The 113,972-nt window shown below is 70.8% G+C and carries 111 protein-coding genes, 1 pseudogene and 1 riboswitch (1 of these 113 running past the window's edge); of the genes and pseudogenes, 82 read left to right on the forward strand and 30 right to left on the reverse strand.

The features are described from left to right. Positions 1-58 precede the first annotated feature (58 nt). The 4 genes from OC490_RS36160 to OC490_RS36175 are packed head-to-tail and all read right to left on the reverse strand — an operon-like array spanning position 59 to position 3,598. A complete protein-coding gene (locus OC490_RS36160; RefSeq protein ID WP_262062283.1) occupies positions 59-682 on the reverse strand; it encodes a response regulator in 624 nt (207 codons plus the stop codon). Further along, complete coding sequence (locus tag OC490_RS36165; protein WP_262062284.1) at positions 679-1,887, reverse strand: sensor histidine kinase; 1,209 nt, start codon at positions 1,885-1,887, stop codon at positions 679-681. Before OC490_RS36165 ends, OC490_RS36160 begins: the two co-directional genes overlap by 4 nt. Next, entirely contained in the window at positions 1,884-2,735 is an 852-nt protein-coding gene (locus tag OC490_RS36170) for an ABC transporter permease (protein ID WP_262062285.1), read from the reverse strand. The genes OC490_RS36165 and OC490_RS36170 overlap by 4 nt, the downstream gene beginning before the upstream one ends. Beyond that, the gene (locus OC490_RS36175; protein WP_262062286.1) at positions 2,732-3,598 is read right to left on the reverse strand and encodes an ABC transporter ATP-binding protein; all 867 of its coding nucleotides are present in this window, start codon (positions 3,596-3,598) and stop codon (positions 2,732-2,734) included. The genes OC490_RS36170 and OC490_RS36175 overlap by 4 nt, the downstream gene beginning before the upstream one ends. 142 nt (positions 3,599-3,740) lie before the next feature. Here OC490_RS36175 and OC490_RS36180 point away from each other — a divergent pair, with 142 nt between their 5' ends. From OC490_RS36180 to rpsD, 3 genes are all read left to right on the forward strand, one after another. Continuing rightward, positions 3,741-4,397 (forward strand): vitamin K epoxide reductase family protein, encoded by a 657-nt coding sequence (locus OC490_RS36180; protein ID WP_262062287.1) that lies wholly within the window; start codon positions 3,741-3,743, stop codon positions 4,395-4,397. Between the two features lie 46 nt (positions 4,398-4,443). Continuing rightward, a complete protein-coding gene (locus OC490_RS36185; protein WP_262062288.1) occupies positions 4,444-5,799 on the forward strand; it encodes a replication-associated recombination protein A in 1,356 nt (451 codons plus the stop codon). A 302-nt stretch (positions 5,800-6,101) separates the two neighbouring features. Continuing rightward, complete coding sequence (gene rpsD, locus OC490_RS36190) at positions 6,102-6,716, forward strand: 30S ribosomal protein S4 (protein WP_019066381.1); 615 nt, start codon at positions 6,102-6,104, stop codon at positions 6,714-6,716. Between the two features lie 33 nt (positions 6,717-6,749). Here rpsD and OC490_RS36195 read toward each other — a convergent pair whose 3' ends face one another. Continuing rightward, positions 6,750-8,912 (reverse strand): ATP-binding protein, encoded by a 2,163-nt coding sequence (locus OC490_RS36195; protein WP_262062289.1) that lies wholly within the window; start codon positions 8,910-8,912, stop codon positions 6,750-6,752. A 152-nt stretch (positions 8,913-9,064) separates the two neighbouring features. Between OC490_RS36195 and OC490_RS36200 the strand changes: the two genes are divergently transcribed. The 13 genes from OC490_RS36200 (at position 9,065) to nusB (ending at position 22,137) form a co-directional block, all read left to right on the forward strand. After that, complete coding sequence (locus OC490_RS36200) at positions 9,065-9,511, forward strand: DUF948 domain-containing protein (RefSeq protein WP_262062290.1); 447 nt, start codon at positions 9,065-9,067, stop codon at positions 9,509-9,511. A 7-nt stretch (positions 9,512-9,518) separates the two neighbouring features. After that, positions 9,519-9,878 (forward strand): hypothetical protein, encoded by a 360-nt coding sequence (locus OC490_RS36205; protein WP_262062291.1) that lies wholly within the window; start codon positions 9,519-9,521, stop codon positions 9,876-9,878. Next, positions 9,878-12,550 (forward strand): alanine--tRNA ligase, encoded by a 2,673-nt coding sequence (alaS, locus tag OC490_RS36210; protein WP_262062292.1) that lies wholly within the window; start codon positions 9,878-9,880, stop codon positions 12,548-12,550. Before OC490_RS36205 ends, alaS begins: the two co-directional genes overlap by 1 nt. A 15-nt stretch (positions 12,551-12,565) precedes the next feature. Next, on the forward strand, positions 12,566-13,030 hold the full coding sequence (gene ruvX / locus OC490_RS36215) for a Holliday junction resolvase RuvX (protein WP_262062293.1): 465 nt from the start codon (positions 12,566-12,568) through the stop codon (positions 13,028-13,030). Positions 13,031-13,152: 122 nt separating this feature from the next. After that, positions 13,153-14,901 carry an endolytic transglycosylase MltG gene (gene mltG, locus OC490_RS36220; RefSeq protein WP_262062394.1) on the forward strand — a complete coding sequence of 583 codons (1,749 nt, stop codon included), beginning with the start codon at positions 13,153-13,155 and terminating at the stop codon, positions 14,899-14,901. Continuing rightward, positions 14,882-15,721, forward strand: coding sequence for a shikimate dehydrogenase (locus OC490_RS36225; protein ID WP_262062294.1), 840 nt, complete (start codon positions 14,882-14,884; stop codon positions 15,719-15,721). The genes mltG and OC490_RS36225 overlap by 20 nt, the downstream gene beginning before the upstream one ends. A 335-nt stretch (positions 15,722-16,056) precedes the next feature. Next, a complete protein-coding gene (aroC, locus tag OC490_RS36230; RefSeq protein ID WP_262062295.1) occupies positions 16,057-17,241 on the forward strand; it encodes a chorismate synthase in 1,185 nt (394 codons plus the stop codon). Then, complete coding sequence (locus OC490_RS36235; protein WP_262062296.1) at positions 17,238-17,756, forward strand: shikimate kinase; 519 nt, start codon at positions 17,238-17,240, stop codon at positions 17,754-17,756. The genes aroC and OC490_RS36235 overlap by 4 nt, the downstream gene beginning before the upstream one ends. Continuing rightward, positions 17,753-18,844 carry a 3-dehydroquinate synthase gene (gene aroB / locus OC490_RS36240; RefSeq protein ID WP_200712619.1) on the forward strand — a complete coding sequence of 364 codons (1,092 nt, stop codon included), beginning with the start codon at positions 17,753-17,755 and terminating at the stop codon, positions 18,842-18,844. The genes OC490_RS36235 and aroB overlap by 4 nt, the downstream gene beginning before the upstream one ends. Positions 18,845-19,008: 164 nt before the next feature. Continuing rightward, positions 19,009-19,821 carry an ATP-binding protein gene (locus tag OC490_RS36245; RefSeq protein WP_262062297.1) on the forward strand — a complete coding sequence of 271 codons (813 nt, stop codon included), beginning with the start codon at positions 19,009-19,011 and terminating at the stop codon, positions 19,819-19,821. Between the two features lie 140 nt (positions 19,822-19,961). After that, positions 19,962-21,074: an aminopeptidase P family protein gene (locus OC490_RS36250; RefSeq protein ID WP_262062298.1), complete on the forward strand. Its 1,113-nt coding sequence runs from the start codon at positions 19,962-19,964 to the stop codon at positions 21,072-21,074. A 59-nt stretch (positions 21,075-21,133) separates the two neighbouring features. Continuing rightward, positions 21,134-21,700 (forward strand): elongation factor P, encoded by a 567-nt coding sequence (gene efp, locus OC490_RS36255; RefSeq protein WP_043683951.1) that lies wholly within the window; start codon positions 21,134-21,136, stop codon positions 21,698-21,700. 2 nt (positions 21,701-21,702) lie between these two features. Continuing rightward, entirely contained in the window at positions 21,703-22,137 is a 435-nt protein-coding gene (gene nusB, locus OC490_RS36260; RefSeq protein ID WP_200712616.1) for a transcription antitermination factor NusB, read from the forward strand. A gap of 163 nt (positions 22,138-22,300) precedes the next feature. Here nusB and bldD read toward each other — a convergent pair whose 3' ends face one another. After that, the gene (gene bldD, locus OC490_RS36265) at positions 22,301-22,801 is read right to left on the reverse strand and encodes a transcriptional regulator BldD (protein WP_019059743.1); all 501 of its coding nucleotides are present in this window, start codon (positions 22,799-22,801) and stop codon (positions 22,301-22,303) included. Between the two features lie 253 nt (positions 22,802-23,054). Here bldD and pyrR point away from each other — a divergent pair, with 253 nt between their 5' ends. From pyrR to metK, 13 genes are all read left to right on the forward strand, one after another. Then, positions 23,055-23,618 (forward strand): bifunctional pyr operon transcriptional regulator/uracil phosphoribosyltransferase PyrR, encoded by a 564-nt coding sequence (gene pyrR / locus OC490_RS36270; protein ID WP_019066396.1) that lies wholly within the window; start codon positions 23,055-23,057, stop codon positions 23,616-23,618. Between the two features lie 86 nt (positions 23,619-23,704). Next, the gene (locus OC490_RS36275; RefSeq protein WP_200685905.1) at positions 23,705-24,682 is read left to right on the forward strand and encodes an aspartate carbamoyltransferase catalytic subunit; all 978 of its coding nucleotides are present in this window, start codon (positions 23,705-23,707) and stop codon (positions 24,680-24,682) included. A 5-nt stretch (positions 24,683-24,687) separates the two neighbouring features. Then, positions 24,688-25,974 carry a dihydroorotase gene (locus tag OC490_RS36280; protein WP_262062299.1) on the forward strand — a complete coding sequence of 429 codons (1,287 nt, stop codon included), beginning with the start codon at positions 24,688-24,690 and terminating at the stop codon, positions 25,972-25,974. Beyond that, positions 25,971-26,555 (forward strand): hypothetical protein, encoded by a 585-nt coding sequence (locus tag OC490_RS36285; RefSeq protein ID WP_262062300.1) that lies wholly within the window; start codon positions 25,971-25,973, stop codon positions 26,553-26,555. Before OC490_RS36280 ends, OC490_RS36285 begins: the two co-directional genes overlap by 4 nt. Beyond that, on the forward strand, positions 26,552-27,709 hold the full coding sequence (carA, locus tag OC490_RS36290; RefSeq protein ID WP_262062301.1) for a glutamine-hydrolyzing carbamoyl-phosphate synthase small subunit: 1,158 nt from the start codon (positions 26,552-26,554) through the stop codon (positions 27,707-27,709). The genes OC490_RS36285 and carA overlap by 4 nt, the downstream gene beginning before the upstream one ends. Beyond that, positions 27,702-31,010 (forward strand): carbamoyl-phosphate synthase large subunit, encoded by a 3,309-nt coding sequence (carB, locus tag OC490_RS36295; protein ID WP_262062302.1) that lies wholly within the window; start codon positions 27,702-27,704, stop codon positions 31,008-31,010. Before carA ends, carB begins: the two co-directional genes overlap by 8 nt. Before the next feature lie 51 nt (positions 31,011-31,061). Continuing rightward, positions 31,062-32,168: a quinone-dependent dihydroorotate dehydrogenase gene (locus OC490_RS36300; RefSeq protein ID WP_262062303.1), complete on the forward strand. Its 1,107-nt coding sequence runs from the start codon at positions 31,062-31,064 to the stop codon at positions 32,166-32,168. Next, entirely contained in the window at positions 32,165-33,010 is an 846-nt protein-coding gene (pyrF, locus tag OC490_RS36305) for an orotidine-5'-phosphate decarboxylase (protein WP_262062304.1), read from the forward strand. The genes OC490_RS36300 and pyrF overlap by 4 nt, the downstream gene beginning before the upstream one ends. 289 nt (positions 33,011-33,299) lie before the next feature. Beyond that, on the forward strand, positions 33,300-33,623 hold the full coding sequence (locus OC490_RS36310) for an integration host factor (RefSeq protein WP_019059734.1): 324 nt from the start codon (positions 33,300-33,302) through the stop codon (positions 33,621-33,623). 37 nt (positions 33,624-33,660) lie between these two features. Beyond that, positions 33,661-34,218, forward strand: coding sequence for a guanylate kinase (gene gmk / locus OC490_RS36315; RefSeq protein WP_262062305.1), 558 nt, complete (start codon positions 33,661-33,663; stop codon positions 34,216-34,218). 40 nt (positions 34,219-34,258) lie between these two features. Next, complete coding sequence (gene rpoZ / locus OC490_RS36320; RefSeq protein WP_019059732.1) at positions 34,259-34,531, forward strand: DNA-directed RNA polymerase subunit omega; 273 nt, start codon at positions 34,259-34,261, stop codon at positions 34,529-34,531. Between the two features lie 136 nt (positions 34,532-34,667). Then, positions 34,668-35,870, forward strand: coding sequence for a bifunctional phosphopantothenoylcysteine decarboxylase/phosphopantothenate--cysteine ligase CoaBC (coaBC, locus tag OC490_RS36325; RefSeq protein WP_262062306.1), 1,203 nt, complete (start codon positions 34,668-34,670; stop codon positions 35,868-35,870). Between the two features lie 239 nt (positions 35,871-36,109). Beyond that, positions 36,110-37,333 (forward strand): methionine adenosyltransferase, encoded by a 1,224-nt coding sequence (metK, locus tag OC490_RS36330; protein ID WP_262062307.1) that lies wholly within the window; start codon positions 36,110-36,112, stop codon positions 37,331-37,333. A 69-nt stretch (positions 37,334-37,402) separates the two neighbouring features. On the opposite strand, the gene OC490_RS36335 is transcribed toward metK, so the two are convergent. Further along, a complete protein-coding gene (locus OC490_RS36335) occupies positions 37,403-38,155 on the reverse strand; it encodes an ABC transporter permease (RefSeq protein WP_262062308.1) in 753 nt (250 codons plus the stop codon). Further along, positions 38,145-39,059 (reverse strand): ABC transporter ATP-binding protein, encoded by a 915-nt coding sequence (locus OC490_RS36340; protein WP_262062309.1) that lies wholly within the window; start codon positions 39,057-39,059, stop codon positions 38,145-38,147. Before OC490_RS36340 ends, OC490_RS36335 begins: the two co-directional genes overlap by 11 nt. A 77-nt stretch (positions 39,060-39,136) precedes the next feature. On the opposite strand from OC490_RS36340, the gene OC490_RS36345 reads away from it, so the two are divergent. Further along, positions 39,137-39,667, forward strand: a complete 531-nt coding sequence (locus OC490_RS36345; protein ID WP_262062310.1) for a TetR/AcrR family transcriptional regulator — start codon at positions 39,137-39,139, stop codon at positions 39,665-39,667. A 61-nt stretch (positions 39,668-39,728) separates the two neighbouring features. Continuing rightward, complete coding sequence (locus OC490_RS36350) at positions 39,729-41,876, forward strand: primosomal protein N' (protein ID WP_262062311.1); 2,148 nt, start codon at positions 39,729-39,731, stop codon at positions 41,874-41,876. A gap of 177 nt (positions 41,877-42,053) precedes the next feature. Here the strand turns inward: OC490_RS36350 and OC490_RS36355 are convergent, their stop codons facing one another. Further along, positions 42,054-42,605, reverse strand: coding sequence for a hypothetical protein (locus tag OC490_RS36355; protein ID WP_262062312.1), 552 nt, complete (start codon positions 42,603-42,605; stop codon positions 42,054-42,056). Positions 42,606-42,870: 265 nt separating this feature from the next. Here OC490_RS36355 and fmt point away from each other — a divergent pair, with 265 nt between their 5' ends. Together fmt and OC490_RS36365 are read left to right on the forward strand one after the other, a co-directional pair. Next, a complete protein-coding gene (gene fmt / locus OC490_RS36360; RefSeq protein ID WP_262062313.1) occupies positions 42,871-43,806 on the forward strand; it encodes a methionyl-tRNA formyltransferase in 936 nt (311 codons plus the stop codon). A gap of 90 nt (positions 43,807-43,896) precedes the next feature. Further along, positions 43,897-45,315 (forward strand): RsmB/NOP family class I SAM-dependent RNA methyltransferase, encoded by a 1,419-nt coding sequence (locus OC490_RS36365; protein ID WP_262062314.1) that lies wholly within the window; start codon positions 43,897-43,899, stop codon positions 45,313-45,315. Between the two features lie 176 nt (positions 45,316-45,491). On the opposite strand, the gene OC490_RS36370 is transcribed toward OC490_RS36365, so the two are convergent. Next, on the reverse strand, positions 45,492-46,658 hold the full coding sequence (locus OC490_RS36370) for an alpha-hydroxy-acid oxidizing protein (RefSeq protein WP_262062315.1): 1,167 nt from the start codon (positions 46,656-46,658) through the stop codon (positions 45,492-45,494). A gap of 123 nt (positions 46,659-46,781) precedes the next feature. Between OC490_RS36370 and rpe the strand changes: the two genes are divergently transcribed. From rpe to OC490_RS36395, 5 genes are all read left to right on the forward strand, one after another. Next, entirely contained in the window at positions 46,782-47,468 is a 687-nt protein-coding gene (gene rpe / locus OC490_RS36375) for a ribulose-phosphate 3-epimerase (RefSeq protein ID WP_262062316.1), read from the forward strand. Positions 47,469-47,546: 78 nt separating this feature from the next. After that, positions 47,547-48,593 (forward strand): sugar-binding transcriptional regulator, encoded by a 1,047-nt coding sequence (locus OC490_RS36380; protein ID WP_262062317.1) that lies wholly within the window; start codon positions 47,547-47,549, stop codon positions 48,591-48,593. A 50-nt stretch (positions 48,594-48,643) separates the two neighbouring features. Then, the gene (locus OC490_RS36385) at positions 48,644-49,009 is read left to right on the forward strand and encodes a ribonuclease domain-containing protein (RefSeq protein ID WP_262062318.1); all 366 of its coding nucleotides are present in this window, start codon (positions 48,644-48,646) and stop codon (positions 49,007-49,009) included. Further along, on the forward strand, positions 49,006-49,323 hold the full coding sequence (locus OC490_RS36390; protein WP_262062319.1) for a barstar family protein: 318 nt from the start codon (positions 49,006-49,008) through the stop codon (positions 49,321-49,323). Before OC490_RS36385 ends, OC490_RS36390 begins: the two co-directional genes overlap by 4 nt. A gap of 35 nt (positions 49,324-49,358) precedes the next feature. After that, positions 49,359-49,970: a hypothetical protein gene (locus OC490_RS36395; protein ID WP_262062320.1), complete on the forward strand. Its 612-nt coding sequence runs from the start codon at positions 49,359-49,361 to the stop codon at positions 49,968-49,970. Between the two features lie 13 nt (positions 49,971-49,983). On the opposite strand, the gene OC490_RS36400 is transcribed toward OC490_RS36395, so the two are convergent. Next, the gene (locus OC490_RS36400; RefSeq protein WP_262062321.1) at positions 49,984-51,603 is read right to left on the reverse strand and encodes a hypothetical protein; all 1,620 of its coding nucleotides are present in this window, start codon (positions 51,601-51,603) and stop codon (positions 49,984-49,986) included. 205 nt (positions 51,604-51,808) lie between these two features. Between OC490_RS36400 and OC490_RS36405 the strand changes: the two genes are divergently transcribed. The 6 genes and pseudogenes from OC490_RS36405 (at position 51,809) to OC490_RS36425 (ending at position 55,252) form a co-directional block, all read left to right on the forward strand. Beyond that, entirely contained in the window at positions 51,809-53,251 is a 1,443-nt protein-coding gene (locus tag OC490_RS36405; protein ID WP_262062322.1) for a GuaB1 family IMP dehydrogenase-related protein, read from the forward strand. 86 nt (positions 53,252-53,337) lie between these two features. Continuing rightward, positions 53,338-53,574 carry a hypothetical protein gene (locus OC490_RS49435; protein ID WP_315986724.1) on the forward strand — a complete coding sequence of 79 codons (237 nt, stop codon included), beginning with the start codon at positions 53,338-53,340 and terminating at the stop codon, positions 53,572-53,574. Between the two features lie 18 nt (positions 53,575-53,592). Next, positions 53,593-53,853 (forward strand): annotated as a pseudogene (locus OC490_RS49440) (GNAT family N-acetyltransferase); the annotation flags it as partial. A 15-nt stretch (positions 53,854-53,868) separates the two neighbouring features. Beyond that, a complete protein-coding gene (locus OC490_RS36415; RefSeq protein WP_262062323.1) occupies positions 53,869-54,264 on the forward strand; it encodes a hypothetical protein in 396 nt (131 codons plus the stop codon). 70 nt (positions 54,265-54,334) lie between these two features. After that, positions 54,335-54,787 carry an Lrp/AsnC family transcriptional regulator gene (locus OC490_RS36420; RefSeq protein ID WP_262062324.1) on the forward strand — a complete coding sequence of 151 codons (453 nt, stop codon included), beginning with the start codon at positions 54,335-54,337 and terminating at the stop codon, positions 54,785-54,787. Positions 54,788-54,823: 36 nt separating this feature from the next. After that, the gene (locus OC490_RS36425) at positions 54,824-55,252 is read left to right on the forward strand and encodes a VOC family protein (RefSeq protein WP_262062325.1); all 429 of its coding nucleotides are present in this window, start codon (positions 54,824-54,826) and stop codon (positions 55,250-55,252) included. Positions 55,253-55,271: 19 nt separating this feature from the next. Here the strand turns inward: OC490_RS36425 and OC490_RS36430 are convergent, their stop codons facing one another. Then, positions 55,272-56,012, reverse strand: a complete 741-nt coding sequence (locus OC490_RS36430) for a GntR family transcriptional regulator (protein ID WP_262062326.1) — start codon at positions 56,010-56,012, stop codon at positions 55,272-55,274. A 212-nt stretch (positions 56,013-56,224) separates the two neighbouring features. Here OC490_RS36430 and OC490_RS36435 point away from each other — a divergent pair, with 212 nt between their 5' ends. From OC490_RS36435 to OC490_RS36455, 5 genes are read left to right on the forward strand one after another with little or no spacing between them, the layout of a single operon-like run. Beyond that, the gene (locus tag OC490_RS36435) at positions 56,225-57,382 is read left to right on the forward strand and encodes an ABC transporter substrate-binding protein (protein WP_262062327.1); all 1,158 of its coding nucleotides are present in this window, start codon (positions 56,225-56,227) and stop codon (positions 57,380-57,382) included. Further along, positions 57,379-58,278 (forward strand): ABC transporter permease, encoded by a 900-nt coding sequence (locus tag OC490_RS36440; RefSeq protein WP_262062328.1) that lies wholly within the window; start codon positions 57,379-57,381, stop codon positions 58,276-58,278. The genes OC490_RS36435 and OC490_RS36440 overlap by 4 nt, the downstream gene beginning before the upstream one ends. Continuing rightward, entirely contained in the window at positions 58,263-59,081 is an 819-nt protein-coding gene (locus tag OC490_RS36445; RefSeq protein ID WP_262062329.1) for an ABC transporter permease, read from the forward strand. Before OC490_RS36440 ends, OC490_RS36445 begins: the two co-directional genes overlap by 16 nt. A 3-nt stretch (positions 59,082-59,084) precedes the next feature. Then, the gene (locus OC490_RS36450; protein ID WP_262062330.1) at positions 59,085-60,164 is read left to right on the forward strand and encodes an ABC transporter ATP-binding protein; all 1,080 of its coding nucleotides are present in this window, start codon (positions 59,085-59,087) and stop codon (positions 60,162-60,164) included. A 43-nt stretch (positions 60,165-60,207) separates the two neighbouring features. Then, entirely contained in the window at positions 60,208-61,683 is a 1,476-nt protein-coding gene (locus OC490_RS36455; protein WP_262062331.1) for an HAD-IA family hydrolase, read from the forward strand. 18 nt (positions 61,684-61,701) lie between these two features. Here OC490_RS36455 and OC490_RS36460 read toward each other — a convergent pair whose 3' ends face one another. Continuing rightward, entirely contained in the window at positions 61,702-61,911 is a 210-nt protein-coding gene (locus tag OC490_RS36460; protein WP_262062332.1) for a hypothetical protein, read from the reverse strand. 748 nt (positions 61,912-62,659) lie between these two features. Here OC490_RS36460 and OC490_RS36465 point away from each other — a divergent pair. Then, complete coding sequence (locus OC490_RS36465; protein WP_262062333.1) at positions 62,660-63,448, forward strand: carbon-nitrogen hydrolase family protein; 789 nt, start codon at positions 62,660-62,662, stop codon at positions 63,446-63,448. Positions 63,449-63,501: 53 nt separating this feature from the next. Beyond that, positions 63,502-65,199: a flavin monoamine oxidase family protein gene (locus OC490_RS36470; RefSeq protein WP_262062334.1), complete on the forward strand. Its 1,698-nt coding sequence runs from the start codon at positions 63,502-63,504 to the stop codon at positions 65,197-65,199. Between the two features lie 7 nt (positions 65,200-65,206). On the opposite strand, the gene OC490_RS36475 is transcribed toward OC490_RS36470, so the two are convergent. Both OC490_RS36475 and OC490_RS36480 read right to left on the reverse strand, forming a co-directional pair. Continuing rightward, complete coding sequence (locus OC490_RS36475; RefSeq protein ID WP_262062335.1) at positions 65,207-66,136, reverse strand: LLM class F420-dependent oxidoreductase; 930 nt, start codon at positions 66,134-66,136, stop codon at positions 65,207-65,209. Positions 66,137-66,224: 88 nt separating this feature from the next. Beyond that, positions 66,225-66,911: a DUF5995 family protein gene (locus tag OC490_RS36480; RefSeq protein WP_262062336.1), complete on the reverse strand. Its 687-nt coding sequence runs from the start codon at positions 66,909-66,911 to the stop codon at positions 66,225-66,227. Positions 66,912-67,054: 143 nt separating this feature from the next. Here OC490_RS36480 and OC490_RS36485 point away from each other — a divergent pair, with 143 nt between their 5' ends. The 3 genes from OC490_RS36485 (at position 67,055) to OC490_RS36495 (ending at position 70,143) form a co-directional block, all read left to right on the forward strand. Further along, the gene (locus OC490_RS36485) at positions 67,055-68,161 is read left to right on the forward strand and encodes a glycoside hydrolase family 6 protein (protein ID WP_262062395.1); all 1,107 of its coding nucleotides are present in this window, start codon (positions 67,055-67,057) and stop codon (positions 68,159-68,161) included. 114 nt (positions 68,162-68,275) lie between these two features. Then, on the forward strand, positions 68,276-69,541 hold the full coding sequence (locus tag OC490_RS36490; RefSeq protein WP_262062337.1) for an alginate lyase family protein: 1,266 nt from the start codon (positions 68,276-68,278) through the stop codon (positions 69,539-69,541). 143 nt (positions 69,542-69,684) lie between these two features. After that, positions 69,685-70,143, forward strand: coding sequence for an acyl-CoA thioesterase (locus tag OC490_RS36495; RefSeq protein ID WP_262062338.1), 459 nt, complete (start codon positions 69,685-69,687; stop codon positions 70,141-70,143). On the opposite strand, the gene OC490_RS36500 is transcribed toward OC490_RS36495, so the two are convergent. Next, complete coding sequence (locus OC490_RS36500; RefSeq protein ID WP_262062339.1) at positions 70,103-71,314, reverse strand: MFS transporter; 1,212 nt, start codon at positions 71,312-71,314, stop codon at positions 70,103-70,105. The genes OC490_RS36495 and OC490_RS36500 overlap by 41 nt on opposite strands. Before the next feature lie 135 nt (positions 71,315-71,449). Between OC490_RS36500 and OC490_RS36505 the strand changes: the two genes are divergently transcribed. From OC490_RS36505 to OC490_RS36550, 10 genes are all read left to right on the forward strand, one after another. After that, complete coding sequence (locus OC490_RS36505; RefSeq protein WP_262062340.1) at positions 71,450-72,745, forward strand: ROK family transcriptional regulator; 1,296 nt, start codon at positions 71,450-71,452, stop codon at positions 72,743-72,745. Between the two features lie 206 nt (positions 72,746-72,951). Beyond that, positions 72,952-73,082: riboswitch (FMN riboswitch) on the forward strand. Between the two features lie 150 nt (positions 73,083-73,232). Then, positions 73,233-73,835, forward strand: coding sequence for a riboflavin synthase (locus tag OC490_RS36510; protein WP_019066446.1), 603 nt, complete (start codon positions 73,233-73,235; stop codon positions 73,833-73,835). Then, on the forward strand, positions 73,832-74,476 hold the full coding sequence (locus OC490_RS36515) for a nicotinamide riboside transporter PnuC (RefSeq protein ID WP_262062341.1): 645 nt from the start codon (positions 73,832-73,834) through the stop codon (positions 74,474-74,476). The genes OC490_RS36510 and OC490_RS36515 overlap by 4 nt, the downstream gene beginning before the upstream one ends. Beyond that, complete coding sequence (locus tag OC490_RS36520) at positions 74,473-75,762, forward strand: bifunctional 3,4-dihydroxy-2-butanone-4-phosphate synthase/GTP cyclohydrolase II (protein WP_262062342.1); 1,290 nt, start codon at positions 74,473-74,475, stop codon at positions 75,760-75,762. Before OC490_RS36515 ends, OC490_RS36520 begins: the two co-directional genes overlap by 4 nt. 48 nt (positions 75,763-75,810) lie before the next feature. After that, positions 75,811-76,296: a 6,7-dimethyl-8-ribityllumazine synthase gene (ribH, locus tag OC490_RS36525; RefSeq protein ID WP_262062343.1), complete on the forward strand. Its 486-nt coding sequence runs from the start codon at positions 75,811-75,813 to the stop codon at positions 76,294-76,296. Between the two features lie 34 nt (positions 76,297-76,330). After that, positions 76,331-76,603 (forward strand): phosphoribosyl-ATP diphosphatase, encoded by a 273-nt coding sequence (locus tag OC490_RS36530; protein WP_018534786.1) that lies wholly within the window; start codon positions 76,331-76,333, stop codon positions 76,601-76,603. Between the two features lie 46 nt (positions 76,604-76,649). After that, on the forward strand, positions 76,650-77,498 hold the full coding sequence (hisG, locus tag OC490_RS36535) for an ATP phosphoribosyltransferase (RefSeq protein ID WP_262062344.1): 849 nt from the start codon (positions 76,650-76,652) through the stop codon (positions 77,496-77,498). A 14-nt stretch (positions 77,499-77,512) separates the two neighbouring features. After that, the gene (locus OC490_RS36540) at positions 77,513-77,956 is read left to right on the forward strand and encodes a PH domain-containing protein (protein WP_262062345.1); all 444 of its coding nucleotides are present in this window, start codon (positions 77,513-77,515) and stop codon (positions 77,954-77,956) included. Between the two features lie 176 nt (positions 77,957-78,132). Continuing rightward, positions 78,133-79,467, forward strand: a complete 1,335-nt coding sequence (locus tag OC490_RS36545) for a hemolysin family protein (RefSeq protein ID WP_262062346.1) — start codon at positions 78,133-78,135, stop codon at positions 79,465-79,467. Beyond that, positions 79,464-80,534: a hemolysin family protein gene (locus OC490_RS36550; protein ID WP_262062347.1), complete on the forward strand. Its 1,071-nt coding sequence runs from the start codon at positions 79,464-79,466 to the stop codon at positions 80,532-80,534. Before OC490_RS36545 ends, OC490_RS36550 begins: the two co-directional genes overlap by 4 nt. A 108-nt stretch (positions 80,535-80,642) precedes the next feature. Here the strand turns inward: OC490_RS36550 and OC490_RS36555 are convergent, their stop codons facing one another. Both OC490_RS36555 and OC490_RS36560 read right to left on the reverse strand, forming a co-directional pair. Next, entirely contained in the window at positions 80,643-82,502 is a 1,860-nt protein-coding gene (locus OC490_RS36555; protein ID WP_262062348.1) for an AAA family ATPase, read from the reverse strand. Between the two features lie 433 nt (positions 82,503-82,935). Next, positions 82,936-83,556 carry a uridine kinase gene (locus OC490_RS36560; protein ID WP_262062349.1) on the reverse strand — a complete coding sequence of 207 codons (621 nt, stop codon included), beginning with the start codon at positions 83,554-83,556 and terminating at the stop codon, positions 82,936-82,938. A 229-nt stretch (positions 83,557-83,785) separates the two neighbouring features. On the opposite strand from OC490_RS36560, the gene OC490_RS36565 reads away from it, so the two are divergent. The 6 genes from OC490_RS36565 to OC490_RS36590 all read left to right on the forward strand — a co-directional run bounded on the left by OC490_RS36565 (position 83,786) and on the right by OC490_RS36590 (position 90,084). Then, complete coding sequence (locus OC490_RS36565; protein ID WP_262062350.1) at positions 83,786-85,156, forward strand: peptidase C39 family protein; 1,371 nt, start codon at positions 83,786-83,788, stop codon at positions 85,154-85,156. A 101-nt stretch (positions 85,157-85,257) separates the two neighbouring features. Then, positions 85,258-85,404: an SCO1431 family membrane protein gene (locus tag OC490_RS36570; RefSeq protein ID WP_262062351.1), complete on the forward strand. Its 147-nt coding sequence runs from the start codon at positions 85,258-85,260 to the stop codon at positions 85,402-85,404. A 65-nt stretch (positions 85,405-85,469) separates the two neighbouring features. Further along, positions 85,470-86,129, forward strand: coding sequence for a TetR/AcrR family transcriptional regulator (locus tag OC490_RS36575; protein ID WP_200708867.1), 660 nt, complete (start codon positions 85,470-85,472; stop codon positions 86,127-86,129). Positions 86,130-86,358: 229 nt separating this feature from the next. After that, the gene (locus OC490_RS36580) at positions 86,359-87,540 is read left to right on the forward strand and encodes an acyl-CoA dehydrogenase (protein ID WP_262062352.1); all 1,182 of its coding nucleotides are present in this window, start codon (positions 86,359-86,361) and stop codon (positions 87,538-87,540) included. Positions 87,541-87,874: 334 nt separating this feature from the next. Beyond that, positions 87,875-88,975 (forward strand): hypothetical protein, encoded by a 1,101-nt coding sequence (locus tag OC490_RS36585; protein ID WP_262062353.1) that lies wholly within the window; start codon positions 87,875-87,877, stop codon positions 88,973-88,975. A 14-nt stretch (positions 88,976-88,989) separates the two neighbouring features. Further along, positions 88,990-90,084 carry a phosphotransferase family protein gene (locus OC490_RS36590; protein ID WP_262062354.1) on the forward strand — a complete coding sequence of 365 codons (1,095 nt, stop codon included), beginning with the start codon at positions 88,990-88,992 and terminating at the stop codon, positions 90,082-90,084. 10 nt (positions 90,085-90,094) lie between these two features. On the opposite strand, the gene OC490_RS36595 is transcribed toward OC490_RS36590, so the two are convergent. Then, on the reverse strand, positions 90,095-90,529 hold the full coding sequence (locus tag OC490_RS36595; RefSeq protein ID WP_262062355.1) for a hypothetical protein: 435 nt from the start codon (positions 90,527-90,529) through the stop codon (positions 90,095-90,097). 269 nt (positions 90,530-90,798) lie between these two features. Between OC490_RS36595 and OC490_RS36600 the strand changes: the two genes are divergently transcribed. From OC490_RS36600 to fxsA, 4 genes are all read left to right on the forward strand, one after another. After that, positions 90,799-91,239: an Lrp/AsnC family transcriptional regulator gene (locus OC490_RS36600; protein WP_200708861.1), complete on the forward strand. Its 441-nt coding sequence runs from the start codon at positions 90,799-90,801 to the stop codon at positions 91,237-91,239. Positions 91,240-91,286: 47 nt separating this feature from the next. Beyond that, on the forward strand, positions 91,287-92,888 hold the full coding sequence (locus tag OC490_RS36605; protein ID WP_262062356.1) for an amidohydrolase: 1,602 nt from the start codon (positions 91,287-91,289) through the stop codon (positions 92,886-92,888). A 534-nt stretch (positions 92,889-93,422) separates the two neighbouring features. Continuing rightward, positions 93,423-94,235, forward strand: a complete 813-nt coding sequence (locus OC490_RS36610) for a polyprenol monophosphomannose synthase (protein WP_262062357.1) — start codon at positions 93,423-93,425, stop codon at positions 94,233-94,235. 72 nt (positions 94,236-94,307) lie between these two features. Continuing rightward, positions 94,308-94,868: an FxsA family membrane protein gene (gene fxsA, locus OC490_RS36615; protein ID WP_262062358.1), complete on the forward strand. Its 561-nt coding sequence runs from the start codon at positions 94,308-94,310 to the stop codon at positions 94,866-94,868. A gap of 135 nt (positions 94,869-95,003) precedes the next feature. On the opposite strand, the gene OC490_RS36620 is transcribed toward fxsA, so the two are convergent. The 4 genes from OC490_RS36620 to OC490_RS36635 form a co-directional block, all read right to left on the reverse strand. Continuing rightward, complete coding sequence (locus OC490_RS36620; protein ID WP_003977404.1) at positions 95,004-95,378, reverse strand: RNA polymerase-binding protein RbpA; 375 nt, start codon at positions 95,376-95,378, stop codon at positions 95,004-95,006. A gap of 255 nt (positions 95,379-95,633) precedes the next feature. Continuing rightward, a complete protein-coding gene (locus OC490_RS36625) occupies positions 95,634-96,983 on the reverse strand; it encodes an MFS transporter (protein ID WP_262062359.1) in 1,350 nt (449 codons plus the stop codon). 40 nt (positions 96,984-97,023) lie between these two features. Then, positions 97,024-97,791: a glycerophosphodiester phosphodiesterase gene (locus OC490_RS36630; RefSeq protein ID WP_262062360.1), complete on the reverse strand. Its 768-nt coding sequence runs from the start codon at positions 97,789-97,791 to the stop codon at positions 97,024-97,026. Then, positions 97,788-98,477, reverse strand: coding sequence for a YczE/YyaS/YitT family protein (locus OC490_RS36635; protein ID WP_262062361.1), 690 nt, complete (start codon positions 98,475-98,477; stop codon positions 97,788-97,790). The genes OC490_RS36630 and OC490_RS36635 overlap by 4 nt, the downstream gene beginning before the upstream one ends. Before the next feature lie 64 nt (positions 98,478-98,541). On the opposite strand from OC490_RS36635, the gene OC490_RS36640 reads away from it, so the two are divergent. Next, positions 98,542-100,044, forward strand: coding sequence for a PLP-dependent aminotransferase family protein (locus OC490_RS36640; RefSeq protein WP_262062362.1), 1,503 nt, complete (start codon positions 98,542-98,544; stop codon positions 100,042-100,044). A 72-nt stretch (positions 100,045-100,116) separates the two neighbouring features. On the opposite strand, the gene OC490_RS36645 is transcribed toward OC490_RS36640, so the two are convergent. Further along, complete coding sequence (locus OC490_RS36645) at positions 100,117-101,694, reverse strand: hypothetical protein (protein ID WP_262062363.1); 1,578 nt, start codon at positions 101,692-101,694, stop codon at positions 100,117-100,119. 34 nt (positions 101,695-101,728) lie between these two features. Further along, positions 101,729-101,923, reverse strand: a complete 195-nt coding sequence (locus OC490_RS36650; protein ID WP_019059657.1) for a hypothetical protein — start codon at positions 101,921-101,923, stop codon at positions 101,729-101,731. Positions 101,924-102,179: 256 nt separating this feature from the next. On the opposite strand from OC490_RS36650, the gene OC490_RS36655 reads away from it, so the two are divergent. The 5 genes from OC490_RS36655 (at position 102,180) to OC490_RS36675 (ending at position 107,607) form a co-directional block, all read left to right on the forward strand. After that, complete coding sequence (locus tag OC490_RS36655) at positions 102,180-102,572, forward strand: ankyrin repeat domain-containing protein (RefSeq protein WP_262062364.1); 393 nt, start codon at positions 102,180-102,182, stop codon at positions 102,570-102,572. Between the two features lie 332 nt (positions 102,573-102,904). Beyond that, positions 102,905-104,323, forward strand: coding sequence for a HEAT repeat domain-containing protein (locus tag OC490_RS36660; RefSeq protein ID WP_262062365.1), 1,419 nt, complete (start codon positions 102,905-102,907; stop codon positions 104,321-104,323). Positions 104,324-104,462: 139 nt separating this feature from the next. Next, positions 104,463-105,590, forward strand: a complete 1,128-nt coding sequence (locus OC490_RS36665; protein ID WP_262062366.1) for a glycosyltransferase family 4 protein — start codon at positions 104,463-104,465, stop codon at positions 105,588-105,590. Further along, a complete protein-coding gene (locus OC490_RS36670) occupies positions 105,587-106,750 on the forward strand; it encodes a glycosyltransferase (protein WP_262062367.1) in 1,164 nt (387 codons plus the stop codon). The genes OC490_RS36665 and OC490_RS36670 overlap by 4 nt, the downstream gene beginning before the upstream one ends. Continuing rightward, complete coding sequence (locus OC490_RS36675) at positions 106,747-107,607, forward strand: SGNH/GDSL hydrolase family protein (RefSeq protein WP_262062368.1); 861 nt, start codon at positions 106,747-106,749, stop codon at positions 107,605-107,607. The genes OC490_RS36670 and OC490_RS36675 overlap by 4 nt, the downstream gene beginning before the upstream one ends. A 282-nt stretch (positions 107,608-107,889) precedes the next feature. Here OC490_RS36675 and OC490_RS36680 read toward each other — a convergent pair whose 3' ends face one another. From OC490_RS36680 to OC490_RS36700, 5 genes are read right to left on the reverse strand one after another with little or no spacing between them, the layout of a single operon-like run. After that, positions 107,890-108,759: a biotin-dependent carboxyltransferase family protein gene (locus tag OC490_RS36680; RefSeq protein WP_262062369.1), complete on the reverse strand. Its 870-nt coding sequence runs from the start codon at positions 108,757-108,759 to the stop codon at positions 107,890-107,892. Next, on the reverse strand, positions 108,756-109,373 hold the full coding sequence (locus OC490_RS36685) for a 5-oxoprolinase subunit B family protein (protein ID WP_262062370.1): 618 nt from the start codon (positions 109,371-109,373) through the stop codon (positions 108,756-108,758). Before OC490_RS36685 ends, OC490_RS36680 begins: the two co-directional genes overlap by 4 nt. Further along, complete coding sequence (locus OC490_RS36690) at positions 109,370-110,122, reverse strand: LamB/YcsF family protein (RefSeq protein ID WP_262062396.1); 753 nt, start codon at positions 110,120-110,122, stop codon at positions 109,370-109,372. Before OC490_RS36690 ends, OC490_RS36685 begins: the two co-directional genes overlap by 4 nt. A gap of 12 nt (positions 110,123-110,134) precedes the next feature. Next, the gene (locus OC490_RS36695) at positions 110,135-110,956 is read right to left on the reverse strand and encodes a putative hydro-lyase (protein ID WP_262062371.1); all 822 of its coding nucleotides are present in this window, start codon (positions 110,954-110,956) and stop codon (positions 110,135-110,137) included. Then, positions 110,953-112,272: an MFS transporter gene (locus tag OC490_RS36700; protein ID WP_262062372.1), complete on the reverse strand. Its 1,320-nt coding sequence runs from the start codon at positions 112,270-112,272 to the stop codon at positions 110,953-110,955. Before OC490_RS36700 ends, OC490_RS36695 begins: the two co-directional genes overlap by 4 nt. Positions 112,273-112,442: 170 nt before the next feature. On the opposite strand from OC490_RS36700, the gene OC490_RS36705 reads away from it, so the two are divergent. After that, on the forward strand, positions 112,443-113,150 hold the full coding sequence (locus OC490_RS36705) for a GntR family transcriptional regulator (RefSeq protein ID WP_262062373.1): 708 nt from the start codon (positions 112,443-112,445) through the stop codon (positions 113,148-113,150). A gap of 100 nt (positions 113,151-113,250) precedes the next feature. Further along, positions 113,251-113,972: the 5' portion of a hypothetical protein gene (locus OC490_RS36710; RefSeq protein ID WP_262062374.1), read on the forward strand. The gene runs 805 nt beyond the window's last position; 722 of the gene's 1,527 nt are visible here — the first part of the coding sequence; the start codon lies at positions 113,251-113,253; its stop codon lies off the right edge, out of view.

Consider the following 113,972-nt stretch of genomic DNA (forward strand, 5'->3'; position numbering starts at 1 on the left):
GTCTGGGGGCGGCAGCCCCCAGGGACGGGACGGGTAGGGGCGGCGGGGGCGAGAATCATCAGTCCAGCAACCCGTACCGCATCGCACTCGTCACCGCCGCCGTCCGGTCGTCCACCCCCAACTTGCCGAAGACCCGCAGCAGATGGGTCTTCACGGTCGACTCCCCGATGTACAACCGCCGACCGATCTCCGCGTTGGTGCACCCCTCCGCCACCAACCGCAGCACCGCGGTCTCCCGCTCGGACAGCCGCGGACGCTCCGGCTTCGTCCGCAACTGGTCCACCAACCGCGCGGCCACCGAGGGCGCCAACACCGTCTCGCCGCGCGCCGCCGCCCGTACCGCGTTCGCCAGTTCCCCCCGAGGCAGATCCTTCAGCAGATAGCCCGCCGCCCCCGCCTCCACCGCGCGCAGGATGTCCCGGTCCGTCTCGTACGTCGTGAGGACGATCACCCGGCACGGCAGCCCGGCCGCGCTCATCCGCACGATGGAATCGACGCCTCCGCCGCCCGGCATCCGCAGGTCCATCAGCACGATGTCGGGCCGGAGTTCGGCCGCCAGCGCCTCGGCCTGCGGCCCGCTGGACGCGTCGGCGATTACGTCGAGATCCGGTTCGGCGCTGAGCATGGCCCGCAGACCCTCCCGTACGACGGGATGGTCGTCGGCCAGCACGATCCGGATCATCGGGGACTCCTCAAAGGCGAAACGGGCGACACCGGCAGTTGTACGGTCACCGTCGTGCCCGCTCCCGGCGCACTGCGCACCAGCGCCGTCCCGCCCGCCTCGGCGGCCCGGGTGCGGAGCCCCGCCAAGCCGTAGCCGCCGGACACCGCGTCCGGCTCGAAACCGGACCCGTCGTCCTGTACCGACAGGGTCAGCGTCTCGTCGGCGTACGCCAGCGTGAGGCTCACCGTCGCCGAACTCCCCGCGTGCTTACGGGCGTTGGCAAGGGCCTCCTGGCAGGAGCGCAGGGCGACCACCTCGGGTCCTGCGGGCAGGGCGCGCACAGGGCCGGTCACGTCCAGGGTCGCGTCATGGCGGGCGGCGAGGCGGCGCAGGGCGTCCGGCAGTGAGGCGTCGGCGAGGTCGGCCGGTGTGCCGCCGGCGACCAGGGCGCGGGCCTCGGCGAGGTTCTGCCGGGCGGTCTCGTCCATCAGGGCGAGATGGCGGCGGGCCTGCGCCGGGTCGTCGTGCAACTCGGCCTCCACGGCCTGGATCAGCATCAGCAGACTGGTGAAGCCCTGGGCCAGGGTGTCGTGGATCTCACGGGCCATGCGCTCGCGTTCGGCCAGCGCGCCGTGCGCCGACGACAGCCGGGAGACCTCGTGGCGGCTCGCGTCCAGTTCGGCGATCAACTCGGCGCGCTCCTGGCTCTGTTCGATGACCCGGATGATCCACGTGCCGAGGGCCATCGAGAAGACCAGGGTGACCACGGCGAACACCGAGTTGAAGAACACCTCCTGGGCGCCGGGCCACCACAGCAGCGTCCAGCCGATCACCGGCGCGATGTTGATCACGGTCACCGCGATCAGCGCCCAGCGCAGCCGCAGCACCATGAAGCAGGGCGGGACGAGCGCGAAGCACATCAGCCGGGTCTCACCGACCAGCACCGCAGACGGCAGGAACAGCGCCATCTGCGCCACGAGGTAGCCGACGGCCCGCCGCTCGTCGGGCGGATCGCCCTGGAGGACCGGGCGCCCGATCCAGACGTAGAGCGGGACGAGCGGGAGGAGCAGAGCTGCTGCCGTGACGCGTACCGGCCACCCCGGCCTGTCCGTGCCGAGCACGAACACCAGGGTGGCCAGCCAGATCAGGGCGAAGTACGTGTCCCAGAGCCGGAAGGAGCGGTCCCAGGTGTACGAGCCCTTCACGGGGGCGGGACCGGTCATCCGTCGCGCCGGTTCTTCCACCGGAAGGTCAGCAGACACAGCAGCAATCCTCCGACGCACCACGCCCCGAGCACCAGCGCGACCTTCCCGACCTCCCAGCTCCCGGCCTGCTCCAGCACCTGCGCCGACGAGGGCAGGAACACCCCGCGCAGCCCCTGGCACATCCACTTCAGCGGGAACAGGGCGCCGATGTTGAGCATCCAGTCCGGGATGGTGTCGATGGAGATGTACACCCCGGAGATGAACTGCAGGACCAGGAAGGGCAGTACGACCACGGAGGTCGCGCTCTTGCCGGACTTGGGCACCGAGCTGACCGCGATGCCGAGCAGCGCGCATGCCGTCAGCCCGAGCACGAAGATCCACCCGAAGTCCAGCCACTTGGTGGCCGACGAGGGCAGGTCGACGCCGTAGAAACTGGTCCCGACGAGCAGCAGGATCGCCGTTTCCACCAGGCCCGTGACCAGAACGAGCCAGATCTTGCCGAGGAAGTACGCGGCCGGTGGCATCGGGGTGCCGCGCAGGCGGCGCAGCACCTTCTCGTCGCGTTCGATCGCGATCGAGATGCCGAGGGACTGGAAACTCGTCGACATGATGCCGGCGGCCATCATGGCCGGGACGTAGAGCTGGGAGGCGGTGACTCCCGCGCCCCGGACGTCGTCCTTGAAGATCGACGCGAAGAGGAAGAGGAAGACGACCGGGAAGGCGAAGGTGAAGACGACCTGGTCGCGCTGGCGGAAGAACTGTTTGAGTTCCAGCACCCCGCGCCGCAGCCCGAGCCCCCAGGCGCCGGGCAGCCGTTCCTCGGGGGCCCTGGTCCGGGTCCGTACGGCAGTCGTGGTCGTGGTCATCGCACGTCCTCCTGTCCGGTCAGGCGGAGGTAGACGTCCTCCAGGGTGGGGCGGGTCACCAGCAGGCCGGGGATCTCGCCGTCGTAGCGGTGCATGAGCTCCGCCACGACCTTGGTAGGAGTGTCCGTGTGCTCCGCGCGCGGGGTGCCGTCGGGCTCGGTCCACTCGACGGTGGCTCCGGTGCCGTGGCGCTCGCGCAGGGCGGCCGGTTCGCCCTCGGCGACCACCCGGCCCTTGGCGACGATGGCGAGGCGGTCGGCGAGGTTCTCCGCCTCCTCCAGGTAGTGGGTGGTGAGGAGGATGGTGGTGCCCTCGCCTGCCAGCTTGCGGATCAGGTCCCAGAACTGGCGCCGGGCCGCCGGGTCGAAACCGGTCGTCGGCTCGTCCAGGAGCAGGAGTTCCGGATCGCCGATCACTCCGAGGGCCACGTCGAGCCGACGACGCTGTCCGCCCGACAGCGCCTTGATGCGGCTGTCCGCCTTGGCCTCAAGACCCACCAGGCCGATGACCTCCTCGGGGTCGCGCGGACGCGGGTAGTAGCGGGCGAAGTGCCGTACGGTCTCGCCGACCGTCAACTCCGCGGGTGCCGATTCGTCCTGCCAGACGATGCCGACCCGCGAACGCCACGCGCGTGTGCCCGTGGCCGGGTCCGACCCGAGTACCAGGACCTCGCCCGCGTCCCGGCCGCGATTGCCCTGGAGGATCTCCACCGTGGTGCTCTTGCCCGCGCCGTTGGGCCCGAGCAGGCCGAACACCTCCCCGGTGCGGATCTCCAGATCGATTCCGTCGACGGCGGTCACGTCCCCGTACTGCTTGCGCAGCCCCCGCACATCCACTGCGAGTTCGTTCGCCTGTGTTGTCATGCGATGAGCATCGTCCGGAATCGAGCGCTCAGGGACGACCGTGCGTACTTCCTTATGTCCACCGAACGGTGGACAGGCCTGTGCGTACGGCACAATGGCCCTGCCCGAAGAAGGTCCAACTCTCAAGTGACGGATCGGCGTGATGAGCAAGACGACAGTGAAGGACGTCTCCACCGACTCCGAGCCGGAGCACACGGCAGAGGAGCCGCGCACGGTCGGCAGCAGCCGGGCCTTCGCCGTGCTGCTGGTGATCACTGGTGCGGCCGGCCTGCTCGCCGCGTGGGTCATCACGATCGACAAGTTCAAGATCCTTGAGGGCAAGCTCGCGGGCAAGACGTTCACCCCGAGCTGCAGCATCAACCCGATCGTGTCCTGCGGCAGCGTCATGGAGAGCAAGCAGGCCGCGGCCTTCGGCTTCCCGAACCCGATGCTCGGCCTGGTCGCCTACGGCATCGTCATCTGCGTCGGCATCAGCCTGCTGACCCGGGTCGAGTTCCCCCGCTGGTACTGGCTGACCTTCAACTTCGGCACGCTCTTCGGAGTAGGCTTCTGCACCTGGCTGCAGTTCCAGTCCCTGTACCGGATCAACGCGCTGTGCCTGTGGTGCTCGCTGGCCTGGGTCGCCACGATCACGATGTTCTGGTACGTCACCTCGTTCAACATGCGCAACGACTTCCTGAAGGTCCCGCGCCCGGTCAAGAACTTCCTGGGCGAGTTCACCTGGGTCCTCCCGGTCACCCACGTCGGCATCATCGCGATGCTGATCCTGACCCGCTGGGGCACCCAGCTCTGGGCGTAAGCCCGACCAGACGGGATTGTCAGTGGCGTGACATAGGGTTTTCGACGTGGAGCCCGACCTTTTCACCGCCGCAGCCGAAGAACGCCAGGAGAAGGACCCGTCCAGCAGTCCCCTGGCGGTACGGATGCGCCCGCGCACCCTCGACGAGGTCGTGGGCCAGCAGCATCTGCTGAAGCCTGGCTCGCCCCTGCGCCGACTCGTCGGCGAGGGTGCGGGCGGCCCGGCCGGAGCGTCCTCGGTGATCCTCTGGGGGCCGCCCGGCACCGGGAAGACGACCCTCGCCTATGTCGTCTCCAAGGCCACCAACAAGCGGTTCGTGGAGCTGTCCGCGATCACCGCGGGCGTCAAAGAGGTCCGCGCGGTCATCGACGGCGCCCGCCGCGCCACCGGGGGCTTCGGCAAGGAGACCGTCCTCTTCCTCGACGAGATCCACCGCTTCAGCAAGGCCCAGCAGGACTCCCTGCTCCCGGCCGTGGAGAACCGCTGGATCACCCTGATCGCGGCGACCACGGAGAACCCGTACTTCTCGGTGATCTCCCCGCTGCTGTCCCGCTCCCTGCTCCTCACCCTCGAACCCCTCACGGACGACGACCTGCGCGCCCTGCTGCGCCGGGCACTGTCCGACGAGCGCGGGCTCAAGGACGCGGTCACCCTCCCCGAGGACAGCGAGAACCACCTGCTGCGCATCGCCGGCGGCGACGCCCGCCGCGCGCTGACCGCACTGGAGGCCGCCGCCGGGGCCGCCCTCGACAAGGGCGAGCCGGACATCACCCTCCAGACCCTGGAGGAGACGGTCGACCGGGCCGCCGTGAAGTACGACCGCGACGGCGATCAGCACTACGACGTGGCCAGCGCCCTCATCAAGTCCATCCGCGGCTCGGACGTCGACGCGGCCCTGCACTACCTCGCCCGCATGATCGAGGCCGGCGAGGACCCCCGCTTCATCGCCCGCCGCCTGATGATCTCCGCCAGCGAGGACATCGGCCTCGCCGATCCCAACGCGCTGCCGATCGCGGTCGCCGCCGCCCAGGCCGTAGCCATGATCGGCTTCCCGGAGGCCGCGCTCACCCTCAGCCACGCCACCATCGCGCTCGCCCTGGCCCCGAAGTCGAACGCGGCGACCACGGCGATCGGCGCCGCCATGGAGGACGTACGCAAGGGGCACGCGGGCCCGGTGCCGATGCATCTGCGGGACGGGCACTACAAGGGCGCGGCCAAACTGGGGCACGCCCAGGGGTACGTCTACCCGCACGACCTGCCCGAGGGGATCGCCGAGCAGCAGTACGCCCCGGAGGAGCTGAAGGACCGCGAGTACTACGAACCCACGCGCCACGGCGCGGAGGCGCGGTACGCGGACGCCGTGGAGTGGACCAGAAAACACCTTGGTCGTAAGCGGTCCTGAGCACCCTGTAGAATCCCCCGAAGTGCTGTGTCCCGTGCTGTCAGAACGGGACGGTCAGCCGGAGCCCCGGTTTTCGGACCGGCTCCAGGAGCGTCGCGCACCGTTCGAATGGTGTCGCGGGCAGCCCACCACCATCCGCCGCAAGGCGGGACCGGTCGGTGGGCCACTCGCGTGCTGCACGTAGTGCCCAGATCAGGGGAGCGGCTGCCCACCAGGTCCCGCAAGGGTTCCGGCGGGTTTCCCCGGCTGCGGATGCGACCTCCCTCACCACCCTGACAAGCCGACAGACAGAGAGAGACATCGTGGCGAATCAGTCCCGCCCCAAGGTCAAGAAGTCGCGTGCCCTCGGCATCGCGCTGACCCCGAAGGCCGTCAAGTACTTCGAGGCCCGTCCCTACCCGCCGGGTGAGCACGGTCGTGGCCGCAAGCAGAACTCGGACTACAAGGTCCGTCTGCTGGAGAAGCAGCGTCTGCGCGCGCAGTACGACGTGTCCGAGCGCCAGCTCGTCCGCGCCTACGAGCGTGCCTCCAAGGTCCAGGGCAAGACCGGTGAGGCCCTGATCATCGAGCTGGAGCGTCGTCTCGACGCGCTGGTCCTGCGTTCGGGCATCGCCCGCACGATCTACCAGGCCCGCCAGATGGTCGTGCACGGCCACATCGAGGTCAACGGCCAGAAGGTCGACAAGCCGTCCTTCCGCGTCAAGCCGGACGACGTCGTCATGGTCCGCGAGCGCAGCCGCAGCAAGACCCTGTTCGAGGTCTCCCGCGCCGGTGGCTTCGCCCCCGACGGCGAGACCCCGCGCTACCTCCAGGTGAACCTCGGCGCCCTGGCGTTCCGCCTGGACCGCGAGCCGAACCGCAAGGAGATCCCGGTGATCTGCGACGAGCAGCTCGTCGTCGAGTACTACGCCCGCTGATCACTCAACGGACGTAGCACCACCTGCACCACGTCAGCCCGCCGTCTCCCCGCCCTTCCGGGTGGGCGAGGCGGCGGGCTTTCGCATGTCCACGCCGACCGGCGCAGGCCGTACGGGCCCACGCGGCACCGGTACGGCGTCGAGGGGCCGCCGCTGCCCCAACGCCCGCGCCACGGCCGCCTCCCGGCCGAGCAGCGCACCCTCCCGTACGCGCTCCTCGTACGGCCCGTCGCCCAGCCGCTCCCGGGCCATCGCCTCGCACAGCTCGTGCGGCGCGTTGTAGTACGCCGAACCGAACAGCGGCAGCCCCACCGACGGCCACATCTCGCCCGCAGCCCCCTGCAGCAGCGCGGCCTCGGCGACGTCGCCCTCCGCTGCCGTGACGAGGGCCAGCAGTTCGACCGCCAGCACCGAGCCCAGCAGATCGCGGAAGCCGTGCGCGCTGCCCAGACAGTCCGCCAACAGGTCGCGCGCGTGCGGGAGTCGGCCCTCGCTCCAGGCGACGTAGGCCAGGACGTACAGCGCGTACGCCCGGGTCCACCGCTCGCCGTGGTCCTCGCAGACCCGCCGCACGTCCTCGCACAGCTTCACCGCGTCCGCCAGATCGCCCTGGAAGGCCCGCGCCATCGCCAGCTCGACCTGGCCCATCAGGACGTTGCTGTTCAGCTCGCCGATCTGCTGATAGCGGTCGAGGGCAGAGCGCAGCAGGGTCTCCGCGCGGGGCATGTCGTCCGTGACCAACGCCAGGCAGCCGGTGCGGTGTTCGGCGTACGCCACCGCCGTGGGGTTCGCAGCGTGGTCGGCCTCCTCGCGGCACTCCTGGAGCGCGGCCAGCGCGGGCACGGTGTCGCCCTGGAGGATCGCCACATAGCCGAGCACCCACAGGGCCTTCAGCCTCGACTGGTCGTTCTCGGAGTCGAGCTGCACGGCCTGCTCCAGCCAGTGCCGGCCCTCCGAGAGCCGCCCGCATCCCGCCCAGTAGAACCACAGGGAGCCCGCCAGATACTGGCCCAGATGTGTCTCGTCCGGCTCGTTCAGGCAGTACTCCAGGGCACCGCGCAGATTCGGCAGTTCCGCCTCCACGCGCGCGGCGACCTCGCCCTGACGCGGTGAGAACCAGTCCAGCTCGCACCAGGTGGCCAGGCCCAGGTACCAGTCGCGGTGCCTGCGCCGCAGCCGGGCCGCGTCCCCGGCCGCCTCCAGCCAGTCGGCGCCGTAGGCCCGGATCGTGTCGAGCATCCGGTAGCGCACGCCCGTCGCCGTCAACTCGCGGACCACCACGGACTGCGCGAGCAGTTCGGAGAGCACGTCGAGGACACCGTCCGAGGACAGTCCGTCGCCGCCGCAGACGTACTCGGCGGCCTCCAGGTCGAAGTGCCCGGCGAACACCGAGAGCCGCGCCCACAGCAGCCGTTCCTCGGGCGTGCACAGCTCATGGCTCCAGCCGATCGCCGTCCGCAGCGTCTGATGCCGGGGTAACACGTCCCTGCGCCCACCGGCCAGCAACCGGAACCGGTCGTCGAACCGCGCCAGCAACTCCCCGGGCGACAGGGCCCGCAACCGCCCGGCCGCCAGCTCGACGGCGAGCGGAATCCCGTCCAGGCGCCGGCACAACTCCCGTACGTCCGCGTCCTCTTCCCCAAGGACGACCCCCTGCTGCGCGGCCCGCTCGGCCAGCAGTTCCACCGCCTCGCCCTCGCCCAACGGTGCCAGCGCCACCACCCGCTCGCCCGCCAGCTCCAACGGCCGCCGCCCCACCGCGAGCACCCGCAGCCCCGGCACCCGCCCCACCAACTCGGCCACCAGCGGGGCACACACCTCCACCAGATGCTCGAACCCGTCCAGTACCAGCAGGAGTTGACGCCCCATCAGATGTGCGAGCAGTGCCTCCCGCGGCAGCCGCGTGGTGTGGTCCGTCAGCCCCAGTGCTTCTACGACCGCGAAGTCCACGAGTTCCGGATCGCGCACCGGCGCCAGTTCCACCCGCCACACGCCGTCCGGGGGAGCGGACCGGGCCGCCGCGTGGGCCGCGAGCCGGGACTTGCCGACCCCGCCGGGCCCGGTCACCGTGACCAGACGGGAGGCGTCGAGCGCCCGTGCCAGTTCGGTGAGTTCGGCCGAGCGGCCCACGAACCGGTCGGGTTCGAGGGGCAGATTGCCGTCCGCGGTGGCGTCGCCGCCATGGGAAGCTCGCATGGAACACGGAGCGTACTGAACCGTATTCAGTCCGTACAATCGCTTCGCCCAACTCCACTGCGCGCGGGGCGGTAATGCGGTACGGAGCGCCATCCCCGGCGCGATAGGCTCGGGGCCAGTTATCTACAGGTGTTTATGAGAGCGGGTGTCAGGTGTCCGGTGGAGAGGTGGCCGGGATCCTGGTGGCCGTCTTCTGGGCGATCCTGGTCTCGTTCCTCGCCGTCGCACTGGTGAGGCTGGCCCAGACGCTCAGGGCGACCACCAAGCTGGTCGCGGACGTGACCGACCAGGCCGTGCCGCTGCTGGCGGACGCCTCCGCGGCGGTGCGCTCCGCGCAGACCCAGATCGACCGGGTCGACGCGATCGCCACCGACGTCCAGGAAGTCACCTCGAACGCCTCCGCCCTGTCCACCACCGTCGCCTCCACCTTCGGCGGTCCCCTCGTCAAGGTCGCGGCCTTCGGCTACGGCGTCCGCCGGGCCCTGGGCGGCCGACGCGAGGACGTGCCCGCGCCGTCCGGGGCGTCCCGTCGTACGGTGATCGTGGGCCGTACCGTCCCGGCCGGACGGCGGGGCAAGCGCACCCGGAAGAAGGACTGACCGAGCGATGTTCCGCCGTACGTTCTGGTTCGGCACGGGCGTGGCCGCCGGTGTCTGGGCGACCACCAAGGTCAATCGCAAGCTGAAGCAGCTGACCCCCGAGCATCTCGCCGCAGTCGCGGCCAACAAGGCGCTCGAAGCCGGGCACCGGCTCAAGGACAGCGCGGTGGGCTTCGCGCTCGACGTCCGCGCGGGCATGGCGCAGCGGGAGGCCGAACTCGGCGACGCGCTGGGGATCAACGCCCCGGTCGACCCCGAACTCCCCGCCGCCAGGCAGCACATCGCCATCGAGAACCGCAGCAACCCAAGGTCCGTCGAAAGCAACGACAGGACGACGTACTCGTACAACCGGAATGAGGACCACTGATGGAGTCGGCTGAAATCCGCCGCCGCTGGCTGAGCTTCTACGAGGAGCGCGGCCACACCGTTGTCCCCTCGGCGTCGCTCATCGCGGACGACCCGACTCTGCTCCTGGTCCCCGCCGGCATGGTCCCCTTCAAGCCGTACTTCCTCGGCGAGGTCAAGCCGCCGTGGCCGCGCGCCACCAGCGTGCAGAAGTGCGTGCGCACGCCCGACATCGAAGAGGTCGGCAAGACCACGCGCCACGGCACGTTCTTCCAGATGTGCGGCAACTTCTCCTTCGGCGACTACTTCAAGGAAGGCGCCATCACCTACGCCTGGGAGCTGCTCACCTCGCCCCAGGACAAGGGTGGTTACGGCCTCGACCCCGAGCGCCTCTGGATCACGGTCTACCTCGACGACGACGAGGCCGAGACCATCTGGCGCGACAAGATCGGCGTCCCGGCCGAGCGCATCCAGCGCCTCGGCAAGAAGGACAACTACTGGTCCATGGGCGTCCCCGGTCCCTGCGGCCCGTGCTCCGAGATCAACTACGACCGCGGCCCCGAGTTCGGCGTCGAGGGCGGCCCGGCCGTCAACGACGAGCGGTACGTGGAGATCTGGAACCTGGTCTTCATGCAGTACGAGCGCGGCGAGGGCATCGGCAAGGAGGACTTCGAGATCCTCGGCGAGCTGCCCAGCAAGAACATCGACACGGGCCTCGGCCTGGAGCGCCTCGCGATGATCCTGCAGGGCGTGCAGAACATGTACGAGATCGACACCTCCATGGCCGTCATCAAGAAGGCCACCGAGCTGACCGGCGTCGAGTACGGCGACTCGCACGAGTCCGACGTTTCCCTGCGCGTGGTCACCGACCACATGCGTACCTCCGTGATGCTCATCGGCGACGGCGTCACCCCCGGCAACGAGGGCCGCGGTTACGTCCTGCGCCGGATCATGCGCCGCGCCATCCGCAACATGCGACTGCTCGGCGCCACAGGCCTGGTCGTCAAGGACCTCATCGACACGGTCATCGCGATGATGGGCCAGCAGTACCCCGAGCTCGTCACCGACCGCCAGCGCATCGAGACCGTGGCCCTCGCCGAGGAGGCCGCCTTCGTCAAGACGCTGAAGGCCGGCACCAACATCCTCGACACCGCCATCGCCGACACCAAGCAGTCGGGCGGCAAGGTCCTCGCCGGCGACAAGGCGTTCCTGCTCCACGACACCTGGGGCTTCCCGATCGACCTCACCCTCGAAATGGCCGCCGAACAGGGCCTTTCCGTGGACGAGGACGGTTTCCGCCGCCTGATGAAGCAGCAGCGCGACCAGGCCAAGGCCGACGCGCAGGCCAAGAAGACCGGGCACGCCGGCGTCGGTGCCTACCGCGAGATCGCCGACAAGGCCGGCGAGACCGACTTCATCGGCTACTCGGACACCCAGGGCGAGTCCACCATCGTCGGCATCCTCGTCGACGGTGTCTCCTCCCCGGCCGCCACTGAGGGCGACGAGGTCGAGATCGTCCTCGACCGCACCCCCTTCTACGCCGAGGGCGGCGGCCAGATCGGCGACACCGGCCGGATCAAGGTCGAGTCCGGTGCCGTGATCGAGATCCGCGACTGCCAGAAGCCGGTGCCCGGGGTCTACGTCCACAAGGGCGTCGTCCAGTTCGGCGAGGTCACCGTCGGCGCCAAGGCCGAGGCCGCGATCGACATCCGCCGCCGTACCGCCATCGCCCGCGCCCACTCGGCCACCCACCTCACCCACCAGGCACTGCGTGACGCGCTGGGTCCGACGGCCGCGCAGGCCGGTTCCGAGAACCAGCCGGGCCGCTTCCGCTTCGACTTCGGTTCGCCGTCCGCCGTTCCCACCGCCGTGATGACCGACGTCGAGCAGAAGATCAACGAGGTGCTCGCCCGCGACCTGGACGTGCACGCCGAGATCCTCAGCCTCGACGAGGCCAAGAAGCAGGGCGCCATCGCCGAGTTCGGCGAGAAGTACGGCGAGCGGGTCCGCGTGGTCACCATCGGCGACTTCTCCAAGGAGCTGTGCGGCGGCACCCACGTCCACAACACCTCCCAGCTCGGCCTGGTGAAGCTGCTCGGCGAGTCGTCGATCGGCTCCGGTGTCCGCCGTATCGAAGCGCTCGTCGGTGTCGACGCCTACAACTTCCTCGCCCGTGAGCACACGGTCGTCGCCCAGCTCCAGGAGCTGATCAAGGGCCGCCCGGAGGAGCTTCCGGAGAAGGTCTCCGCCATGCTCGGCAAGCTGAAGGACGCCGAGAAGGAGATCGAGAAGTTCCGCGCCGAGAAGGTGCTGCAGGCCGCCGCCGGTCTCGTCGAGTCCGCCAAGGACGTGCACGGCATCGCCGTCGTCACCGGCCAGGTCCCGGACGGCACCACCCCGGACGACCTGCGCAAGCTGGTCCTCGACGTGCGCGGCCGGATCCAGGGCGGACGCGCCGCCGTGGTCGCCCTCTTCACGGTCAACAACGGCAAGCCGCTCACCGTCATCGCCACCAACGAAGCCGCCCGCGAGCGCGGTCTCAAGGCCGGTGACCTGGTGCGCGCCGCCGCCAAGACCCTCGGCGGCGGCGGTGGCGGCAAGCCGGACGTGGCCCAGGGCGGCGGCCAGAACCCGGCCGCCGTCGGCGAGGCCGTCGACGCCGTCGAGCGTCTCGTCGCCGACACGGCGAAGTAAGAAGCGGTCGAGAGTATGAGAAGAGGACGTCGGCTCGCGCTCGACGTCGGGGACGCCCGCATCGGGGTCGCCTCGTGCGACCCCGACGGGATCCTCGCCACTCCCGTCGAGACGGTCCCCGGCCGAGACATCCCGGCCGCACACCGCCGGCTGAGGCAGCTCGTCGAGGAGTACGAACCGGTCGAAGTCGTCGTCGGCCTCCCGCGCTCCCTCAAGGGCGGCGAGGGGCCGGCCGCCGTGAAGGTCCGGGCCTTCGCCCAGGAGCTGGCCAGGGGTATCGCCCCGGTACCGGTCAGACTGTTGGACGAACGGATGACCACAGTGACGGCCAGTCAGGGACTGCGCGCCTCGGGCGTCACCTCCAAGAAGGGCCGCTCGGTCATCGACCAGGCAGCGGCGGTCATCATCCTTCAGCAGGCGTTGGAATCCGAACGGGTGTCAGGTAAACCACCCGGCGAGGGCGTCGAAGTGGTCATCTGATCGCGATACGGTAACGTTCCGCGCGATGCGATGGTGTTCGAACAGCCATGGCACAGCAAGAGGCGGGACGGGAGCCGGAGCCCCAAGCGCCGCGACCGCCGCCTCGCGGCTCTAGGGGATCGATGACTGAGTATGGCCGGGGCCCAGGCTCCGAACCGTGGCATCCGGAGGACCCGTTGTTCGGGGACATCGGATGGGAAGGCCAGCAGGCCCACGTGGGCCAGCAGTCCTCCTACGACGGCCAGCCGCAGCACTATCCGGAACAGCCGCAGCAGCCGCAGCAGTACGGCGACTGGGGCAACGGCCAGCAGGCCGACTACGGTCAGGCGCAGCAGTACCAGGTCTACGACGAACAGGGCCACCCCCAGCAGTACCCCGACCAGCAACAGTGGGCGGACCAGCAGCAGTACGTCGATCAGAGCCATCAGCAGTACGTCGGTCAGCAGCAGCAGTACCAGCAGGGCGGCTGGGACGGCACCCAACCGCACGCCCAGGTCCCCTACGCCGCCGACCCCGGCGACCCGTACGCACAACAGGCCGCCGCCTACGGCGAACAGCAGCCCGATTTCTACGGGACGCCCGACGCGTTCCCGCCGCCGGAGCCGCCCGGCAAGCGCCGCACGGAACCCGAACCGGAGCAGACCGACTGGGACCCGGGACCCGATGAGGGCGAACACGCGTTCTTCGCGGGTGGCGGTGACGACGATGACGAGGCCGACGACGAGCCGGAGGACGGCCGTCGGCGCGGCAAGGGCAAGGGCAAGGGCGGCAAGGGCAAAGGCGGCAAGGAGAAGAAGCGCCGTAACGGCTGTGCCTGCCTGGTCGTCGTCCTGGTGTTCGGCGGCGGCCTGGCCACCGTCAGCTACCTCGGCTGGCACTTCTACCAGAACCGTTTCGGCTCGGCGCCCGACTACGCGGGCGACGGTACCGGTTCGGTCAGCGTCACCATCCCCAAGGGTGCCTTCGGATCGGACATCGGGCAGAAGCTGAAAGAGGCGGGCGTCGTCAAGAGCGTCGACGCTTTCGTCGCCGCCCAGTCGCAGAATCCCGACGGGAAGAAGATCCAGGCGGGCGTCTTTCTGCTGAAGAAAGAGATGTCCGCCGCGGCCGCCGTCAAGCTGATGCTCGACCCCAAGAGCCAGGACAATCTCATCGTCGCCCCCGGCTGGCGAAATGCCCAGGTCTACGCGGCGATCGACAAGAAACTCCAGATTTCCGACGGCACCACCAAGGCCATCGCCAAGAAGGAATTCAAGAGCTTCGGACTGCCCGACTGGGCGAACGACAACTCGAACATCAAGGACCCGCTGGAGGGCTTCCTCTACCCGGGAACCTATGGTGCCGCCAAGGGCATGAAACCCGAAACGGTCCTTAAACAAATGGTCTCCCAGGCCAACGACAATTACGACGCGATCGACCTCTCGGCGAAGGCCAAGGCGCTCAATCTGGACAGTCCGCTGCAGGTCATCACGGTCGCCAGCCTCGTCCAGGCCGAGGGCAAGACGCACGAGGACTTCCGAAAGATGGCTGAAGTCGTCTACAACCGGCTCAAGAGCACGAACACCGAGACCAACCGATACCTGCAATTCGACTCGACCTTCAATTACCTGAAGGGTCAGAGCAACATCCGTATCAGCGAGTCCGAGATCAACAGCAACAAGGACCCGTACAACACCTACACCCAAAAGGGCCTGCCGCCCGGACCGATCGACAACCCCGGTGCCGAGGCTCTGGCGGCGGCACTGAATCCGACACACGACGGCTGGATCTACTTCGTGGCGACCGACGGCCAGAACAAGACCGAATTCGCCAAGACGTACGCCGCGTTCCAGGCACTCAAGGAAAAGTTCAATGCCAACACGGGCAACTGACGCCCGCCGGGCGGCCGTTCTCGGTTCACCCATCGCCCACTCCCTCTCCCCGGTGCTGCATCGCGCGGCATACGGGGAGTTGGGGCTCGACGACTGGTCCTACGACCGCTTCGACGTCGACGAGGCCGGCCTGCCGGGGTTCTTCGAGAACCTCGGACCGGAGTGGGCGGGGCTGTCCCTCACGATGCCGCTGAAGCGGGCCGTCATACCGCTGCTCGACGCGATCAGCGAGACAGCGGCATCGGTGGACGCGGTCAACACGGTCGTATTCACCGAGGACGGCCGCAGCGTCGGCGACAACACCGACATCCCCGGCATGGTCGCCGCCCTCCGCGAACACGGCATCGAACAGGTCGACTCGGCCGCGATCCTCGGCGCCGGCGCCACGGCTTCCTCCGCGCTCGCCGCCCTCTCCCGGATCTGCACCGGCGAGGTCGTCGCCTACGTCCGCAGCGAGGCCCGCGCCGCCGAGATGCGCCAGTGGGGCGAGCGGCTCGACGTGGACGTCCGTACGGCGGACTGGGCCGACGCGGCGGAAGGCCTGCGTGCCCCCCTGGTCTTCGCGACCACCCCCGCGGGCACCACGGACGCCCTCTCCTCCGCCGTACCGGAACGCCCCGCCACCCTCTTCGACGTCCTCTACGACCCCTGGCCCACCGACCTCGCGGCCCGCTGGTCCGGCTACGGCGGCGCGGTCGTCAGCGGCCTCGACCTCCTGGTCCACCAGGCCGTACTCCAGGTGGAACAGATGACCGGCCACCGGCCGGCCCCCGTCGCCGCGATGCGCAGAGCGGGCGAGAAGGCACTGGCCGACCGCTGACAGGAGAAGCGGGCCGACCTGTCGGCCGCAGGGTGAGCGCGCCGACGTCGGCCGACTGTCGAGCCCGGCGGAGTGTCCATGGGAGCGCGCCGGTCCGCCGTGGTCGTGCGGGCGGGCAGCAGGCACCGGCGACCGCTGACGCGGGCTCCGCAAGGGGTGTCGGCTGCTGACCTTGGCCGTTCGGCGTCCGCTCTCTGGACCGTCGGCCGGGTCGGTGTGCCGGACGTGGGAGGATCGGGGGCGGCGGGCCAGGGCCGCGCACCCGGTCACGCCGACGCCGTACGCGAGGACACGCGTACGCAGGGCAGTACCAGGGCGCGAGCAGAGGAGCACCGTTGAGCAGGTTGCGCTGGCTGACCGCAGGGGAGTCCCACGGCCCCGCACTCGTGGCGACGCTGGAGGGTCTTCCCGCCGGTGTCCCGATCACCACGGAGATGGTGGCGGACCACCTTGCGCGGCGCCGACTCGGCTACGGACGCGGCGCCCGCATGAAGTTCGAGCGCGACGAGGTCACCTTCCTCGGTGGCGTCCGTCACGGCCTCACCCTCGGTTCCCCGGTCGCCATCATGGTCGGCAACACCGAGTGGCCCAAGTGGGAGCAGGTGATGGCGGCCGACCCCATTGACCCGGAGATCCTCGCCGGACTGGCCCGCAACGCCCCGCTGACCCGCCCGCGCCCCGGTCACGCCGACCTCGCCGGTATGCAGAAGTACGGCTTCGACGAGGCCCGCCCGATCCTGGAGCGCGCCTCCGCGCGGGAGACCGCGGCACGGGTCGCGCTGGGCGCGGTGGCCCGGTCGTACATCAAGGAGACGGCCGGCATCGAGGTCGTCTCGCACGTCGTCGAGCTGGCCTCCGCCAGGGCCCCGCAGGGCGTGTACCCCACCCCGGCGGACGTCGAGAAGCTGGACGCCGACCCCGTGCGCTGCCTGGACGCGGACGCGTCGAAGGCGATGGTCGCGGAGATCGACCAGGCCCACAAGGACGGCGACACCCTGGGCGGTGTGGTCGAGATCCTGGCCTACGGCGTCCCCGTCGGCCTCGGCTCGCATGTGCACTGGGACCGCAAGCTGGACGCCCGGCTGGCCGGCGCCCTCATGGGCATCCAGGCCATCAAGGGCGTCGAGATCGGCGACGGCTTCGAGCTGGCGCGCGTACCGGGCTCGCAGGCACACGACGAGATCGTGAAGACCGACGAGGGCATCCGGCGCGTCTCCGGCCGTTCCGGCGGCACCGAGGGCGGGCTGTCCACGGGCGAACTGCTGCGGGTGCGCGCCGCGATGAAGCCGATCGCGACCGTACCGCGCGCCCTGCAGACCGTCGACGTGGTCACCGGTGAGGCCACGCAGGCCCACCACCAGCGCTCCGACGTCTCCGCGGTCCCGGCCGCAGGCATCGTCGCCGAGGCGATGGTCGCCCTCGTCCTCGCGGACGCGGTGGCCGAGAAGTTCGGCGGCGACTCGGTGCCCGAGACCCGCCGCAATGTCCGCTCCTACCTCGAAAACCTGGCCATCCGGTGACCGCAGCACCACTGGTCGTCCTCGTCGGCCCGATGGGGGTCGGCAAGTCGACGGTCGGACAGCAGCTGGCCGAGCGGCTCGCTGTCGGCTACCGGGACACCGACGACGACATCGTGGCCGCCGAGGGCCGCACCATCGCCGAGATCTTCGTCGACGAGGGCGAGCCCGTCTTCCGCGCCATCGAGAAGCGCGCCGTGCACCAGGCACTCACCGGGCACGACGGCGTCCTGGCGCTCGGCGGCGGCTCGATCCTCGACGAGGACACCCGCGCGCTGCTCGCGACACACCGGGTCGTCTACCTCTCCATGGACGTGGACGAAGCCGTCAAGCGCACCGGCCTCAACGTGGCCCGCCCGCTGCTGACCATCAACCCGCGCAAGCAGTGGCGCGAACTGATGGAAGCCAGGCGCCACTTGTACGCCGAGGTAGCGCAGGCCGTCGTACCCACCGACGGCCGCACCCCCGAAGAGGTCACCCAAGCCGTCCTGGACGCACTGGAGTTGAAGGAAGCATGAGCGAGTCAGTGACGCGGATCCAGGTCGGCGGCACGGCGGGCAGCGACCCGTACGAGGTCCTGGTGGGCCGCCAACTCCTGGGCGAACTGGGCGGGTTGGTCGGCGACAAGGCCAAGCGGGTCGCCGTCATCCACCCCGAGGCGCTCGCCGAGACCGGTGACGCGCTCCGCGCCGACCTGGCCGGACAGGGCTTCGAGGCCGTCGCCATCCAGGTGCCCAACGCGGAGGAGGCCAAGACCGCCGAGGTCGCCGCCTACTGCTGGAAGGCGCTCGGCCAGTCCGGGTTCACCCGCTCCGACGTCATCGTGGGCGTCGGCGGCGGCTCCACCACCGACCTGGCCGGATTCGTCGCCGCGACCTGGCTGCGCGGGGTCCGCTGGATCGCCGTCCCGACCACCGTGCTCGCCATGGTGGACGCGGCCGTCGGCGGCAAGACCGGCATCAACACCGCCGAGGGCAAGAACCTGGTCGGCTCCTTCCACCCGCCGGCCGGCGTGCTCTGCGACCTCGCCGCGCTCGACTCCCTCCCGGTCAACGACTACGTCTCCGGGCTCGCCGAGATCATCAAGGCCGGCTTCATCGCCGACCCGGTGATCCTCGAACTCATCGAGTCCGACCCGGAGTCCGCCCGCACCCCGGCAGGTCCCCACACCGCCGAGCTCATCGAACGCTCCATCAAGGTCAAGGCCGAGGTCGTCTCCGCCGACCTCAAGGAGTCGGGCCTGCGCGAGATCCTCAACTACGGCCACACCCTCGCGCACGCCATCGAGAAGAACGAGCGCTACAAGTGGCGGCACGGCGCCGCAGTGGCCGTAGGCATGCACTTCGCGGCCGAACTGGGCCGTCTCGCGGGCCGGTTGGACGACGCGACGGCCGACCGCCACCGCACGGTCCTCGAATCCGTCGGTCTCCCGCTCAGCTACCGCTACGACCAGTGGCCCAAGCTCCTGGAGACCATGAAGGTCGACAAGAAGTCCCGCGGTGACCTGCTCCGCTTCATCGTCCTCGACGGCCTCGCCAAGCCCACGGTCCTGGAGGGCCCCGACCCGGCCGTCCTCCTCGCCGCATACGGCGAAGTGGGCGACTAAGTCCCGCCAAGCCCCATCCACCCGATTTGCCTTGCGGGGATGGGCACTTCGGCCCCTCCCCGGCCGTTCACCAAATGGCGGCCGGGGAAGGTACCGTTCGGTAGGGAGCGGGGTTCGGGCCTGCTGCCAGCGCCAATAGTCCGTACGAGATGGAGTGGCACCGGATGCAGCACGCAGTGGGGTCTCCGCTGCCGCCGCCCCACCAGCCGGGGCAGGGACCGGCCACCGGTTGGATGCCGACGGGACAGCACCCGGGCCCGCACCATCCGGGCCCCGTGCCCCCACCACCACCCGCCCCGCCGATGCCGTACACGATCCCGCGCCACGCCCCGGACACCACCGGCCATGTCCAACTGCCGCCAGGCGGCCCCGTGGCCATGCCGAGCGCGCCCCCCGCGCAGGCCGCCCCCGACCCGGCCTCCACCACCCTCGCGGTGCTGCTCATCGGCCCCGCCGGCGCGGGCAAGACGAGCGTCGCCAAGTACTGGGCGGACCACCGCCGGGTCCCCACCGCCCACATCAGCCTCGACGACGTCCGCGAGTGGGTCCGCTCCGGTTTCGCCGACCCCCAGTCCGGCTGGAACGACCACTCCGAGGCCCAGTACCGCCTGGCCCGCCGCACCTGCGGCTTCGCCGCCCGCAACTTCCTCGCCAACGGCATCTCCTGCATCCTCGACGACGCGGTCTTCCCGGACCGCCCGGTCGTCGGCCTCGGCGGCTGGAAGCGCCACGTGGGCCCCGGCCTCCTCCCGGTCGTTCTCCTCCCGGGCCTGGAAATAGTCCTGGAACGCAACGCCGAACGCTCCGGCAACCGCCGCCTCACCGACGAGGAGGTCGCCCGCATCCACGGCCGCATGGCGGGCTGGTACGGCTCGGGCCTCCCGATCATCGACAACTCCCAGATGGACGTACAGCAGACGGCCCAGGTCCTGAACGACGTGCTGGCGAGGTCGATAGCAAGCCCGCCGAGCTGGTGACCAACGGGACTTGTCGCTTTTAGGGGCGCGGGGAACTGCGCGACCAGCCCCCGCGGACCTGCAGCCGAAACTCATGCTCGGTCCCCCGAACGGCACTCTTCCAACCGGCACAATCCGGCCACCGCTCCTACGCTCATCTCATGTCAGAGGTCTACGCAGCCCGCAGAGCCAGGCTGAGGGAACGAGCCCAAGCCGGCGGCAGCCAGTCCGCGCTGGTCACCAACCCAGCCAACGTGCGCTACCTCGCCGGCCCCGCCCCGCAGGGCACCGTCCTGCTGCTGGGAAAGCGGGAAGACATGCTGGTCTGCGCCGGCCCAATCGACGAGCGCCCGGCCGGAGGTGAAGGCCGCCCGGACGAGACCCTGCGCATCCACAGCCTCCCCGGCCCCGGCGGCGACCCCGCCGTAGCCGCCGCAGACCTGGCGTCAGCGACCGGCGCCGAATCCATGGCCGTAGAAGAACACCACCTCACCGTGACCCGCCACCGAGCCCTCCGCTCGGTCGCCCCCGCGCTCCGCCTCACCGACATCGGCGGCGCGGCGGAGCAGCTGCGGGTCATCAAGGACGAGGAGGAGATCTCCTGTCTGAGAATCGCCGCCGAGATCGCCGACCAGGCCCTCGGTGAGCTGCTGGAGTCGATCCTCGTCGGCCGCACCGAACGCCATCTCGCCCTCGAACTGGAGCGACGGCTCGTCGACCACGGCGCGGACGGCCCCGCTTTCGCCACCTCCGTCGCCACCGGCCTGCACTCCGGCCGGCGCGGCCACCGGCCGACCGACCGCCGGGTCGAGGAGGGAGATTTCCTTTCTGTCTGCCTCGGTGCCACCTATCGCGGATATCGCTGTGAGATCGGCCGTACGTTCGTCATCGGGACCTCGCCCGCCGACTGGCAGATCGAGCTGTACGACCTCGTCTTCGCCGCCCAGCGCGCTGCACGGGAGTCGCTGGCGCCCGGTGCCGCCTACCGCGATGTGGACCGTGCGGCACGTCAGGTGCTGGACTCCGCGGGGTACTCAGAGGGCCTCGCAGCCCTCACCGGCCACGGTGTCGGGCTCGAAATCGACGAGGAGCCGCAGCTGGCCCCCGCGGCCATGGGTAAACTGGACGCTTGCGTGCCGGTCACCGTCGAACCGGGGGTCCACCTCCCGGGCCGGGGCGGTGTCCGGATCGATGACACGCTCGTCGTACGCCCTGAGGCGGACGGCGGACCCGAGCTACTCACCATCACGACCAAGGAACTGCTCGCGCTCTAGCTTTCGAGCTGTGCGCGGGCCCCGTGGTCGTCCACGTCAGTCCAGGAGATTCCGCAACCGTGGCTTCCACGAACGACCTCAAGAACGGCCTGGTGCTCAAGCTCGACGGGGGCCAGCTCTGGTCCGTCGTCGAGTTCCAGCACGTCAAGCCCGGCAAGGGCCCTGCCTTCGTGCGCACCAAGCTCAAGAACGTGCTCTCCGGCAAGGTCGTCGACAAGACGTTCAACGCCGGCGTCAAGGTCGAGACGGCCACTGTCGACAAGCGCGACATGCAGTTCTCGTACATGGACGGCGAGTACTTCGTCTTCATGGACATGGAGACCTACGACCAGCTCATGGTCGACCGCAAGGCCGTCGGCGACGCCGCCAACTTCCTGATCGAGGGCTTCACCGCCACGGTCGCGCAGCACGAGGGCGAGGTGCTCTTCGTCGAGCTGCCGGCCGCCGTCGAGCTGACCATCCAGGAGACCGAGCCCGGCGTCCAGGGCGACCGCTCCACCGGTGGCACCAAGCCCGCCACCCTGGAGACCGGCTACCAGATCCAGGTCCCGCTCTTCATCACCACCGGTGAGAAGATCAAGGTCGACACCCGCTCCAGCGACTACCTCGGCCGGGTGAACAGCTAACCGTGGCTGCCCGCAACACGGCCCGCAAGCGCGCCTTCCAGATCCTCTTCGAGGGCGACCAGCGCGGAGTCGGCGTCACCACGGTCCTCGCGGACTGGATCCGGCTCTCCCGGGACGACACCCGGCAGCCGCCGGTCAGCGAGTACACGATGGAGCTGGTCGAGGGGTACGCGCAGCACGCGCGCCGCATCGACGAGCTGATCGCGCAGTACTCGGTCGGCTGGACGCTGGACCGCATGCCCGTGGTGGACCGCAACATCCTGCGCCTCGGCGCCTACGAGCTGATCTGGGTCGACGAGACCCCGGACGCCGTCGTCCTCGACGAGATGGTGCAGCTGGCCAAGGAGTTCTCCACGGACGAGTCGCCCTCGTTCGTCAACGGCCTGCTGGGCCGCTTCAAGGACCTGAAGCCCTCGTTGCGCCGGGACGAGGCGTAAAGAGGTACGGCATCGCCAGGGGGCCCGCAGCGTGACTGCTGCGGGCCCCCTGGCGTATCGGTGCGTCCGTGACCCCTGAGGGGCGCAGAAAGCCGCCGGGGTGGCCGGAACCGTGAAGTTCCGGCCACCCCGGCGGCACGTTTCTGCTGAGACGGGGAGCGGCTCAGTTCTCCTCGTGGGAGACCGCGCGACGCGCGTCCGCGTCCAGCACGCCCCAGCTGATCAGCTGCTCGGTGAGGACCGAGGGCGACTGGTCGTAGATGACGGCGAGTGTGCGCAGGTCGTCCTGGCGGATCGAGAGCACCTTGCCGTTGTAGTCACCGCGCTGGGACTGGATCGTGGCGGCGTACCGCTGCAGCGGGCCGGCCTTCTCGGCGGGCACGTGGGCAAGCCGCTCCAGGTCCAGCACCAGCTTCGGCGGCGGCTCGGCGGCCCCGCCCGGCGTGGTGCCCGGCAGCAACTCCTGCACCGGAACCCCGTAGAAGTCCGCCAGCTCGGCAAGGCGCTGCACGGTGACGGCACGGTCGCCGCGCTCGTACGACCCGACCACGACCGCCTTCCAGCGTCCCTGGGACTTCTCCTCGACACCGTGGAGGGAAAGGCCCTGCTGGGTGCGGATGGCCCGGAGCTTGGCCCCGAGCTGTTTGGCGTATTCGCTGGACATATAGCTCCCCGGACACTGGGTCTACGCGGCAACAGTGGTTCCGTGCCGCGCGGCTGGTAACTCACTGTGAGGTTACGCAGCGTTACACTTCCGCGTCAAGCCGAATGGTCCGCACCGGGTCTTCCGTGGTAGCGGTGGCCGAATACTCCATAGGGGTGATCAGGGGTGTCGTCCCGGCCTGCTACCGTGGATGGCGCAAATCCGACGTCCTTTAAGGTCCGTCCCGTGAGGCGGAGAAGGAGGTCCGTTTCTTATGGACACCCAGCAGTACGAGTCCGATGCCCGGCCGGTTCTCGAAGCCCCCGACATCGCGCGGGTCCTGACCCGCATCGCCCACGAGATCGTCGAGCGCGCCAAGGGCGCCGACGACGTGGTGCTCCTCGGCATTCCGACCCGGGGCGTCTTCCTCGCCCAGCGGCTCGCCGTCAAGCTCGAAGAGATCACCGACCGCAAGATCCCGGTCGGCTCCCTCGACATCACGATGTACCGCGACGACCTGCGCATGCACCCACCGCGTGCGCTGGCCCGCACCGACATCCCCGGTGACGGCATCGACGGCCGCCTCGTCGTCCTCGTCGACGACGTGCTCTTCTCCGGCCGCACCATCCGCGCCGCCCTGGACGCCCTGAACGACATCGGGCGCCCCCGCGCGGTGCAGCTCGCGGTCCTGGTCGACAGAGGCCACCGCGAACTGCCCATCCGCGCCGACTACGTCGGCAAGAACCTCCCCACGTCGCTGCGGGAGACGGTCAAGGTCCAGCTCGCCGAGGAGGACGGTCGCGACACCGTGCTGCTCGGCGCCAAGCAGACCCCGTAGCGGGCCGAGGGGCGCTCGCCGGTTCGGCGTGTCCCCGTCTGCCCGGAATCTCCCTCTTTCGCGAACTGCCTTACGGAGCCTGACAGATGCAGCGTCATCTCATCTCGGCCGCCGACCTCTCCCGCGACGACGCCGTCCTGATCCTCGACACCGCCGAGGAGATGGCCCGGGTCGCCGACCGGCCGATCAAGAAACTGCCGACCCTGCGCGGCCGTACCGTCGTCAACCTCTTCTTCGAGGACTCCACGCGCACGCGTATCTCCTTCGAAGCCGCCGAGAAGCGCCTCTCCGCCGACGTCATCAACTTCACCGCCAAGGGGTCGAGCGTCTCCAAGGGCGAGTCCCTGAAGGACACCGCGCAGACCCTGGAGGCCATGGGCGTCGACGCGGTCGTCATCCGGCACGGCGCCTCCGGAGCGCCGTACCGGCTCGCCACCTCCGGGTGGATCGACGCCGCCGTCATCAACGCAGGGGACGGCACCCACCAGCACCCGACGCAGGCCCTGCTCGACGCGTTCACCATGCGCCGCCGGCTCGTCGGCCGGGACGCCGGGCTCGGGCAGGACCTGGCCGGCAAGCGGATCACGCTCGTCGGCGACATCCTGCACAGCCGCGTCGCCCGCTCGAACGTCGACCTGCTGCACACCCTCGGCGCCGAGGTCACCCTCGTCGCCCCGCCCACCCTGGTGCCGGTCGGCGTCGAGGCCTGGCCCTGCGAGGTCTCGTACGACCTCGACAGCACGCTCTCCAAGTCCGACGCGGTGATGCTGCTGCGCGTGCAGCGCGAGCGCATGAACGCGGCGTTCTTCCCGACCGAGCGCGAGTACTCGCGGCGCTACGGCCTCGACGGCGACCGCATGGCGAAGATGCCCGAGCACGCGATCGTGATGCACCCGGGGCCGATGGTCCGGGGCATGGAGATCACCGCAGAGGTCGCCGACTCGGACCGCTGCACCGTCGTCGAGCAGGTCGCAAACGGAGTCTCCATCCGGATGGCCGTGCTCTATCTGCTTCTGGGCGGCAACGAACCCGCCGTCAGCCACGCCCGCATCGAGGAGAAGTAAGTCACATGAGCAAGATCCTGATCCGTGGTGCGAAGATCCTCGGCGGCGAGCCGCAGGACGTGCTGATCGACGGTTCGCAGATCGCGGCCGTGGGCGTCGGGCTGAGTGCCGAGGGCGCCGAGATCGTCGAGGCGGAGGGGAAGGTCCTCCTCCCTGGCCTTGTCGACCTGCACACCCACCTGCGCGAGCCCGGCCGTGAGGACTCCGAGACCGTCCTGACCGGCACGCGGGCCGCCGCGAGCGGTGGCTACACGGCCGTGTTCGCCATGGCCAACACCTTCCCCGTCGCCGACACCGCCGGCGTCGTCGAGCAGGTCTACCGGCTCGGCCAGGAGCACGGCTACTGCGATGTGCAGCCCATCGGCGCCGTCACGGTCGGCCTGGAGGGCAAGAAGCTCGCCGAGCTGGGCGCCATGCACGAGTCGGCCGCCGGGGTCACCGTCTTCTCCGACGACGGCAAGTGCGTCGACGACGCGGTGATCATGCGCCGTGCCCTGGAGTACGTGAAGGCCTTCGGGGGAGTCGTCGCGCAGCACGCGCAGGAACCCCGCCTCACCGAGGGCGCCCAGATGAACGAGGGCGTCGTCTCGGCCGAACTCGGGCTCGGGGGCTGGCCGGCGGTGGCCGAGGAATCGATCATCGCCCGGGACGTCCTGCTCGCCGAGCACGTCGGCTCCCGCGTCCACATCTGCCACCTCTCGACCGCCGGGTCCGTCGAGATCGTCCGCTGGGCCAAGTCCCGGGGCATCGACGTCACCGCCGAGGTCACCCCGCACCACCTCCTCCTCACGGATGAGCTGGTGCGCTCCTACAACCCCGTCTTCAAGGTCAACCCGCCGCTGCGCACCGAGCGCGATGTGCTGGCCCTGCGCGAGGCGCTCGCCGACGGCACGATCGACATCGTGGCCACGGACCACGCCCCGCACCCGCACGAGGACAAGGACTGCGAGTGGGCCGCCGCCGCCATGGGGATGGTCGGCCTGGAGACCGCGTTGTCAGTGGTGCAGGAGACCATGGTGGACACCGGGCTCCTCACCTGGGCCGGGGTCGCCGAGCGCATGTCCGTCAAGCCCGCCGAGATCGGGCGGGCGGTGGGGCACGGCCGTCCCGTCTCGGCTGGTGAGCCCGCCAACCTCACGCTCGTCGACACGGAATACCGTGGGTCGGTGGACCCCGCGGGCTTCGCTTCGCGCAGTCGCAACACCCCGTACGAGGGGCGTGAGCTGCCGGGCCGTGTGACGCACACCTGGCTCCGGGGCAAGGCCACGCTCGTCGACGGGAAGCTCACGTGACACCACTGCAACTGACCCACCTCGCGGCCGGGGAGAAGTCCGCCCCGGTGACCGACTGGGCCGCGCGTATCGGCTGGCTCGTCGGGCTCGCCCTGTTCATCGCGCTCGTCTACTGGCTGATGCGCGAGGGCTGGAAGTGGCGCGGCACCCTCCAGGGCGACCTGCCCGAGCTGCCCGACGCGCCGTCCGACCCCGGTCCGGCGAAACTGACGATGAGCGGCCGCTACCACGGCTCCACCACCGCCGGGCAGTGGCTCGACCGCATCGTGGCGCACGGCCTGGGCACCCGAAGCCGGGTCGAGCTCACACTGACGGACGCGGGACTGGACGTCGTACGACCGGGAGCCACCGACTTCTTCATCCCGGCCGGGGCGCTGCGCGAGGCACTGCTCGGCAAGGGCATCGCCGGGAAGGTGCTCAGCGAGGGCGGTCTCCTGGTCGTGACATGGGCGCACGGCGACCGGCTGATCGACTCCGGGTTCCGTTCGGACCACGCGGCCGAGCACACGGAGTGGGTCGACACCCTGAACAGCATGATCAACAAGAGTCTCGAAACGACCGACACGGAAGGCGCACGATGACCACCTCCACCAGGGGAGCCGACAAGGTTCCCGCCGTACTCGTCCTGGAGGACGGCCGGATCTTCCGCGGCCGTGCCTACGGGTCCGTGGGGGTGACCTTCGGCGAGGCCGTGTTCTCCACCGGCATGACCGGCTACCAGGAGACCCTGACCGACCCGTCGTACCACCGCCAGGTCGTCGTGATGACCGCCCCGCACGTCGGCAACACCGGCGTCAACGACGAGGACCCCGAGTCGGCCCGCATCTGGGTCGCCGGTTACGTGGTGCGCGACCCCGCGCGCGTGCCGTCCAACTGGCGCTCCCGCCGCTCCCTGGACGAGGAACTGCGCAACCAGGGCGTCGTCGGGATCTCCGGCATCGACACGCGCGCGTTGACCCGTCATCTGCGCGAGCGCGGCGCGATGCGCGTCGGCATCTTCTCCGGCAACGCGCTGCCCGACGACGGGACCATGCTGGCCGAGGTGCGACAGGCCCCCGAGATGGCGGGCGCGGACCTCTCCGCCGAGGTCGCCACCAAGGAGGCGTACGTCGTCCCCGCGATCGGCGAGAAGAAGTACACCGTCGCCGCCGTCGACCTCGGCATCAAGGGCATGACCCCGCACCGCATGGCCGAGCGCGGCATCGAGGTGCACGTGCTCCCGGCCACCGCGACCGTGGAGGACGTCTACGCGGTCCGGCCCGACGGCGTGTTCTTCTCCAACGGCCCGGGCGACCCCGCCACCGCCGACCACCCGGTCGCCGTCATGCAGGCCGTCCTGGAGCGCGGCACCCCGCTCTTCGGCATCTGCTTCGGCAACCAGATCCTCGGCCGTGCGCTCGGCTTCGGCACCTACAAGCTGAAGTACGGCCACCGGGGCATCAACCAGCCCGTGCAGGACCGTACGACGGGCAAGGTCGAGGTCACCGCACACAACCACGGCTTCGCCGTCGACGCGCCCCTCGACAAGGTCTCCGAGACCCCCTACGGCCGCGCCGAGGTCTCGCACGTCTGCCTGAACGACCAGGTCGTCGAGGGACTGCGGCTGCTCGACCGACCGGCGTTCAGCGTCCAGTACCACCCCGAAGCGGCAGCGGGCCCGCACGACGCCGCCTATCTGTTCGACCGCTTCACGTCTTTGATGGACACAGTTCTCATGGAGGGCCAGCGTGCCTAAGCGCTCCGATATCCAGTCCGTCCTGGTCATCGGCTCCGGCCCGATCGTCATCGGCCAGGCCGCCGAGTTCGACTACTCCGGCACCCAGGCCTGCCGCATCCTGCGCGCCGAGGGCCTGCGCGTCATCCTGGTCAACTCCAACCCGGCGACGATCATGACCGACCCGGAGATCGCCGACGCCACCTACGTCGAGCCGATCACCCCGGACTTCGTCGAGAAGATCATCGCCAAGGAGCGCCCGGACGCGCTGCTGCCCACCCTGGGCGGTCAGACGGCCCTCAACACCGCCATCTCGCTGCACGAGGCGGGCACCCTGGAGAAGTACGGCGTCGAACTGATCGGCGCCAACGTCGAGGCCATCAACAAGGGCGAGGACCGCGACCTCTTCAAGGGCGTCGTCGAGGCCGTCCGCCGGAAGATCGGCCACGGCGAGTCCGCCCGCTCGGTGATCTGCCACTCCATGGACGACGTCATCGGAGGCGTCGAGACGCTCGGCGGCTACCCGGTCGTCGTCCGCCCCTCCTTCACCATGGGCGGCGCGGGCTCCGGCTTCGCGCACGACGAGGAGGAGCTGCGCCGCATCGCCGGCCAGGGCCTCACCCTGTCTCCCACCACCGAGGTCCTCCTGGAGGAGTCCATCCTCGGCTGGAAGGAGTACGAGCTGGAGCTGATGCGCGACAAGAACGACAACGTCGTGGTCGTCTGCTCCATCGAGAACTTCGACCCCATGGGCGTGCACACCGGTGACTCGATCACCGTCGCCCCGGCGATGACGCTGACCGACCGCGAGTACCAGAACCTGCGGGACATCGGCATCGCGATCATCCGCGAGGTCGGCGTCGACACCGGCGGCTGCAACATCCAGTTCGCGATCGACCCGGTCGACGGCCGGGTGATCGTCATCGAGATGAACCCGCGCGTGTCCCGTTCCTCGGCCCTCGCCTCCAAGGCGACCGGCTTCCCCATCGCCAAGATCGCCGCGAAGCTGGCCGTCGGCTACACCCTCGACGAGATCCCGAACGACATCACGCGCGAGACCCCGGCCTCCTTCGAGCCGACCCTCGACTACGTGGTCGTGAAGGCCCCGCGTTTCGCCTTCGAGAAGTTCCCGAGCGCCGACTCGACCCTGACCACCACCATGAAGTCGGTCGGCGAGGCCATGGCCATCGGCCGCAACTTCACCGAGGCCTTCCAGAAGGCACTGCGCTCCCTGGAGAAGAAGGGCAGCCAGTTCACGTTCGTCGGCGAGCCCGGCGACAGGACCCAGCTCCTCGAAGAGGCCGTACGGCCCACCGACGGTCGGATCAACACGGTCATGCAGGCCATCCGCGCGGGCGCCACCCAGGAGGAGGTCTTCGAGTACACGAAGATCGACCCCTGGTTCGTCGACCAGCTCTTCCTCATCAAGGAGATCGCGGACGAGCTGGCCGCCGCCGCCAAACTCGACCCCGAACTGCTCGCCGAGGCCAAGCGGCACGGCTTCTCCGACCAGCAGATCGGCGAGATCCGCGGCCTGCGCGAGGACGTCGTCCGCGAGGTGCGGCACGCGCTCGGCATCCGCCCGGTCTACAAGACGGTCGACACCTGCGCCGCCGAGTTCGCCGCGAAGACCCCGTACTTCTACTCGTCCTACGACGAGGAGAACGAGGTCGCCCCGCGCGAGAAGCCCGCGGTCATCATCCTGGGGTCGGGCCCCAACCGCATCGGCCAGGGCATCGAGTTCGACTACTCCTGCGTCCACGCCTCCTTCGCGCTCAGCGACGCCGGCTACGAGACCGTGATGGTCAACTGCAACCCCGAGACCGTCTCCACGGACTACGACACCTCCGACCGCCTGTACTTCGAGCCGCTCACGCTCGAAGACGTCCTGGAGATCGTCCACGCGGAGCAGCAGGCGGGCCCGGTCGCGGGCGTGATCGTGCAGCTCGGCGGCCAGACCCCGCTCGGCCTCGCCCAGGCCCTCAAGGACAACGGCGTCCCGATCGTCGGCACCCCGCCCGAGGCGATCCACGCCGCCGAGGACCGCGGCGCCTTCGGCCAGGTCCTCGCGGAGGCGGGCCTGCCCGCCCCCAAGCACGGCACCGCGACCACCTTCGTCGGCGCCAAGGCCATCGCCGACGAGATCGGCTACCCGGTCCTCGTCCGCCCCTCCTACGTCCTCGGCGGACGCGGCATGGAGATCGTCTACGACGAGACCCGCCTGGAGTCCTACATCGCCGAGTCGACCGAGATCAGCCCCTCGCGGCCGGTCCTGGTCGACCGCTTCCTGGACGACGCGATCGAGATCGATGTCGACGCGCTCTACGACGGCCAGGAGCTCTACCTCGGCGGTGTCATGGAGCACATCGAGGAGGCCGGCATCCACTCCGGCGACTCGGCCTGCGCCCTGCCGCCGATCACCCTGGGCGGCTTCGACATCAAGCGCCTGCGGACCTCGACCGAGGCCATCGCCAAGGGAGTCGGCGTCCGCGGACTGATCAACATCCAGTTCGCGCTGGCCGGCGACATCCTCTACGTCCTGGAGGCCAACCCGCGCGCGTCCCGTACGGTCCCCTTCACCTCGAAGGCGACCGCGGTACCGCTGGCGAAGGCCGCCGCCCGCATCTCCCTGGGCGCGACCGTTGCCGAACTCCGTGCCGAGGGGCTGCTCCCGACCCACGGCGACGGCGGTGAACTCCCGCTGGACGCGCCGATCTCCGTCAAGGAGGCCGTCATGCCGTGGTCGCGCTTCCGCGACATCCACGGGCGGGGCGTCGACACCGTCCTCGGCCCGGAGATGCGCTCCACCGGCGAGGTCATGGGCATCGACTCCGTCTTCGGCACGGCGTACGCCAAGTCCCAGGCGGGCGCCTACGGCCCGTTGCCCACCAAGGGCCGCGCGTTCATCTCGGTCGCCAACCGCGACAAGCGCTCGATGATCTTCCCGGCGCGCGAACTGGTCGCCCACGGCTTCGAGTTGCTCGCCACCTCCGGCACCGCCGAGGTCCTCAAGCGCAACGGCCTCAACGCGACGGTGGTCCGCAAGCAGTCCGAGGGCGTCGGCCCGAACGGCGAGAAGACCATCGTCCAGCTCATCCACGACGGCGAGGTCGACCTCATCGTCAACACCCCGTACGGCACCGGAGGCCGTCTCGACGGCTACGAGATCCGTACGGCGGCCGTGGCCCGGTCCGTGCCGTGCCTGACGACGGTGCAGGCGCTCGCCGCCGCCGTCCAGGGCATCGACGCCCTCAACCGCGGTGACGTGGGAGTGCGTTCACTCCAGGAACACGCAGAACACCTGACCGCGGCCCGCGACTAGCGCTGGAGAGGGGGACACCGGAAACGGTGTCCCCCTCTCCATGAGGACACCATGTACAAGATCTTCTTCAATCTCGTCTTCAAACGGATGGACCCGGAGCAGGCCCATCACCTCGCCTTCCGCTGGATCCGGCTCGCCGTCCGCATCCCCGTACTGCGGACGTTCGTCGCCGCCGCCCTCGCGCCCCGGTTCGAGGAGCTGCGGACGGAGGCCTTCGGGCTGCGGATGCACGGCCCCTTCGGGCTCGCGGCCGGCTTCGACAAGAACGCGGTCGCGATCGACGGCATGTCGATGCTCGGCTTCGACCACGTCGAGATCGGCACGGTCACGGGGGAGCCGCAGCCCGGCAACCCCAAGAAGCGGCTGTTCCGCCTTGTGCCGGACCGCGCGCTGATCAACCGCATGGGCTTCAACAACGAGGGCTCCGCGGCCGTGGCGGCCCGTCTGGCGGCTCGTGAGGCGGTCTTCCGGACCGTCGTGGGCGTCAACATCGGCAAGACCAAGGTCGTACCCGAGGAGGAGGCCGTCGGCGACTACGTGAAGTCGACCGAGCGACTCGCCCGGCACGCCGACTATCTCGTGGTCAACGTGTCGTCGCCCAACACGCCCGGGCTGCGCAACCTCCAGGCGACCGAGGCGCTGCGCCCGCTGCTGAGCGCCGTCCGTGCGGCGGCCGACCGCGCGGTGACCGACCGCCGTGTCCCGCTGCTGGTGAAGATCGCCCCGGACCTCGCGGACGAGGACGTCGACGCCGTCGCCGACCTCGCCGTGGAACTCGGCCTGGACGGGATCATCGCCACGAACACCACCATCGCGCGCGAGGGCCTCGGTCTGAAATCCGAACCTTCAGTGGTCAAGGAGACCGGCGGACTCTCCGGGGCTCCGCTGAAGGCCCGCTCCCTGGAGGTGCTGCGCCGCCTCTACGCGCGCGTGGGCGACCGCATCACGCTCGTGGGCGTCGGCGGCATCGAGAACGCCGAGGACGCCTGGCAGCGGATCCTCGCCGGTGCCACGCTCGTGCAGGGCTACAGCGCCTTCGTCTACGAAGGGCCCTTCTGGGGCCGTGCCATCCACAAGGGCCTCGCCGCACGTCTGCGCACGAGCCCGTACGCCACCCTGGCCGACGCGGTCGGCGCCGACGTAAGGAAGCCGGTATGAGCCCTCTCGAACCCTTCGGCGCACGGCTGAGGCGAGCCATGGACGAGCGCGGCCCGCTCTGCGTCGGCATCGACCCGCACGCCTCGCTGCTCACCGAGTGGGGCCTGAACGACGACATCGCAGGGTTGGAGCGGTTCAGCCGCACGGTCGTCGAGGCGCTCGCCGACCGGGTCGCCGTCCTCAAGCCGCAGAGCGCCTTCTTCGAACGCTTCGGCTCGCGCGGGATCGCCGTCCTGGAGAAGTCCGTCGAGGAGGCGCGGGCGGCCGGCGCGCTGGTCGTGATGGACGCCAAGCGCGGCGACATCGGCTCGACCATGGCCGCCTACGCCGAGTCCTTCCTCCGGAAGGACTCCCCGCTGTTCTCCGACGCGCTGACCGTCTCGCCGTATCTCGGCTACGGATCGCTCGCCCCGGCGGTCGAGCTGGCCCGTGAGAGCGGCGCCGGGCTCTTCGTGCTCGCGCTGACCTCCAACCCGGAGGGCGGCGAGGTGCAGCACGCGGTCCGCGCGGACGGGCGGAACGTCGGAGCGACCATGCTGGCCCACCTGGCCGCCGAGAACGCGGGGGAGGAGCCCCTGGGTTCCTTCGGGGCCGTCGTCGGCGCCACCCTGGGCGACCTGTCGTCGTACGACCTCGCGGTCAACGGTCCGATTCTCGCGCCCGGCATCGGGGCGCAGGGGGCCACTCCGGCCGACCTTCCCGGGGTTTTCGGGACGGTGCTGCGCAATGTCGTCCCGAACGTGAGCCGGGGTGTTCTACGTCACGGTCCCGATGTCGGAGCGCTTCAAGCGGCCTCGGATCGCTTCGCGGAGGAGATCCGCGTCGCCTTTGCGACCGTCTGAGGTGTTCGAACAGGTCGATCGAGTCCTCCGATGAGTGGCTCGACGGGTGGCTCCGGAGCCACTTGAGTCTGAATACATCCTCAAATCCGGGGCGTTATGTCGGAAATGTCCGGCCTGGCGCAGGCTGACCAGGACTTTTCCTCTGTTCTCGCTGACTCTGGCGCCCTTGGCCGCTAGTCTCCGAGCAGAGTCAACGGGCAAGCGTGTTGCTCGTAGCTCCCCAGGTGTGGGGCGACTAGGTTCCTCACCGGTCCGTATCCGACAGTTCGACATCCGAGGTGACGTAGGCGTGGCTCTTCCGCCCCTTACCCCTGAACAGCGCGCAGCCGCGCTCGAAAAGGCCGCCGCGGCTCGCCGGGAGCGGGCCGAGGTCAAGAATCGACTCAAGCACTCCGGCGCCTCCCTGCATGACGTCATCAAGCAGGGCCAGGAGAACGACGTCATCGGCAAGATGAAGGTCTCCGCGCTGCTTGAGTCCCTGCCTGGCGTGGGCAAGGTCCGCGCCAAGCAGATCATGGAGCGACTCGGCATCTCCGAGAGCCGCCGAGTACGTGGCCTCGGCTCCAACCAGATCGCGTCCCTGGAGCGTGAGTTCGGCAGCACCGGCTCGTGAGTCCCGGGCACCCCGGGATTGCTGGAATAATCGCTGCATGAGTGAACGTCCGCGGCTGACCGTGCTCTCCGGTCCCTCAGGGGTCGGTAAGAGCACGGTCGTCGCCCATATGCGCAAGGAACACCCCGAGGTCTGGCTCTCCGTGTCGGCGACGACCCGCAAGCCCCGCCCCGGTGAGAAGCACGGGGTCCACTACTTCTTCGTCAGCGACGATGAGATGGACAAGCTGATCGCCAACGGCGAGCTGCTGGAGTGGGCGGAGTTCGCCGGCAACCGCTACGGCACACCGCGTACGGCCGTGCTGGAGCACCTGGAGTCCGGTGTCCCGGTGCTGCTGGAGATCGACCTCCAGGGCGCCCGGCAGGTCCGCGATTCCATGTCCGAGGCCCACTCGGTGTTCCTGGCTCCCCCCTCCTGGGAGGAACTGGTGCGCAGACTCACCGGACGGGGCACCGAGCCGCCCGAGGTGATCGAGCGCCGCCTGGACGCGGCGAAGGTCGAACTGGCGGCGGAACCCGAGTTCGACGCGACCCTGGTCAACACCTCCGTCGAGGACGTAGCGCGCGAGCTGCTAGCCTTGATGGAAGTTGTGTGATCGTTTTTCCGATCTCATCCCATCTTTCGGAAGGCAGAGCGTGTCCTCTTCCATCACCGCTCCCGAGGGCATCATCAACCCTCCGATCGACGAGCTTCTTGAGGCCACCGATTCGAAGTACAGCCTCGTGATCTACGCCGCCAAGCGTGCCCGTCAGATCAACGCGTACTACTCGCAGCTCGGTGAGGGCCTGCTTGAGTACGTCGGTCCGCTCGTCGACACGCACGTCCACGAGAAGCCGCTCTCCATCGCCCTGCGCGAGATCAACGCGGGTCTGCTGACCTCCGAGGCCGTCGAGGGCCCCGCGACCTGAGTCGCACACGGCGTGAGCAGATAGTCCTATCTGTAGATCGCAGCAGCTTTATCCACAGGCCCGGCAGCGCGACTGCCGGGCCTGTGGTGTGTCATGGAGTCGTACGGGTCGCACGGTTCCGAACTCGGGGAGAGACGTGGACAAGCCGAAGGTCGTTCTGGGGGTCAGCGGTGGTATCGCCGCGTACAAGGCGTGCGAACTGCTGCGCAGACTGACGGAGTCGGGGCATGACGTCCGTGTCGTCCCCACCGCGTCCGCCCTGCACTTCGTCGGCGCCGCCACGTGGTCCGCGCTCTCCGGGCACCCCGTCTCCACCGAGGTGTGGGACGACGTCCACGAGGTACCGCACGTGCGCATCGGGCAGAGCGCCGACCTGGTGGTCGTAGCCCCCGCCACGGCGGACATGCTGGCGAAGGCGGCCCACGGCCTGGCCGACGACCTCCTCACCAACACCCTGCTCACCGCCCGCTGTCCGGTCGTCTTCGCACCCGCGATGCACACGGAGATGTGGGAACACCCGGCCACCCAGGAGAACGTGGCGACACTGCGCCGCCGTGGCGCCGTGGTGATCGAACCGGCGGTCGGCCGGCTCACCGGCGTCGACACCGGCAAGGGCCGGCTGCCCGACCCCGCCGAGATCTTCGAGGTCTGCCGCCGGGTGCTCGCGAGGGGCGTCACCGAACCCGACCTCAAGGGCCGACACGTCGTCGTCAGCGCCGGCGGCACCCGCGAGCCCCTCGACCCCGTCCGCTTCCTCGGCAACCGCTCCTCCGGCAAGCAGGGCTACGCCCTCGCGCGCACCGCCGCCGCCCGGGGCGCCCGGGTCACCCTGCTCGCGGCGAACACGGGACTGCCGGACCCTGCGGGCGTCGACGTCGTCCAGGTCGGGACCGCCGTACAGCTGCGGGAGGCGGTGCTGAAGGCCGCCGCGGACGCGGACGCGGTCGTCATGGCCGCGGCGGTCGCCGACTTCCGGCCGGCCGAATACGCGACGGGGAAGATCAAGAAGAAGGACGACAAGGACCCCGAGCCCGTCGTCCTGGTGCGGAATCCGGACATCCTCGCGGAGATCTCCGCCGACCGGGCCCGCCCCGGACAGGTGGTCGTCGGGTTCGCCGCCGAGACGGACGACGTCCTCGCCAACGGACGTACCAAGCTGGCACGCAAGGGATGCGATTTGCTGGTGGTGAACGAGGTGGGGGAGCGCAAGACCTTCGGTTCCGAGGAGAACGAGGCGGTCGTGCTGGGTGCCGACGGCAGCGAGACCGCAGTGCCTCACGGCCCGAAGGAAGCCCTGGCCGAGACCGTGTGGGACCTGGTCGCACACCGTCTCTTCTGATTTGTTTCAGCCATCTGACAGTTCGCCGAAACCTGACATTCGCGCGTGGCGGCTCTGGCCAACGGCACTCGGCATTCGGCAAAATGCGCGTGCCGCAGGTCACAGCACTTCCTCAGAGACGAGACAGGGGGACCGTCTGTCGACCGCGACCGATAAACTGTTCTCGGACGACGTCGGGCGCAGCTCCCGTCCCGTCCGCCAATGATCAGCCAGCAGCCGCTGCAACCTCAGGGAGCGTTGTGTCCCGTCGTCTTTTCACCTCGGAGTCCGTGACCGAAGGTCACCCCGACAAGATCGCTGACCAGATCAGCGACACCATTCTCGATGCGCTTCTGCGGGAGGACCCGACCTCTCGGGTCGCCGTCGAGACGCTGATCACGACCGGCCTGGTGCACGTGGCCGGTGAGGTCACCACCAAGACCTACGCGCCCATCGCGCAGCTCGTCCGCGACAAGATCCTGGAGATCGGCTACGACTCCTCCAAGAAGGGCTTCGACGGCGCCTCCTGCGGTGTCTCGGTGTCCATCGGCGCACAGTCCCCGGACATCGCGCAGGGTGTCGACACGGCGTACGAGAAGCGGGTCGAGGGTGCCGCCGCAGGTGACGAAGGGGACGAGCTCGACAAGCAGGGCGCGGGCGACCAGGGCCTGATGTTCGGCTACGCGACGGACGAGACGCCGACGCTGATGCCGCTCCCGATCTTCCTGGCGCACCGCCTCGCCAAGCGCCTCTCCGAGGTCCGCAAGAACGGGACCATCCCGTACCTGCGCCCCGACGGCAAGACCCAGGTCACCATCGAGTACGACGGCGACAAGGCCGTCCGCCTCGACACGGTCGTCGTCTCCTCGCAGCACGCCTCGGACATCGACCTGGAGTCGCTGCTCGCCCCCGACATCCGCGAGTTCGTGGTCGAGGCCGAGCTGAAGGCGCTCCTGGACGAGGGCATCAAGCTCGACACCGACGGCTACCGCCTGCTCGTGAACCCCACCGGCCGCTTCGAGATCGGCGGCCCGATGGGCGACGCCGGCCTGACCGGCCGCAAGATCATCATTGACACCTACGGCGGCATGGCCCGCCACGGCGGCGGCGCGTTCTCCGGCAAGGACCCGTCCAAGGTCGACCGCTCCGCCGCCTACGCGATGCGCTGGGTCGCGAAGAACGTCGTGGCCGCGGGCCTCGCCTCGCGCTGCGAGGTGCAGGTGGCGTACGCGATCGGCAAGGCCGAGCCGGTGGGCCTGTTCGTCGAGACCTTCGGCACCGCCAAGGTCGAGACCGACCGGATCGAGAAGGCGATCGACGAGGTCTTCGACCTCCGCCCGGCCGCCATCATCCGCGACCTCGACCTGCTCCGCCCGATCTACGCCCAGACCGCCGCGTACGGCCACTTCGGCCGTGAGATCCCCGACTTCACCTGGGAGCGCACGGACCGCGTGGACGCACTGCGGAAGGCCGCGGGGCTGTAGCCCGCGATTGCTGTTGCGGGGCCCGGTTTCCCTTTGGGGGAGCCGGGCCCTCCGCGTTTCCCGACGGGGTCAGCGGCGGATCCGGCGGGCGGACACCAGCAGGGCCGCCGCGGTGATGGCCGCGATGACCGCTGCCGCGTGTTCGTACGCCCGGGAGTCGCTGGTGACGGCTGCCTGGAAGCCGTGCAGGGCCCAGTAGCCCGGGGTTGCGGGGGCCACCGTGGAGACCCAGTGGGGGAGGACGGTGAGGGGGACCAGGCAGCCGCTGAGGCAGGTGATCGTGAGGGCGCCGATGTCGGAGGCGGCGGCCAACTGGCCCTGGCTGCGGGCGTGGACGCCGAGCGCCAGGCCGCAGGCGGTCACGCAGGCCGCCCAGAGGAGGGCCAGCAGCGGGAGGCGCCAGGTGCCGGCGGTGAGAGGGAAATCGAAGATCGCGGTCGCGAAGAGGAAGAGCGCGGCCTGCTGGATCAGGAACAGCGCCATCAGGGGCAGGGCCTTGCCGGTCAGGATTGTCGTGGGGGTCGCCGGGCCCGAGCGCAGGCGGTCCCAGGTGTGCCAGGTGCGTTCGGAGAGCAGGAGTTGGCCGGCCACGTCCAGGGCGAGCAGGGTGAACATCACCGCAATGCCGGGAGCGGCCTCCACGACTCCCGCTGTGCCGGGAGCGGCCAGTCGGTCGTACACCGGGTGGAGCACGCTCAGGAGTACCAGAGACATGACGGTGTAGGCGAGCGGGGTTCCCGGGTCCCGGACGAGCAGGACGAGGGTGTGGCGGGTCATGGCCCAGGTGCGGCGGGCCGTGGTCGAGGCGGGTTCAGGCCGCATAGTGGGTCTCCGTGGGGAGTCGGTCGGCGGCCAGGCTTCGGTAGAGGTCGTCGAGGGAGGGTTCTCGGACCGCGGCCGAGCGGATCCGGGTGGTGTCGGGGCCCAGGTCCCGGAGGAGCCGGGCCAGGGCCCTGGCCGGGTCCACGGTGCTGAAACGCAGTTCTCCGGGGGCCGTTGAGGTCTGGGTGAGGTGTTCGGGTACGGGGCCGGCGAACGTCACGGTGACCTCGCCGGGCAGACCGTCCAGGAGGTCGGCGCGGTCGCCGCGGGCGATCACGCGGCCGGCCGCGGCGACGGCGAGCGTGGCGCCGAGCTGCTCCAACTCCGGTAGGTAGTGCGTGGTGTAGCAGATGGCGGCGCCCTCGTCGGCGCGGGTTCTGACGAGTCGTAGCAGCGCTTCGCGGGTGGTGGGGTCGGCACCGACGGTGGGTTCGTCGAGGAGCAGCACGCGGGGGCGGGGCAGCAGGACGGTGGCCGCCTGGGCGCGGCGCTGCTGACCGCCGGAGAGCGTCGCGATCGGTCGGTCGAGTACGTCGGTGAGCACCAACTCCTCTGCTACGGCGGCCAGTTCGGAGCGCAGTTCGGTCCGGCGCAGGCCGGCCAGGCCGCCGAAGAGGCGGAGGTTCTGACGCAGGGTGGCGGTGGGGTAGAGGGCCAGTTCCTGGGGTGCCAGGCCGATCAGGGTGCGTGCGGAACGTGGAGCCGTGGCGAGATCTGCTCCCGCTACGAGGACCGAGCCCGCGTCGGACTGTTCCAGGCCGGCGACGATGCGGGCGAAGGTCGTCTTGCCCGCGCCGTTGTGGCCGATCAGACCGCAGATCTCACCGGGCTCGATCCGTAGGTCGAAGCCGTCCAGGGCTTGGACGGGACCCCACCGTTTGCGCAGGCCGTTGACGGTCAGCATGGCCACTCCCTCGATCCACTCGATATATACAACGTATACGTATACTGTGTATACGTAGCTTCGAGGGAGGATGTCAAGTGACGCCACGGCGGATCAGTCGTGATCAAGTGCTCGACGTGACATGGGAGTTGGCGACCCGGAAGGGGCTGCCGGCCGTCACCATGCGGGCCGTCGCGCAGGAACTCGACGTGAACCCGATGACGCTCTACCGGCACGTGGGCGACAAGCAGGGACTCCTCGACGGCCTCGTGGAGCGACTGCTGCTGGAGATCGAGATCCCCGGCCCCGGACTCGACTGGCGCGAGCAATTGCGCCTGCTCGCCCACAACATGAGGGCCACCGCCCGACGCCACCCCGACCTGTTCCTGCTCCTTTTCCAACGGCCGGCCGTGACCCCGGCGGCCGTCGGGCCGCGCAACGCGGTCTACGACGCTCTGCGTGCCGCCGGTCTCCAGGAGGAGCGGATTCCACGGGCCGAGCGACTGTTGTCCACGTTCATGCTCGGGTTCGCCGCCTCGGAGGCGGGCGGACGGTTCCGGGACGGCGACCCGGACGAGGACATGGCCTACGCGGAGCGCCTCGTCGTGCGGCTGCTCGCCGAGGTCTAGAAGGCCGGGCGTGGACGGCGGTCGGCGGCCGTTGTCAGTCGCGTTTGGTAAGAATGCAGGCGTGAGCAGCGCGGACGGGGAACGGGACGGCGGGGCGGAGGGTGCGCCGCCCGAGCAGCTTGCGCTGATTCGGGAGAGTGTGCGGCAGGCGAAGGGGCCCAAGGCGAAGCCGCGGACGTGGCGGGGGGCCGCGCTGGCCGGGGAGTTGCCCGTCGCGCGGGTGCTGGTCGACAAGGGAGTGCTGCATCTCGACCGGTACTTCGACTATGCCGTGCCCGCCGAGCTCGACGCGGACGCGCAGCCCGGGGTGCGGGTGCGGGTGCGGTTCGGGGCCGGGCGGCACCGGGTGCGGGACGGGCGGCGTGAGGGCGGGGGGCTGATCGACGGGTTCCTCGTCGAGCGGCTGGCCGAGTCGGACTACTCCGGACCGCTCGCCGCACTGGCGCAGGTCGTGTCGCCGGAACCGGTGCTGAGCGAGGAACTGCTCGGGCTCGCGCGGGCCGTCGCCGACCGGTACGCGGGGAGTCTCGCCGATGTGCTGCAGCTGGCCGTGCCGCCGCGCAGCGCACGGGCCGAGCAGAAGCCGTCCCCCGCGCCGTTGCCGCCGCCCGCCGTGCCCGAGGCAGGGTCCTGGGGGCGGTACGAGCGGGGGGCCGGGTTTCTGGAGGCGCTGGCCTCGGGGGGTGCGCCGCGTGCTGTGTGGAACGCCTTGCCGGGGCCGGAGTGGAGCGACGAGATCGCGCGGGCCGTCGCCGCGACCCTCGCCTCCGGGCGCGGAGCGCTCGTCGTCGTACCGGACGGGCGGGCCGCCGGGCGGGTCGACGCCGCGTTGACGGCTCTGCTGGGTGAGGGGCGGCACGCGCTGCTCACCGCCGATGCCGGGCCCGAGAAGCGGTATCGGCAGTGGCTGGCCGTGCGGCGGGGGTCAGTGCGGGCGGTCGTAGGGACCCGGGCTGCCATGTTCGCGCCGGTTCAGGACCTCGGGCTTGTCGTGATCTGGGACGACGGGGACGACAGCCACAGCGAGCAGCACGCGCCGCAGCCGCATGCGCGGGAGGTGCTGCTGCTGCGCGCCGCGCTGGACAAGTGCGGGTTCCTGCTGGGGAGTTGGAGCTGCACTGTGGAGGCCGCGCAGCTCGTGGAGAGCGGGTGGGCGCGGCCGTTGGTCGCGTCGCGCGACCAGGTGCGGGTGGCCGCTCCGCTCGTACGGACCGTTGGGGACGGGGACCTCGCACGGGACGAGGCCGCTCGGGCCGCCCGGTTGCCGACGCTGGCCTGGCAGGCGGTGCGGGAGGGGCTGAAGCACGGGCCCGTGCTGGTGCAGGTGCCCCGGCGGGGGTATGTGCCGCGGATGGCGTGCGCGCAGTGTCGTGCCGCCGCGCGGTGCCGGCACTGTGCCGGGCCCTTGGAGGCGCAGGACGCGGGCGTGCTGCGGTGCGGGTGGTGCGGGGTCGAGGAGACCTCCTGGCACTGTCCCGAGTGCGGGGGGTTCCGGTTGCGGGCCCAGGTCGTGGGAGCGCGGCGGACCGCGGAGGAGTTGGGGCGGGCGTTTCCCGCGGTGCCGGTGCGGACGTCCGGGCGGGAGCAGGTGCTCGACACCGTGCCGGGGACTCCCGCGCTGGTCGTGAGTACGCCGGGGGCCGAGCCGGTTGCCGAGGGCGGGTATGCGGCGGCGCTGCTGCTGGACGGCTGGGCGATGCTCGGGCGGCCCGATCTGCGGGCGGGGGAGGACGCGCTGCGGCGGTGGATCGCGGCTGGTTCGCTGGTACGGCCGCAGGGGGATGGGGGGACGGTGGTTGTCGTGGCCGAACCCACCTTGCGGCCTGTGCAGGCGCTGGTGCGGTGGGATCCCGTCGGGCATGCGGTGCGGGAGCTTGCCGAGCGGGCCGAGCTGGGGTTTCCGCCGGTGTCCCGGATGGCTGCGGTGGCTGGAGTGGGGGAGGCGGTCGCGGAGTTTCTCGCCGCTGTTGAACTGCCGCCGGACGCCGAGGTGTTGGGGCCGGTGCCGGTGCCGGTCGTGATGGCGGGGGGGCCTCGGCGGGTGGGGGCGCCGCCGGTGGGGGAGCGGTGGGAGCGGGCGTTGATTCGGGTGCGGCCGGGGAGTGGGGGGGCGTTGGCTGCCGCGTTGAAGGGGGCGCAGGCTGTTCGGATGGCTCGGGGCGGGGGGGACGTGGTGCGGGTGCGTGTCGATCCGCCGGACATCGGGTGAGGGGCCTCGGCCTTCGGCCTCGGGTTCTCTCCCACCCGCGCACCGCCCGTTTACGGTCCGTTGAGAGGCTCGGGTTTCCCGTGGGGGTTCCCGCCGTCGGCGGCCGGCCGTTCGTCGACCGGTATGCAGCTGCCTCCCGGTTGTCGTCCGGGAGGCAGACAAGGTTCGTTGGTGGAGTCAGCCGTTGCGCGGGCCCGGGAAGGCCGTGGGCCTGGCCTCGTCGCGGAGGGTGGGGCTGCCTGCTGTGGGCTGGGTCGGCATGGAGCGGGCGGCGGGGACCGTGGGCATGGCGGGCATCGTGGGGAGGCCCGTGTTCACGGTGACCGGGCGGGCGGTCGCCGCCTCCGTCGTGCGTTCGGCGTCGGCCGCTGCCTGGGTCGCGGCGCGGCGGGCGCCGTAGCGGCGGTGTACCGCCTGCTTGGTGACCCCGAGGGCCGAGCCCACCGCGTCCCACGAGAAACCGAGCGAGCGGTCGAAGTCCACGGCGGCCGTGACCAGGGTCTCGACACTGTCCCGCAGCTCCTGCGCGAGACGGACCGTCGGGGCGGGAGCGCGCCCGTACACGACGAAGCCCGTGGACGGGCCGGAGCGGCGCGGACGGTAGACGTTGCCCAGCTGGGCGGTGAGCGTGCGCAGTGCGTCCACCTGCCGGCGGACCCGCTCGATGTCCCGCACCAGCAAGTGCAGGCTGGCCCGAGCCTGGGCGTCGTGGGTTGCGTGGTCGGCCATGAACAAGCCTCTCGAACCGGCGTTGAAAAGGATCGGGCCGCGTGAATGCGGCCCATAGTGGTCAACTCTTTCTTGACCAACGCCTGTGCGCTCCGCTGGTCACGCAACGGGGGCGTAAGGGCATATGCGTACGCCCCCGGTGAACCGGTGTGCGCTGCGGGCGTCCGTGAGTTGACGGATGTGAGCCACCGGGCGCGGGTGCCGGGACGCGCCATAGACTGGTGCGCTGCCCGTCCACCTCCGCCCGAGAGGCCCGAACCCACCCATGAAGCTCGTCTTCGCCGGTACCCCCGAGGTCGCCGTTCCCGCACTGGACGCCCTGATCGCCTCCGGGCGGCACGAGGTGGCCGCCGTCGTCACGCGGCCCGACGCACCGGCCGGGCGTGGGCGCAGGCTGGTGGCGAGCCCCGTCGCCGAGCGGGCCGAGGAGGCGGGCATCGAGGTGCTGAAGCCCGTCAAGCCGCGCGACCCGGAGTTCCTGGAGCGGCTGCGGGAGATCGCGCCCGACTGCTGTCCCGTCGTCGCCTACGGCGCCCTGCTGCCCCGCGTCGCCCTCGACATCCCCGCCCACGGCTGGGTCAACCTGCACTTCTCGCTGCTCCCCGCCTGGCGCGGCGCCGCCCCCGTGCAGCACTCCATCATGTCCGGCGACGAGATCACCGGCGCCTCCACCTTCCTGATCGAGGAAGGACTCGACTCCGGGCCCGTCTACGGCACCGTCACCGAGGAGATCCGCCCCACCGACACCAGCGGCGACCTGCTGACCCGGCTCGCGTTCGCCGGCTCGGGCCTGCTCGCGGCGACCATGGACGGCATCGAGGACGGCACCCTCAAGGCCGTACCGCAGCCGGGAGACGGCATCACCCTCGCTCCGAAGATCAACGTCGAGGACGCCCAGGTGGAGTGGGCGGCCCCCGCGCTGAGGGTGGACCGGGTGGTGCGTGGGTGCACGCCCGCGCCCGGTGCCTGGACCGGCTTCCGGGGCGAGCGGCTGAAGCTCATCCAGGCCGTGCCCGTGCCGGAGCGGACCGACCTCGCGCCCGGTGAGCTCTCCGTGGGCAAGAACAACGTGTACGTGGGCACCGGGTCGTACGCCGTCGAGCTGCTGTGGGTGCAGGCGCAGGGCAAGAAGCCGATGCGGGCGGCGGACTGGGCGCGCGGGGCGCGGATCGGCGCGGGGGAGTCGGTCGGGACCCTCTGAACTCCCGGGGCGTGACGTCCCGCGCGCGGTCGGGCCGGTGCGACGTACGCTGGACGCACATCTCAGCCAGAAATCCGGAGCACCTTTTTCGTGAGCGAGCAGTCCCCTCGACCCCGTAAGCCCGGCAAGCCCTACCGCCGGCCGCAGAAGGACCCCGTCCGCATCCTCGCCTTCGAGGCGCTGAGGGCCGTGGACGAACGGGACGCCTACGCCAACCTCGTGCTGCCGCCACTGCTGCGGAAGGCGCGCGAGAAGGGCGACTTCGACACGCGGGACGCGGCGCTCGCCACCGAGCTGGTCTACGGGACGCTGCGCCGGCAGGGGACCTACGACGCGATCATCGCCTCGTGCGTCGACCGGCCGCTCCGTGAGGTCGACCCGCCGGTGCTGGACGTGCTCAGCCTCGGGGTGCACCAGCTGCTCGGGACGCGGATCCCGACCCACGCCGCCGTGTCCGCCTCCGTCGAACTCGCCCGGGTCGTCCTCGGCGACGGACGGGCCAAGTTCGTCAACGCCGTGCTGCGGAAGGTCGCGCAGGACGACTTCGACACGTGGGTCGAGCGGGTCGCGCCGCCCTACGACGAGGATCCCGAGGACAACCTCGCCATCGTGCACTCGCACCCGCGCTGGGTCGTCTCCGCGCTGTGGGACTCGCTGGGCGGCCCACGCGCCGGTATCGAGAACCTGTTGGAGGCCGACAACGAGCGGCCCGAGGTGACCCTCGTGGCCAGGCCCGGCCGGTCCACCACCGACGAGCTGCTGCGCGAGGAGGCCGCGCTGCCGGGACGCTGGTCGCCGTACGCCGTGCGGCTCAGTGAGGGCGGCGAACCCGGGGCCGTGGCGGCCGTGAAGGAAGGCCGGGCGGGGGTGCAGGACGAGGGCAGTCAGCTGGTCGCCCTCGCGCTGGCCAACGCGCCGCTCGACGGGCCGGACAAGACCTGGCTCGACGGATGCGCGGGGCCCGGCGGGAAGGCCGCGCTGCTCGCCGCGGTGGCCGCCGAGCGCGGGGCGACGCTCCTCGCCTCCGAGAAGCAGCCGCACCGCGCGGGCCTGGTGGCGAAGGCGCTCGCGGGGAACCCCGGGCCGTACCAGGTCATCGCGGCCGACGGGACCCGGCCGCCGTGGCGGCTCGGCAGCTTCGACCGGGTCCTGATGGACGTGCCCTGCACCGGACTCGGCGCGCTGCGCCGCCGCCCCGAGGCCCGCTGGCGTCGCCGGCCCGAAGACCTCGACGGGTTCGCGCCCCTGCAGCGCGGGCTGCTGCGCACCGCGCTGGAATCCGTGCGCGTCGGCGGTGTCGTCGGCTACGCGACCTGTTCACCGCACCTCGCGGAGACGCGGGCCGTCGTCGACGACCTGCTCAAGCAGTACCCGCACACCGAACTGATCGACGCCCGCGAGCTCCTGCCGGGGGTTCCGGAACTGGGCGAGGGTCCCGACGTACAGCTGTGGCCGCATGTTCATGGGACTGACGCGATGTATCTGGCGCTGATCCGCCGGACCGGGTGACGCGCGGACCACGGGACGCGCTCATTCCCAGCACCGGCTGACGCGCCGGTTACAGGTGCGTTCGTCTGCAGGACCGGCTCCCGCGCGCGCTGCCGAACGCACTCATCCGCGGCACCGACTCACCCGCCGGTGACTGAACACGCCCATCCGCAGGACCAGTTGACGCGTGCCATGTGTCAGGCGACGTGCTGGAGTGCCTCTCGGGTGAGGTCGGCGAGTGTCGGGTAGCCGTCGACCGCCATGATCAGGTCGGTTTCCGCGAGCAGCGACCGCAGCACGTGCACGATGCCGTCCGTGCCGCCCAGGGCGAGGCCGTAGGCGTACGGGCGGCCGATGCCCACGGCGGTGGCGCCCAGGGCGATCGCCTTGACGATGTCGGCGCCGCTGCGGACGCCGGAGTCGAACAGGACCGGGAGGCCGTCCGCCGCCTCGACCACGGCCGGGAGCGCGTCCAGGGCCGGGAGGCCGCCGTTGGCCTGGCGGCCACCGTGGTTGGAGCAGTACACGGCGTCCACGCCCCCGTCCTTGGCCCGGCGCACGTCCTCGGGGTGGCAGATGCCCTTGACGATCAGCGGGAGGTCGGTGAGGGACCGCAGCCAGGCCAGGTCGTCCCAGGTGAGGGGGTTGCCGAACAGCTGGGTCCAGAGGAGGACCGCGGACTGGGGGTCCTCCTCCGGGGTGTGGGCGAGGCGGGCGCGGAAGACCGGGTCGCTGGTGTAGTTGGCGAGGCAATGGCCGCGCAGCTGGGGGAAGTTGCCGGTGGAGAGGTCACGGGGGCGCCAGCCGGTGATCCAGGCGTCCAGGGCGACCACGATGCCCTTGTAGCCGGCCTGTTCCGCGCGGTGGACGAGGCTCGCGGCGAGGTCGCGGTCGGTCGGGGTGTACAGCTGGAAGAGGCCTGGAGTGTCGCCGAACTCGGCGGCGACCTCCTCCAGCGGGTCGACGGTGAGCGTGGAGGCGACCATCGGTACGCCGGTGCGCGCCGCGGCCCGTGCGGTCGCCAGGTCGCCGTGCCCGTCCTGGGCGCAGAGGCCGATGACGCCGACCGGTGCCATGAACACGGGGGAGGGCAGTTTCAGCCCGAACAGGTCGACGGACAGGTCGCGTTGGGCCGCGCCGACGAACATCCGCGGGACCAGTCCCCAGTGGTCGAAGGCGGCCACGTTGGCGCGCTGGGTGCGTTCGTCGCCGGCGCCGCCCGCGACGTACGACCACACGGAGGGCGGCAGCGCGGCGCTCGCCCGCTCCTCCAGTTCCGCGAAAGCCATGGGGTAGGACGGCACGATGCCGCCGAGCCCGTTGAAGTAGATCTCGTTCTGGTAGGAGCCGAACGGCTGTCCCATGCCATCTCCCTCTTCGCTCAGGGGGATTCTCGCAGTGGGCGGCGCGGCCCCGTACCGCGCACCCCGCCGGGTCCGCCACCGACCGATGCCGCTAACCCCTGCAGGACATGGCAGGCTTGGGGCATGGCCGTGCAGATCAACCCCAGCATCCTGTCCGCCGACTTCGCCCGCCTCGCCGAGGAGGCCAAGGCGGTCGAGGGCGCCGACTGGCTCCACGTCGACGTCATGGACAACCACTTCGTCCCGAACCTCACGCTCGGGGTGCCGGTCGTAGAGTCGCTGGCCCGGGCGACGGACACCCCGCTGGACTGCCATCTGATGATCGAGGACGCCGATCGCTGGGCCCCCCAGTACGTCGAGGCGGGTGCCTCCTCCGTCACCTTCCACGTCGAGGCGGCAGCCGCCCCCGTGCGGCTCGCCCGCGAGATTCGGGCCAAGGGCGCGCGCGCTTCGATGGCGCTCAAGCCGGCGACGCCCATCGAGCCGTACGAGGATCTGCTGCCCGAGCTGGACATGCTGCTGATCATGACGGTGGAGCCGGGCTTCGGTGGCCAGTCGTTCCTCGACATCATGCTTCCGAAGATCCGCCGTACCCGTGAGTTGATCAGGAAGCACGGACTGGAGCTGTGGCTGCAGGTCGACGGAGGAGTTTCGGCCTCGACGATCGAGCGCTGCGCGGAGGCCGGCGCGGATGTGTTCGTCGCCGGTTCGGCGGTCTACGGGGCATCCGACCCGGCCGCGGCGGTACGTGCATTGCGCACACAGGCCGAAGGGGCCGTGAGCAAGGCATCCTGGGCGTGCGACCACTGAGCGGCAGGTATGTGAACGGCGGCCATCAAGGCTGATCAAGTGCGCCGGATCTGCAAGGATGAACGGCGAATCCAGAGTGTGAACAGCAGTGAGGAGATCGCCGTGTCGGGTATGTCGGCGGGCCGGTCAGCCATGCGGATGGGACCCGCAGAGCTGGTGCAGGCGGCGGCCATGGCCCGCCGCTTCTACCTCGAGGGCAAGTCCAAGATCCAGATCGCGGAGGAGTTCGGCGTCAGCCGCTTCAAGGTGGCCCGGGTCCTGGAGACCGCTCTCGAACGGGATCTCGTACGTATCGAGATCCGAGTACCGGCCGAACTGGACGCGGAGCGCTCGGACGCGCTGCGTGCCCGCTACGGCCTCAGGCACGCCGTCGTGGTCGAGTCCCCGGCCGAGGTCAGCGAGGAGTCGCCCGACCCCGAGAACCTCGGGGAGGTCGCGGCCGACCTGCTCGGCGAGCTGGTCAACGAGGGCGATGTGCTCGGCCTCGCGTGGGGCCGGTCCACCATCCACATGGCGGCGGCCCTCGACCGGCTGCCGCCCTGCACGGTGGTCCAGCTGACGGGCGTGTACGACGCCGGGACCGCCGAGCGCGGTTCGGTCGAGGCGGTACGGCGGGCCGCGCAGGTGTCGGGCGGCGACGCTCACCCCATCTACGCGCCGATGCTGCTGCCGGACGCGGCCACCGCAGAGGCGCTGCGCCATCAGACGGGGATCGCCCGGGCCTTCGAGTACTTCGACAAGGTCACGGTCGCCTGTGTCTCCATCGGCTCCTGGGAGCCGGGCATCTCGACGGTGTACGACATGCTCAGCGACGAGGAGCGGGCGCACTACTCGTCCCTCGGTGTCGCCGCCGAGACGTCCGCGCACCTCTTCGACGCCGAGGGCCGCCGGGTCGGCCGGGACCTGGGCGAGCGATGCATCACCGTCAAGGCGGACCAGCTGCGCCGTATCCCCGAGGTCGTCGCGATCGCGGGCGGGCAGCGGAAGGCGGCGGCGATCGACGCGGTGCTGCGGTCCGGTCTTGTCACCAGCCTGGTGACGGACACCGCCGCCGCGGACTATCTGATGACGGCCGGCACGCCGCCGAAGTCGGCGCTCGGCCGGACGGACCCCGACGGGATCTGACAGGCCCTGACGGCGACTCCTACAGGGACGACCGTGGCAGCATCGGGCGCATGCTGCTGCGGTTCGTCTCCCGAGTTCTTCTCGTCTGTCTGGCGCTGCTGTTGCCGGTCGGGTGTTCGTCCACGGCCGCGAGTGGCGGCACGGGGACCGTCAAAGCGTCCCAACTCCCCGCCGAGGCACGGCAGGCCCTCACCCTCATCGAGCGGGGCGGCCCCTTCCCGTACGCCAAGGACGGGGTCGTCTTCGGGAACTACGAGAAGCTGCTGCCGGAGCAGAAGCGCGGCTACTACCACGAATACACCGTCCGGACGCCGGGCTCGCGCGATCGCGGGGCCCGGCGCATTGTCACCGGGCAGGGCGGCGAGATCTACTACACCGATGATCACTACAAGTCGTTCAGGACGGTACTGAGATGACGCAGCTCGCGGTCACGCTCGACCTCGACGGGGTCACGGACAAGGCCGGCCTGATGGACGGTGCGGCTCGCGCGCTCCAGCTCCCCGACTGGTTCGGCCGCAACTGGGACGCGCTCGCCGACAGCCTCGGCGACCACACCGTGTGGCCCGAAGAGGCCGTGGAACAGGGCCTGTTGGTCGTCGTACGGAACTGGCGGGCGTACGCGAAGGCGCGGCCGGAGGAGTGGGAGACGGCCGTCGACGTCTTCGGCGACGCGGTCGACCGGACGCCGACGCTGTCCGTGGTGCTCGCGTTGGGCGGAGACAGGTCCTAGGCCGATTGTCCGAGGCGGCTGGCAGAGTGGTCGGTATGGAGCAACAGGAGCAGCGCACGTCGGTGCGTCTCGTGGTCGTGGATCCGGATCTCGACGCGCAGTGCGACCGGGTGGAGGAACACCTGCTGGCGCCGCTGGCCGAGTCCGCCGGGGGAGCCGGAGAGCACGCGCTCTTCACGGACGGGCTCGTGGTCTTCCGGCGGGTGCGGGAGACACTCGCCGAGGCGGTGGCGCGCGGCCCCAAGGTGTGGACGCCGAACGGCCGTTGGGAGCACGAAGGCCTGCGCATCGTCGAACTCCCCACCGGCGACACGGACTTGCTGTACGCGCTGCTGCGCGAGCTGTCCGGGCTCCTGGTGGCACCGCCGGACCTGCCCGATCCCTCGGGTGTCGTGGCCGCGGTCCGCGGCACCGTCCTGACGCCCGAGAAGACCGCCGTCGGACTGGTCGGCGCGCTGGCGCGGGTGTTGTCCCTGGTGGACCTCACGCCAGACGCCGACACGGCCACCCTCTTCGCGGCGATCGAGGCGGCCGACGGCGAGGACGTGAGACTCACCTACGGGCAGGACGAGGCGTGGCAGCGCCTCGCCCACCGGCTCACCATGCTGCTGACCGAGTCGGCTCCTCTGCACCGGTTCCTGTACTGATCCGGCCCCCGGCTCAGTGGGAGCGCTGCCTGCGGCGGGCGAGGAGAAGGGCGGCCGAGCCCAGCAGTACGGCTCCGGCCGTCGCGGTGGCGGCGAGGGCCAGGGGGCCCGTGCCCGTGTGGGCCAGCGTGCCGCCGCCCGGAGCCGTCGCGCTCGGCGTGGCGGACGCGCCGTCCGATGCTCCCGGCGCGGGTGACGCGGTCGCCGTTCCGGAGGCGCTCGGCGTGGGCGACGCGGTCGACGTGTCGAAGGCGAACGTGACGCTGTCGTTGGCCGCGTCCGGGTCGTGGAGCGGGACGCCGGCCGGGCCGGGGAGCACGGTCGCGGTGCCCTTGGCGCCGTTGTAGCCCTCGGTGGTCCTGACCCAGAGCGCGAACTGCTGGCTCTTGCCGGCGGCGAGGCCGTGCGGCACGGGGCAGACGTAGTGCCGGTGACCCGCCTCGAAGGGAGCCGTTCTGGTGCTGCTGACCCGGAGAAGGCATTCGCCGTAGGGGCCGTCCTCCCCCTCCTCGAAGGCGTTGCCGGTCGCGACCGTGCCCTTGGGCAGGACGACGTCGACGAGGGCGACAGCCTTGCTGTCCGCGCCGTACACGGAGGCAGGACCGTGGTCCACGGCGTTGAGGCCGAGGGTCCATTCGCCGGTCCTGCGGCCGGGTTTCACGTCCGCCGTGGCGGCGAGATCGGCCGAGCTGTCGGCCGAGACGGTGACCCGGCCGGTGGCGCCGCTCTCGAAACCGTCGCCCGCGCCGGACGCGGGCACCAGGGTGAGCTCCGGCCCGGTGCCCTGTTCGGAGCCGCCGCCGGGCTGCACGCCGGGCTTCAGCAGCTCGGCCGAGTAGTCGGTCACGGCGGTCAGGACGTGGGCGCCGACCGTGGCGGTCAGCGGGCTGCTCAGTTCGACGGTGGCGCCCGCGGCCACCGGGGCCGTGAAGATACAGGTGACGGATGCCTGGCTGCCGGGTTCGACGGGGTCGTCGCCGTCGCCGTACTTGCAGTTGGAGAACTTCCGGTCGAAGACCAGACCGCCCACCGACTCCCAGCGCAGCATGATGCGCCGGTCGGTGGCCAGGTCGCCGGTGTTGCGGAGCCGGAGCGGGAGGTCGATCCGGGAGCCGAGCCCGGCGTGGGTGATGTCCGGGACCTTGCCGACGACCAGGTTCGGGACGCCCACGACCACTTTGGTCCGCGCGGTGGCCCCGGTGGCGTGGTCGGCGGTGACGGCGTACTTGAGGGTGCCGTCGGCACCGAGGGCGGCGCCGGTAGCCGCACGGAGGGTGAAGTCGACCGATTCCTGCTGGTAGACGTCCTTGTTGACGCAGGTGAAGACCTGCCCGTCCGCCGTGCACCGGGGATCGTCGACCGTGACGCTCGCGACGCCCGCCAGGTCGCGTGCGTCGATGACGAGCGCGATGTTCGTGGGCAGCGGGACCTGTGCACCGTCGTCCGTGAAATTCCAGCTCACGGTGGCCGACTGGGCTGCTGCCCCCACGTTGAGCTGGGCCTCGGCGTTGATCGTCGCGTAGGCCTGGGTCGGGAGCGGAGACGGATCGGCGGCGACGGCGGCCGATCCGGGTGCCAGGGTGAGCACCACGGCGGCGAGTGCCGCACCGAGCACCGTGCGGTGGGATGTCATGCACGGTTCGACAGCAGAGGTGTCCCGAAGGTTGCCCACAAATGAATCACAGGTTCGTTTGGGCGTTCCTCCAGGGAGGCCGCCGACCTGCTTGGGCAATGATCCGAGGCATGGCATTCCGCCTGACATGGGAGAATGAAGTACGTGCTCTTCCCCCTGGCTGACCTGTCCGGGGGTCACCTCGATCGACTGGGATGTGCGGCACGTGCGTTTCCTCAACGACATCCAGCCCCCGTACGACCTGACGTACGACGACGTCTTCATGGTGCCGAGCCGCAGCGCGGTCGGCTCGCGTCAGGGTGTGGACCTCAGTTCCCCGGACGGCACGGGCACCACCATCCCGCTGGTCGTCGCCAACATGACCGCCATCGCGGGCCGGCGCATGGCCGAGACCGTGGCCCGGCGCGGCGGGCTCGTGGTCATCCCGCAGGACATCCCGATCGAGGTCGTCACCGAGGTCGTGTCCTGGGTGAAGAGCCGCCATCTCGTCCTGGACACCCCGATCCGGCTGGCCCCGCACCAGACCGTCGCCGACGCGCTCGCCCTGCTGCCCAAGCGCGCGCACAACGCGGGTGTCGTCGTGGACGAGGACCAGCGCCCGGTCGGTGTCGTCACCGACGCCGACCTGACCGGTGTGGACCGCTTCACGCAGCTCGCCGAGGTCATGTCACGAGATCTGCTGCTGCTCGACGCGGACATCGACCCGCGCGAGGCGTTCAACAGGCTGGACGGCGCCAACCGCCGCTACGCGCCCGCCGTCGACCAGGACGGCAGGCTCGCCGGCATCCTCACCCGCAAGGGCGCGCTGCGCGCCACGCTGTACTCGCCGGCCGTGGACGCGGACGGCAAGCTGCGGATCGCCGCCGCCGTCGGCATCAACGGCGACTTCGTGCAGAAGGCCAAGCAGCTGCTGGACGCGGGCGTCGACACGCTCGTCATCGACACGGCCCACGGCCACCAGGAGTCGATGATCAGCGCGATCAGGCAGGTGCGTGCGCTCGATCCGCAGGTCCCCATCGCGGCCGGCAACATCGTCGCCGCCGAGGGCGTCAAGGATCTGATCGAGGCGGGCGCCGACATCATCAAGGTCGGCGTCGGCCCCGGCGCGATGTGCACCACCCGCATGATGACCGGCGTCGGCCGCCCGCAGTTCTCGGCCGTCAAGGAGTGCGCCGCCGAGGCGAAGAAGTACGGCAAGCACGTGTGGGCGGACGGCGGTGTCCGCCACCCGCGCGATGTCGCCATGGCGCTCGCGGCCGGGGCGTCGAACGTGATGATCGGCTCGTGGTTCGCGGGCACGTACGAGTCCCCGGGCGACCTTCAGCAGGACGCCAACGGCCGCCTCTACAAGGAGTCGTTCGGCATGGCGTCCGCACGCGCGGTCCGCAACCGCACCTCGGACGAGTCGGCCTACGACCGTGCCCGCAAGGCGCTGTTCGAGGAGGGCATCTCCACCTCCCGCATGTTCCTCGACCCGGCCCGCCCGGGCGTCGAGGACCTGATCGACTCGATCATCGCGGGCGTCCGCTCCTCCTGCACGTACGCCGGAGCGGCCTCCTTGGAGGAGTTCGCCGAGCGGGCCGTCGTCGGCATCCAGAGCGCGGCCGGCTACGCGGAGGGCAAGCCGCTGCACGCCAGCTGGAGCTGACCAACTCCCTTTTGTACGGCCCCTGTTGACCCGGCGTCGGGAAAACCGGGGGCCGTCGGCGTGCCCGGGGTCCTACCGTCGACGGCGTGGAGATCGCCGTGTGCAGGGCCGAGGACATCGCCGTACTGGAACGCCTCATGCCGTCGTACAGCGTCGACGGGAACCACCGGGCGCGGTTCGCCCGCCAGCAGGCCGGCGTAAGCAGCTGTCTGATCCCCTGGCTCGACGGTCGTCCCGTCGGGCACGCGGAGGTCCGCTGGACCGGGTGCGAGGCTCCCGAGGTGCCGTCGGACCGTCCGGAGATCAACGGCCTCTTCGTCTGACCCGAGTCGCTCCGCTCGCGGGGCATCGGCGCGGCCCTGGTCCGCGCGGCCGAGCGGTCGGCCGGCGAGCGCGGCATCGGCGTCATGGGGCTGGGCGTCCGCGACGGCAACCCCCGTGCCGCGGCACTCTACGCACGGCTCGGCCACCGGCCCACGGTCACGTACGTCGACCGTTACGCGCATCTCGACGCCGAGGGTGTGCGGCATGAGCACGCCGAGCCGTGCGTGTTCCTGGTCAAGAAGTTGCCGTCAGGCCCCCTTGACGTCAAGCGGCCTTGACGCAACGCTGAACTCATGACCACACCCCGGAGCACCGAACCCGAGCACACCCTCCTCACCGCCGTCGCCCGCCTCGACGACCTCCGCACCCGCGAGTCCCTCGCCGGTTTCGGCAGTGACGCCGAGGCTCTCGACAGGGCCGAGACGCTGGAACTGCTTGCCCTGAGCGAGGTCGTCGCCCGCAAGGCCGCCTACGGCCGTCAGCTCACCGTCCGCGCGGCCCGCGAGGCCGGTGCGTCCTGGACGCAGATCGGGGCCGCGCTCGGCATGAGCAAGCAGGCCGCCTGGGAGGCGCACACGCGCTGGATCGACGCACAGGCGGAGGTGTACGGACAGCCCGGGCGGATCGGGTTCGACGAGGCCGACCTGGCCGAGGCGCGGGCGCTCGCGGGGGATCCGGACGAGGGCTGAACCATGTTCTACTTCGTATACGGCCATCGCCGCCTCCACCCGGCCAGCGCAGAGAAGTGAACCGCCCGCAGTGCTGAACGAACTCGACGAACGCATCGTGCACGCCCTCGCCGAGGACGCCCGCCGCTCCTTCGCGGACATCGGGCACCTGGTCGGCCTCTCCGCGCCCGCCGTGAAGCGGCGCGTGGACCGGCTGCGGGCCACCGGCGCGATCACCGGCTTCACCGTACGGGTGGACCCGGCGGCGCTCGGCTGGCAGACCGAGGGGTTCGTCGAGATCTACTGCCGGCACAACACCTCCCCGGACACCATCCGACGAGGCCTGGAGCGCTACCAGGAGGTGGTCGCAGCGTCCACCGTCACCGGCGACGCCGACGCGGTCGTCCAGGTCTTCGCCGCCGACATGCGCCACTTCGAGCGGGTCCTCGAACGGATCGCGGGGGAGCCGTTCGTGGAACGGACGAAGTCCGTGCTGGTGCTGTCCCCGCTGCTGCGCAGATTCTCGTCGGGCTCGCCGACGTAAGGGCGACTGTCAGTGGGACGCCGTACGGTCGAGGGCATGGCGGCACGAATCGATCTCACCCTCGACTGCGACGACGCCCAACTCCTCGCCGCGTTCTGGAGGACGGCCCTCGGCTATGTCGACGAGCCGCCGCCCGCTCCCTTCGCCACGCGCGCCGAGTGGATCGCGCACTACGACCCGGAGGACGACGGGGCCGAGGACGACGGCGCCTGGCTGTGCGACCCGGACGGCATCGGCCCGCGCCTGTCCATCCTCAGGGTTCCCGAGCCCAAGACCGTCAAGAACCGGCTCCACCTGGACATCCGGGTCCCGGTGCGGGGTGGCCCGGAGGAGAGATGGACGGCGGTCAGAGCCGAGGCCGAGCGGCTCGTCGGGGCGGGCGGCCGGGTGCTCACCGAGGTCGGCGGACATCATGTGGTGATGGCCGACCCGGAGGGCAACGAGTTCTGTGTGGCGGCCGGTTGAGCCTCCAGGCTCCCTGGGCTCACTCCGCCGTCTTCCGCGCCAGCGCGTTGTTCCCTATCGAGTTGTGCACGCTGAAGCTCACCGCGTCCGAGCGGTAGCGGTCGTCCGACCACTCAACAGGGCGTCCCTCGCGGGTGGTTGTGACCCGGCGGACCCGCAGCAGTGGGCTGGTCCGGCGGATACCCAGCAGTTCCGCGTCCTGCGCGCCCGCCGCCACCGCGTCGATCACGTGCTCGCCGTAGGCGAAGACCAACCCCGTGTCGTCGTACAGGCGTTGAGTGACCGACGGGCAGTCGGGTTCGATCGCCTCGACGGCCGGGGCGATCCAGTCGGCGTACACGGTCCGCTCCAGGAGGACCGGCTCGCCGTCCAGGCCGCGCACCCGTAGGACGTGCAACACCCGGGCCTTCTCGGTGAGTTGGAGGCGTACGACGTCCTCGGCCGTGGCCGGGCGGTACTCCTGCGCGACCACGAGCCCGGTCGCCTCGCGCTCCATCGCGCGCGCCCACTCGGCGAAGCTGCGCAGCTCCGCGAAGCTCTGGCTGCGGCGGCTGGCCAGCACCATCCGGCGGGCGCCCTGGCGGGAGCCGATCAGCCCCTCGGCGGTGAGGGCCGCGACGGCCTGGCGGACCGTGCCGCGTGAGACGCCGTACTGCGCCGCGAGGTCCGTCTCCGCGGGCAGCCGGCTGCCGACTGTGTACTCCTCGCGGTCGATGGCTTTTCGCAGCTCGTCGGCGATCTCCTCGTGTCGCGCCGTCATGCTTCCCCTCCGAATTGACCACTGTGCACAGCGTGAGCAGCGTAGTCGAGTTCCTTCGGTGATCCGTGTCAGCCAGGAGTGTGCAGAGAAGAAGGGGTCACGGTTTCGCCAATGTTTACGAACAAGACACCATCGGCGGGCGTACTGAGGCCAACTTGTTCAGACAAGTTCTCCGCTCTGCTCTAACCCTCGTGCGCACCCCTGGAGAGACCGTGACCGTGTCCCCGCCGAGAAACGCCGTCCTGGGTGGTTCCCTCGCCGTCGTCGCCGCGCTGGCCCTGAGTGCCTGTGGCGCCGCTCCCACCAACTCGTCGACCACCGCCGACGGCAAGAACGCCGCCACCGCCACCTCCGCCGCCGACTTCGGCGGGCTCGCCGCCCTGGAGAAGGCCGCCAAGAAGGAGGGCACGCTCCACATCATCGCGGTGCCCCGTGACTGGGCCAACTACGGTGCCATCATCGACGGCTTCACCAAGAAGTACGGCATCAAGATCACGGACGAGAACCCGGACGGCTCCAGCCAGGACGAGATCAACGCCGTGACCTCCCGCAAGGGCCAGGACCGCGCGCCCGACGTCCTCGACCTCGGCTCCTCGTTCGCGCTCAGCGCCGCCCAGCAGGGCCTGCTCGCGCCGTACAAGGTCGCCTCCTTCGACCAGATCCCCGAGGGGCAGAAGGACCCGAAGGGGCAGTGGTTCAACGACTACGGCGGCTACATCTCCATCGGCTGCGACGCCAAGCGCGTGAAGACCTGTCCGACCACCTTCGCGGACCTGCTGAAGCCGCAGTACAAGGGCCAGGTCGCCCTCAACGGCAACCCCACCAAGTCGGGTTCGGCCTTCGGCGGCGTCTACGCGGCGTCGCTCGCCAACAAGGGCTCCTTCGACGACATCCAGCCCGGCCTGGACTTCTTCGGCAAGCTGAAGAAGAACGGCAACTACACGCCCGTCGAGTCCACCCCGGCCACCGTCGAGAAGGGCGAGACGCCCATCTCCATCGACTGGGACTACCTCAACGCCGGTTACGCCGACGAGTTCAAGTCCAAGGGCGTCGACTGGAAGGTCTCCATCCCGACCGACGGCCAGTACGCGCAGTACTACTCGCAGGCCATCAACAAGGACGCCCCGCACCCGGCGGCCGCCCGCCTGTGGCAGGAGTACCTGTACAGCGCCGAGGGCCAGAACCTGTGGCTCAAGGGGTACGCGCGCCCGGTGCTGATGACCTCCATGGAGTCGGCCGGCACGCTCGACAAGACCGCCGCCGCCAAGCTCCCGCAGGTCACCGGCACGCCGTCCTTCCCGACCGAGGCCCAGCAGAGCAAGGCCAAGACGGTCATCGCGTCCGGCTGGGCGAAGGCCGTCTCCGGATGACGGCCACGCTCACGCGGGCCGACGTGGTTGCCGCCGCTTCCTCGAAGCGGCGGCGCCGCGTCCCCGGCTGGATAGCCGTGGTCCCGCTGCTCGTGTTCGTCGCGGTCGCCTTCGGCGTGCCCGCCATCGCGATGCTGAACGGCGCCTTCACCGTCAAGAACCAGACGACGGGCGCCACTTCGTACAGCACCGTCAACCTGACCGACTCGCTCCAGGGCGCCTATTTCACCGCACTGGTCGGCAGCGTCAAGCTGTCCGCCCTCTCGGCCGCCCTCGGCACCCTGCTCGGTCTCCCGCTCGCGCAGGTCGTCGTCACCTCCCGCTTCCGCGCGCTGCGCGAGGCCGTCCTCACCGCCTCCGGCGTTCTCGCCAACTTCGGCGGTGTCCCGCTGGCCTTCGCGTTCGTCGCCACCCTCGGCAACGCCGGTGTGCTGACCACCCACCTGGGCCTCAAGGACAAGGGCTGGGACCTCTACAGCTTCTCGGGTCTCGTCCTCGTCTACCTGTACTTCCTCATCCCGCTGATGGTCCTCACCATCACCCCGGCCCTGGAGGGCCTGCGCACCCAGTGGCGCGAGGCCGCCGCGAACAACGGCGCCACCGGCGTGCAGTACTGGCGGCACGTGGCCCTGCCGGTGCTGCTGCCCTCGCTGCTCGGCGGGTTCGTCCTCCTCTTCGGCAGCGCCTTCGCGGCGTACGCCACCGCCGCGGCCATGGTGGGCAGTTCGATCCCGCTGGTCACCCTGCAGATCGCCGACGCCATCTCCGGCAATGTGCTGGTCGGCCAGGAGAACGTGGCCCTCGCCCTCAGCCTCGACATGGTCCTGGTCGCGGGCCTGGTCATGGCCGTGTACCTGCCCCTGCAACGACGGAGCGCGCGATGGCTGGACGCCTGAACATCTGGCGGTGGGTCGTCCTCGGCCTCGCCGCCCTGTACTTCCTGGTGCCGCTCGCCGCGTCGGTCGTCTTCACGGTCGACGTGCCCGGGGAGGGCGTCACCTTCGACGCCTACACCCAGATCGTCTCCGCCGACGGCTTCACCTCCAGCCTGGTGCTCTCGCTGGAACTCGCCGCCGCCACCATCGCCGTCGTCCTGCTCCTGATGGTGCCCGCCATGGTCGCGCTACGGCTGGGCGCGCCCCGGCTGCGCCCGGTCGTCGAGGTGATCTGCTCGCTGCCGCTGGTGGTGCCGCCGATCGCGTTCGTCGCCGGTATCGCCACGGTCCTCAAGTGGGGCCCCGACTACCTCTCCCGCACCCCGTTGTTCGAGACCTTCGTCGCCATCCAGAACCCGAGCTTCCCGTTCATCCTCGTCCTCGCCTACGTCGTCATGGCGCTGCCGTTCGTGTACCGGGCGCTGGACTCCGGGCTGCGCGCGATCGACGTGAAGACCCTCGTCGAGGCCGCCCGCAGCTGCGGCGCGGGCTGGCCGCAGGCGCTGGTACGGGCCGTACTGCCCAATCTGCGCGGGGCGTTGCTCAACGCGTCCTTCCTGACGCTGGCGCTGGTGCTGGGCGAGTTCACCGTGGCCCAGCTGCTCGGCTTCCAGCCCTTCGCCGTGTGGATCTACAGCGTCGGCGGGTCCAACGCCCAGCTCTCCGTCGCCGTCTCCGTGCTCAGCCTGGTCGTCACCTGGGCACTCCTCCTCACGCTCGCCGGTGTCGGCGGACGTGACAAAACCGCTTCGTCCCGGGGATGAACCATGACCGCCACCACGCTTGAGAAAACCACGACGGAGAACGCCGCCACCGTCGAATTCCGGGGCCTGCGCCGGGAGTTCGGCCCGACGGTCGCCCTCGACGGACTCGACCTGACCGTCAACCCCGGCGAGTTCCTGGCCCTGCTCGGCCCCTCCGGCTGCGGCAAGACCACCGCGCTGCGCATGCTCGCGGGCTTCGAACACCCCACCTCCGGCGAGGTGTTGGTGGACGGCAAGGACGTCACCGACGTGCCCGCGCACCGCCGCGACGCCGGGATGGTCTTCCAGTCGTACAGCCTCTTCCCGCATCTCAACGCGCTCGACAACGTCGCCTTCGGACTGCGCATGCGCAAGGTCCGTACGGCCGAACGGCGGTCCCGTGCAGCCGAGTTGCTCGACCTCGTCGGGCTCGGCGACAAGGGCGAGCGCTTCCCGCACCAGCTCTCCGGCGGCCAGCAGCAGCGCGTCGCACTGGCCCGCGCGCTCGCCCTGCGCCCGCGCGTGCTGCTGCTGGACGAGCCGCTGTCGGCGCTCGACGCCAAGGTGCGGCTGACCCTGCGCGAGGAGATCCGCCGCCTCCAGCAGGAACTCGGCATCACCACCCTCTTCGTGACGCACGATCAGGAAGAGGCCCTGTCCATCGCCGACCGGGTCGCCGTGATGCGTGCCGGAAAGCTCGAACAGTGCGCCGCACCGGCCGAGTTGTACGGCCGGCCCACGACCGCGTTCGTCGCCGAGTTCGTCGGCACGATGAGCCGCCTCCCGGGGCACCTCACGGACGGCACGGTGGAGGTGCTCGGCCAGCGGCTGCCGGTCGACGGCGAGGCACCGGCAGGACCCGAAGTCGACGTGCTGGTACGGCCCGAGGCGATCCACGTGAACGCCGACGACGCCGGAGACGCGCGTGTCATCGGTACCGCCTTCCTCGGCGCGGTCGTCCGGGTCACCGTACGGCTCGGCGACGGCACCGAGGTCAAGGCCGACCTGCCCACGCACGAGGCCACCACGCTGGGTGCCGGAGTCGCCGTGACGGTGTCGCTGCCGGAACGGCCGGTACTCGTGGCGGAACGCATCAACCCGTAGGGCCATAGTGGCCCCTGCAGTGCCCGTACTGAAAGAGAGAAACGTGACCCCCCACAACCAACTCCCGCTCCAGGCCGTCCTGTTCGACATGGACGGAACGCTCGTCGACACCGAGCGGCTGTGGTGGGAGGCGGTGGAGCAGGTCGCGGGCAGAACCCTCACCGACGCGGACCAGTCGGAGGTGCTCGGCCGCCCGGTCGAGCACACCGCCGACTGGCTCGCCACCACCACGGGCGCGTCGGCGACGGACCTCGCGGCCGAACTGCACCGGGAGTTCGCCGCCCGCGTCCGCACCGGCATCGTGCCCCGACCCGGCGCGCTCGACCTCCTCGACGCCCTCGCCCGCGACGGCGTCCCCACGGCCCTGGTCACCGCGTCCCCCCGCGCGGTCGCCGACACCGTCCTCGACGCCCTCGGCGCGAGCCGCTTCGCCGTCTCCGTCACCGCCGACGACACCGGGCCCACCAAGCCCGCCCCCGACCCCTACCTCGCCGCCTGCCGTGCCCTCGGCGTCGACCCGGCCGCCTGCGTGGCCGTCGAGGACACCCAGACCGGCGTCAGCTCCGCCGAGGCGGCCGGCTGCGCGGTCCTCGCCGTACCGTCGCTGGCCCCGATCGACACGGCCCCCGGCCGGACCGTACGAGCGAGCCTCGCCGGCATCACCCCGGCGGACCTGCGCGCGATGGTGACGTCCGGCTCGGCACCTGAACTACGCGTGTTGACCTGGAACCTCTGGCTCGGCGGCAGCAAGGTCGACGACCACCGGGCCAAACAGCTGAAGGTCATCGCGGAGACCGGCGCGGACGTGGTCGGCCTCCAGGAGACCGGCGGCACCGCCGCCGAGGAACTGGCCGAGGCGCTCGGCTGGCACCACCACCGGGCCGGCGAGAACCTCGGCGTGATCAGCCGCCACCCGATCACCGCCCGCTTCGGCGACCCGGACGTCGGCTTCTACGGCGCCGCCGGGGTACGGATCGCCGTCGCAGGGGGCCGCGAGATCGACCTGTGGACCTGCCACCTCGACTACACGCCCTACGGCCCCTACGAATCCGCCTTCGACGGGCTCCCGGCCGCCGACCTGATCGCCCACGAGAAGGTACGGCTCGCCCAGATGCGGGACACCCTGGACCGGATCGCGGACGCGGCCGAGGACGCCGTACCCGTCGTCCTGGTCGGCGACTTCAACAGCCCCTCGCACCTGGACTGGCCGGACGTCGAGTGGCCGGTCACGAAGGCGGCGGCGGACGCGGGCCTGCGCGACTCCTACCGGGAGGCCAACCCGGACCCGGTCGCTGAGCCCGGTCACACCTGGTCGCCGATCCACCCCGTGAACGAGGACGGCAGCGGGCGCCCCGAGCCGCAGGACCGCATCGACTACGTCCTGCACCGGGGCCTGACCGTGCTCGACTCCCGCACGTTCGTCACCGGCACCCCGAGCCCGTGGCCCGACGTGTCCGCCAACTGCTGGCCCTCGGACCACGCGGCCGTCCTCACGGTCTTCGCGGTGCCCAACCGCTAGGGCCTGCGCCAGGTCCTGTCAGGGATTCCAGAAGAACGACACATGCGCGCGGTCGAAGCGGCGCTCGACCAGATCCTGCCGCGGGATCACCCAGTGCAGGGTGGAACCCTCCCGGCCGTCGAGCCCGATGTCCCACTGGGCGAGCAGCACCCACTCCTCGGGGGCGGGCAGCTCCGTGGCGTCTCCCCGGAACCGTCGCGCGTCCTTCGCCTCGTCGGCGGCGTCCATGACGGGGTCCGTCTCCGTGCACTCGTGGGAGGCGTACCCGCCGATGTGCAGCGGTCCTCGGACCAGATCAGGAAGTGGGACGCCATGGAGACATCGGGCGCCAGCCGCAGCTCCTCCTGCGGGAACTGCTCGCAGACAAGGTCTCCGTAGGCGTAGTTGTTCTTCGTGATCCGCTCCTCGACGGGTGTCCCCTCGGGGATGTACACGACCTCTCCGGCCGGTGCGCTGTAGTCCGGCAGCTCGGGAAGGCCGAAGAGCAGCAGGCGGCCGTCGGCAGGCAGTGGAAGGCCCGTCACCTCCTCCGGCAGGGCCGCGCAGTCGAGGGTGGCGAGTAACGGGAACCAGGGGTCGGGGACGTCGGCCGGCAACAGCAGCGGCCCGCCGAACCTGCCGACCACCGGCCCGTCCCCACGGGTGACGAGGGTCCCGCACGGACGGGCGGCGGCGATCCACCCCTCGACGTCCTGGGGCGGTATCCCGCGCCGCAGCGCCTCCGCACGGAACGGCTCGAGCCGGTTGATCGGTTCAGGATTCACGGGCGGAAACCTATGCCCTACGACTGACAACGGGTCCGCCGCACCGGAACGGCCGGTGCGCAACGAATCGCCGCCCCACCCCGCCCGCACGCAACAAAACGCTCACCGGCGCGCAACGGCTCCTTCTTGTCCGGCCCAGCTCCTCGGCCGTACCGTCTAGGTGGCCCCAATAAGGGGACTCTTCAGTCTTTTCGTACCCGTGAGGACCACGCATGCGCACCGCCCTCCTCCAGAGCTCCGGCCGCCCCGGCTCCGTCGTCGAGAACCTCAAGGTCCTCGACGAGGCCGCCGGCCGGGCCGCGGCCGGCGGTGCCGCGCTGCTCGCCGCGCCGGAGATGTTCCTCACCGGATACGCGATCGGCGACGACATCGGCCGCCTCGCCGAACCCGCCGACGGCGACTCCGCCGACACGATCGCCGAGATCGCCGGCCGCCACGGGCTCGCGATCACCTACGGCTACCCGGAGCGCGACGGCGACGCCGTCCACAACTCCGCCCAGCTGATCTCCGCCGACGGCGACCGCCTCGCCAACTACCGCAAGACCCACCTCTTCGGCGACTTCGAGCGCGCCCACTTCACCCCCGGCGAACAGCCCGTCGTCCAGGCCGAGTTGAACGGCCTGACCATCGGCCTGATGATCTGCTACGACGTCGAGTTCCCGGAGCCGGTCCGCGCCCACGCCCTCGCGGGCACCGACCTGCTGCTCGTCCCGACGGCGAACATGCACCCGTTCCAGCTGGTCGCCGACTCCGTGGTCCCGGTGCGGGCCTGGGAGAACCAGATGTACGTGGCGTACATCAACCGCATCGGCCTGGAAGGGGAGTTCGACTTCTTCGGCCTCTCCACGCTCGCCGGTCCGGACGGAGTCGCCCGCACCAAGGCCGGCCGCGGCGAGGAACTGCTCCTCGGCGACGTCGACCCCGCGTTCCTCGCCGAGTCCCGCGCGGCGAACCCGTATCTGCAGGACCGCCGCCCCGGCCTCTACGGGTCCCTGGCCTGAATCCCCCCTGCCTTTCCCGCACTCGTTCTTGTTCAGCTAGGAGTCCCTACCCCATGACGTCCACGGTGCCCAACGCCGTCCAGCACGCCGACGAGCGACAGCCGCCGATCACCATGTTCGGGCCGGACTTCCCCTACGCCTACGACGACTTCCTCGCCCACCCGGCGGGCCTCGGCCAGATACCCGCGACCGAGCACGGCACCGAAGTCGCGGTGATCGGGGGCGGGTTGTCCGGCATCGTGGCCGCCTACGAGCTGATGAAGATGGGCCTCAAGCCCGTCGTCTACGAGGCCGACCAGATCGGGGGCCGGTTGCGCACCGTCGGCTTCGACGGCTGCGACCCCTCCCTCACCGCCGAGATGGGCGCGATGCGCTTCCCGCCCTCCTCCACCGCGCTCCAGCACTACATCGACCTGGTCGGACTTGAGACCCGCCCGTTCCCCAACCCCCTTGCGGAGGCGACCCCTTCGACGGTTGTCGACCTCAAGGGCGAGTCCCACTACGCGACCACCGTGGACGACCTCCCGCAGGTCTACCGCGATGTGATGCACGCCTGGAACGCCTGCCTCGAAGAGGGCGCCGACTTCTCCGACATGAACCGCGCCATGCGCGAACGCGATGTCCCGCGCATCCGCGAGATCTGGTCGAGGCTCGTCGAGAAGCTCGACAACCAGACCTTCTACGGCTTCCTCTGCGACTCCGAGTCCTTCAAGTCCTTCCGGCACCGCGAGATCTTCGGCCAGGTCGGTTTCGGCACGGGCGGCTGGGACACCGACTTCCCCAACTCGATCCTCGAAATCCTGCGCGTCGTCTACACCGAGGCCGACGACCACCACCGCGGCATCGTCGGCGGCTCCCAGCAACTCCCGCTCCGCCTCTGGGACCGCGAGCCGCAGAAGATCGTCCACTGGCCCTACGGCACCTCGCTGGCATCCCTGCACGTGGGCGGCGAACCCCGTCCCGCCGTGACCCGGCTGCACCGCACGGCCGGCAACGGGATCACGGTGACGGACGCGGCAGGCGACATCCGCACCTACCGGGCGGCGATCTTCACCGCCCAGTCCTGGATGCTGCTCTCGAAGATCGCCTGTGACGACTCGCTCTTCCCGATCGACCACTGGACGGCGATCGAGCGCACCCACTACATGGAGTCCAGCAAGCTCTTCGTGCCCGTCGACCGGCCGTTCTGGCTGGACAAGGACGAGGAGACCGGCCGGGACGTCATGTCGATGACCCTCACCGACCGTATGACGCGCGGGACTTACCTCCTCGACGACGGTCCGGACAAGCCCGCCGTCATCTGTCTCTCGTACACCTGGTGCGACGACAGCCTCAAGTGGCTGCCGTTGTCCGCCAACGAGCGGATGGAGGTCATGCTGAAGTCGCTCGGCGAGATCTACCCGAAGGTCGACATCAGGAAGCACGTCATCGGCAACCCGGTGACCGTCTCCTGGGAGAACGAGCCCTACTTCATGGGCGCGTTCAAGGCCAACCTGCCCGGCCACTACCGCTACCAGCGGCGCCTGTTCACCCACTTCATGCAGGACCGGCTGCCCGAGGACAAGCGGGGCGTCTTCCTCGCCGGCGACGACATCTCCTGGACGGCCGGCTGGGCCGAGGGCGCCGTCCAGACCGCGCTGAACGCGGTCTGGGGCGTCATGCACCAGCTCGGCGGCACGACCGACCCGACCAACCCCGGTCCCGGGGACGTCTACGACGCGATCGCGCCGGTCGAACTGCCGGAGGACTGAGGGGAGTTCAGACCCCGGCCGCGCGGGCCGCCGTGTACAGCTCGGCGGCGAGGTCCTTGAGTTCCTCGGCGTCCCGCGGGGCACCGGCGAACTCGAAGAAGTACTCGTCGAGACCGACCTCGACATGCGCCACGAGATCGGTCACGATCTGGTCGAAGTTGCCGTGGAACGGCGGGCGTTCCGCGCCCTCGTACGCCTTGGGCGTGTACCGCAGGTTGATCCGGGCCACCGACTGGATGGGCTCGGTACGGCCGCGCTCGGCGGCCAGTTCGCGCAACGTCCGCCACTCGGCGGCCAGTTGCTCGGCGCCCATGGCCACCGGCTGCCAGCCGTCGGCGTGGTCGACGAGACGGATCCTCGCCTTCTTGCTCATCGCGGGCAGCAGCACGGGGATCGGCCGGGCGGGCTTCGGGCCGACCACCGACGAGTTGACGGTGCTCAGCTCACCCTCGTGCACCACCGGGTCCGGGCCCCACACCGCGCGGCACACGGCGAGAACCTCGTCCAGGGTCTTGCCGCGGTCCTTGAACGGGGCGACCCCGGCCGCCGCGTACTCGTCGAGCGACCAGCCGGTGCCGAGCCCGGCCACCACCCGGCCGCCGCTCGCCGCGTCCAACGTGCCGAGCGTCCTGGCCAGTTGGAACGGGCCGTGCAGCGGGGCCACCAGGACACTGGTGCCGAGCCGGGCCCGCCGGGTGGCCGACACGGCCAACGCCAGCGTCACAAGCGGCTCGGCGACCGAGCGGTACTCGTCGGGCCACGGGACGCCCTCCATGCCGTAGAGCCCCTGTGTCGCGGGTTCCGGGAAGAGCGCGCGTTCGAAGACCCACAGGCTTTCGTAGCCGATCTCCTCGGCCGCGCGGGCCACGTCCGGGACGTCCTCGCCGATGTCGTACTGCCGTGTCTGGGGAAGAGTGAGACCCAGCTTGGTGGCCATGCTCGTGCTCCTTCGCATCAGGCATTTCAGCCGTCAACGTAACCCTCGCGGCGCCGCACGGCGGGCTCTGTCCCTCTGTATGGCCGGATCAGTCCGGCAGTGGCGTGAGCATCATCCGGCCCGCGAGTCCCACCGCCGCGTCCAGCCGTTCGGTGAACTCCTCGGCGACATCGGGCAGTCCGCGCAGCGCCCACAGGGCCCGGGCCGCCGTCCAGGTGGCGTCGCGGGCGCGCTCCAGACTCCACGAGCCGAGCAGATGCGTCAGCGGATCGGCGATCTGGAACAGGTCGGGACCCGGCATCAGCTCTTCGCGGATGCGCTCCTCCAGCGAGACGAGGAGATCGCCCACGCGGTCGAACTCGTCCTCCAGGTCGGCCGGTTCGCAGTCGAGCGTACGACAGGCGTCCACGACGGCGAGCGCGAGATCGTGGCCGATGTGCGCGTTGATGCCCGACAGGGCGAACTGCAGCGGACGTACCCCGGGATGGCGGCGCAGCTGGAACAGCGGGCGCCAACAGGCGGGCGCGCGGCGCCCGTTGGCGACCGCGTCGACGGCCGCCAGATAGCGTTCCGCGAACCGTACGTCCAGCGTGATCGCGGCCCGTTCGTCCGTGAACCGCCCGGTGTCGACGTTCCGGTCTACGGCCTCCGTGACGGCGAGGTAGACGCGGTTGAACACCGCGATCCCGTCCCGGGCGGGCAGCTCCTCGTCGAGCGTGCGCAGCCGGGAGACGACCTTGTCCACGGGTGTGGTGAAGTGTGCCAATTGCCCCATGGGGGCAGCGTCCCAGTCCTAGGCTGGCCGAGGTGGTACCGGGCCCGACACTTCCCCAGAACGGGGGAACGGGTGCGGTGCGAGGGGGCAGCGTGTCAGGTTCGCGTGGCCGACGGCGGAGCCGGGCCGCCCGGCGGAGCGTGCTGGTCGTGGCCGCGTCGGTCGTGGTCGCGGTCGGCACGGTGACCGGGATGATCAGGGCGCTGGACGACGAGCGCGGCACGGACCGGGCCCGGCCGGACGCGAGCGGTGCGACACTGCTGGTGCCGCTGCCCGACGTGCCGTCGGTGTCGAACTCACCGTCCCCCAAAGCGAGTTCGTCCACCCGCCCGAAGAAGACCGCCGCGACCGGCACCGTGCGGAAGCCGCGACGGACCGCCACCGTCTCTCCCCGTCTCTACCGCCACCCGGAGTCCCAGGTCCTCGACTGGGTCCGCGCCCACCCCGACGACCCCCGCACCGAGGTCATAGCCGACCGGATCGCCGACCGGCCCGCGGCCGTGTGGTTCGCGGATTTCACGCCGTCGACGATCGCCTCCCGGGTCCGCGCGGTCACTTCGGGCGCCGCCGCCCAGGGCCGGGTGCCGGTCGTCGTGCCGTACGCGATCCCGGACCGGGACTGCGGAGGGGCCTCCGAGGGCGGGGCGGGCGACTTCGCCGCGTACGACGCGTGGATCGACGACTTCGCGGCCGGGCTCGGCTCCGGGGAGGTCGTCGTGATCCTGGAACCCGACTCCATAGCCCAGTCCGACTGCCTCTCCGACGGTCAACGCGCCGACCGTTTCGCGGCGTTGGCCCGCGCGGGCCGCGTTCTGAAGGCCGCCGACCCGAAGGCCCGCGTGTACTACGACGCGGGCCACTCCGACTGGAACCCGGCCGGGCAGCAGGCGTCCCTGCTCAAGCAGGCGGGTGCGGCCTCCGCCTCCTCCTCCGACGGGATCTTCAGCAACGTCTCGAATTTCCACGCCACTTCGGCCGAGATCGCCTACGACCGTCAGGTCCTCGACGCCCTCGGCGGTCCCGCGGGCCTCGGCGCCGTCATCGACACCAGCCGCAACGGCAACGGAGCCCCGGCCGACGGCCAGTGGTGCGACCCGGCGGGCCGGAAGATCGGCCGGGCGCCGACCCTCGACACCGGGGAGGCGCGGATCGACGGCTATCTGTGGGTCAAGCTGCCGGGGGAGTCGGACGGTTGCAGGGGCGCGGCCGGCACCTTCACGGCGTCGTACGCCTACGACTTGGCGCGCTGAACTTCATCTCCGTATGTGAATCCGGTCCGGACCATTGTCATGGCCGGTGCATAGCCCTACGCTCACACGGTTCCATTCATGAACATAGTTCATATACATGATTGGAGTCGGTGTATGAGTGCCAGACCCCGCCTCGGTGTTCTGCTCGCGGCCGTGGCCGTACTGACAGCCGTGTTCGTCCCCTCCGCCTCCGCGCACGCGGCGCCCGCCGTCCCGGAGACCGCCGTCCTCGACGGCGCCCGCCTCCAGCAGACCAAGCTCCGACTGGACCGCGGAGACCCCCAACTCCGGCGCGCCCTGCGGAACTTGACGATCCGCGCCGACAACTGGCTGCACCAGGGCCCCTGGACGGTCGTTGACAAGTCAAAACCCGCCCCCGGCGGCGATGTTCACGACTACCTGAGCCAGGCCCCGTACTGGTGGCCCACGACCACCCCGACCGCCGCAAACCCCTGGGGCTGCCCGTACGTCCAGCGCGACGGACAGCGCAACCCCGAGGTCGACACGGGAACCGACCGCCAGGACGTCGAGAAGGTCTTCGACTCGACCTACGACCTCGCGCTCGCCTGGTACTACACCGGCGACAAGCGCTACGCGCAGAAGGCCGACCAGGTCCTGCGCACCTGGTTCCTCGATCCGGCCACCAGGATGAACCCCAACCTGAACCACGCCCAGTTCATCCCCTGCAAGTACGACGGCCGCGCCATCGGCATCATCGACTTCTCGCAGTCGTACACCAGCGTCGTCGACGCCATCGCGATCCTCGGCACCGGCGCCCCCGGCTGGACGAAGACCGACCGCGCCGCGATGACCCAATGGAACTCCGAGTTCCTCGGCTGGCTGAAGAACAACCCCTTCGGCAAGGAGGAGGGCGCCGCCGCCAACAATCACGGCACCTTCTACGACATGGAGTTGGCCGCCCTCGCCTATGCGACCGGCGACAAGGCGCTGGCCAGGCAGACCGTGCTGGACGCCCGCGCCAAACGCGTCGACCCCCAGATCGCGGGCGACGGCAGCCAGCCGCAGGAGCTGGCGCGGACCCGGAGTTGGCACTACTCGACCTTCGACCTCGTCGCGTACACCCGGCTCGCGGCCGTCGGCCGGCATGTCGGTGTGAACCTGTGGAGCTATCAAGGCCCGGACGGGCAGGGCCTGTTGAAGGCGGTGGACTATCTGCTGCCCGCCGCGACCGGAGCCGCCGCGTGGTCGCATCCCGAGCTGGAGTTCTACCGCTACGCGGCGAGCGACATCGTGCACGCGGCGGCCGACGCGGGCGACGCGCGGGCCAGGGCCGCCGTACCGAAGCTGGAGGCGCCGCCCGGCGGTGACCTGTGGGCGCTGCGCCCGGCGGCCGAACAGCTGGACTCGATCACCGGCTGACCGGACCTCGAACCCCGTCTGCCGTCGGTCGACCGGCCCGCTCGGCCTGGGCCCACTCGAACAGGGGTTCCTGAGCGGTCGCTTAGAATGGGGCGTCCCCACAGTCTCCACCGCCCCACTCAGCACCGCTCGGGAGCCCCGCCGTGACCGTCGAAAGCCCGCCTGCCACCGTCCTCACCCACGGCCGGCTCATCCCCGTAGCCGTCCACTTCGACGACCTCGACGCCCTCGGCATGCTGCACAACGCCCGCTACCCGCTCCTCGTCGAGCGCGCCTGGACCGAGCTGTGGCAGGAGCACGGCGTCAGCTTCGACGGTGACTGGGCGACCGCCGGCGACGCCTGCAACGTGGTGAAGGAACTGCTGATCAGCTACGAGGCGCCGGTCACCAGGCCCGGCAGTTACGCTGTCCACCTGTGGCTGGACCGGCTCGGCACCACCGGCCTCACCTACGGTTTCCGGCTCTGCTCGGCGGACGGCTCGGTGACGTACGCGAACGGCACCCGGGTGCTGGTCCGGCTGGACGCCGAGACGCTGCGCCCCGCGCCCTGGAGCGAGGCGTTCAGAGCTGCCGGTCGGGCACTGCTGCGCTCGGAGCGCTGACCTTCGGCCGGTCCCGGTCCCCGGCGCGCAGCACACCCGCGAACACCGCGAGCCCACCCGCCAACACCGTCACCAGGCAGAACGACACCACCAGGCTCGTCGCCTGCGCGACCCCGCCGATCAGGCTCGGCGCGATCAGCCCCGAGGTGTAGGTGATCGTCGCCACGCCCGCGATGGCCTGGCTCGGGTTGGGCCCGCTGCGACCCGCCGCCGCGAAGCACAGCGGGACGACCACGGCGATGCCGAGACCGAGCAGCGCGAAGCCGCCCATCGCCAGCGCCGGGCTGTCCGCCACGACGATCAGCAGCCCGCCGCACACGGCCAGCACCCCGCCCGCGCGGACCGTACGCACCGAGCCGAAGCGGTTCACCACCGCGTCGCCCACCAGTCGGGCCACCGCCATCGTCAGCATGAAACCGGTCGTCGAGGCCGCCGCGAGCCCGGCCGACGTGCCCAGCTGATCGTGCAGGTACACCGCCGACCAGTCCAGACTGGCCCCCTCCGCGAACACCGCGCAGAAGCCCACCGCGCCGATGAGCAGCGCCGACCGGGGCGGCAGCGTGAAGCGGGGCGGTGCCTCCTCCTCCACCCCCGGCTGGATGTCGAGCACCCAGCGACAGGCGGTCACGCCGAGCAGGGTGAGGATCACGGCCGCGATGAGATGGTGCACGCGCGCGTCCGAACCGAGGTGCGCCGCGAGGGTGCCGCCCGCCGAGCCGATCAGGGCGCCCGCGCTCCACATGCCGTGCAGACTCGACATGATCGACTTGTCGAGGAGGCGCTCGATCTCGACCCCGAGCGCGTTCATCGCGACATCGGCCATGCCCGCGCTCGCCCCGTACGTGAACATCGCCAGGCACAGGGTGACCAGGTTCGGTGCGAGGGACGGCAGCACCAGGGACATCGTCCACAGCGAGATCAGCCCGCGCAGCGCCGTACGGCTGCCGAACCGGTGGGTGATCCAACCGGCCAGCGGCATCGAGCAGGAGGCGCCGAACGCGCCGAAGGCGAGCGCGAAACCGAGCCAGCCGGCGGCGACGTGCGCATGCTCCTGGATCCACGGCACCCGGGTCGCGAACGAGCCGGTGACCGCGCCGTGCACGGTGAAGACGGCCGCCACGGCGTACCGGGCGCGCTTCACCTCGCGTCGGTCGTAGACCACTTCGCTCATTGTCCGGCCCCTCCTGCCGTTCGGATTCCCGTCCCCGTCCCCACCTGCGCCGCGTAAACTATCAGGAACCCTGCCTGATAGATAGAGAATTACCGGCCGCCCGTCGCGCGCCCCCGATCTGGGAGGATTCCCGGCATGCCCGCATCCCCGAGCACCGCCCGGGCCATCAACGACCGGCTCGCCCTGCGTCTCCTGCAGCGCGAAGGCCCGCTGACGGCAGGGCAGTTGAAGCAGCTCACCGGACTGTCCAGGCCCACCGTCGCCGACCTCGTCGAACGCCTCACGGCCTCCGGACTGATCGAGATGGTCGGCGAGTCGGGGGCCCAACGGCGCGGCCCGAACGCCCGGTTGTACGGCATCGTCGGCGACCGCGCCCATCTGGCCGCGCTGGACGTCCGCCTGGAGAGCGTCTCCGTCCTCGTCTCCGACCTGGTCGGCCGGGTCCTCGCGGAGGCGTCCGTGCCGATCGACGCCGACGCGGGAACGGGGCCGGCGGTGGAGCAGGCCGTCGCGCTGGTGGAGCGGGCGGTGAAGGAGGCGGGGTCGGGGTCGGGGCCAACTGGGCCTGGCGATAAGGGTGTTCAGCGCCGCGAGTGGGGCAGTCTGCACACGGTCGGCATCGGCGCACCCGGTCTGATCGACCCGGCCACGGGTGAACTCCGGAACACCACCGGCCTGCCCGCGTGGCACCGCAGTCTGGTGGGCGCTCTCCAGGAACGGCTGCCCGACGCCCGTGTCGTGGTCGAGAACGAGACCAACCTCGCGGCCCTGGCGGAGATGCGCGACGGCGCGGCCCGGGACCGGGACACCTTCGTCCTCCTCTGGCTGGACATGGGCATCGGCGCCGCGGTGGTCCTGGACGGCGTACTGCGCAGGGGGTCGTCCGGCGGCGCGGGCGAGATCGGCTTCCTGCCGGTGCCGGGCACCCGGGGCATCCCTTCGGCGACGGACTGCGAAGGGGGCTTCCACTCGCTGGCCGGGGCCGCCGCGGTGCTCGAACTGGCCCGGGAGTGCGGGGTGTTGGGCGTCGGCGGCGCGGGGGAGCGGGCGACCGCGGCGGAGGTCGTGCGGTGGGCGGTCGCGACCGTGGCCGACGGCGACGCGGAGGCTGTGCCGCCGGACGCCCCGCGAGGCGCCCCCGCTCCCCGGCGGATCCACGCCCGTGCCGCCCGCTTCCTGGACACCCTCGCCGAGCGCCTCGCCCTCGGTGTCGCGTCCGTCGTCGCGCTGCTGGACCCCGGGTGCGTGGTCCTCGGCGGCGAGGTCGGGCAGGCCGGCGGCGACGAACTCGCCGTACGCGTGGCCGAACGGATCGCCCTCATGTCACCCCTGCCCGCAGAGGTGCGTCCCAGCGTGCTCGGCGATGGAGCCGTTCTGCGCGGCGCGCTGCTGACCGCGCAGGACGGCGCGCAGGACGAGCTGTTCGGCTGAGAGGCCCGGCGGTGGGCAAGGGCCGTCGTCACCACCGCCGGACCGGTCCAGGGGTGTCCCGTCCGGCGATCCGGAAAGGACTAGACCAGATGATCCAGCAGGTGAGGGCCCCTTGAGAAGTCCATCGGCGCTCTCTGTGAGCCAGCCCACACGCTTCACCTGGATGGACCCTTGCCGGGCGTGGCACACTTGCCCTGTACCAGAAGCAGCGCACTCCGGGGTCGGTGAAAGTCCGAACCGGCGGTTACAGTCCGCGACCCGTCCGCTTCCAGCGGCCGGTTGACCAGGTGAAATTCCTGGACCGACGGTTAAAGTCCGGATGGGAGGCAGTGCGCGGCGGGCGGGCATTCGTGCGCGCCGCCGTATTGGCTTGTCCTGTGTGGACGGGTTCTGTCCGGCGTCGCTCAAGGTGCTTCCGTTCGTTTCATTCTGTCGTCTTCGACAGGCCCCGGAGTCCGTGCCCCGATGTGGCAGGAGGACCCGGGAAGTGTTCACCGGAATCGTCGAAGAGCTGGGTGAGGTCACCGCCGTCGAGAGTCTCGACGACGCCTCCCGCTTTCGTCTGCGCGGCCCGATCGTCACCGAGGGCGCGAAGCACGGCGACTCCATCGCCGTGAACGGCGTCTGTCTCACCGTCGTCGAGCACGAGGGTGACGAGTTCACCGCCGACGTCATGGCCGAGACCCTGAACCGCTCCAGCCTCGGCGCCCTCGCCGTGGGCTCCCGGGTCAACCTCGAACGCCCCATGGCACTCGGCGCCCGCCTCGGCGGACACATCGTGCAGGGCCATGTCGACGGCACCGGCGCGGTGTTGGAGCGCAAGCCGTCCGAGAACTGGGAGCTCGTCAAGGTCTCGCTCCCCGCCGACCTCAGGCGCTATGTCGTCGAGAAGGGCTCCATCACCGTCGACGGCATCAGCCTCACCGTCGTCGACGCGGGCCCGGACTACTTCACGGTCAGCCTCATCCCCACCACCCTCGACCTGACCACGCTCGGCCTCAAGCAGCCCGGCGACCCGGTCAACCTCGAAGTGGACGTCATCGCCAAGTACGTCGAGCGGCTCATGGGCGACCGCGAGGTGACCCCGTGAACTGGCTCAACTCCGAGGCCTTCGTCCTGTTCGGCCAGCACATCAAGTGGTCGGACATGATCGGCAACGTGGTGGGCCTGATCGCTCTGGCCTTCGGCTGGCGGCGCTCGATCTGGAGCTGGCCCACACAGTTCGTCTCGGGCGTGATCCTGTTCGCCGCCTTCGCCACCGCCCACCTCTCCGGCAGCGCCGGCAAGCAGATCGTCGTCATGGTCGTCGCGGTCTACGGCTGGTGGCAGTGGAACCGCGGCCAGGGCGGCTCCGCCGACGGACACATCACCCCCCGCTTCGCCACCTGGCGCGAGCGCGCGATCCTGGTCGCCTCCGCCGCCGTGGGAACGGTCGCGGTCGCCGCCCTCTTCAAGGCGTACCCCTCGCTCTCCTGGGACCCGTGGCCCGACGCCTACATCTTCGTCGGCACGATCGTCGCCATGTACGCCCAGGCCCGCGGCATGGTCGAGTTCTGGTTCGCCTGGCTCCTCGTCGACCTCGTCGGCGTCCCCCTCAACTTCGCCAACGGCTTCGCCTTCTCCGGCTTCGTCTACGTCATCTACGGCGCACTCGTCCTGTGGGGCATGCGCGACTGGTGGCTGCGCTCCCGCAAGGTGCCGCAGCCCGTCCTGGAAGGAGCGCCGGCATGACTGCGGCACCGATCCTGTACAGCACCGACGGTTTCGAGGACTTCTCGCTCGACCCGGTCGAGCAGGCCATCGCCGACATCGCGGCCGGCCGTCCGGTCGTGGTCGTCGACGACGAGGACCGCGAGAACGAGGGCGACCTCGTCATCGCCGCCGAGAAGGCCACCCCCGAGATCATCGCCTTCATGATGAGCGAGTGCCGAGGCCTCATCTGCGCCCCCATGGAGGGCGACGAGCTGGACCGGCTCCGGCTCCCGCAGATGGTCGAGGACAACACCGAGTCGATGAAGACCGCGTTCACCGTCTCCGTGGACGCGTCCGCCGCCCACGGTGTGACCACCGGCATCTCGGCCGCCGACCGCGCGACCACGCTTCAGCTCCTGGCGAGCGGCACCGCCGAGGCCGACGACCTCGTCCGCCCCGGCCATGTCTTCCCGCTGCGCGCCCGCTCCGGCGGCGTGCTGGTCCGCAACGGACACACCGAGGCCGCCGTGGACCTCGCCCGCCTCGCGGGCCTGCGCCCGGCCGGCGCGATCGTCGAGATCGCGGGCGAGGACGGCCGTATGCTCCGCCTCCCCGAACTGATCCCGTTCGCCCGCAAGCACGGCCTGACGATCATCTCCATCGAGGACCTGATCACCTACCGGCAGACCGCCGAACCCACCGTCCGCCGCGAGGCCGAGGTCCAACTCCCCACCCGCCACGGCCAGTTCACGGCCTACGGCTACCGCTCCACCGTCGACGGCGTCGAGCATGTCGCCCTCGTCCACGGCGAGATCGGCGACGGCGAGGACGTCCTCGTCCGCGTCCACTCCGAGTGCCTCACCGGCGACGTCTTCGACTCCCTGCGCTGCGACTGCGGCCCCCAGCTGGAGACCTCCCTGGAGCGCATCCAGCAGGAGGGCAGGGGAGTGGTGGTCTACCTGCGCGGCCACGAAGGGCGCGGCATCGGCCTGCTCTCCAAGCTCCGGGCGTACGAACTCCAGGAGCGCGGCCGGGACACCCTCGACGCCAACCTCGAACTCGGCCTGCCCGCCGACGCCCGGGACTACGGCGCCGGCGCCCAGATCCTGGAGGACCTCGGCGTCCGCAGCCTGCGCCTGATGACCAACAACCCCGACAAGACCGACGCGCTCGTCCGGCACGGCCTCAAGGTCACCGGCCGCGAACCGATGCCGATACAGGCGGGCGAGCACAACCTCCGCTACCTGCGCACCAAGCGGGACCGGATGGGCCACGACCTGCCCTGGCTGGACACGGCCCCCGTGTCCACCTGCGGCAACCAGTAAGAGCAACCAGTAAGACCCCTTCAGAAGTCACCGAGGAGACAAGAGAACGTGAGCGGCAAGGGTGCACCGGAACTGTCCGTACGCAACGTCGGAGACCTGCGGGTCGCCGTCATCGCGGCGCAGTGGCACGAAAAGGTGATGGACGGTCTGGTGGACGGCGCCCTGCGCGCCCTGCACGACCTGGGGATCGACGAGCCGACCCTGCTCCGGGTCCCCGGCAGCTGGGAACTCCCGGTCGTGGCAAAGGTGTTGGCGGGCCGGGGCTACGACGCGATCGTCGCCCTCGGTGTCGTCATCCGCGGCGGCACCCCGCACTTCGAGTACGTCTGCCAGGGCGTGATCCAGGGTCTCACCCAGGTCTCCGTCGAGACCGGCGTCCCCGTCGGCATGGGCGTCCTGACCTGCGACACCGAGGAGCAGGCCCTCGACCGGGCGGGCCTGGAGGGCTCGAACGAGGACAAGGGGCACGAGGCGGTGACGGCGGCCGTGGCGACGGCGGCCACCCTCCGCTCAGTATCTGAACCGTGGCGTTAAGCCCACGATTGTTTGCAATAGGGTGGGCAGCACCATGTCCAATAAGACGTTCGAGGAGCTCTTCACCGAGCTCCAGCAGAAGGCCGCCACGGGCGACCCCGCCACTTCCCGCACCGCAGAGCTGGTCGGCAAGGGCGTCCATGCCATCGGCAAGAAGGTCGTCGAAGAGGCCGCCGAGGTCTGGATGGCCGCCGAGTACGAGGGCAAGGAGGCGGCTGCCGAGGAGATCTCGCAGCTGCTCTACCACGTCCAGGTGATGATGGTCGCCCGCGGGATCTCGCTGGACGACGTCTACGCCCACCTGTAAGCCAGCCCACCCCACCGCAATCTCCCACGCAAAGGAAGCCGACCTCATGCTGCGCATCGCCGTCCCCAACAAGGGTTCCCTGTCAGGACCTGCGGCGGACATGCTGCATGAGGCCGGCTACCAGCAGCGCCGGGAGTCCAAGGAACTGCGGATCGTCGACCCGGTCAACGAGGTCGAGTTCTTCTACCTCCGCCCCCGCGACATCGCGATCTACGTCTCCTCCGGCCGCCTCGACATCGGGATCACCGGCCGCGACCTGCTCATCGACTCCGCCGCCTCGGCAGAGGAGATCCTCCCGCTCGGCTTCGCCCGCTCCACGTTCCGCTTCGCCTCCAAGCCGGGCGCGGCGAGCAGCGTGGCGGACCTCAAGGGCAAGACGGTCGCCACCTCGTACGAGGGAATCGTCGCGGGGCACCTCGCCGACAACGGCATCGACGCCTCCGTGGTCCACCTCGACGGCGCCGTGGAAACGGCCATCGAACTGGGCGTCGCCGAGGTCATCGCGGACGTCGTCGAGACCGGCACCAGCCTGCGCAACGCGGGCCTTGAGGTCTTCGGCGAGCCCATCATGAAGTCCGAGGCCGTCGTCATCCGCCGCAAGGGCGCCGATGTCGAGGAGCCCAAGGTCCAGCAGTTCCTGCGCCGCCTCCAGGGCGTCCTGGTCGCCCGGACGTACGTGATGATGGACTACGACTGCCGGGTCGAGCAGCTGGAGAAGGCCGTCGCGCTCACCCCCGGCCTGGAGTCCCCGACCGTCTCCCCGCTGCACAACGAGGGCTGGGTCGCCGTCCGCGCGATGGTCCCCGCCAAGGAAGCGCAGCGGATCATGGACGACCTGTACGACATCGGCGCCCGGGCCATCCTGACGACGGCCATCCACGCCTGCCGTCTCTGAGGAACACGCCGACCATGTCTCAACTGCCCGCCCTGCCGGTCACGTTCCGGCCGGGCCGTACCCGTGCCGTACTGCTCACCGCGGGCGCCGCGATCTTCGTCGTCATCACGACCGTCGCGCTGCTCCTGGAGCAGCTCGGCCCGGGGGAGAAGCTCAGCTTCGTCTTCACCGGTGCCCTCCTCTTCGCCGTGCTGGCCCTGCTCGCGCGCGTGAAGGTCGTCGCCGACGAGACCGGTGTCACCGTCGTCAACATCGCCAGCAGGCGCCATCTGGAGTGGGCCGAGATCCTCCAGGTGAACCTGCGGCCCGGCGACCCCTGGGTTTTCCTCAACCTCAGCGACGGCACCAGCCTCCCCGTGCTCGGCATCCAGCCCGGCATCGCCAAGGAACGGGCCATCGCCGACGCGCGCACTCTGAGGGCGCTCGCCGAGGCCCACTCGACAAGGGATCTGCCGTAGATGGCCATGTCTTGATTAATCTGTTGTCGGTGGCGTTTTTCCTCACGCCTCCGCCACCGGTGTTCCCCCCTGTCTTCTGAGGCCCCCCTGCTACCCGAGGAGTGACTCCCTCCAGCGATGGACGGATCGTCCTGTAGTACCTGCGCCGCCCCCTCCCGACATATCGAGGCGGCGGCATGACCATCCCCTTGCTGCTCCTAGGAGCGGCGATCCTGCTGATTCTGGCCAACGGCTTCTTCGTTGCCGCCGAGTTCGGGCTCGTCACCGTGGAGCGCCCCGAGGCCGAGAAGGCCGCCGCCGAGGGCGACCGACGGGCCGCCACGGTCGTCGAGTCGCTCAAGGAGCTGTCCTTCCAGCTCTCCGGCACCCAGCTCGGCATCACCATCACCTCCCTGGTCGTCGGCATGCTCGCCGAACCGGCCCTGGCGGAACTCCTGCACGGCCCGTTCAGCGCGATCGGCATCCCCGAGGGCGCCGTCTCCGGTGTCGCCGTGGTCGTCGGCATGCTGCTCGCCTCCGCCGTGCAGATGGTGATCGGCGAACTCGTGCCCAAGAACTGGGCGGTGTCGCGGCCCCTCCAGGTCGCGCGCTTCGTCGCCGCACCGCAGCACGCGTTCGCCCGGCTGTTCCGCCCGGTGATCGCCGCGCTCAACGCGGTCGCCAACCGGCTTGTCCGCGCCCTGGGCGTCGAGCCCACCGAGGAGCTGGCCTCGGCCCGCACCCCCGGCGAACTCGTCTCCCTGGCCCGCCACTCCGCGCAGGCCGGCGCCCTGGAACAGGACACGGCCGATCTCTTCGTACGGACCCTGTCGCTGGGCGAGTTGACCGCGCAGCACGTCATGACCCCGCGCGTGAAGGTCAGCGCGCTGCAGTCGTCGGCGACCGCCGAGGACGTGGTCAACCTGACCCGCGCCACCGGTCTCTCCCGCTTCCCCGTCTACCGGGAGAAGATCGACGAGATCGTCGGCATGGTCCACCTCAAGGACGCCCTGGCAGTGCCCGCGCACGACCGGCTGCGCACCCCCGTCACCAGCATCGCCAAGTCCCCGGTGCTGGTCCCCGAGACCCTGCCCGTCCAACCCCTCCTGGCCCGGCTGCGCAGCGAGCAGCCGATCGCCGTCGTCGTCGACGAGTACGGCGGTACGGCCGGTGTGGTCACCCTGGAGGACATCGTCGAGGAACTCGTCGGCGAGGTCCGCGACGAGCACGACGGCCAGGACGTCCCCGAACTCGCCGCAGCGCCGGCGGAGGACGGCAGGCCGGCCTGGGACGCCGACGGCAGCTGCCGCGTCGACATCCTCCAACGCATAGGCCTGGACGTGCCCGAAGGACCGTACGAGACCGTCGCCGGACTGGTCGCCGACCTCCTCGGCCGTATCCCGGCCCCCGGTGACAAGGCCGAACTCCCCGGCTGGCGGCTCTCGGTGCGTCAGGTGGGCCACTACCGCGCCGAGCGGGTCCGCCTGGTCCGCACGGCTCCCGCCGTGAACGCGATGGAGGCGGCCCGATGACCGTCCTCCAACTCCTCTTCGCCGTACTGCTGGTGCTCGCCAACGGCTTCTTCGTCGGCGCCGAGTTCGCCCTCGTCTCCGTCCGCCGCAGCCAGATCGAACCGCTCGGCACGGCCCGCGCCCGCCAGGTCCTCTACGGCCTCGAGCGGCTCCCGCAGATGATGGCCGCGGCCCAATTCGGCATCACCGTCTGCTCGTTGACCCTGGGCGCGGTGGCCGAGCCGACGGTCGCCCATGTGCTGGAACCGGTCTTCGAGTGGATGCACCTGCCCGACGGCATGATCCACCCCCTCGGCTACGTCCTCGCGCTCGCCGCGGTGGTCTTCTTCCACCTCGTCATCGGCGAGATGGTCCCGAAGAACCTCGCGATGGCCGCGCCGGAGAAGGCCGCGATGTGGCTCAGCCCCGGCCTGGTCGCCTTCGCCCGGATCTGCAGGCCGATCACCGTGGCCCTCGGCGCCGTCGCCCAGGGCATCCTGCGGCTCTTCCACGTCGAGCCCAAGGACGAGGTCGAGGCCGTCTTCACCAGCGAACAGCTCAACCGCCTGGTGGAGGACTCGGGCCAGGCCGGCCTCCTCGACCCCGAGGAGCAGGAACGCCTGGAGGACGCACTGGAGTTGGGCTCCCGCCCGGTCACCGACGTCCTCCTGCGCCGCGAGAACCTGGTCACGGTCAGCCCTTCGGTGACCCCGGGCGAGATCGTCGCCCTCACCGCCCGCACCGGCTACTCCCGCTTCCCGATCGCGGCGGAGACCGGCGCCTTCATGGGCTACCTGCACGTGAAGGACGTACTCGACCTGGAAGAGTCCGAACGGGCGGTCCCGCAGCAGATCTGGCGCCCCATGACGACCCTCCGCTCCGAACTCCCCCTGGACGACGCCCTGACGGTCATGCGCCGCGCCGCGACGCACCTGGCCCAGGTGGCGGACGCCTCCGGCAAGGTGCTGGGCCTGGTCGCCCTGGAGGACGTACTGGAGCTGTTGGTGGGCGAGGTGACGGACCCGGCCCACCGGGAGGTTCCGGCACAGCCGAGGACGGCGGAACTGAAGGAAACGGTACCGAGCTGACACCGGTTCCCCTGCGCCCCGTGTTTAGGGGCGCGGGGAACTGCGCGACCAGCCCCCACCGGGCCGCAGCCGCGGATCAACAGACCCACCCCACCCAGCGCGTACCACTCAGCCCTCGGCGGGCCCCCGCCCGGACAACACCTCTCCATACGCCTGCATCAGATCCGGCAGCCGCAACGTCGACAGATCGTCCCGCGACAACATCCCGGGATACACCGACAACCGCAGATCCCGATACGCGCAGCTCTTCTCGTACAGCGTCCGCAGGAACCGCCCGTTCCCCAGTTCGTCGATCCAGCCCTGATCCACCACGTGCCCGGCGATGGACCGCAGTTCGTCCAGGGCTTCCTCGTCCCACACGTCCCCGTTCTCCGCGGCCAACACCTCACCGATGGAGGTGAGTTCGAGAGGCCGGTACGAAGGAAAGTCGACGCGGGTGGTGAACCGGGACGACAGCCCGGGGTTGGCGGCCAGCAACCGGTCCATGCCCTCCGGGTAGCCGGCCAGTATCACCACGAGGTGGTCGCGGTTGTCCTCGGCCCGCTTCAGCAACACCTGCAGGGCCTCGTCGCCGTACGCGTCGCCCTTGCCGTAACCGGAGTTGGAGAGCGAGTACGCCTCGTCCACGAACAGGACACCGCCGATCGCGGAGTCGATCAACTCGTTGGCTTTCACGGCCGTTTGGCCGAGGTACTCGCCGACCAGATCGGCCCGCTGCGCCTCGACGAGATGGTCGCCGCCGAGCAGCCCGAGCGCGTAGAAGACGCGGCCGAGTATGCGGGCCACGGTGGTCTTGCCGGTGCCCGAGGGACCGGAGAAGACGAAGTGCCGTTTCGGCGGCTGCACCGGCAGCCCCTGCCCGGCACGCAGCCGGGCCATGTTCAACTGGGCGGACAGCGCCTTGACTTGGCGCTTGACCGGCTCCAACCCCACCATGCGCTCCAGCTCGTTGAGCGCCTCCTCCAATAAGACGGGGTCGGTGGGACCGGTCGGCAGCGGCAGGACCGGATTAGAGGTCTTCTCGCGCACGGAGTCGGCCACCGAGGGCAGCGGACCGGTCGGCGGAAGACCGGGCTCCGACAGCTTCAGGTCGCGCCCCTCCGCACCGAACAGCGGATCGAGCCCGTCCGGGCCCTCCAGCGCGTCCTGCCCGCCGGAGAGCGTGATCGCCGCGAGGTCGGTCACGTCCTCGGAGCCGTCGTACCCGTCGGAGTCGGTGATCGCGGCGAGCCGCGCCGAGGTGTCCATGAACGCGGGGTCGACGCGGTGTACCGCCCGGTACAGCGGGAGTGCGGCGGCGCTGCGGCCGGTGCCCTCGTGGGCCCGCGCCAGCCAGTACCGCAACTCCTTGCGCTGCGGCTGTTCGCTGCGACAGCGCATCAGCGCGGAGGACAGCAGCGGCTCGGCCTGGCCGTACATCTCAAGCCGTACCCGGGCCATCCCGCCGAACAACCCGGCCTCGATGCCCAGGAGTTGGTCGTTCAGCAGCGGATCGGTGTGCCGGACCAGCTGCTCCCAGTCCTTGACCAGATAGGCGCGGCAGGCGTGCAGGAAGCGGACCTGGTGGTCGGTGTCGACGGGCGGCAGCCCGGCCAACGCCCGGTCCAGTTCGGGTACATGGCGGCCGTCCAGCCAGTGCGAGGCGTGCGCGAGCAGCAGATCGCGCGGGCTCTCCAGCACGGGCTGCACCCACCAGCCGAGCCAGTACCAGGAGTTGAGCGTCCGGCGGTGTCTGGTGCGCTGTTCCCCGAAGCGTTCCCGGTGCCGGTACATCCGCAGCAGCGCGGTGGTCGTGTCGACGCGCAGCGCGTGCAGTCCGAGCCAGCCGTCGGCCATCCCGGGATCCATCCGTACCGCGGTGCGGAACTCCTCCTCCGCCTGCGGATAAGCGCCCATCGTGTAGGCGTCCACGCCTCGCAGCCACGCGAGGTCGGCCGGGGCCTCGGGGCCCTGCGTGCCGAAGTCCATCACGTCCCCCCACAAACCGTGCCCCCGTTGATTCACCGCCGGGCCGGCGCCCGTCGGCAGTCTGGGTCGAACCGCTGTGCCGCGGACGGGAGTTGCCGTGGTGCGCGAAGCAGCCGTCCGTTGGTCGCACCCTGGGCATCGTACCTGCGGGGCAGTCGCCCATCGAAGGGTGCCGCACAGGCCGTTTGGCGAGGTGGGAGCAGATGGGGCGCACTCAGGATGGTGACCCAGGGTGAGCGAATCACGGGTCGTAGCGGCCGGAAACGGCGCTGAGAGCAGAACGAAGCCCCCGATCACGGGGGAACAACCGGGGGCTTCGCGACTCTGGGCGGCTCCGAACGGCCGCACATTCAGAACGTAAGACCTGTACGGCCCCTGGGTCAAGCCGAGTTGAGGCACTCAGGCAAGTTCGCGCATGACGGTCTTCACAAGTTCAGCACACTGCGGGCGGTCCGTCACCGTGGGTGATTTCGTGGTCCGGTCCAATCGTCCCGGAGGGCCCCGGCAGCACCTCGTACCCCTTCAGCAACTGCCGCACCAGGAAGTCCGCATAAGGCCGCGAAGGGTCCTCGGTGAAGTGTTCGAGTTCCGCCTCGACCCACCCGTCCCAGAAGTCCCGTTGCTCGCTCCCGTCCCGCAGTCGTCCCCGTGCCCAGGACTCCTCCCGGGGTAGCTCCATCCACAGCAGCCCCGCGAGGAACGGCCGTACCGCCCGGCGTCCGGCGCCGACGCCCTCGATCAGGACCACGGGTGCGGACGGCAGTGCGCGAGGTGGTCCGAAGCGTCGGGTGTGCCAGTCGTAGGGGGCGTAGTGGGCGCTCTCGGCGCGGCCGAGCGGTGTGATCACCTGGCTCAGGAGCCGGTCGGTCCAGCCGAAGAGTTCGTCGTGCGTGGCGAGGTCGTCCAGGTGCAGCACGGGCGCCTGGCCCAGGGCCGCGGCCAGCCGCCCGGCGAACGTGGACTTCCCGGACCCCGCGTGCCCGTCGACACCGACGAGCCGGACCGGGCCGCAGGACGGGGGCAGCCGACGGAGCCGGTGGGCGAGGTCGTGCATGAGGGGTCCCGGAGGTCGTGGGCCGATGCCGCAGGTCGCCCCGGCATTCTACGGAGCGGCGGGCTGCGCCCCAGGTCATGCCGCTGGTCGACGCCAGTGGTCGAGACCAATATTGGTAGGCGTGACATGGCTCGCGGTGCTGGCAGGGGCATGCCGTCGGCGTACATAGTTGGCGCACAACCGTGCACTGGATCTGTCCCGACTCGGAACGCCTGGGGGTCTTCCGCAAATGAGCAGAGCCGAACATCCGTCCCGCAGAACCGTCCTGGCCGCGGCGGTCGGCGCCGCCGTGGTGAGCGGCACGGGCCCCGCGACCGCGGACACCACGACCGTCACCGACGCCGACACCGACCGTGGGCCCGCCCCGACCCCCACGGTCGACAACCACGCGTGGACCACCTACGACGACTGGTGCCGCGGTACCGCCCGGGGCACCCGGGCCGTCCCGGGCTCGCGCCCCGGCCTCGGCATCGGCGCCGCCCTCGGCAGCGTCGACTACACGGACCCGCACACCGGCAGGACGGCCGCCTGGGAGTACGCGACCTGGACGTCCCCCGTCCACAGGCTCGCCGTCCCCGCGACGGAGGCCATCGCCTCCTGGAACGCGCACACCCCCGCCGGCACCTGGATCCAGGTCGAGCTGCGCGGCACGTACTCCGACGGCACGGACACCCCCTGGTACGTGATGGGCCGCTGGGCCGCGGGCGACCAGGACATCAAGCGGACCTCCGTCGACGACCAGAAGGACGGGAAGTCCGCCGTCTGGACGGACACCTTCGCGATCGACGACGCGACCACGGGCCTGCGCCTGGCGTCGTACCGGCTGCGTCTGACCCTCTACCGCAAGCCCGGCACCAAGCTCACCCCCATCGTGTGGCGGCTGGGTGCGATGGGCTCGGACGTCCCCGACCGCTTCACCGTCCCGGCCTCCGTACCCGGACTCGCCCAGGAGCTGATCGTCCCGCGCTACTCGCAGGAGATCCACATCGGCCAGTACCCCGAGTACGACAACGGCGGCGAGGCCTGGTGCAGCCCCACCTCCTCGCAGATGATCATCGAGTACTGGGGCGGCCGGCTCACCCCGGAGCAACTGGCCTGGGTCGACTCGTCCTACGCCGACCCGCAGGTCGACAACGCGGCCCGCTTCACCTACGACCACCAGTACCAGGGCTGCGGCAACTGGCCGTTCAACGTCGCCTACGCGGCGACGTTCCGGGACCTCCAGGGCGTGGTCACCCGGCTCGGCTCGCTCACCGACCTGGAGACGCTGATCGCGGCGGGCATCCCGGCCATAACGTCCCAGTCGTTCCTCAGCAGCGAGCTGACCGGCGCGGGGTACGGCACCTCCGGCCATCTGATGACCGTGATCGGCTTCACCGCCGCCGGTGACGTGATCGCCAACGACCCCAACTCGCCCAGCGATCCGGCCGTCCGGCGCGTCTACGAGCGCCGCGAGTTCGAGAACATCTGGCTGCGCACCAAGCGGTACAACGCCTCCGGCAACCTCTCCTCCGGTACCGGCGGGGTCTGTTACCTCTACTTCCCGGCGCGGCCGACCGCCCGCCAGCGCACCGCTCTCGCGGCGGTGGGGGTGCGCTGACCACGGGGCTGTGACCAAGGTCTCCGGTGCGGAAGGCGATATGGATGGCAAGGTGGACAGAACGGGGGAGTCCACCGCACATCCGACCTCTGTGAGCCACCATGACCGCACACTCGGCCGGCGCCACCCGCGCCCGCACCCGCACCGGCGGCCCCAAGGGCGACGGCCCGAAGATCGTCGAACACGTCATGGGCTGGACCCTCGTCGTGGTGATCGCGATGCTCGTGACCCAAATCGGCCTGCTGTGACCTGACGCATATCCGACCTGCCATACTGCGGTTGACCAAGCCCAGTTGGAGAGCCAGAGTCGAAATTGGAAATCAGTCAGCAGCGTGACGTCGTACGTCCCAGGGCGCGGGGCACCGAGCGTTCCCTGGCGCGCCGCGCCGAACTCATCGCCATTGGCCGGAAGTTGTTCGCCGACACGTCCTACGACGCGCTGTCCATGGACGACATCGCGCGACAGGCCCATGTCGCCAAGGGGCTGATCTACTACTACTTCCAGTCCAAGCGCGGCTATTACCTGGCGATCATCAACGACTCCGTCGCCGACCTGGTGACCTTCGCGGCGAGCGGCTTCGAACTGCCCCAACTGGACCGCGTACAGCGCACGATGGACAGCTATCTCCGCTGGGCCGAGCACAACCAGGCCGCCTACCGCACCATCGTCAGCGGCGGCGTCGGCTTCGACACCGAGGTGCACGCCATCCGCGACGGCGTGCGCGCGGCCATCGTCGAGACCATCGCCGCCGGGGCCTACGGCCGCAGCGACATCTCCCGTCTCGCGCGCATGGGCCTGTTCGGCTGGGTGTGCAGCGTCGAGGGCGCGACCCTGGAGTGGATCAGCGGCCCCGACCTGTCCCGCGAGACGATGCGCGAGCTCCTCGTGAAGACCCTGGGCGGCACCCTGCGCGCCATCGAGGAACTGGACCCGACGTATCCGGCGCCGGCGCCCGCCCGCCGGGACGGCTGAACAGGCGCTCCCGACCAGTTCCGGACGACCGGGTTATTCTCGAAGTGAGCGGTCGTTAACTGGTGACGAGAGACCTCCGATCGGGCATACTCACAGCGCAGAGCCGCTGGTCAGCCGCTTCCGAGACCCGGGAGCGGGAGCAGCGGCCGTACCCGTGCGATATCCGGCGGAGTCGCCTCGACCCCAGGCGCGCGCCCGCCGATGTCCCGACAGGGAGGAGAGCGTCGCCATGCCCGACCGCGCCCCGCAGCCGGTGGACCGGCAACTGCCCACGGACGAGGCCCGGGATCTGATCTCGCTGGTCCGCGACATCGCGCAGCGTGAGATCGCCCCGAGGGCGGCCGAGGAAGAGGACGCCGGACGCTTCCCGCGCGAGGTCTTCACCCTGCTCTCCGAGTCCGGACTGCTCGGCCTGCCGTACGACTCCGAGTACGGCGGCGGCGACCAGCCGTACGAGGTCTACCTCCAGGTACTCGAAGAGCTCGCGGCGGCCCGCCTCACCGTCGGCCTCGGCGTCAGCGTCCACTCCCTGTCCTGCCACGCGCTGGCCAACTACGGCACCAAGCAGCAGCAGGTCGAGCACCTGCCCGCGATGCTCGGCGGCGGACTGCTGGGCGCCTACTGCCTCTCCGAGCCGTCCTCCGGCTCCGACGCGGCCTCCCTGCGCACCAGAGCCGTGCGCGACGGTGAGGACTGGGTGATCGACGGCACCAAGGCCTGGATCACGCACGGCGGCATCGCCGACTTCTACACGGTCATGGCCCGCACCGGCGAGGACGGCCCGCGCGGGATCAGCGCCTTCCTGGTGCCCGGTGACGCGCCCGGCCTGAGCGGCGCGGTGCCGGAGAGGAAGATGGGCATGAAGGGCTCGCCCACCGCCCAGGTCCACTTCGACGGCGTCCGCGTCCCCGAAGAGCGGCGCCTCGGCGAGGAGGGCCAGGGCTTCGCGATCGCCCTGTCCGCGCTGGACTCCGGGCGGCTCGGCATCGCGGCCTGCGCGATCGGCCTGGCGCAGGCGGCACTCGACGAGGCGGTGGCGTACGCGACCGGACGGCAGCAGTTCGGGCGGCCCATCTCCGACTTCCAGGGGCTGCGCTTCATGCTCGCCGACATGGCCACCCAGATCGAGGCGGGCCGGGCGCTCTACCTCGCGGCGGCCCGGCTGCGCGACGCGGGCCGGCCGTTCGCCAAACAGGCCGCCATGGCCAAGCTGCACTGCACCGACACCGCGATGAAGGCCACCATCGACGCCGTCCAGGTGCTCGGCGGATACGGCTACACCGCGGACTTCCCGGTGGAGCGCTACATGCGCGAGGCCAAGGTCCTGCAGATCGTCGAGGGCACCAACCAGATCCAGCGCATGGTCATCGCCCGCCACCTGGCGGGTCCTGAAGCCCACCGAACTGGCTGAGCCCGACCGGAGGTTCCGCCAGCCGCACCCACTCCGGATCGTGCCGTCCCGGCAGGGTGCGGCCCCGGTCGGCCCAAGTCCGCATGAGATCACGGTAGATGGGTGGGTCCAGCGGCTGCGGCGGCGCCGGCTGGGCGGGCGCGGGGACGAAGATGCGGCGCCGGCGCTCGGTCGACGCATAGGTGGTGGTCATACCCGGGCAACGTAAAGGCCCGTTGACAGGTCACCGGCGCGGGTATTCGAGCGTGAGTTCACCGGCGTACGGGTCCCGGCTCTGGCTACCGCACACAACCTGACGTACCGTCACCTCCACTGTCCCCAGGGGAGGTTAGCCGTGGCAGACGACCGTCCCGTGCCCCTCGACGAGTACCCCGTGCACCAGGTCCCCCTGTCGATGAAGCACGTCGCGACCGGCGACCGCAACGCCTACGACCGCTGCATCTTCCACGTCCTCGACCACGAGGGCCGCGCCCTGCTCATCCTCGGCCTCGGCGTCTACCCCAACGTCGGCGTGATCGACGCCTACGCCACCCTCCGCACCGGCGACACACTGCACGCCGTCCGCGCCTCGGACGCCCTCGGCGACGACCGCATGCACCTCGCGGTCGGCCCCCTGCGCATCGAGGTCGAGGAGCCACTGCGCCGACTGCGCCTTCGCTCCGACGACAACTCCCTCTCGTACGACCTCACTTGGACCGCCGAGTTCCCCGCGCTGTGGGAACCCCACCACGTCCAGTACCGCGGCGACCGGCTCACCCTCGAAGGGCGCCGCTTCGTCCAGGCGGGCGGTGTGGAGGGCGTGATCCGCGCCGGTGACGAGGAGTTCCGGGTCACCGCCGACGGCTGGACCGGTACCCGCGACCGCAGTTGGGGCGTGCGGCCCATCCCCGGCGAGGAGGGCGGTCGGCTCGCCGCGGACCACCCGACCGAGGGCTTCCACTGGATCTGGTGCCCGGTCCGCTTCGAGGACCGCTTCCTCATGGTCGTCGTCCAGGAGGACGCCGACGGCCACCGCGCCCTGAACGAGGCGACCGTCGTCCGCCCCGGCCACCGCGACCGCCAACTCGGCTGGCCCCAGGCCGAGATCACCTACCGCCCCGGCACCCGCCACCCCGAGCGCGCCCTCGTCCACCTCGGTGACGCCCGCAAACCGCAGGAACTCGACGTGGAGATCCTGACCTCGTCCCCGCTCGCGATCGGCGCCGGCTACCCACCCGCCGACGACTGGCAGCACGGCACCTGGCAAGGCCGGGACTGGACCGACCGGCGCACCTACGACCTCACCCGTCCGAACCCGCTCGCCGCCTACGGCGTCACCGACCACGCCGCCCGCTTCCGCCTCGACGGCCAGGTGGGCCACGGCATCTTCGAGCACGGCTCCTTCGGCCGCCACGACCCGAGCGGCTTCACCGGCTTCGACTCGGTTGCCCCGTAGGGGAGTTAACGCACATGGCCACGGCACCCCGCCCCCGCACGACCACCCGCGACCCCGAGGAACTCGCCCACCGCCTCACCGCCTGGCTCGACACCCGCCTGCCCGGCGCCAAGGCCGTCGACATCACGGTCCCCGCGTCGAACGGCATGTCCAGCGAGACCCTCCTCTTCGACATCGAACACCCCGAACCACCGCTGCGCGCCTGCGCGTTGAGACTCGCGGCCGACCCGGCGGCGTACACCGTCTTCCCGGTCTACGACATGCCGCGCCAGTTCCGCACCATGCGCCTGGTCGCCGACCGCACGGACCTCCCGGTCCCTGAAGTCCGCTGGCTGGAGGAGGACCCGGCCCCGCTCGGCGCCCCGTTCTTCGTCATGGAACGCGTGGCGGGACGGGTACCGCCGGACGTCATGCCCTATACGTACGAGGGCAATTGGCTGCACGCGGCGACCGACGCGGAGCGAGAACGTCTGGAGGCCGCCTCGATCGGACTGATCGCCCGCCTGCACGACCAAGTCCCCTCGGCCGAGGCCGAGTTCCTCGCACTCCCCGGCGAGGGCGACGCGCTCAGCCGCCACGTCGCAGCCCAACGCACCTACTACGAATGGGTCGTTGACGGACTCGCCCGCTCACCGCTCATCGAGAGCGCCTTCGACCGGCTGACCCAACTCTGGCCGGCCGATCCGGGCGAGACGGTCCTCAACTGGGGCGACGCGCGCATCGGGAACATGATCTACGACGGGTTCGACCCCGTCGCCGTCCTCGACTGGGAGATGGCGGCCCCGGCCCCGCGCGAGGTGGACCTCGGCTGGACCGTCTATCTGCACCGCTTCTTCCAGGACCTCACGGCCGCCTTCGGCCAGGCGGGCCTGCCGGAGTTCCTCCGCCGGGACCGGGTGGAGGCCCGGTACGCCGAACTCACCGGCCACACCCCGCGCGACATGGACTTCTACACCCTGTACGCCGCCCTGCGGCACGCGATCGTGATGCTGCGCGTCGCCTACCGGCAGGTGCACTTCGGGGAGACGGCCGTCCCGGCGGACCCGGACACACTGATCCTGCACCACGGCAGCCTGCGGGCCATGGTGCAGGGCAGTTACTGGGGTTGAGCGAGAGCGCTCAGGCGGCGCGGCGCATGTCGGGCACCCGCATCGGACGCGAGCTGGGGCCGCCGACGTGCGAGAAGGGCTGCGTCCGCCAGTCGAGCCCCTGAGGGAGCGTCAACAGCAGCGCGGTGTCCTGCTCCTGGGGTTCCGCGGACTCGTCGGCGGACCGGGCATCGGCCGCCTCACGGCCCGTACCGGCGCAGACCGTCAGCCCGAACGGGTTCCACGGCGAGGCGCACAGCGCGTGCTCCGGCAGGACCTCCTCGTCCGCGAGGAGCGCGATGGGCTGCACGCAGTCCGGGCAGATCACCCGGTACATCTCGAAGGTGTCGTACTCGTCGAGTTCGTCGGCCTCGAAACCGTCGGGTTCGACGCCCTCCGGCTCGGACTCGACGACGAGCTGCGGCCGCTTGGGCGCGGTGCGTCCAGGGCGCTGAAGACTCTGCATGGGTTTCTCCCCCTACTGGGCTGGGCCGTGAAGGCGCTGCGGCCTCGACCACAGCAAGCACTTCCCGTCCCGTCTCCGCGGTAATCACGAGAGCATCACGGAGACCGTTCGAGACCTGTGGCGTTCGTCACATGCCGCCCGCAGATGCCCGGGGCGGTGGATTTGTCCCCAGCTGGCTCACCGGCCGCACTCCGCCACATCACGAACCGGGTATGACCTGCGCCGCTCAGGTATCGAAGGAGATCAGCGGCCATGTAAGTTCTTGCGCCATGGAGGAGCTGGACCGACAAATCGTGCAGCTGCTCGTCAAGGACGGGCGGATGAGCTACACAGACCTGGGCAAGGCCACGGGCCTGTCCACGTCGGCCGTGCACCAGCGGGTGCGCCGGCTGGAACAGCGTGGCGTCATCCGCGGGTATGCCGCGGTCGTCGACCCGGAGGCGGTGGGTCTGCCCATGACCGCCTTCATCTCGGTGACACCGTTCGACCCCAGCGCCCCGGACGACATCGCGGACCGCCTCTCCGGCGTCCCCGAGATCGAGGCCTGCCACAGCGTCGCGGGCGACGAGAACTACATCCTCAAGGTGCGGGTCTCCACCCCGCACGAACTGGAGGAGCTGCTCGCCCGGCTGCGTGGTCTGGCCGGCGTCTCGACCCGCACCACGGTGGTCCTCTCGACGCCGTACGAGGCGCGCCCGCCGCGCATCTGACCGACCTGGGTGCGGGGGCGCGCCGGTGAGGCGCGAGACTGTTCCCCATGAGTGAGCGCACCCCCGAACCGGCCACCGTCCTGCTCCGCCGCGGCGAAGTCCACAGCCCCGCCGACCCGTTCGCGACCGCGATGGTCGTGGAGCGCGGCCAGGTCGCGTGGGTCGGCTCCGAGGGCGCCGCCGACGCGTTCGCGGACGGGGTCGAAGACGTGGTCGACCTCGACGGCGCGCTGGTCACCCCGGCGTTCACCGACGCACACGTGCACACCACCGCCACCGGCCTCGCGCTCACCGGCCTCGACCTGTCCGACGCGCCCTCCCTGGAGACGGCCCTGTCCCTCGTCCGGGACTTCGCCGCCGCCCGCCCGGCCGACCGCGTCCTGCTCGGCCACGGCTGGGACGCCGCCCGCTGGCCCGGGGGCCGCCCGCCGACCCGCGCCGAACTCGACGCGGCGACCGGCGGACGCCCGCTCTACCTCTCCCGTATCGACGTCCACTCCGCGGTCGTCACCACGGCCCTGCTCGACCTGGTCCCCGGCTTCGAGGCCCCGGACGGCCCCCTGACCGCCGACGCCCATCACGCCGTCCGCGCCACCGCGCTCGCCGCCATCACCCCGGAGCAGCGCGTCGAGGCCCAGCGCACCGCCCTCGCCCACGCGGCCTCCCTGGGCGTCGGCTCGGTCCACGAGTGCGCCGGGCCCGAGATCTCCTCCGAGGACGACTTCACGGGCCTGCTGCGGCTCGCCGCCGAGGAGCCGGGGCCGCGGGTCGTCGGCTACTGGGCCGAGCAGGACGTCGCGAAGGCACGGGAGCTGGGCGCCGTAGGAGCGGCCGGGGACCTCTTCGTGGACGGGGCGCTCGGCTCGCACACCGCCTGTCTGCATCAGCCGTACGACGACGCCGGGCACACCGGTATTGCCTACCTGGACGCGGACGCCGTCGCCGCCCATGTCGTCGCCTGCACCGAGGCGGGCCTCCAGGCGGGCTTCCACGCCATCGGGGACGCCGCCGTGACCGCCGTGGTCGACGGCGTCCGCGCAGCCGCCGAGAAGGTCGGCCTGGCCCGCGTCCGCGCCGCCCGGCACCGCGTCGAACACGCCGAGATGCTCACCCCGGAGACCATCGCGGCCTTCGCCGAACTGGGCCTGACGGCCTCCGTGCAGCCCGCCTTCGACGCGCTGTGGGGCGGCGAGGAGGGCATGTACGCCCAGCGGCTGGGCCGGGAGCGGGCGCGTGCCCTGAACCCCTTCGCGGCCCTGCTCCGGGCCGGTGTCCCGCTCGCCTTCGGCTCCGACAGCCCGGTCACCCCGGTCGACCCCTGGGGCACGGTCCGCGCCGCCGCGTTCCACCGGACGGCTGAACACCGCGTCTCCGCGCGGGCCGCGTTCACCGCACATACGCGGGGCGGCTGGCGGGCCGTAGGACGGGACGACGCGGGTGTTCTGGTGCCGGGCGCGCCCGCCGACTACGCCGTCTGGCGGACCGACGCCCTGGTGGTGCAGGCGCCCGACGACCGGGTCGCGCGCTGGTCGACCGACCCGCGCTCCGGCACACCCGGACTGCCCGACCTGACACCGGGCGGCGAGCTTCCCGTCTGCCTGCGCACCGTCGTGGGCGGACGGACGGTGTTCGTACGGCCGGGCGAGTGATCTCCCGGGGTGGCGCGCCCCCGATCCACGCCCGCCGCCCTGTCGTGCGACCTGCGCATCCTCTGCCCTGACCAGCCAGTTGAGGGAGAAAGCGCAGATCAGACGGCTGTTGACAGGCGGGCGCAGGGGGCCGGTAGGTTCGTCCGAGTCCACCACCGGACGCCCGACCGGGGAACCTCCGAACAATCGCCGAAGCGCCGCTGGGTCAGGGACGGTGTGCCGCACCGGGGCACCGCCACTGGGAGCCAGGCTCAGCGCCCGCGCCACGGCGAGGGAACGTTCCGGCCGGTCGGCTGGTGTGACCCGGGTGGGGCCCGGACGTCCAGTAGACAACGGCTTTGGTCGATCCGCAGCCGGCGGGTCCCAGGTCGGCCCGAAGGGCGCCGGGCCCCCATCCGCAGCACACCAGTACGCAAAAGAGTCAGTCTTACCCCGTTCTTGTCGAATCGACACCACCGTACGAACGACGTGGCACGTCATCCCAGGCGGCGGCCACTATGGTGGACGCCTGCGTACGGACATGAAGGGGCAGCAGTGAACGACGGCGACGGAGCCCTCGCGGCACAGGCCCAGGGGCGTAAGTTCGGCCCGCTCGGCACGGCCTTGGTGATCATCCCGACCTACAACGAGGCGGAGAACATCAAGTCCATCGTCGGGCGGGTGCGGAAGTCGGTTCCCGAGGCTCATGTCCTCGTGGCCGACGACAACAGCCCCGACGGCACGGGCAAGCTGGCCGACGAGCTGGCGGCCGAGGACGAACAGGTCCAGGTACTGCACCGCAAGGGCAAGGAGGGCCTCGGCGCCGCCTACCTCGCGGGCTTCCGCTGGGGCATCGACAACGGCTACGGCGTCCTCGTCGAGATGGACGCCGACGGCTCCCACCGGCCCGAGGAGCTGCCCCGGCTGCTCACCGCCCTCAAGGGCGCGGACCTGGTGCTCGGCTCCCGCTGGGTGCCCGGCGGCCGGGTGGTGAACTGGCCCAAGTCCCGCGAGTTCATCTCCCGCGGCGGCAGCCTCTACTCACGCGTGGCCCTGGACCTGCCGCTGCGCGACATCACGGGCGGCTACCGCGCCTTCCGCAAGGAGACCCTCGAAGGCCTCGGCCTGGACGACGTGGCCTCCCAGGGCTACTGCTTCCAGGTCGACCTGGCCCGCCGTGCCGTCAAGGCCGGCTACCACGTCGTCGAGGTCCCCATCACCTTCGTGGAGCGCGAACACGGCGACTCCAAGATGAGCCGCGACATCCTCGTCGAGGCCCTGTGGCGGGTCACCACGTGGGGCGTGGGGGAGCGGGTCGGCAAGCTCCGCGGTCGGCGCAACTCCGGAGGAAAGCCCGCACAGCCGTAGCCCCGCAACCTCACAGGCCTCGTTGATCGTCCCCTTATCCCGCACTGAGCCGGGCCCAGGCACACTGGACGTATGACGACTGGCGCATCCACCCCTTCCTCCGCCGCCCGGCCCCCGCGTTCCCGGCTGCGTACGTTCCTGCCGCTGGGCATCGCGGCGTGGCTGGTGCTGGAGATCTGGCTGCTGACCGTGGTGGCGGGCGCGTCGAGCGGTCTTACGGTCTTCCTGCTGCTGCTCGCCGGGTTCGTGCTCGGCGCGGTGGTGATCAAGCGGGCGGGCCGGCGGGCCTTCCAGAACCTGAGCCAGGCCGTGCAGCAGGGCACCGCCCCGGCGAGCGGCGGTGGCAGCGGCCTGATGATGCTGGGCGGCCTGCTGCTGATGATCCCGGGGCTGATCTCGGACGCGGCCGGGCTGCTCCTGCTGGTCCCGCCGGTCCAGAAGGCCCTGGGGCGCTACGCGGAGCGCACGGTCGAGCGGAAGCTGCGCAAGGCCGCCCCCGGCACCCTCGGGGACGCGTTCCAGCAGGCCCGGATGCACCGCCCGGACGGCAAGGTCGTCCAGGGTGAGGTCATCATCCGGGACGAGCCCGGCGGTGACGCCCCGCAGGGCCCGCGCCCGCCGCTCACCGGCTGATCGCCCGCCGCTCACCCGGCTGGCCGGGACACGCGGACACGCAAAAGCGCGGGCGCCGTACAGGTTCGTACGGCGCCCGCGCTTACTTGCTTGTGCTACTTGCGTGTGCGGTAGAACCGCTCCGCACCTCCGGGACTAGGCCGACTTGCGGCTGTCCCTCGGGTGAACCGCGATATTCATCGCGCCGGAACGGAGAACGGCAAGACGCTCCTCGAGGACCTCTTCGAGTTCCTCGCGGGTGCGCCGCTCCATCAGCATGTCCCAGTGGGTACGCGCGGGCTTGGCCTTCTTTTCCTCAGGGCCGTCGCCGTCGACCAGGAGTGCCTGGGCCCCGCAGACCTTGCACTCCCACTCCGGCGGAATCTCCGCCTCGACCGAGAAGGGCATCTCAAAGCGATGTCCCTTCTCGCATGCGTACTCCACGGCCTGGCGTGGTGCCAGGTCGATACCGCGGTCCGTCTCGTAGCTGGTCACCACGAGGCGCGTGCCGCGAAGAGCTCGCTCACTCATGAATCGTGCCTCCCGGGCTTGTCGCCCACAGGACAGGTGTCGCTGTCGTCGTCATCCGGTCAACGTCCGGTCGGCGGTAAAGATTCCCGTACGGGGTCATGCGTCGCCGTCGTAGCCGCCCCTTGTTGTACCCACCAGCGCCCGGTTTGTCACATCTACTAGCAGATGTCACCTAGCGATTCGTCATCTTTGACGCGCAGTAACGGTACGCCAGGCAGGCCAAACGCGTACACTACCGCCCTTTCGCCTCCAGCGCTAAATCCTCTCGGGAAGAGGATTACCCGCGTCGTTGATCGCCCGTGCCACCGGAACCCGCGCTAGCAGCACGAATCCCACGATGAAGAAGGCCACCAGGGAGATGATCGCGTCCCGATAACTTCCGGTCAGCTGGTACGTCACCCCGAACAGAAGTGGGCCCAGCCAGCTCATGCCCCGATCGCTCATCTCGTACGCCGAGAAGTACTCGGCCTCTTTGCCGGGCGGCACCAGATGCGAGAACAGGGACCGGGACAGCGCCTGGCTGCCGCCCAGGACGAGGCCGATCCCGGCGGCCAGCACGAAGAACCAGACGGGCGCGCCGGCGGGCAGGAAGTACCCGGCGGCCAGCGTCACCGTCCACGCCACCAGCGAGCCGAGAATCGTCCGCTTGGCCCCGTAGGTCCGGGCGAGTCGCCCCATCCCTAGCGCGCCCGCCACCGCCAGCACCTGGACCATCAGCACGGCCGTGATGAGCGTCGACTGACTCAGGCCCAGTTCCTCGGAGCCGTACACGGACGCCTGGGAGATCACCGTCTGGATGCCGTCGTTGTAGATCAGGTAGGCGAACAGGAAGGCCAGGGTGAGCGGTTTGCCCCGCATGTCCCGGACGGTTGCCGCGAGCTGCCGCCAGCCCTGCGCCGTGGGCGCCTCGGACGTCGTACGGCCGCGGTCGCGGAGCCGTTTCAGCGGTACGAGGGTGAAGGCGCCCCACCAGATGCCGGCCGAGGCGAGACAGATGCGGACCGCCATCGACTCGGACAGGCCGAAGGAGTCGTGGGCGGTGAACAGGACCAGGTTCGCGACGAGGACCAGGGAGCCGGCCGCGTAGCCGAAGGCCCAGCCGCGGGAGGAGACCGCGTCGCGCTCCTCGGGTGGGGCGATCTGCGGGAGATAGGAGTTGTACACGACCATCGAGACGGCCACGGAGGAGTTGGCGACGATCAGCAGGAAGCCGCCCAGGAGATAGCGGTCGCCGTCCAGGAAGAACAGGCCCGTGGTGGCCGTCGCGCCCACATAGGCGGCGAGCGCCAGGATCGGCTTCTTGCGGCCCGTACGGTCCGCCGCCGCGCCCGCCAGGGGCATGACGAGGATCGACACGATCACGGACGCGGAGACGGTGTAGGCGAAGAAGGAGCCCGCCCGGACCGGTATCCCCAGGGGATGCACGAACCCGTCCGGGTCCGCCGCCGACTTCGCGACCGAGGTCAGATAGGGGCCCAGGAACACGGTGAGCACGCTCGTCGAGTAGACGGAACAGGCCCAGTCGTAGAAGTACCAGCCGCGCTGTTCGCGCCGCCGCTCGGTGGCCTCGTCGGCCGCCGGTGACCGCAGGGTGTCGGTACCCACCCATGCCCTCGCTTCCCCGTGAACGCGTCGGCTCCGGGGCTCAGGCCCAGACGCCCCGCTCCACCATGACCTCGCGCAGTGTGTCGATGTGATCGGTCATGATGCCATCGACCCCCAGGTCCAGGAGCCGGTGCATGCGATCGGCCTCGTTGATGGTCCACACGTGGACCTGCACTCCACGCGCGTGTGCCGCCCGAACGAAGCGCCGGTCAACGACGGGGACGCCGGACTGCTCCTCGGGCACCTGTGCGGCCACCGCCGAGCGGCGCACCGGGAGGGGCGCTCCCCAGGAGCGCAGCCGCAGGTTCAGCACCCCGCGCGTGCCGAATGACGTGGCCAGGCGCGGCCCGGCCAGGTGCTGGGCGCGGACCACGCGCTTTTCGGAGAAGGAGCCGACGCAGACCCGGTTCCAGGAGTCGGTGCGTTCCAGAAGGTCCAGGAGGGGGTGGAGCGCCGGCTCCGCCTTGATGTCGACGTTCCAGCGCACCTCGGGGAAGGTCTCCAGCAACTCCTCGAAGAGGGGCACCGGTTCCTTGCCCGCCACGCGCGCGTGGCTCACGTCGGACCAGAACAGGTCCGCGATCCTGCCCGCGCCGTCGGTCACCCGGTCCAGGGTCTCGTCGTGGAAGGCGACGAGCTTCCCGTCCGCCGTGGCGTGGACGTCGGTCTCGATGTACCGGTAGCCCAGCTCGACCGCGCGCCGGAACTGGAACACGGTGTTCTCCAGGCCGTCCGCCGCGCCGCCCCGGTGGGCGAAGGGGATCGGACCGGGATGGTCGAGGTACGGATGACGTATGAGCGTGGTCACCCGGGCAGTATCGCCCGTTCCGGTGACCCCGTGGCTACGACCGTGCTGCCGCCGGATGCCGAGGGGGCGGCGAAGACGCGAAGGAAGAGCTGGGCGAGCGGGCCGATCGCCAGGGCGTAGAGCAGCGTGCCGATGCCCACCGTGCCGCCCAGCGCGAAGCCGGTGGCCACGACGGCCACCTCGATGCCCGTGCGGATCAGACGGATGGAGCGGCCGCTGAGCTTGTGCAGCCCGGTCATCAGCCCGTCGCGCGGGCCCGGTCCGAAGCTCGCGGAGATGTAGAGGCCGGTGGCGACCCCGTTGAGCACAATGCCGGCGATCAGCAGCGGAATCCGTACGGCCAGGCCGTGCGCGTCCGGCACCAGCGCGAGGGTGCCGTCCATGGCCAGGCCGACCATGAACACGTTGGAGACGGTGCCCAGGCCCGGGCGCTGGCGCAGCGGGATCCACAGGAGCAGCACCGCCGCGCCCACGATGATCGAGACGACGCCGATCGTCAGGCCGGTGAGTTCGGCGAGGCCCTGGTGCAGCACGTTCCAGGGCTCCAGGCCCAGGCCGGAGACCACGAGGAGCGCCGAGCTGGCGCCGTACAGAGCGAGTCCGACGTAGAGCTGGACCAACCGTCGACCGAGACGGTTCCGCGTGGACAAGGGGTGCCCCCTGGTGGTGGTAGTGGCCTGACGCATGACACTCTGTGGCTTGAGAACAACCGTCATCCATGGCCAATTCCGGGAAGGTGGACTGGTTTCCATGGCACAGTGGACCTCGGCGATGGGCGCCGCACAGCTGGCCCGGCTGCTCAACTCCCAGCAGGACCGGCCGGCCGGGCCCGGCACCCGCCGGCCGCCCGCCTACCGGGCCCTCGCGGACGGCATCCGCCTCCTCGTGCTGGAGGGACGCGTCCCGGTGGCCGCCCGACTGCCCGCCGAGCGGGAGCTGGCCCTCGCGCTGTCCGTCAGCCGCACCACGGTCGCCGCCGCCTACGAGGCGCTGCGCGCCGAAGGATTCCTGGAGTCCCGGCGCGGGGCCGGCAGCTGGACCGCCGTACCGGCCGGAAACCCGCTCCCCGCGCGCGGGTTGGAGCCGTTGCCCCCGGAGGCCCTCGGTTCGGTGATCGACCTGGGCTGCGCCGCCCTGCCCGCGCCCGAGCCGTGGCTCACCCGCGCCGTGCACGGCGCCCTGGAGGAGCTGCCGCCGTACGCCCACACGCACGGCGACTACCCGGCCGGGCTGCCCGCGCTGCGCGCGATGATCGCCGAGCGCTACACCCTGCGCGGGATCCCGACCATGCCCGAGCAGATCATGGTCACCACCGGCGCGATGGGCGCCATCGACGCCATCTGTCACCTCTTCGCGGGGCGCGGCGAGCGGGTCGCCGTCGAGTCGCCCTCCTACGCCAACATCCTCCAGCTGATGCGGGAGGCGGGCGCCCGGCTGGTACCCGTGGCGATGGCCGAGGGGCTGACCGGCTGGGACATGGACCGCTGGCGGCAGGTGCTGCGGGACGCGGCACCCCGACTCGCGTACGTCGTCGCCGACTTCCACAATCCGACCGGCGCCCTAGCCGACGACGACCAGCGGCGTCAACTCGTGGACGCGGCCCGCTCGGCCGGCACCGTGCTCGTCGCCGACGAGACGATGACCGAGCTGTGGCTGGACGACGACGTCGAAATGCCGCGCCCTGTCTGCGGGTTCGACCCGGCCGGTTCGACCGTCGTCACCGTCGGCTCCGCCAGCAAGGCCTTCTGGGCCGGCATGCGCATCGGCTGGGTGCGTGCGGCTCCGGATGTGATCCGCAGCCTGGTCTCGGCCCGCGCCTACGCCGACCTCGGTACCCCGGTGCTGGAACAGCTCGCCGTCAACTGGCTGTTCAGCACGGGCGGTTGGGAACAGGCCGTCGACATCCGGCGTGGCCAGGCCCGGGAGAACCGCGACGCGCTGGTCGCGGCGGTACGGCGGGAGCTGCCGGGCTGGGAGTTCGAGGTGCCCAGGGGCGGGCTCACGCTGTGGGTCCGCACGGGTGGGCTGTCGGGTTCCCGGCTCGCCGAGATGGGGGAGCGGGTGGGCGTGCGTGTCCCGTCCGGGCCGCGCTTCGGCGTCGACGGGGCTTTCGAGGGATACGTGCGGCTGCCGTTCACCGTGGGCGGTGCGGTGGCCGAGGAGGCGGCGGCCCGGCTGGCCGCGGCGGCCCGGCTGGTGGAGAACGGGGTCGGCGGGGGCGGCAGCGAGTCGCCGCGGACGTTCGTGGCGTAGCCGCGTAGGGATGGACGCGGGGCCGGGGTCCGGTGCGGGCGACTCCCGGCCGCCCGCACCGAAAGCCCACTCCTAGGAGGTCTCCGCCACGGCGGCCTCCACCACCGCTTCTGTCGCCACCGTCTGCACCGCGTCCGCAGGTGTCGTACGCGGCGGGAGCAGGGCCAGCACCGCCTGGCGGTCCGTGTCGCTCGTCGCGTCGTCGTACGGGTCCGGGGTCGCCGGGACCTGCAGCCGGTGCACCGGGCCGCTGCCCAGGCGGGCGTAGCCGCGGCCGGGCGGCACCTGGGCGATCGGGGTGGTGTGCGGGGGAGCGCCGAGGACCGCCTCCAACTGGGCGGCGGTGGCGGGGCCGAGGACGACACGCGCGCGTGTGTGCTGTCGTACGGCGTCGCTCAGGGTGTCCGCGCTGTCGAACTGGTCGGCCACCACCACCGTCACATGGGCCGCGCGGCCGTGCCGCAGGGGTACCTGGAGCAGGGACTGCGGGTCCTGGCGGCCGTCGGCCGCGGCCAGGTGGGCGAAGGCGCTCGGGCGGTCCAGGATGATCCACAGGGGGCGTCTGGTGTCGTCCGGCGCCGGGTGGCCCGACTGGCGGGCGTGGTTGGCCGCGATCAGCCGGCGTTCCGTCTCCTGCGCGGCCCACTCCAGGCTGGCCAGGGTGCCGGTCAGGCCGCACTCGACGGCGAGGACTCCGTCCCGGCCGGTGAGGCACGCGTACTCGCCGGTGCCGCCGCCCTCCACGATCAGGACGTCGCCGTACTGGAGGGCCTGGAGGGCGATGGAGCGCAGCAGGGTGGAGGTGCCGCTGCCGGGCTGGCCCATGACCAGCAGGTTCGGCTCGGTGGAGCGGATGCCGGTGCGCCAGACGACCGGCGGGACATCCCGCTGTTCCGTGCCGTGGGTCAGCGGGAGCGTGCGGTGGACGTGGGTCGGGTCGGTGAAGCCGAGGACGGTCTCGCCGGGCGCGGTGACGAAGCGCTGGGCGGCGATGTCGGTGGGGAGCGGGGCGAGGACGCCGATGGTGAGCTGGTTGCCCTCCTCGTCCCACTCGAACCGGTACTCCCGACCGCGGCCGGACTTCGCGGTGAGCAGTTGCTCGATCCGCGCGCGGGAGTCGGCCTCGCCGTCGGTGAAGTAGGCCGGGTAGCGGACGACCAGGTGGGTGATCCGGCCCGCGCCGTCGAACTCGTGGGCGGGGAAGGCCTTCTCCCAGTCTCCGCCGTGGGCGAACAGGGGCGCCGGGTCCTCGGCGGTGGAGAAGTAGGGCACCAGCGCCTCGTAGAGGGACTGCAGGCGCTGCATCTGGGACTCGTCGGGCCCTTCGGGCGCCGGCGGGGTGTGGTCGCGGCCGTGCCATGCTGCCGCCGCCATCAGGACGATGACGGCGAGCAGCGGGCCGTACGGCACCAGTGCCACCACCAGGACCACCGAGGCCACCAGGAACAACAGTGGCCCGCGCTTGTCCTTGGGGGTGTCGGCCCATCTGCGCCGCCCGGCGGATGCCAGCCGGCGCAGACCGCGAGTGATCGTGATCAGCGGATGGAGGACGTCGGTGGCGCTGTCGGCCGCCGTCCGGGCCAGCTCCCGGCTCCGGGCGATCTGTGCGCTGCCGTTGCTCAGGATGCGGGGGAGGGGGCGCCGGGCCACTGCTGTCTCCTGGAGGTGCGTACGGGTGGTTGCGTCAGAACTTGATGCCACCGAGGAGGCTCGCCAGGCTCTCCCCGCCGGCCTTGATGCTCGGCGCGATGGCCGTGCTGGCCATGTAGAAGCCGAAGAGTGCGGCCACCAGGGCGTGCGAGGCCTTGAGTCCGTCCTTCTTGAAGAAGAGGAAGACGATGATGCCGAGAAGGACGACGCCTGACATGGACAGGATCATTTGAGCTCTCCTGGTTCGTGGGGACAGTCACCATGAGTTCTTCCAGGATCACAGGATGTATCCATACGATAAAAGGTGCAAGTGGGTGAATTTCGGCGGATTTCCCTCTGATGGCGGAGCGCATTCGGGCCGTCTGAGCAGGGGTTTCACCCGTGTCGGGCCCTGTGGTGATCTTTGCCTCGGAGGGGGCCGGTCATGTGTCGGCGGAGCCAGTACGCTGGCGATTCACCCGTACTAGTGAGAGGCGGTCAGGCCGATGAGTGAAGCCCCCGACCCCGAGGTCGTGGAGCTCGCCACCAAGATCTTCGATCTGGCCCGCCGGGGCGGGACCGAGGCGCTGGTGGCGTATGTGGACGCGGGTGTTCCGGCCAACCTCACCAATGACCGCGGTGACTCCCTGGTGATGCTCGCCGCGTACCACGGGCACGCCGACGCCGTACGGGCCCTGTTGGCGCGGGGGGCCGAGGCGGACCGGATCAACGACCGGGGGCAGACCCCGCTCGCCGGAGCCGTCTTCAAGGGCGAGCAGGAAGTGATCGAAGTCCTTCTGGAGGCCGGTGCCGATCCGGTCGCGGGCACGCCGTCGGCACTCGACACAGCCCGGATGTTCGGCAAGGTCGAGCTGCTGGAGCTGTTCGGCGCGCACTGAAGTGTGGTCCGTCATTCACTGGGACGGGCCTTGTGACCAGGTACGACAAGGAAAACGGGGGAAAACGGGGGAAGGCAGCACGGGGCCGCCCGAAATTTCGGTCGCGGCAGCGAGAACTGCCGGGTCATCATGACGTCGTGAATCACGGACGCGATGGCCGGGCAGGTGTTGCCGCACCGCGCGGACCGTGAGGTCCGCTTGGGCCACCGACGAGAGGCAGAGGAAAATGGTCTACAGCAAGCAGGAAACGGCGGGCGCCCCGACGTGTTGTCACGCGGCCAGGTAGTGCACGTCCCCCGGTTGCGTCGACGCTTGATGTGAGGCTGTTTCCCATGTTCGATCCGGTCATAGCGCCCAGCGGTACGCTGCTCGGCCTGCTTCAGCGGGGCCGCGGCGACGGCACACTGCACGCGCTCACCGCACCCCGTGCCGAGGCACTGGCTGCGCTGAACCACTGTGTGCTGCGCGACCCCCGCCACGACTGGCAGGTGGAGAACCGCTCCCTGTACTACGCCCGTCTGTACCTCGATCTGAACGGCGACCTGGACGCCGTCGAGGCCCACCTCTTCGACACCGAGGACGTTCTCGACACCGAGGAGTCCCGCACGGGCCTCGCCCTCGCCGTCCTCGGGCACCTCGCCTCCTACGGCAGGCGGGACGCGCTCGCACTGCTGCGCCGCTACGCGGCCTCCGGGACCAACTGGGCCTGGGCGCTCGACGAACTAGCGCTCAGGGACGACGACGCGGGCCTGCGCGCCCTCGCCGCCCCCGTGCTGGCCCGTTTCCCGGCCGATCCCGAGGGTGAGGCCGAACTGGCCACCGTCGTGCGCGACGCCTTCGAACCCCGGCCCTGGCGGCTGTGGGCCGAGGACTCACGCGAATCGATCGCCACGCGCGTGCGTGCCGCTCAGGAAGCCGGCTGCTTCGACCGCTGGCAACGGCAGATGCGACCAACCGGGCCCCGTCCGGGGTGGAGCGTGCAAGCGGTGTTCGAATGGGCCCAACAGGGCATCGAACGCGGCTCCGCGCTGCACGTCCCGGCCGCCCGCTGCCTCAGCGCGGTGGCAGGCCCCGAGGACCGGCCCGAGATCGTCGAGGCGGCCAAGGACGGCAGCGAGGGAGCCCGCTGCACCGCCCTGCGGTATCTCGCCGACAGCAACGATCCCGAAGCCCTCCAGCTCATCGAGCGCGCCGTGGCCACCGGCTCGGCACCCGTCGTGGAGGCCGCCGTCGACGCCTTCGAACGGATGCGCTCCGTCGCCGCCGTCGACCGGGCCCGCGGCTGGGCCCGACGGCCCGACCCACTCGGCGCCGCCGCCGGCCGGATGCTCGCCTGCCGGGGCGGAGCCCAGGACAGCGACCTCGTCCTCGGCGCCCTCAGGGAGGCCGTCATGGGCGAAGGGCCCGATGCCCCCACCCTGTGGACCCTCGTCGACGGCGCCGGCCGCCTCGGTATCGCCTGCGCCGCACCCGTCCTGCGCCATGTGTACCGGGAGACCGCCTCGTCCCATCTGCGCGGCCGGGCCGCCCGGGCCCTGGCCGCCACCGACCCCTCCTACCCCACCGGCTTCGCCGTCGAGTGCCTGTGGGACTGCGAGGAGACCACCAGGGAGATCGCCGCCCGGCACGCCGAGACCGGTGACGCCAGGGTCGTGGAACAGCTCCGCAGGCTCGCCGCAGACCCGGCCGAGGAAGCGGAGGTCCAGACAGCCGTTCGGAGCCGGATCGGGCCCGACGCCCCCGCAGTGTGAACACGGGATGACCCGCGGGTCAGACGGGCATGGACGCCGTCTGACCTGCTCGGGTGTGCAGCGCAACGCTCATGGGACGTTCACCGTTCGCATAGATCCACGTTGACGCGGGCACGTCCAGCACGGCGACAACACGGGTATGCGTGTCGTCATCGTGACCGAATCCTTTCCCCCCGATGTGAACGGCGTGGCCCACTGCGCGCTCCAGACCGCCCGGCACCTCGTGGATCGCGGTCATCATCCGCTCGTCGTCGCGCCGGCCACCGCGGCCGGTAGCGGGCCCGACGCCCAGTCGCCGTGCCCTGTCATCCGTGTCCCCTCCCTACCGCTCCCGGGCTACCCCCAGGTCCGCGTCGCCCTCCCCAGCCGACGCGTCGCCGCGGCCATCACCGAACACCGCGCCGACATCGTCCACCTGGCCAGCCCCTTCATCCTCGGCGTCCGAGGCATGGCCGCCGCGGCCCGGCTCGGCATCCCCGCCGTGGCCGTCTACCAGACCGACCTGGCCGGATACGCCCGTACGTACGTCGGCGCGGGCGAGGCCACCGCCTGGCGGCGCATCCGCTCCGTCCACGCCGCCGCCGACCGCACCCTCGCGCCCTCCAGCGCGGCCCTCGGCGACCTGGAGGCACACGGCGTGCCCCGGGTCAGGCTCTGGCCGCGCGGCGTGGACACCGAGCGCTTCCGCCCCGAGTACCGGGACGAGGCGCTGCGCCGCGAACTCGCCCCGAACGGCGAACTGATCGTCGGCTACGTCGGCCGGCTCGCCCCCGAGAAACAGATCGAACTCCTCGCCGGAGTCTGCGGCCTCAAGGGCGTCCGTGTCGTGGTCGTCGGCGACGGACCCAGCCGGCCGCACCTCGACGAGGCGCTGCCGGGTGCGGTCTTCCTCGGCCGGCGTACCGGAGACGAGCTCGCCCGTATCTTCGCCTCGTTGGACATATTCGTGCACACCGGACCTTTTGAGACCTTCTGTCAGACCGTCCAGGAAGCCATGGCCAGCGGCGTCCCCGTCGTGGCGCCCGCCGCCGGCGGACCGCTCGACCTGGTCGCCCATGGGCGCACCGGGTTCCTCTTCCCGCCGCGCGACGAGAACGCCGTAACGGACGCCGTACGGACCCTCGCCGCCGATCCCGCACTCCGGGCCCAGTACGGGACCGCCGCGCGGGCCATGGTCGAGGGCCGCACCTGGGCGGCCGTCGGCGACCAGCTGATCGCGCACTACGGCGACGTCCTCGCCGCCCGCAAGGTGGTGGTGGCGGCGTGAACACCGCTGCGCTGCGGATCGTGCGGCTCGCCAACTTCGTGGCCCCCTCCTCCGGGGGGCTGCGCACCGCCCTGCGCGAGCTGGGCAAGGGTTTCAAGGAGGCCGGGCACGACCCGGTCCTCATCGTGCCCGGCGAGCGCCACACCGACCGCGAGACCGAACAGGGCCGGGTCATCACCCTGCCCGGGCCGCTGCTGCCCGGCACCGGCGGCTACCGCGTCCTCGCCGACAAGCGGCGCGTGGCCAACCTCCTGGAACAACTCGCTCCCGACCGCCTGGAGGTCTCCGACCGTACGACCCTGCGCTGGACCGGCAAGTGGGCCAGGCGGGCCCGCATCCCCGCGGTGATGGTGTCCCACGAGACAGCCGACGGCGTCCTGCGCACCTGGGGTCTGTCGGAGAACATGTCCCGGCGCACCGCCGACGCCCTCAACGTCCGTACGGCACACACCTACGCGCGCGTGGTGTGCACCACCGAGTTCGCCGAGCGGGAGTTCGTCCGCATCGGCGCCCGCAACGTCGTACGGGCACCGCTGGGCGTCGACCTGGTGGGCCGTAGCCCGGCGCTGCGGGACCCGGTGGTGCGCGCGCAGTACGCGCGCGTGGACCAGGTTCTGCTGGTGACCTGCACCAGGCTCTCCGTGGAGAAGAAGCCCGGCACGGCGCTCGACGCCCTGGAAGCGCTGGTACGGCGAGGGCGGCGGGCGGTCCTCGTGGTCGCCGGGGACGGGCCGCTGCGGCCCCGGCTCGAACAGCGGGCGCGGGAGCGCGGACTGCCGGTCACCTTCCTCGGGCACGTTTCCGACCGGCGGCTGCTCGGAGCGCTCCAGGCCTCCGCCGACGTGTGCCTGGCACCCGGGCCCGCCGAGACCTTCGGGCTCGCCGCCCTGGAGGCGATGGCCTGCGGCACGCCCGTGGTGGCCAGCGCCTCGTCCGCGCTGCCCGAGGTCATCGGCTCCGCCGGGGCCACGGCCGCCGACAACGGGCGGGCCTTCGCCGACGCCGTGGACATGCTGCTCGAACGCTCCGAGGTGGAGCGGCGGGAGATCGCACGCGCGCGTGCGGAGTGCTTCGGGTGGGACACGGCGGTCGACGCGTTCCTCGCCGCGCACGACGCGGATGTCCCGGTACGGCGCTTCGTGCCCGGAGGCGTGGCATGAGAACGGTCCGATTCGTCGCCCTCGGTGACTCGCTCACCGAGGGCGTGGGCGATCCCGTCGGCGAGGCATGGCGCGGTTGGGCCGCACTGCTCGCCGACGGGATCGCCCAACAGCCCGAGGACACCGTGGAGTTCACGAACCTCGCGGTCAGCGGGGCACAGTCGCGGGACGTGCTGGAACGGCAGACCCCGGCCGGGCTCGCCCTCAACCCGGACGTCGTGTCCGTCGTCATAGGCGTCAACGACACCCTGCGCTGCACCTTCGACATCCAGGCACTGGCCGCCCGGCTCGACGAGGTCTACGCGGCCTTCACGGCACAGGGCGCCGTCCTGCTGACGGCCTGTCTGCCCGACCCGGGCGCCATGCTCGGCCTCCCGGGCGCGCTGGCCCGCCCGCTCGCCCGGCGGCAGCGAGCGGTGAACACCGTGGTGCACGCGCTCTCCGAGCGGTACGGGGCCGTGCACCTGCACGCAGCGGAGGGCGAGTGGATCATGGACCGCGCGATCTGGAGCGCGGACCGGCTGCACCCCGGAGAACGGGGCCACCGTCAACTCGCCCTGCGGTTTCACGCGTTGCTCACCGAGGAGGGTGTGGCCACGGGGGCCGCGCCGTCGCCCGAGCCCGAGTTCCCGGTCCCCACCAAGTCGGCCAGTCTGTGGTGGCTGGCGACCGCGGGTACCGGCTGGGTGGCCCGCCGCTGCACCGACCTGCTGCCGCAGCTCCTCAGGCTGGCCGCCGACGAGATGCGCCACCGCGCGCGGGGCACCAGCGCGCGGCTCGACCTGAGCGCGTCCCACGCGGTGTCGGCGGCGCTGGCCGCCCTCTCGGTGGGGGAGAAGCAGCCGGACGCCGCGTAGGGTCTGTCCGGCGGATCAGGTCGCAGGAAGGTGACGGCGCCCGACCGGTGCCGGTGAGCGGGGTGTGGTGCGTGCAGCTGCAAGGCGGAGGAGACGTTGACATCAGCGGCTCCGCCGCGGGCGACGCGGTGGGGGCACCTCCCGGCCGAAGGCTGGGGGACGTCGGCGACCGACGACAACGCCGCTGGGGGTCCCCACGCCTTCAAGGCAGCGGGGGAAGGCGTGGGGACCCCGGGGCTGCGACAGGATTCGCCGGACGCCGCCCAGGGCCGGTACGGGGCCTCAGCGGCGTCGTACGGCCACGAAACGGACGGGGGTTCCGGGCACCGCCTGCGCGGCGGCCGGGAGGTCTGTCGGGCGGACGACCGCGATCACCGGGTAGCCGCCGGTGGTGGGATGGTCGGCGAGGAAGACCACGGGGCGGCCGTCCGGGGGGACCTGGACGGCGCCCAGGACCATGCCCTCGCTGGGGAGTTCACCGGTCAGGGCCCGCTCCAGGGCGGGACCCTCGGTGCGCAGCCCGATGCGGTTGCTCGCCGACGACACCTGGTAGACGCGTGACGTGAACGCCCGCACAGCCTCCGGCGTGAACCAGTCGTCGCGGGGGCCGAGCGTCACCCGGAGGACGAGTTCGACCGGGGGGCGCGGCTGTGGGGCGAAGTCCACGCGCGCGTGGAGGCCTGTCGGGGAACCCAGCGGCAGTATGGCGCCGTTCGTGAGCGGCGCCGGACCGAGCCCGGACAGCAGGTCCGTGGAGCGGCTGCCGAGCACCGGCTCCACGGCGACGCCGCCGGCGAAGGCGACGTAGGCGCGTACTCCGGAGAAGGCTGTTCCGATGTCCAGGAGTGCTCCGCCGGGCACGTGCACGGGTGCTCCCCAGGCGACGGGCCGCCCGTCGACCGTGACCGGGCAGGGTGCGCCGCCGACCGCCACGAGGATCGTTGAACGAGGCCGTACGGCGCACCCGTTGAGGGTCGTCTCCAGGACGGCCGCCTCGGGCGGATTGCCGACCAGCCGGTTGACGAGCGCCGCCGCGGGCCCGTCGAGCGCCCCGGAACGCGGCACCCCCAGGTGCGCGTGTCCGGGCCGTCCCAGGTCCTGCACGGTGGTCAGGGCCCCGGCCCGGACGACGGCGAGCGCACGGTCCGTCATACGTCCGCCACCGGGACGAAGCGCACGCGTGTGCCCGGCGACAGCAGCGCGGCGGGCACGCGCGTGTGGTCCCAAAGGACCGCGTCCGTCGTGCCGATCAGCTGCCAACCGCCGGGCGATGCACGGGGATACACGCCGGTGTACGGGCCTGCCAGGCCCACGGCACCGGCGTGGACGGCCGTGCGCGGGGTGGCCCGCCGCGGAACGTCGTAGCGGGCCGGCAGACCGGTGAGATAGCCGAAGCCGGGGGCGAAGCCGCAGAACGCGACGCGGAACTCGGTGGCCGCGTGGATGCGGCCCACCTCCTCCTCGGGGACGTCCCACAGGGCGGCGACGTCGGCGAGGTCCGGGCCGTCGTAGCGCACCGGGAGTTCGACCACCTCCCCCGCGCGCGGGGGAGCGGGGGGTACGTCGGAGGTGGTCAGTTCGGTGGCCAGCCGGGCCGGGTCGGCGAGGCCGTCCAGGAGGACCGTGCGCGCGGCCGGGACGATCTCGCGGACGGTGAGGAGGCCCTCCGCGCGGCGGCGCAGCAACTCCGCGTGGACGGCCTCGGCCTCCTCCCCGGAGGCGACCTCGACGAGCAGTGCGTCGTCCCCGACGCGCAGGGCCCTCATGCGAAGGCCTCCACCTGGACACCCGACTCCAGGAGCCGTGCGCGGACCCTGCGGGCCAGTTCGACCGCGCCGGGTGTGTCCCCGTGCAGGCACAGGGAGCGGGCCCGCACCTCGATGCGCGCCCCGGAGAGCGCCGTGACCGTGCCGGAGCGGGCCAGGCTCAGCGAGCGCTCCACGACGGCCTCGGGGTCGGTGATCACGGCGCCGTCCAGGCCGCGCGGCACGAGCGTGCCCTCGTCGGTGTACGCACGGTCCGCGAACGCCTCCGTGACGGCCGGCAGCCCGGCCTTCGTGGCCAGGTCGAGGACGACCGAGCCGGGCAGTCCGAGCACGGGCAGTGAGGCGTCGGCCAGGAGCACGCCCTCGATCACCGCGGCGGCCTGTTCCGGGTCGTGCACGACCCGGTTGTACAGGGCGCCGTGTGGTTTGACGTAGGACACGCGCGTGCCCGCCGCCCGGGCGAACACCTCCAAGGCACCGATCTGGTACGCCACTTCGGCCGCCAGCTCGGTGGACGGCACATCCATCGCGCGCCGTCCGAAGCCCGCCAGATCCCGGTAGGACACCTGGGCGCCGACCCGCACCCCGCGCTCGGCCGCCAGCTCGCACACCCGCCGCATGGTGACCGCGTCCCCGGCGTGGAAGCCGCAGGCCACGTTGGCGCTGGTGACGACGGACAACAGCTGCTCGTCGTCGGTGAGATGCCAGCGGCCGAAGCCCTCACCGAGGTCGGCGTTCAGATCGATCATCATCTCTCCTGGTCAGGCGACGCGGTACTGCTCGTCGCGGGCGTCGGTGACGAACATCTGGCCCGGCGCGTGGGTGATCGCGAACGGCGGGCGGGAGGCCATCACCGCGGCCTGCGGGGTCACTCCGCAGGCCCAGAACACCGGGATGTCGTCCGGCGCGGCGTCCACCGGATCACCGAAGTCCGGACGGCCGAGGTCCTCGATACCGAGCCCCGAGGGATCGCCGCAGTGTACGGGGCTGCCGTGCACCGCCGGGAGCAGCGAGGTCACCCGGATCGCCGTCGCCAGGTGCTCCGGGGGCACCGGGCGCATCGACACGACCATCGGGCCGTGCAGCCGCCCCGCCGGACGGCAGGGGCGGCTCGTCACGTACATCGGGACGTTGCGGCCCTGCGCGATGTGCCGGATCGGGACGCCCGCCTCGCTCAGCGACCACTCGAAAGTGAAGCTGCAGCCGATCAGGAACGACACCAGGTCGTCGCGCCAGTACGCCCGCACGTCCGTCGGCTCGTCCGTCAACTCGCCGTCCCGCCACACCCGGTAGCGCGGCAGATCGGTGCGCAGGTCCGCGCCGTCGGCCAGCACCGTCCGCCAGGAGCCGGCGTCCGTGACGTCGAGCACCGGACACGGCTTCGGGTTGCGCTGGCAGAACAGCAGCATGTCGTAGGCCCAGTCGGCGGGCACCGAGATCAGGTTGACCTGGGTGTGGCCCGCAGCGATCCCGGCCGTGGGGCCCGTCAGCCCCGCCCGGAAGCGCGCCCGGGCGGCACGCGGGCTCCACGCGTGCGCGTGCTCGTCGACGAGGGTCAGGGGGCGGTCCTCCGTGCGGTTCACGCGAGTTCCTTTCCGCGGGTCTCCGGCAGTCCCAGGAGCGCCAGCGCCGCGATGCCGTAACCGATGGCCCCGAAGACGAGCGCTCCGCCCACACCCCAACTGTCGGCCAGGAAGCCCACCAGGGTCGGGAAGACGGCGCCGACCGCGCGGCCGGTGTTGTACGTGAAGCCCTGTCCCGTGCCGCGCAGCGCGGTCGGGTACAGCTCGCTGAGATACGAGCCGAAGCCGCTGAAGATCGCCGACATGCAGAACCCGAGCGGGAAACCGAGCACCAGGAGAAGGGTGTTGGCGCCGTTGGGGATGTGCGTGTACACGAGGATGCAGATCGCCGAGAGCAGGGCGAAGAGCCAGATGTTGCGTTTGCGGCCGAGTACGTCGGTGAGGTAGCCGCCGGTCAGGTAGCCCAGGAAGGCGCCGGAGATCAGGAAGGTCAGATAGCCGCCGGTGCCGACGACGGACAGGCCGCGCTCCGTCTTGAGGTAGGTCGGCACCCAGGTGGCGAGGGTGTAGTAGCCGCCCTGGACGCCGGTCGAGAGCAGGCCCGCGAAGACCGTCGTCCGCAGCAGGCCCGGGGCCTCGGCCGTGCCCGGCTTGAAGATCGCCGCGAACGAACCCTTCTGGGCGTTCTGTTCGCGCACGGCCGTCGCCTCCGGGGCGTCGTGCACCCGGCGCCGCACCCAGAGCACCAGCAGCGCGGGCAGCGCGCCGGTCCAGAACATCACCCGCCAGGCCAGGTCGTCGCCGAGGAACGAGAACACCAGCGTGTAGACGACCGCGGCCAGCGCCCAGCCCACCGCCCAGGAGCTCTGGACCGCGCCGAGCGTACGACCGCGGTGCTTGGCGCTCGCGTACTCGGCGACCAGGATCGCGCCGACCGCCCACTCGCCGCCGAAACCGAGGCCCTGGAGGGCGCGGAACACCAGCAGGGTCTCGTAGTTGGGCGCGAAGCCGCAGGCCACCGTGAAGACGGCGTAGGTGATCACTGTGATCATCAGGGCCTTGACGCGGCCGACCCGGTCGGCGAAGACGCCCGCCACGGCGCCCCCGACCGCCGAGACGACCAGCGTGACCGTGGTGAACAGGCCGGTCTGGCCACTGTCCAGGCCGAAGTACGCGGCCAGCGCGACCATGCTCAGCGGCAGCGTGAAGTAGTCGTAGGAGTCCAGCGCGTAGCCGCCGAAGGCGCCGGCGAAGGCCCGGCGGCCGTTCGGACCGAGCGCACGGAACCAGGCCAACGCACCGTCGTCGGCGGTCAGTTCGTCCGTGTCGGGTTGCGTTCCGGTGTTCAGGGCCTGAGGTGGAGGGGTCGTGCTCATGTGCACCTCGCAGAGGGAGGACGGAGGGTGCTGGGACTGAGCAGTGCCGTGCGGAAGCCGTCGGTGCCGGGGTGAGCGGATGGCGCCATGCCGAGTAATCTAGAGGATCGTTGAACGATCCCTCAATACCCATGTTGTTTCGTTCTTGTATCTGCGGTTGAATTCCGGGCATGGCAGAGCAGATGGCGGGACTGGCCGACGACCGCGCCCTTCTGGGCCGTACGAGCACCGCGGAACGCGTCTCGGACATCCTCAGAAGCCGTATCGCCGAGGGCTATTTCCTGCCGGGCACCCGGCTCTCGGAGGAGAGCATCGGCGGCGCGCTCGGTGTGTCGCGCAACACACTCCGTGAGGCGTTCCGGCTGCTCACCCATGAGCGTCTGCTCGTCCACGAGTTGAACCGGGGCGTCTTCGTCCGGGTCCTGAGCGTCGAGGACGTCCAGGACATCTATCGGACCCGCCGCCTCGTCGAGTGCGCCGTCGTCCGCGGCCTCGGCGAGCCGCCGTACGCCCTCGAACGGCTCGCCGCGGCCGTGACCGAGGGGCAGTTGGCGTCCGTCGAGGATGACTGGAAAGGAGTGGGTACGGCCAATATCCACTTCCACCGGGAACTGGTCGGCCTCGCCGGCAGCGCCCGTACCGACGAGCTGATGCGCAGCGTCTTCGCCGAACTCCGGCTCGCCTTCCACCTCGTGGACGACCCGAAGGCGCTCCACGAGCCGTACCTCCAGCGCAACCGCCTGATCCTCCAGGCACTTCAGGCGGGCGACGCCGCCCAGGCCGAGGGACTGCTCGCGGTCTACCTCGACGACTCGCTCGAACGGGTCGTCGACGCCTACCGGCAGCGGGTCGGCGCGGACGGCACGGCCCTCGGCTGACGAGGGCACGGCGCCCGACGGACCGCCGCACACGGCTGTGGCGGTAGTCGCTTCTGCGTCGTTTGGGTCGTTGTCAGACCGAGGACCTAGTCTGTGCAGCGTGACTTCGCCTGCATCGACGGACAGCGTTCCGCCCCAGTTCAGCGCGGGGCCGCGCCCCGCTCCGGGCCCGGCCGCCGACGAGGGACTGGCGCGGCGACTGCGCGCGCTCGCCTGCACCGCGCCGCTGCACGACCTCGACGTGCGCAAGGCCAACCTGGCGGGCGAGTACTCGGTGTACGGCATGGCGGAGGTGGCCCTCGCCGCCATCGACCTGGTCACCCTGAACATGGACTTCGACACCGGCGCCGACCACGACCAGATAGTGGCCAGGCTCATCCCGCGCATCGCCGCCCAGGCCCCGCAGCGCCCCGTCCCCGAGCACGAGCGCGTGGCCCGCTGGGTCCTGGAGAACCTGATCAACGTCGGCAGCGTCGACCGCGGCTTCCGCACGGTGTACGGCACGTTCGCCCAGGACGGCACCTATGTGCGCCGCGACTACGACTTCAAGCTCATCGAAGAGGTCCCCGGCTACGGAGGCGGCGTCTACCTCCGTACGACGGACGAGGCCGTCAACGTCCTCGTGGGCGCCCTCGACACCGACGTCACCAGCGCGCAGATCGCCGCCGAGGTCAAGCTGGAGGTGCTGATCAGCCGCGGCCGGCTCGCCGACGCGCAACTGGCCGCCGAGCAGGCCCGCTACCGGACCGTGCAGTACTCGGAGACCCTGCGCCGCGCCCTGGACGCCACCCGGCGCAACGTCCGCGCGGTGGACTGGCTCAA

The sequence above is a fragment of the Streptomyces sp. STR69 genome (genome assembly GCF_024519455.1).
Taxonomy (GTDB): domain Bacteria; phylum Actinomycetota; class Actinomycetes; order Streptomycetales; family Streptomycetaceae; genus Streptomyces.

Coding starts and splice junctions, on each gene's coding strand:
- OC490_RS36160 (WP_262062283.1), bottom strand. CDS start 682: ATGATCCGGATCGTGCTGGCCGACGACCATCCCGTCGTACGGGAGGGT.
- OC490_RS36165 (WP_262062284.1), bottom strand. CDS start 1,887: ATGACCGGTCCCGCCCCCGTGAAGGGCTCGTACACCTGGGACCGCTCC.
- OC490_RS36170 (WP_262062285.1), bottom strand. CDS start 2,735: ATGACCACGACCACGACTGCCGTACGGACCCGGACCAGGGCCCCCGAG.
- OC490_RS36175 (WP_262062286.1), bottom strand. CDS start 3,598: ATGACAACACAGGCGAACGAACTCGCAGTGGATGTGCGGGGGCTGCGC.
- OC490_RS36180 (WP_262062287.1), top strand. CDS start 3,741: ATGAGCAAGACGACAGTGAAGGACGTCTCCACCGACTCCGAGCCGGAG.
- OC490_RS36195 (WP_262062289.1), bottom strand. CDS start 8,912: ATGCGAGCTTCCCATGGCGGCGACGCCACCGCGGACGGCAATCTGCCC.
- OC490_RS36205 (WP_262062291.1), top strand. CDS start 9,519: ATGTTCCGCCGTACGTTCTGGTTCGGCACGGGCGTGGCCGCCGGTGTC.
- alaS (WP_262062292.1), top strand. CDS start 9,878: ATGGAGTCGGCTGAAATCCGCCGCCGCTGGCTGAGCTTCTACGAGGAG.
- ruvX (WP_262062293.1), top strand. CDS start 12,566: ATGAGAAGAGGACGTCGGCTCGCGCTCGACGTCGGGGACGCCCGCATC.
- mltG (WP_262062394.1), top strand. CDS start 13,153: ATGACTGAGTATGGCCGGGGCCCAGGCTCCGAACCGTGGCATCCGGAG.
- OC490_RS36225 (WP_262062294.1), top strand. CDS start 14,882: ATGCCAACACGGGCAACTGACGCCCGCCGGGCGGCCGTTCTCGGTTCA.
- aroB (WP_200712619.1), top strand. CDS start 17,753: ATGAGCGAGTCAGTGACGCGGATCCAGGTCGGCGGCACGGCGGGCAGC.
- OC490_RS36245 (WP_262062297.1), top strand. CDS start 19,009: ATGCAGCACGCAGTGGGGTCTCCGCTGCCGCCGCCCCACCAGCCGGGG.
- OC490_RS36250 (WP_262062298.1), top strand. CDS start 19,962: ATGTCAGAGGTCTACGCAGCCCGCAGAGCCAGGCTGAGGGAACGAGCC.
- bldD (WP_019059743.1), bottom strand. CDS start 22,801: ATGTCCAGCGAATACGCCAAACAGCTCGGGGCCAAGCTCCGGGCCATC.
- pyrR (WP_019066396.1), top strand. CDS start 23,055: ATGGACACCCAGCAGTACGAGTCCGATGCCCGGCCGGTTCTCGAAGCC.
- OC490_RS36275 (WP_200685905.1), top strand. CDS start 23,705: ATGCAGCGTCATCTCATCTCGGCCGCCGACCTCTCCCGCGACGACGCC.
- OC490_RS36280 (WP_262062299.1), top strand. CDS start 24,688: ATGAGCAAGATCCTGATCCGTGGTGCGAAGATCCTCGGCGGCGAGCCG.
- carA (WP_262062301.1), top strand. CDS start 26,552: ATGACCACCTCCACCAGGGGAGCCGACAAGGTTCCCGCCGTACTCGTC.
- OC490_RS36300 (WP_262062303.1), top strand. CDS start 31,062: ATGTACAAGATCTTCTTCAATCTCGTCTTCAAACGGATGGACCCGGAG.
- pyrF (WP_262062304.1), top strand. CDS start 32,165: ATGAGCCCTCTCGAACCCTTCGGCGCACGGCTGAGGCGAGCCATGGAC.
- gmk (WP_262062305.1), top strand. CDS start 33,661: ATGAGTGAACGTCCGCGGCTGACCGTGCTCTCCGGTCCCTCAGGGGTC.
- OC490_RS36335 (WP_262062308.1), bottom strand. CDS start 38,155: ATGCGGCCTGAACCCGCCTCGACCACGGCCCGCCGCACCTGGGCCATG.
- OC490_RS36340 (WP_262062309.1), bottom strand. CDS start 39,059: ATGCTGACCGTCAACGGCCTGCGCAAACGGTGGGGTCCCGTCCAAGCC.
- OC490_RS36355 (WP_262062312.1), bottom strand. CDS start 42,605: ATGGCCGACCACGCAACCCACGACGCCCAGGCTCGGGCCAGCCTGCAC.
- fmt (WP_262062313.1), top strand. CDS start 42,871: ATGAAGCTCGTCTTCGCCGGTACCCCCGAGGTCGCCGTTCCCGCACTG.
- OC490_RS36370 (WP_262062315.1), bottom strand. CDS start 46,658: ATGGGACAGCCGTTCGGCTCCTACCAGAACGAGATCTACTTCAACGGG.
- rpe (WP_262062316.1), top strand. CDS start 46,782: ATGGCCGTGCAGATCAACCCCAGCATCCTGTCCGCCGACTTCGCCCGC.
- OC490_RS36385 (WP_262062318.1), top strand. CDS start 48,644: ATGCTGCTGCGGTTCGTCTCCCGAGTTCTTCTCGTCTGTCTGGCGCTG.
- OC490_RS36390 (WP_262062319.1), top strand. CDS start 49,006: ATGACGCAGCTCGCGGTCACGCTCGACCTCGACGGGGTCACGGACAAG.
- OC490_RS36395 (WP_262062320.1), top strand. CDS start 49,359: ATGGAGCAACAGGAGCAGCGCACGTCGGTGCGTCTCGTGGTCGTGGAT.
- OC490_RS36400 (WP_262062321.1), bottom strand. CDS start 51,603: ATGACATCCCACCGCACGGTGCTCGGTGCGGCACTCGCCGCCGTGGTG.
- OC490_RS36415 (WP_262062323.1), top strand. CDS start 53,869: ATGACCACACCCCGGAGCACCGAACCCGAGCACACCCTCCTCACCGCC.
- OC490_RS36425 (WP_262062325.1), top strand. CDS start 54,824: ATGGCGGCACGAATCGATCTCACCCTCGACTGCGACGACGCCCAACTC.
- OC490_RS36430 (WP_262062326.1), bottom strand. CDS start 56,012: ATGACGGCGCGACACGAGGAGATCGCCGACGAGCTGCGAAAAGCCATC.
- OC490_RS36440 (WP_262062328.1), top strand. CDS start 57,379: ATGACGGCCACGCTCACGCGGGCCGACGTGGTTGCCGCCGCTTCCTCG.
- OC490_RS36445 (WP_262062329.1), top strand. CDS start 58,263: ATGGCTGGACGCCTGAACATCTGGCGGTGGGTCGTCCTCGGCCTCGCC.
- OC490_RS36450 (WP_262062330.1), top strand. CDS start 59,085: ATGACCGCCACCACGCTTGAGAAAACCACGACGGAGAACGCCGCCACC.
- OC490_RS36460 (WP_262062332.1), bottom strand. CDS start 61,911: ATGGACGCCGCCGACGAGGCGAAGGACGCGCGACGGTTCCGGGGAGAC.
- OC490_RS36465 (WP_262062333.1), top strand. CDS start 62,660: ATGCGCACCGCCCTCCTCCAGAGCTCCGGCCGCCCCGGCTCCGTCGTC.
- OC490_RS36470 (WP_262062334.1), top strand. CDS start 63,502: ATGACGTCCACGGTGCCCAACGCCGTCCAGCACGCCGACGAGCGACAG.
- OC490_RS36475 (WP_262062335.1), bottom strand. CDS start 66,136: ATGGCCACCAAGCTGGGTCTCACTCTTCCCCAGACACGGCAGTACGAC.
- OC490_RS36480 (WP_262062336.1), bottom strand. CDS start 66,911: ATGGGGCAATTGGCACACTTCACCACACCCGTGGACAAGGTCGTCTCC.
- OC490_RS36490 (WP_262062337.1), top strand. CDS start 68,276: ATGAGTGCCAGACCCCGCCTCGGTGTTCTGCTCGCGGCCGTGGCCGTA.
- OC490_RS36500 (WP_262062339.1), bottom strand. CDS start 71,314: ATGAGCGAAGTGGTCTACGACCGACGCGAGGTGAAGCGCGCCCGGTAC.
- OC490_RS36505 (WP_262062340.1), top strand. CDS start 71,450: ATGCCCGCATCCCCGAGCACCGCCCGGGCCATCAACGACCGGCTCGCC.
- OC490_RS36520 (WP_262062342.1), top strand. CDS start 74,473: ATGACTGCGGCACCGATCCTGTACAGCACCGACGGTTTCGAGGACTTC.
- OC490_RS36530 (WP_018534786.1), top strand. CDS start 76,331: ATGTCCAATAAGACGTTCGAGGAGCTCTTCACCGAGCTCCAGCAGAAG.
- hisG (WP_262062344.1), top strand. CDS start 76,650: ATGCTGCGCATCGCCGTCCCCAACAAGGGTTCCCTGTCAGGACCTGCG.
- OC490_RS36540 (WP_262062345.1), top strand. CDS start 77,513: ATGTCTCAACTGCCCGCCCTGCCGGTCACGTTCCGGCCGGGCCGTACC.
- OC490_RS36545 (WP_262062346.1), top strand. CDS start 78,133: ATGACCATCCCCTTGCTGCTCCTAGGAGCGGCGATCCTGCTGATTCTG.
- OC490_RS36550 (WP_262062347.1), top strand. CDS start 79,464: ATGACCGTCCTCCAACTCCTCTTCGCCGTACTGCTGGTGCTCGCCAAC.
- OC490_RS36555 (WP_262062348.1), bottom strand. CDS start 82,502: ATGGACTTCGGCACGCAGGGCCCCGAGGCCCCGGCCGACCTCGCGTGG.
- OC490_RS36560 (WP_262062349.1), bottom strand. CDS start 83,556: ATGCACGACCTCGCCCACCGGCTCCGTCGGCTGCCCCCGTCCTGCGGC.
- OC490_RS36565 (WP_262062350.1), top strand. CDS start 83,786: ATGAGCAGAGCCGAACATCCGTCCCGCAGAACCGTCCTGGCCGCGGCG.
- OC490_RS36570 (WP_262062351.1), top strand. CDS start 85,258: ATGACCGCACACTCGGCCGGCGCCACCCGCGCCCGCACCCGCACCGGC.
- OC490_RS36580 (WP_262062352.1), top strand. CDS start 86,359: ATGCCCGACCGCGCCCCGCAGCCGGTGGACCGGCAACTGCCCACGGAC.
- OC490_RS36590 (WP_262062354.1), top strand. CDS start 88,990: ATGGCCACGGCACCCCGCCCCCGCACGACCACCCGCGACCCCGAGGAA.
- OC490_RS36595 (WP_262062355.1), bottom strand. CDS start 90,529: ATGCAGAGTCTTCAGCGCCCTGGACGCACCGCGCCCAAGCGGCCGCAG.
- OC490_RS36600 (WP_200708861.1), top strand. CDS start 90,799: ATGGAGGAGCTGGACCGACAAATCGTGCAGCTGCTCGTCAAGGACGGG.
- OC490_RS36605 (WP_262062356.1), top strand. CDS start 91,287: ATGAGTGAGCGCACCCCCGAACCGGCCACCGTCCTGCTCCGCCGCGGC.
- fxsA (WP_262062358.1), top strand. CDS start 94,308: ATGACGACTGGCGCATCCACCCCTTCCTCCGCCGCCCGGCCCCCGCGT.
- OC490_RS36620 (WP_003977404.1), bottom strand. CDS start 95,378: ATGAGTGAGCGAGCTCTTCGCGGCACGCGCCTCGTGGTGACCAGCTAC.
- OC490_RS36635 (WP_262062361.1), bottom strand. CDS start 98,477: ATGCGTCAGGCCACTACCACCACCAGGGGGCACCCCTTGTCCACGCGG.
- OC490_RS36640 (WP_262062362.1), top strand. CDS start 98,542: ATGGCACAGTGGACCTCGGCGATGGGCGCCGCACAGCTGGCCCGGCTG.
- OC490_RS36650 (WP_019059657.1), bottom strand. CDS start 101,923: ATGATCCTGTCCATGTCAGGCGTCGTCCTTCTCGGCATCATCGTCTTC.
- OC490_RS36655 (WP_262062364.1), top strand. CDS start 102,180: ATGAGTGAAGCCCCCGACCCCGAGGTCGTGGAGCTCGCCACCAAGATC.
- OC490_RS36660 (WP_262062365.1), top strand. CDS start 102,905: ATGTTCGATCCGGTCATAGCGCCCAGCGGTACGCTGCTCGGCCTGCTT.
- OC490_RS36665 (WP_262062366.1), top strand. CDS start 104,463: ATGCGTGTCGTCATCGTGACCGAATCCTTTCCCCCCGATGTGAACGGC.
- OC490_RS36675 (WP_262062368.1), top strand. CDS start 106,747: ATGAGAACGGTCCGATTCGTCGCCCTCGGTGACTCGCTCACCGAGGGC.
- OC490_RS36680 (WP_262062369.1), bottom strand. CDS start 108,759: ATGACGGACCGTGCGCTCGCCGTCGTCCGGGCCGGGGCCCTGACCACC.
- OC490_RS36685 (WP_262062370.1), bottom strand. CDS start 109,373: ATGAGGGCCCTGCGCGTCGGGGACGACGCACTGCTCGTCGAGGTCGCC.
- OC490_RS36690 (WP_262062396.1), bottom strand. CDS start 110,122: ATGATCGATCTGAACGCCGACCTCGGTGAGGGCTTCGGCCGCTGGCAT.
- OC490_RS36700 (WP_262062372.1), bottom strand. CDS start 112,272: ATGAGCACGACCCCTCCACCTCAGGCCCTGAACACCGGAACGCAACCC.
- OC490_RS36705 (WP_262062373.1), top strand. CDS start 112,443: ATGGCAGAGCAGATGGCGGGACTGGCCGACGACCGCGCCCTTCTGGGC.